This is a genomic window from Fibrobacter sp. UWH1 (assembly GCF_002210365.1).
In the GTDB taxonomy this organism is placed as follows: Bacteria; Fibrobacterota; Fibrobacteria; order Fibrobacterales; family Fibrobacteraceae; genus Fibrobacter.
This window is the reverse complement of the sequence record NZ_MWQG01000013.1, coordinates 1-99,867: the sequence shown is the minus strand read 5'-3', so window position 1 is coordinate 99,867 and position 99,867 is coordinate 1. Positions and strand designations below refer to the sequence as shown.

Annotated in this window: 78 protein-coding genes, 4 tRNA genes and 1 pseudogene; 36 read left to right on the top strand and 47 right to left on the bottom strand. The window is 51.0% G+C overall.

Annotated features, from left to right (window positions below):
• The first annotated feature begins 8 nt into the window (after window positions 1–8).
• Window positions 9–81: transfer RNA gene (locus tag B7992_RS08015), tRNA-Glu, on the top strand.
• A gap of 145 nt (window positions 82–226) precedes the next feature.
• Here B7992_RS08015 and B7992_RS08010 read toward each other — a convergent pair.
• A complete protein-coding gene (locus B7992_RS08010) occupies window positions 227–1,597 on the bottom strand; it encodes an anaerobic C4-dicarboxylate transporter (protein WP_073158862.1) in 1,371 nt (456 codons plus the stop codon).
• Between the two features lie 126 nt (window positions 1,598–1,723).
• The gene (locus B7992_RS08005; RefSeq protein ID WP_088665985.1) at window positions 1,724–4,471 is read right to left on the bottom strand and encodes an ATP-binding protein; all 2,748 of its coding nucleotides are present in this window, start codon (window positions 4,469–4,471) and stop codon (window positions 1,724–1,726) included.
• Between the two features lie 172 nt (window positions 4,472–4,643).
• On the opposite strand from B7992_RS08005, the gene B7992_RS08000 reads away from it, so the two are divergent.
• Window positions 4,644–4,716 (top strand) — tRNA-Glu (locus B7992_RS08000).
• A 234-nt stretch (window positions 4,717–4,950) separates the two neighbouring features.
• Here the strand turns inward: B7992_RS08000 and rbr are convergent.
• The 8 genes and pseudogenes from rbr to rbsD form a co-directional block, all read right to left on the bottom strand.
• The gene (rbr, locus tag B7992_RS07995) at window positions 4,951–5,490 is read right to left on the bottom strand and encodes a rubrerythrin (protein ID WP_073158858.1); all 540 of its coding nucleotides are present in this window, start codon (window positions 5,488–5,490) and stop codon (window positions 4,951–4,953) included.
• 175 nt (window positions 5,491–5,665) lie between these two features.
• Window positions 5,666–5,750: transfer RNA gene (locus B7992_RS07990), tRNA-Ser, on the bottom strand.
• 117 nt (window positions 5,751–5,867) lie between these two features.
• Window positions 5,868–6,758 (bottom strand): ribokinase, encoded by an 891-nt coding sequence (locus tag B7992_RS07985; RefSeq protein ID WP_073234523.1) that lies wholly within the window; start codon window positions 6,756–6,758, stop codon window positions 5,868–5,870.
• A gap of 9 nt (window positions 6,759–6,767) precedes the next feature.
• Window positions 6,768–7,640: a substrate-binding domain-containing protein gene (locus B7992_RS17390; protein ID WP_346348710.1), complete on the bottom strand. Its 873-nt coding sequence runs from the start codon at window positions 7,638–7,640 to the stop codon at window positions 6,768–6,770.
• Window positions 7,635–8,543, bottom strand: a pseudogene (locus tag B7992_RS17385) (substrate-binding domain-containing protein); the annotation flags it as partial. The pseudogene B7992_RS17385 and the gene B7992_RS17390, both read right to left, overlap by 6 nt.
• A 13-nt stretch (window positions 8,544–8,556) precedes the next feature.
• Entirely contained in the window at window positions 8,557–9,531 is a 975-nt protein-coding gene (locus tag B7992_RS07975) for an ABC transporter permease (protein WP_073158854.1), read from the bottom strand.
• Window positions 9,531–11,015 (bottom strand): sugar ABC transporter ATP-binding protein, encoded by a 1,485-nt coding sequence (locus B7992_RS07970; RefSeq protein ID WP_088665984.1) that lies wholly within the window; start codon window positions 11,013–11,015, stop codon window positions 9,531–9,533. The genes B7992_RS07975 and B7992_RS07970 overlap by 1 nt, the downstream gene beginning before the upstream one ends.
• A gap of 20 nt (window positions 11,016–11,035) precedes the next feature.
• Entirely contained in the window at window positions 11,036–11,434 is a 399-nt protein-coding gene (gene rbsD, locus B7992_RS07965; RefSeq protein ID WP_088665983.1) for a D-ribose pyranase, read from the bottom strand.
• A gap of 291 nt (window positions 11,435–11,725) precedes the next feature.
• Between rbsD and B7992_RS07960 the strand changes: the two genes are divergently transcribed.
• The 4 genes from B7992_RS07960 to B7992_RS07945 all read left to right on the top strand — a co-directional run bounded on the left by B7992_RS07960 (window position 11,726) and on the right by B7992_RS07945 (window position 17,495).
• Window positions 11,726–14,128 carry a DEAD/DEAH box helicase gene (locus tag B7992_RS07960; protein ID WP_088665982.1) on the top strand — a complete coding sequence of 801 codons (2,403 nt, stop codon included), beginning with the start codon at window positions 11,726–11,728 and terminating at the stop codon, window positions 14,126–14,128.
• Window positions 14,129–14,175: 47 nt separating this feature from the next.
• Window positions 14,176–15,027: a nuclease-related domain-containing protein gene (locus tag B7992_RS07955; RefSeq protein ID WP_083539731.1), complete on the top strand. Its 852-nt coding sequence runs from the start codon at window positions 14,176–14,178 to the stop codon at window positions 15,025–15,027.
• Window positions 15,028–15,032: 5 nt separating this feature from the next.
• The gene (locus B7992_RS07950; protein WP_073285340.1) at window positions 15,033–16,304 is read left to right on the top strand and encodes a pitrilysin family protein; all 1,272 of its coding nucleotides are present in this window, start codon (window positions 15,033–15,035) and stop codon (window positions 16,302–16,304) included.
• A 66-nt stretch (window positions 16,305–16,370) separates the two neighbouring features.
• Entirely contained in the window at window positions 16,371–17,495 is a 1,125-nt protein-coding gene (locus B7992_RS07945) for a GGDEF domain-containing protein (protein ID WP_176421885.1), read from the top strand.
• 187 nt (window positions 17,496–17,682) lie between these two features.
• Here the strand turns inward: B7992_RS07945 and rplT are convergent, their stop codons facing one another.
• From rplT to infC, 3 genes are read right to left on the bottom strand one after another with little or no spacing between them, the layout of a single operon-like run.
• Complete coding sequence (rplT, locus tag B7992_RS07940) at window positions 17,683–18,033, bottom strand: 50S ribosomal protein L20 (RefSeq protein ID WP_073158843.1); 351 nt, start codon at window positions 18,031–18,033, stop codon at window positions 17,683–17,685.
• 11 nt (window positions 18,034–18,044) lie between these two features.
• Window positions 18,045–18,242, bottom strand: coding sequence for a 50S ribosomal protein L35 (gene rpmI, locus B7992_RS07935; protein WP_073158842.1), 198 nt, complete (start codon window positions 18,240–18,242; stop codon window positions 18,045–18,047).
• Window positions 18,243–18,265: 23 nt separating this feature from the next.
• Window positions 18,266–18,886: a translation initiation factor IF-3 gene (gene infC / locus B7992_RS07930; RefSeq protein WP_249269383.1), complete on the bottom strand. Its 621-nt coding sequence runs from the start codon at window positions 18,884–18,886 to the stop codon at window positions 18,266–18,268.
• 123 nt (window positions 18,887–19,009) lie between these two features.
• On the opposite strand from infC, the gene B7992_RS07925 reads away from it, so the two are divergent.
• From B7992_RS07925 to B7992_RS07865, 13 genes are all read left to right on the top strand, one after another.
• Window positions 19,010–19,081 (top strand) — tRNA-Gly (locus B7992_RS07925).
• Between the two features lie 432 nt (window positions 19,082–19,513).
• On the top strand, window positions 19,514–20,674 hold the full coding sequence (locus tag B7992_RS07915) for a class I SAM-dependent RNA methyltransferase (RefSeq protein WP_073158837.1): 1,161 nt from the start codon (window positions 19,514–19,516) through the stop codon (window positions 20,672–20,674).
• A gap of 97 nt (window positions 20,675–20,771) precedes the next feature.
• Window positions 20,772–21,989: an MFS transporter gene (locus tag B7992_RS07910; RefSeq protein ID WP_088665981.1), complete on the top strand. Its 1,218-nt coding sequence runs from the start codon at window positions 20,772–20,774 to the stop codon at window positions 21,987–21,989.
• Window positions 21,990–22,186: 197 nt separating this feature from the next.
• Window positions 22,187–23,101, top strand: coding sequence for an MBL fold metallo-hydrolase (locus B7992_RS07905; RefSeq protein ID WP_088665980.1), 915 nt, complete (start codon window positions 22,187–22,189; stop codon window positions 23,099–23,101).
• Window positions 23,102–23,109: 8 nt separating this feature from the next.
• Window positions 23,110–23,664 (top strand): NUDIX hydrolase, encoded by a 555-nt coding sequence (locus B7992_RS07900; protein ID WP_088665979.1) that lies wholly within the window; start codon window positions 23,110–23,112, stop codon window positions 23,662–23,664.
• Window positions 23,661–24,764, top strand: a complete 1,104-nt coding sequence (locus B7992_RS07895) for a sugar nucleotide-binding protein (protein WP_249269384.1) — start codon at window positions 23,661–23,663, stop codon at window positions 24,762–24,764. The genes B7992_RS07900 and B7992_RS07895 overlap by 4 nt, the downstream gene beginning before the upstream one ends.
• A 126-nt stretch (window positions 24,765–24,890) precedes the next feature.
• Window positions 24,891–25,187, top strand: coding sequence for an STAS domain-containing protein (locus B7992_RS07890; protein WP_073158829.1), 297 nt, complete (start codon window positions 24,891–24,893; stop codon window positions 25,185–25,187).
• A 37-nt stretch (window positions 25,188–25,224) separates the two neighbouring features.
• A complete protein-coding gene (locus B7992_RS07885; RefSeq protein ID WP_073158827.1) occupies window positions 25,225–25,626 on the top strand; it encodes an ATP-binding protein in 402 nt (133 codons plus the stop codon).
• 30 nt (window positions 25,627–25,656) lie between these two features.
• Complete coding sequence (locus B7992_RS16320; protein ID WP_139259175.1) at window positions 25,657–25,833, top strand: bacteriocin; 177 nt, start codon at window positions 25,657–25,659, stop codon at window positions 25,831–25,833.
• The gene (locus tag B7992_RS07880; RefSeq protein ID WP_073285356.1) at window positions 25,834–26,343 is read left to right on the top strand and encodes a hypothetical protein; all 510 of its coding nucleotides are present in this window, start codon (window positions 25,834–25,836) and stop codon (window positions 26,341–26,343) included.
• Window positions 26,343–28,481 (top strand): NHLP family bacteriocin export ABC transporter peptidase/permease/ATPase subunit, encoded by a 2,139-nt coding sequence (locus B7992_RS07875; RefSeq protein ID WP_088665978.1) that lies wholly within the window; start codon window positions 26,343–26,345, stop codon window positions 28,479–28,481. Before B7992_RS07880 ends, B7992_RS07875 begins: the two co-directional genes overlap by 1 nt.
• Window positions 28,482–31,028 (top strand): NHLP bacteriocin export ABC transporter permease/ATPase subunit, encoded by a 2,547-nt coding sequence (locus B7992_RS07870; RefSeq protein ID WP_088665977.1) that lies wholly within the window; start codon window positions 28,482–28,484, stop codon window positions 31,026–31,028.
• Between the two features lie 116 nt (window positions 31,029–31,144).
• Complete coding sequence (locus B7992_RS07865; protein WP_158535440.1) at window positions 31,145–31,972, top strand: tyrosine-protein phosphatase; 828 nt, start codon at window positions 31,145–31,147, stop codon at window positions 31,970–31,972.
• Here B7992_RS07865 and tsaA read toward each other — a convergent pair.
• Window positions 31,964–32,794 carry a tRNA (N6-threonylcarbamoyladenosine(37)-N6)-methyltransferase TrmO gene (tsaA, locus tag B7992_RS07860; protein ID WP_249269385.1) on the bottom strand — a complete coding sequence of 277 codons (831 nt, stop codon included), beginning with the start codon at window positions 32,792–32,794 and terminating at the stop codon, window positions 31,964–31,966. The two genes, B7992_RS07865 and tsaA, sit on opposite strands and share 9 nt — an antisense overlap.
• Window positions 32,795–32,852: 58 nt before the next feature.
• Between tsaA and B7992_RS07855 the strand changes: the two genes are divergently transcribed.
• The 4 genes from B7992_RS07855 (at window position 32,853) to prmC (ending at window position 37,164) form a co-directional block, all read left to right on the top strand.
• On the top strand, window positions 32,853–33,815 hold the full coding sequence (locus B7992_RS07855; protein WP_083541986.1) for a TAXI family TRAP transporter solute-binding subunit: 963 nt from the start codon (window positions 32,853–32,855) through the stop codon (window positions 33,813–33,815).
• 9 nt (window positions 33,816–33,824) lie between these two features.
• Window positions 33,825–35,015, top strand: a complete 1,191-nt coding sequence (gltS, locus tag B7992_RS07850) for a sodium/glutamate symporter (RefSeq protein ID WP_199174009.1) — start codon at window positions 33,825–33,827, stop codon at window positions 35,013–35,015.
• Between the two features lie 136 nt (window positions 35,016–35,151).
• Window positions 35,152–36,219 carry a peptide chain release factor 1 gene (prfA, locus tag B7992_RS07845; RefSeq protein WP_073158814.1) on the top strand — a complete coding sequence of 356 codons (1,068 nt, stop codon included), beginning with the start codon at window positions 35,152–35,154 and terminating at the stop codon, window positions 36,217–36,219.
• Window positions 36,220–36,246: 27 nt separating this feature from the next.
• On the top strand, window positions 36,247–37,164 hold the full coding sequence (gene prmC / locus B7992_RS07840) for a peptide chain release factor N(5)-glutamine methyltransferase (RefSeq protein ID WP_073285370.1): 918 nt from the start codon (window positions 36,247–36,249) through the stop codon (window positions 37,162–37,164).
• A gap of 70 nt (window positions 37,165–37,234) precedes the next feature.
• On the opposite strand, the gene B7992_RS07835 is transcribed toward prmC, so the two are convergent.
• The 8 genes from B7992_RS07835 to B7992_RS07800 all read right to left on the bottom strand — a co-directional run bounded on the left by B7992_RS07835 (window position 37,235) and on the right by B7992_RS07800 (window position 45,540).
• Window positions 37,235–37,483 (bottom strand): hypothetical protein, encoded by a 249-nt coding sequence (locus B7992_RS07835; protein ID WP_073158810.1) that lies wholly within the window; start codon window positions 37,481–37,483, stop codon window positions 37,235–37,237.
• Window positions 37,484–37,615: 132 nt separating this feature from the next.
• On the bottom strand, window positions 37,616–38,062 hold the full coding sequence (locus B7992_RS07830) for a septal ring lytic transglycosylase RlpA family protein (protein WP_073158808.1): 447 nt from the start codon (window positions 38,060–38,062) through the stop codon (window positions 37,616–37,618).
• Between the two features lie 9 nt (window positions 38,063–38,071).
• The gene (locus B7992_RS07825) at window positions 38,072–39,982 is read right to left on the bottom strand and encodes a tetratricopeptide repeat protein (RefSeq protein WP_073158806.1); all 1,911 of its coding nucleotides are present in this window, start codon (window positions 39,980–39,982) and stop codon (window positions 38,072–38,074) included.
• Between the two features lie 46 nt (window positions 39,983–40,028).
• Complete coding sequence (locus B7992_RS07820) at window positions 40,029–41,756, bottom strand: lipopolysaccharide assembly protein LapB (RefSeq protein ID WP_088665975.1); 1,728 nt, start codon at window positions 41,754–41,756, stop codon at window positions 40,029–40,031.
• A 17-nt stretch (window positions 41,757–41,773) separates the two neighbouring features.
• Window positions 41,774–42,625, bottom strand: coding sequence for an RNA polymerase sigma factor RpoD/SigA (locus B7992_RS07815; RefSeq protein WP_083538097.1), 852 nt, complete (start codon window positions 42,623–42,625; stop codon window positions 41,774–41,776).
• 69 nt (window positions 42,626–42,694) lie between these two features.
• Window positions 42,695–43,006, bottom strand: coding sequence for a DUF971 domain-containing protein (locus B7992_RS07810; protein WP_073158799.1), 312 nt, complete (start codon window positions 43,004–43,006; stop codon window positions 42,695–42,697).
• 10 nt (window positions 43,007–43,016) lie between these two features.
• The gene (locus B7992_RS07805; RefSeq protein ID WP_088658880.1) at window positions 43,017–44,141 is read right to left on the bottom strand and encodes an Mrp/NBP35 family ATP-binding protein; all 1,125 of its coding nucleotides are present in this window, start codon (window positions 44,139–44,141) and stop codon (window positions 43,017–43,019) included.
• Between the two features lies 1 nt (window position 44,142).
• Complete coding sequence (locus B7992_RS07800) at window positions 44,143–45,540, bottom strand: ATP-binding cassette domain-containing protein (protein WP_073158794.1); 1,398 nt, start codon at window positions 45,538–45,540, stop codon at window positions 44,143–44,145.
• A 226-nt stretch (window positions 45,541–45,766) separates the two neighbouring features.
• Between B7992_RS07800 and B7992_RS07795 the strand changes: the two genes are divergently transcribed.
• On the top strand, window positions 45,767–47,344 hold the full coding sequence (locus B7992_RS07795; RefSeq protein ID WP_088665974.1) for an FISUMP domain-containing protein: 1,578 nt from the start codon (window positions 45,767–45,769) through the stop codon (window positions 47,342–47,344).
• 76 nt (window positions 47,345–47,420) lie between these two features.
• Here the strand turns inward: B7992_RS07795 and B7992_RS07790 are convergent, their stop codons facing one another.
• Window positions 47,421–48,860: an esterase gene (locus tag B7992_RS07790; protein WP_088665973.1), complete on the bottom strand. Its 1,440-nt coding sequence runs from the start codon at window positions 48,858–48,860 to the stop codon at window positions 47,421–47,423.
• Between the two features lie 136 nt (window positions 48,861–48,996).
• Here B7992_RS07790 and B7992_RS07785 point away from each other — a divergent pair, with 136 nt between their 5' ends.
• The 3 genes from B7992_RS07785 to B7992_RS07775 all read left to right on the top strand — a co-directional run bounded on the left by B7992_RS07785 (window position 48,997) and on the right by B7992_RS07775 (window position 52,777).
• A complete protein-coding gene (locus B7992_RS07785; RefSeq protein WP_073234466.1) occupies window positions 48,997–50,070 on the top strand; it encodes a CofH family radical SAM protein in 1,074 nt (357 codons plus the stop codon).
• A 73-nt stretch (window positions 50,071–50,143) separates the two neighbouring features.
• Window positions 50,144–51,967, top strand: a complete 1,824-nt coding sequence (locus B7992_RS07780; protein WP_073158787.1) for a BatD family protein — start codon at window positions 50,144–50,146, stop codon at window positions 51,965–51,967.
• A 21-nt stretch (window positions 51,968–51,988) separates the two neighbouring features.
• Complete coding sequence (locus tag B7992_RS07775; protein WP_073158784.1) at window positions 51,989–52,777, top strand: tetratricopeptide repeat protein; 789 nt, start codon at window positions 51,989–51,991, stop codon at window positions 52,775–52,777.
• Between the two features lie 60 nt (window positions 52,778–52,837).
• On the opposite strand, the gene mnmA is transcribed toward B7992_RS07775, so the two are convergent.
• Window positions 52,838–53,914 carry a tRNA 2-thiouridine(34) synthase MnmA gene (mnmA, locus tag B7992_RS07770; protein WP_088665972.1) on the bottom strand — a complete coding sequence of 359 codons (1,077 nt, stop codon included), beginning with the start codon at window positions 53,912–53,914 and terminating at the stop codon, window positions 52,838–52,840.
• Window positions 53,915–53,965: 51 nt separating this feature from the next.
• Complete coding sequence (sprA, locus tag B7992_RS07765) at window positions 53,966–60,856, bottom strand: cell surface protein SprA (RefSeq protein ID WP_254917650.1); 6,891 nt, start codon at window positions 60,854–60,856, stop codon at window positions 53,966–53,968.
• Window positions 60,857–60,949: 93 nt separating this feature from the next.
• On the opposite strand from sprA, the gene B7992_RS07760 reads away from it, so the two are divergent.
• Window positions 60,950–61,177 (top strand): hypothetical protein, encoded by a 228-nt coding sequence (locus B7992_RS07760; RefSeq protein ID WP_073234461.1) that lies wholly within the window; start codon window positions 60,950–60,952, stop codon window positions 61,175–61,177.
• Here B7992_RS07760 and B7992_RS07755 read toward each other — a convergent pair.
• Entirely contained in the window at window positions 61,161–62,783 is a 1,623-nt protein-coding gene (locus tag B7992_RS07755; RefSeq protein WP_073158779.1) for an acyl-CoA carboxylase subunit beta, read from the bottom strand. The two genes, B7992_RS07760 and B7992_RS07755, sit on opposite strands and share 17 nt — an antisense overlap.
• A 303-nt stretch (window positions 62,784–63,086) precedes the next feature.
• Between B7992_RS07755 and B7992_RS07750 the strand changes: the two genes are divergently transcribed.
• Entirely contained in the window at window positions 63,087–64,130 is a 1,044-nt protein-coding gene (locus tag B7992_RS07750) for a PD-(D/E)XK nuclease family transposase (RefSeq protein ID WP_088665971.1), read from the top strand.
• Between the two features lie 212 nt (window positions 64,131–64,342).
• On the opposite strand, the gene B7992_RS07745 is transcribed toward B7992_RS07750, so the two are convergent.
• Both B7992_RS07745 and B7992_RS07740 read right to left on the bottom strand, forming a co-directional pair.
• On the bottom strand, window positions 64,343–65,533 hold the full coding sequence (locus B7992_RS07745; RefSeq protein WP_088665970.1) for a fibrobacter succinogenes major paralogous domain-containing protein: 1,191 nt from the start codon (window positions 65,531–65,533) through the stop codon (window positions 64,343–64,345).
• A 236-nt stretch (window positions 65,534–65,769) separates the two neighbouring features.
• Complete coding sequence (locus B7992_RS07740; protein WP_073158767.1) at window positions 65,770–67,662, bottom strand: AIPR family protein; 1,893 nt, start codon at window positions 67,660–67,662, stop codon at window positions 65,770–65,772.
• A gap of 302 nt (window positions 67,663–67,964) precedes the next feature.
• On the opposite strand from B7992_RS07740, the gene B7992_RS07735 reads away from it, so the two are divergent.
• The 3 genes from B7992_RS07735 to B7992_RS07725 are packed head-to-tail and all read left to right on the top strand — an operon-like array spanning window position 67,965 to window position 71,548.
• Complete coding sequence (locus B7992_RS07735; RefSeq protein ID WP_073158764.1) at window positions 67,965–68,717, top strand: leucine-rich repeat domain-containing protein; 753 nt, start codon at window positions 67,965–67,967, stop codon at window positions 68,715–68,717.
• Window positions 68,718–68,756: 39 nt separating this feature from the next.
• Window positions 68,757–70,088, top strand: coding sequence for a S41 family peptidase (locus B7992_RS07730; protein WP_073234451.1), 1,332 nt, complete (start codon window positions 68,757–68,759; stop codon window positions 70,086–70,088).
• A gap of 41 nt (window positions 70,089–70,129) precedes the next feature.
• A complete protein-coding gene (locus tag B7992_RS07725; protein WP_088665969.1) occupies window positions 70,130–71,548 on the top strand; it encodes a S41 family peptidase in 1,419 nt (472 codons plus the stop codon).
• A gap of 6 nt (window positions 71,549–71,554) precedes the next feature.
• On the opposite strand, the gene B7992_RS07720 is transcribed toward B7992_RS07725, so the two are convergent.
• Window positions 71,555–72,868 carry a M23 family metallopeptidase gene (locus tag B7992_RS07720; RefSeq protein WP_073158755.1) on the bottom strand — a complete coding sequence of 438 codons (1,314 nt, stop codon included), beginning with the start codon at window positions 72,866–72,868 and terminating at the stop codon, window positions 71,555–71,557.
• Window positions 72,869–73,023: 155 nt separating this feature from the next.
• Window positions 73,024–73,965 (bottom strand): FKBP-type peptidyl-prolyl cis-trans isomerase, encoded by a 942-nt coding sequence (locus B7992_RS07715; protein WP_083538093.1) that lies wholly within the window; start codon window positions 73,963–73,965, stop codon window positions 73,024–73,026.
• 127 nt (window positions 73,966–74,092) lie between these two features.
• Here B7992_RS07715 and glmS point away from each other — a divergent pair, with 127 nt between their 5' ends.
• Window positions 74,093–75,919 (top strand): glutamine--fructose-6-phosphate transaminase (isomerizing), encoded by a 1,827-nt coding sequence (gene glmS, locus B7992_RS07710; RefSeq protein ID WP_073158752.1) that lies wholly within the window; start codon window positions 74,093–74,095, stop codon window positions 75,917–75,919.
• Window positions 75,920–75,992: 73 nt separating this feature from the next.
• On the opposite strand, the gene B7992_RS07705 is transcribed toward glmS, so the two are convergent.
• Entirely contained in the window at window positions 75,993–76,565 is a 573-nt protein-coding gene (locus B7992_RS07705) for an FISUMP domain-containing protein (RefSeq protein WP_083538092.1), read from the bottom strand.
• Window positions 76,566–76,655: 90 nt separating this feature from the next.
• Between B7992_RS07705 and B7992_RS07700 the strand changes: the two genes are divergently transcribed.
• Window positions 76,656–78,434, top strand: a complete 1,779-nt coding sequence (locus B7992_RS07700) for a ScpA family protein (RefSeq protein WP_088665968.1) — start codon at window positions 76,656–76,658, stop codon at window positions 78,432–78,434.
• A gap of 320 nt (window positions 78,435–78,754) precedes the next feature.
• Here the strand turns inward: B7992_RS07700 and B7992_RS07695 are convergent, their stop codons facing one another.
• From B7992_RS07695 to B7992_RS07630, 14 genes are all read right to left on the bottom strand, one after another.
• Window positions 78,755–79,471 (bottom strand): zinc metallopeptidase, encoded by a 717-nt coding sequence (locus tag B7992_RS07695; RefSeq protein WP_073234439.1) that lies wholly within the window; start codon window positions 79,469–79,471, stop codon window positions 78,755–78,757.
• A gap of 77 nt (window positions 79,472–79,548) precedes the next feature.
• Window positions 79,549–80,739, bottom strand: coding sequence for an ABC transporter permease (locus tag B7992_RS07690; RefSeq protein ID WP_254917649.1), 1,191 nt, complete (start codon window positions 80,737–80,739; stop codon window positions 79,549–79,551).
• Window positions 80,740–81,918: an ABC transporter permease gene (locus B7992_RS07685; protein ID WP_141099788.1), complete on the bottom strand. Its 1,179-nt coding sequence runs from the start codon at window positions 81,916–81,918 to the stop codon at window positions 80,740–80,742.
• 18 nt (window positions 81,919–81,936) lie between these two features.
• On the bottom strand, window positions 81,937–82,935 hold the full coding sequence (locus B7992_RS07680) for an HlyD family secretion protein (RefSeq protein ID WP_073285418.1): 999 nt from the start codon (window positions 82,933–82,935) through the stop codon (window positions 81,937–81,939).
• A 37-nt stretch (window positions 82,936–82,972) separates the two neighbouring features.
• Window positions 82,973–84,796 carry a TolC family protein gene (locus tag B7992_RS07675; RefSeq protein WP_088665966.1) on the bottom strand — a complete coding sequence of 608 codons (1,824 nt, stop codon included), beginning with the start codon at window positions 84,794–84,796 and terminating at the stop codon, window positions 82,973–82,975.
• Window positions 84,797–84,970: 174 nt separating this feature from the next.
• On the bottom strand, window positions 84,971–86,620 hold the full coding sequence (locus tag B7992_RS07670; RefSeq protein WP_176421884.1) for a lamin tail domain-containing protein: 1,650 nt from the start codon (window positions 86,618–86,620) through the stop codon (window positions 84,971–84,973).
• Between the two features lie 38 nt (window positions 86,621–86,658).
• Entirely contained in the window at window positions 86,659–87,489 is an 831-nt protein-coding gene (locus B7992_RS07665; protein ID WP_073158733.1) for a polyphosphate polymerase domain-containing protein, read from the bottom strand.
• A gap of 1 nt (window position 87,490) precedes the next feature.
• The gene (locus B7992_RS07660; protein WP_088665964.1) at window positions 87,491–88,870 is read right to left on the bottom strand and encodes a hypothetical protein; all 1,380 of its coding nucleotides are present in this window, start codon (window positions 88,868–88,870) and stop codon (window positions 87,491–87,493) included.
• 42 nt (window positions 88,871–88,912) lie between these two features.
• Window positions 88,913–89,977, bottom strand: coding sequence for an HlyD family secretion protein (locus B7992_RS07655; RefSeq protein WP_073158728.1), 1,065 nt, complete (start codon window positions 89,975–89,977; stop codon window positions 88,913–88,915).
• 10 nt (window positions 89,978–89,987) lie between these two features.
• The gene (locus B7992_RS07650) at window positions 89,988–90,671 is read right to left on the bottom strand and encodes a DUF4956 domain-containing protein (RefSeq protein WP_073158725.1); all 684 of its coding nucleotides are present in this window, start codon (window positions 90,669–90,671) and stop codon (window positions 89,988–89,990) included.
• A gap of 178 nt (window positions 90,672–90,849) precedes the next feature.
• Entirely contained in the window at window positions 90,850–91,878 is a 1,029-nt protein-coding gene (locus B7992_RS07645; protein WP_073158723.1) for a VWA domain-containing protein, read from the bottom strand.
• A gap of 167 nt (window positions 91,879–92,045) precedes the next feature.
• On the bottom strand, window positions 92,046–93,149 hold the full coding sequence (locus B7992_RS07640) for a VWA domain-containing protein (RefSeq protein ID WP_073158720.1): 1,104 nt from the start codon (window positions 93,147–93,149) through the stop codon (window positions 92,046–92,048).
• 111 nt (window positions 93,150–93,260) lie between these two features.
• On the bottom strand, window positions 93,261–94,592 hold the full coding sequence (locus B7992_RS07635) for a fibronectin type III domain-containing protein (RefSeq protein WP_073158717.1): 1,332 nt from the start codon (window positions 94,590–94,592) through the stop codon (window positions 93,261–93,263).
• A 98-nt stretch (window positions 94,593–94,690) separates the two neighbouring features.
• Window positions 94,691–95,497 (bottom strand): alpha/beta fold hydrolase, encoded by an 807-nt coding sequence (locus tag B7992_RS07630; protein ID WP_088665963.1) that lies wholly within the window; start codon window positions 95,495–95,497, stop codon window positions 94,691–94,693.
• A 66-nt stretch (window positions 95,498–95,563) separates the two neighbouring features.
• Here B7992_RS07630 and B7992_RS07625 point away from each other — a divergent pair, with 66 nt between their 5' ends.
• Window positions 95,564–96,229, top strand: a complete 666-nt coding sequence (locus tag B7992_RS07625) for an MBL fold metallo-hydrolase (protein ID WP_088665962.1) — start codon at window positions 95,564–95,566, stop codon at window positions 96,227–96,229.
• A 197-nt stretch (window positions 96,230–96,426) separates the two neighbouring features.
• On the opposite strand, the gene B7992_RS07620 is transcribed toward B7992_RS07625, so the two are convergent.
• Window positions 96,427–97,752 carry a GntR family transcriptional regulator gene (locus B7992_RS07620; RefSeq protein WP_073158700.1) on the bottom strand — a complete coding sequence of 442 codons (1,326 nt, stop codon included), beginning with the start codon at window positions 97,750–97,752 and terminating at the stop codon, window positions 96,427–96,429.
• A gap of 45 nt (window positions 97,753–97,797) precedes the next feature.
• Between B7992_RS07620 and B7992_RS07615 the strand changes: the two genes are divergently transcribed.
• The gene (locus B7992_RS07615; protein ID WP_088665961.1) at window positions 97,798–98,931 is read left to right on the top strand and encodes an acyltransferase; all 1,134 of its coding nucleotides are present in this window, start codon (window positions 97,798–97,800) and stop codon (window positions 98,929–98,931) included.
• Between the two features lie 29 nt (window positions 98,932–98,960).
• Here the strand turns inward: B7992_RS07615 and B7992_RS07610 are convergent, their stop codons facing one another.
• Entirely contained in the window at window positions 98,961–99,554 is a 594-nt protein-coding gene (locus tag B7992_RS07610) for a hypothetical protein (protein ID WP_139258292.1), read from the bottom strand.
• Between the last annotated feature and the right edge of the window lie 313 nt (window positions 99,555–99,867).

Genomic DNA, 99,867 nt, shown 5'->3' with positions numbered 1-99,867 from the left:
ACCTAAACGCCTCCATCGTCTAGTGGCCCAGGACTCGGGATTTTCATTCCCGCAACAGCGGTTCGAAACCGCTTGGAGGTATAAGAGAAGCTCAACCGAAAGGTTGGGCTTTTCTTATTTTACAACCGCCCTTAGTTTTATAACCGCAAAAAAGGGCCCGCCTTACGGCGAGCCCAGAGTACACGAAGATCTTTCCCGCGAAAAATTCGCGCGACACCTCCCATAATTAGAAGAACACCTTCACAATCAAAGAACCCACAATAGTGGAAACGATAACGCTGGTCATGCCCGGCAGCATAAAGCTGTGGTTCAGCAGGTACTTACCGATTACCGTAGTGCCGGAACGGTCGAAGTTCACGGTGGCAATGTCGGAAGGATAGTTGGGAATGAAGAAGTAGCCGTAAACGCTGGGGAGCACGCCCAAGAGCACCGCACCTTCGATACCCAGACTGTACGCCAGCGGAAGCATGGCCACCACCACAGCACCCTGGGAGTTGATCAGCACAGACACCGCAAAGAAGGCCAGGGCTATCGCCCAGGGATAATGCTGAACAATATCCTTCAGGCCGCCCTGCATCACGTCCATGTAGTTGGCGAAGTAAGTATCAGCCAGCCAGGCGATACCGTAGATAGCCACCACAGCCACCATGCCAGACTGCCAAACGGCACCAGCCACAGCCTTCTTGGGTTCAGCCTTACAGAAGATAATCATGAAGGCGGCTGCAGAAATCATCACAATCTGAATGATCAAGTTCATGCCCATGGGCTTCACCTGAGCCACACCATCCACAACCTTGCCGGTGGGGAAAGCGGGACGAATGTCATGGCCCGCAATCTGGAACACAGAGAACATCACAATCACAGCCAAAGCAGCCAGGAAGATAAACACGGAACGCTTTGCTTCCTTGGAAACAGCCTTGTCCAGCACAGAAGCGGTGTTGCCGTACATGTATTCACGCTGCTGAGGGTCTTTCAGCTTCGCCTGGAAAGCGGGATCCTTGTCCAGATCGAGACCGCGCTTGTAGCTAACGGCAGCGGCTGCCATCAAACCGCAAAGGCAAGCAGGAATGGTTACCGCAATCACCTGCAAGTTGTTGATTTCAAAACCGTTGGCGTTGGAAATCACCACGAAAGAAGCCACGGCGGCCGCAATGGGAGAACAGGTAATGCCCACCTGGGATGCCACAGAAGCAACAGCGCAGGGACGTTCCGGACGGATACCCTTCTTCAGGGAAATATCGCAGATAATGGGCATGAGGGTGTAAACCACATGGCCGGTACCCACGAGAACCGTGAGGAAGAAAGTGCAAAGCGGAGCCAGGAAGATAATCTGGTTAGGGTGTTTACGCAGAAGTCTTTCCGCTAACTGGATTAACCAATCCATACCGCCCGCAGCCTGCATAATACCGGCGCAGGTCACAGCCGCGATAATGATGTAGATAACATCGGTAGGCGGCTTACCCGGCTGCATACCAAAGCCCAGCACCAAGATGGCAAGGCCAATACCAGAAATTGCACCCAAGGCAAGGCTACCATAACGTGAACCCACGTAAAGAGCAGCCAGCACAATCAAGAGCTGAATAATCATTACAGCCATAATCCCTCCGCTTTTTCAAAAGCAACCAGAAAAAAAGTTATCAGTACGATAACATTTTTCTATTGAAATTACTCTAAAGTTTTGAAAAAAGAACGGGGAGCGCCAAATAAATTATCAAAAAGAAAATCAAGCCCTTTTGTACATATTCAGCGTTTTCTTTAGCAAGGGAATATCGATGGGTTTGGCCAAGTGACCGTTCATGCCGGCGTCCCTGGACTTTTTCACATCTTCTGCAAATGCATTGGCAGACAAGGCCACAATGGGAATTTCAGCACCTTCCTTCTTAGCAGAAAGACGGATTTTCCTGGCAGCCCCAAAACCATCCAGCACAGGCATCATCAAGTCCATCAGAATCAAGTCCAGTTCGTTCTGGCCAGCGCTTTCAAAGACCCGCACCGCTTCTTCGCCATCTCTAGCGCTAGTCACCACCACGCCCATGTCTTCCAGGATTCGGCGGGCAATTTCCAGATTCAAGTCGTTGTCTTCCACCAGCAAGACCTTCATACCATCCAGGGATTCGCTTTCCGCACCTTCAGTGAGGCAAACACGAGAACTCTGATCAATCTTGAAGGGAATCGTCACAGCAACGTGAGTTCCAACGCCCTCTGTACTACGGACCGTAACCCGGCCATTCATCTTTTCCACAAGGGCCTTTACAATCGCCATGCCCATACCGGAGCCCCGATAAGTGCTTCGGGCATCATTACGTTCCTGGGTAAAGGGTTCAAACATCCGTTCAAGGAATTCCTTACTCATACCGATACCCGAATCCACCACGTGGAAACAGTAGGTCAAGACATCCGACGTCTCATTCACGATTTCGGAATAACAGTCTACGGAACCGCCCTTCTTGTTAAACTTAATGGCATTGGTCAAAATGTTCAGGAATACCTGACGGACATGGAGCGGGCTCCCCAGCAAATGGGGACATTTTACACTCAACGCACCATCATATCTAACGACAACATCATTTTCATCAGCACGGAGATTGGCAATAGAACGAACTTCACCAAGAACCTGCTGAAGATCAAAAGGCTCTTCCAACAGTTGAGTTTCGGCGTCATCGAACTCGCACATATCCAGCACATCGTTCAACAACGACAGCAAATGATTGGCGGCGTTCTTCGCCTTCCTGCGGCCTTCCGCCCGCTCTTCCGGACTTTGTTCCTTACGGTCAGCAACTTCAAGCAGACCGATAATTCCATTCAAAGGCGTGCGGATATCATGAGACATCCTGGCCAGGAACTTGGACTTGACCTCACTTCCCCGCTCCGCTTTTCGGAGGGCGTCCTTCAGCTGAACCTTGTAAGCTTCTTCCCTAGCCACTTCTTCGTTAATGGAACGAACAACCCACAGAACATGGGAGCACCGACCATTCTTGTCTCGACTGATGACAACAAATAGACCTTCACACCAACCCGCATTCAAACCCTTAAAATGGATACCAATGGAATCGCGGTTAGCTAGGCGGCCAGCCAAGGTATGAATGTTCGTAAAGTCGAGAAATTCCTGGACCTGTTCCGGCGCCACCGTCGTCTGGCAAATGGCCCTGAACTTTTCCATGGACTCACCCATCTGACCGATGACGTTGGAAATATAATCTCGGGTAGAATCGCCCAGTTCGCGGAAATGCCCCGTAGAAAGGTCAATATCATAGGCACAGAAGTAAACCTTGGCCAAGGTACTGATAATGGAATTACGGAAAATTTCGGTATCCAACAATTTGTCCACGTTCTGGAAACCCGCAATAATCTCGGAGGATCCCTCGATTTTTACGTACTTGTACTGGAAGTAATGAATATCTCCATTTTCAACCACGCGGTAGGTGCCCACATAGTTTTCATGATCCTTGAGATAGGCAAGGACCTTCTCCTTTTCCATGGCCTTGTACATCATTTCGCGATCTTCCGAGAAGACGCGGTCTTCAATGTAGTGAGCCCACATGGCATCATACGGGAACTTGTTTTCAGCCCCAAGGTCGCTACGGACCATGAAGCCGTCCTGCTTGACAATGGAGATCTCATCTTTGTCAGGATTCCAAAGGTACACATAACGGAAATCCTGGCTTAAGGCAGTAACGAAGTTCAGCTGACGTTCCTGAGCCAGTTTCTCTTGAGAAAGATCGACTCCATAGATAACCGCTTCCAGATGACCGTTGATGGGGTTCATCATATAGCGGACGCAAGCACGGTACGGAATAATTTCATCGTCCCTAAAACATTCCATCTCCCGTTCGAAGGACATCTTGCCCTCTTCATAATGCCGAATCAAGGAAGCACAAGCAAAATCCTTGAGGTAAGCTATACGGGAAACCTGCTTGGGGATATTACAGGAAAGTATTTCCACAATGGAATCTACTGTCGTGGGTTCCTGACGCGAAGCCATCCAGGACTTAAGCCCCTCGATGTAACCGTCCTCGCCATCTACCCCCAGGACCGCATTGCCGGTAAGGTCCAAATGAAAAACCACATCGGTATTGGGAATGGAATCCTTCAGCAATTTAAGCTGATCTACATACTGTTTTTCGGTACGGCGAATGGAGGTTACGTCAGCAACATACTCAACAAAAACCTTCCGGCCATCCAGCTCCTTGTATTCAACCTTGGTATTATAAACTCGGTCACCAAGATTCACATCGGCATTTAGGGAATCGCGTTTTTCTGACTTGCGGAGGGGGCAAAAAGGGCACTGACTATCCAGGCCCATCATATACTTGAAACAAGGCACCCCCTTATAGGGAGTTTCACCCTGTTTTGCATAATCTCGGGCCATCTTATTCGCATAAACCACAGAAAACGATTCTGCATCGCAAACCAGGACCAGACGATCAGAGCCGTCCAAAACAGTTTCAAGCAATTCAACACCGCTAGACATCAATCACATCCGCCTTAATCAGCCTCACAAAAGGCCCAAAATACTACGAAAATCTTACGAAGCGCAAATATAATACAATGTGAGGCAAAACGGTAAATTTGTACGAAAAAAAAATTTTATGCAACACCCTTGACTAATTCAGATACTTTCCTATATTTGGTCGCACCTAAACGCCTCCATCGTCTAGTGGCCCAGGACTCGGGATTTTCATTCCCGCAACAGCGGTTCGAAACCGCTTGGAGGTATACAAAAACACCGCTCACTTGAGTGGTGTTTTTTGTATACCCCCCCGTTCCACGGGAACTACGGTTGGAAATTCATTTTTTTCAAAAATAAACCGTACCAGTAATCAAAAATCAAGCTCCACAACAACAATCATACGGTCTAATTCAGGAAAGACATCTTCTTCAACCGCAATTTCCCAACAAAAAAAGAAAGAACCCCACCGGATTCTTTCTTTTTTCTGCGACGCTCGGCTCTTAATAGTTCTCAGCGTTGACTTCGAAGTAGGACTGGGGGTGAGCGCAAGTGGGGCAGACTTCGGGAGCCTTGGTACCCACGACGATATGACCGCAGTTGCGGCATTCCCAAACCTTGACTTCGCTCTTTTCGAACACGGCGGAAGTTTCCACATTCTTGAGAAGTGCGCGGTAGCGTTCTTCGTGATGCTTTTCAATAGCTGCTACCAGGCGGAACTTCTTTGCAAGGGCGGCGAAACCTTCAGCTTCGGCAGTCTTTGCGAATTCTTCGTACATGTCGGTCCATTCGTAGTTTTCACCGTCGGCAGCAGCCTTCAGGTTTTCTGCGGTGTCACCGATGCCGCCCAATTCCTTGAACCACATCTTGGCATGTTCCTTTTCGTTTTCTGCAGTCTTCAGGAACAGTGCTGCGATCTGTTCGAAACCATCCTTCTTTGCGCGGGATGCAAAGTAAGTGTACTTGTTACGAGCCTGGGATTCGCCTGCAAATGCAGCTTCGAGGTTCTTTTCGGTCTGGGTACCAGCGTACTTATTAGCCATCGTGTCTCCTTGAATTGAGGTTAAAACGTTACTGAAACAATATACAATGTTTTTTTTAGAAAAAACAGTTCGCCTACGGCTCTCGCGAAGTCAAGCGAACCCTCTTAATCGAGGGCTCGACTCCCGATCGTCTATAGAATAAAAGACGCCCCACCTGGGGGCGTCTTTTATTCAAAGGAGAGAGAGGGATTCGAACCCTCGGTCCTGTTACAGACTCCGGTTTTCGAGGCCGGCTCAATCGACCACTCTGACATCTCTCCGACGTAAGGCGCAATGTAGTATAATTTCTCTGCTTTGTCTATTAAGGCTCCTTTACAGGTGGCCGTTTTTAGCGGCGGTCCATTCAACCCTTAGAGCAGGTCCAATTAGCTACATCATCAGCCGTTGGCCAGAGCTTCCTCCACTTCCTTTCGCAAGGGGATCGAGGGTACGGCGCCGGGGCGGCTTACTGCAATGGCAGAAGCGCGGGCGCTCATGCGGAGAGCCTGAGCAATGGGCATGCCTTCTGCGAGACCTGCCAGGAAGTACCCGGTGAAGGTGTCGCCGGCGGCAGTGGTATCCACTGCCTTCACGGGGAAGATAGGCTGGAACACCTTCTGGTCACCATCGCTATACACGGCACCGTCTTTGCCCAGGGTCAGCACAATGCGGGCCTTGGGGAAACGCTTGCGCATTTCAGCCAGAATTTCATCCGGGTCCGTCTTGCCGGTCACCTGATTGCCTTCCACCTCGTTCAGCAAGAAGATGCTGATCTTGGTCATATCCACCGCATCCAGCTTTTCGTTGAATGGGGACGGATTCAAGGCGATCTGCATTCCCTTTTCGTAAGCCTTGTCCACGATGTAGGGCAAAAGGTTCACTTCGTTCTGCAGCAACAGAATGTCGCCGGCAGCAAAGTGGCCGAGAACGCCATCCACATATTCCTGAGTCAGACGCTGGTTTGCACCACCATACAGCAAGATACTGTTCTGGGCGTTCTTGTCAATTTGGATGATGGTATGGCCAGTTTGATCATCGACTTTAGCAATGAATTCCCCGTGAACACCATACTCTTTACAAGCGTCCAGGAAGGGCTGACCATCTTCACCAATCATACCGCCCTGATAAACTTCAACGCCAGCCTTAGCAAGAGCAACAGACTGATTCATGCCCTTGCCGCCCAGGTAATGCTTGACGGCTCCGGTAGCTTCAGTTTCGCCCGGCAAGATAATGTGGTCCACGCTATAGACGTGGTCAAGGTTCATGGATCCGATATTTAGAACTTTCATGATACCTTCCTACTTACCAGCATTTTCAGCAGTGACCAAAGTGACCTTCACCGGGATGTTCTTTTCTACAACCTTGCCGTTGGCGATGTCCATGGCAGTACGGACAGCAGTTTCGCCAATCAGTGCGGGCTGCTGAGCGATGGTTGCAGCCATACGGCCAGCCTTAATGGCTTCAACAGCGTCGTCGGTTGCATCAAAGCCAACGACCATCACCTTCTTGCCTGCACCGCTGCTAGCTTCTACGGCTCCCAGAGCCATTTCGTCGTTAGCGGCAAAGACTGCAGCAATCTTGCCATTAGCCTGGAGCATATTTTCCATGACGCTCATGCCTTCGGTACGGTTGAAGTTTGCGGTCTGAGAGGCAGCCACTTTAAGCTTCTTATCGGCAATGTTGTGGAAACCCTTACCGCGATCGATAGCGGCAGAGGAACCCAGAGTACCCTGAAGTTCAGCGGTAATAACGCCTTCACCCAGCTTGTCTACGATGTACTGGGTAGCCAATTCTGCACCGGCAACGTTATCGGATGCAATCTGGCAATCCACTTCCACACCGTTGATGGCGCGGTCCACGCTAATAACCTTTACACCCTTGGACTTGGCCACCTTTACGGCACCGGTCAGAGCATCGGAATCCACAGCGTTCACGATAAGGATGCTAACGTTCTTGCTGATCAAATCTTCAATGTCGCTAACCTGCTTGGAAACATTGTCACCAGCGTCAACCACAGTGAGGGCAAGCTTCAATTCAGCAGCTGTCTTCTTGGCACCTTCAACCAGAGTAACGAAGAAGGGATTGTTCAGAGTAGAAACGGACAGACCGATGGTACCGCTGAAGCTGGGCTTATCGGCATTCAACTTGTCTGCATTTTCAGCAGTGACCAAGGTGACCTTCACCGGAATGTTCTTTTCGATGGACTTGCCATTGTTCAGATCCACTGCAGCGCGAACAGCAGTTTCACCAATCAGGCCAGGCTGCTGAGCGATGGTTGCAGCCATGCGGCCAGCCTTGATAGCTTCTACAGCATCGTCGGTTGCATCAAAGCCAACCACCATCACCTTCTTGCCTGCACCGCTGCTAGCTTCAACAGCACCCAGAGCCATTTCGTCATTGGCAGCAAAGACTGCGGCAATGTTGCCGTTGGCCTGGAGCATATTTTCCATAACGCTCATGCCTTCGGTACGGTTAAAGTTTGCAGTCTGGGATGCGACCACATTCAACTTTGCATCGGCAATGTTGTGGAAACCCTTACCGCGATCAATAGCAGCGGAAGAACCCATGGTGCCCTGCAGTTCTGCAGTCACAACACCTTCGCCAAGCTTTTCTACGATATATTGGGTTGCAAGTTCAGCACCGGCAACGTTATCAGAAGCAATCTGGCAATCCACTTCCACGCCGTTGATGGCACGGTCAACGCTAATGACCTTCACGCCCTTGGACTTGGCTGCCTTTACAGCACCAGTCAAGGCGTCGGAATCCACAGCGTTCACAATCAGGATGCTGACATTCTTACTGACCAAGTCTTCGATGTCGCTCACCTGCTTGGATACATTATCACCAGCATCCACCACAGTAATGTTGGCATTCAGTTCCACAGCGGCCTTCTTGGCGCCCTCCACAAGAGTGACGAAGAAAGGATTGTTCAAAGTAGAAACAGACAAGCCGATTGCGCCCTTGGAATCAACCTTCTGGGCAGTAGTCTTTTCTTCACCGTCAATGACAATAGAACATGCGGCCATCATCACAGACACAAAAGAAGCGAAAAGTAAAGCAAAAATTCTTTTCATGATTCAAATCTCCTTATCTCTTACGATCAGCAAGCACAGCAACCAAGATTACTACAGCCTTGATCACGTTCTGATAGTAGGAAGTGACACCCAAGATGTTCAAACCGTTGTTCAAAACAGCAATGATCAGAACACCTGCAATTGTACCGGTAATTCTTCCGCGGCCGCCATTCATACTGGTACCGCCAAGGGCAACAGCAGCGATGGCATCCAGTTCATAACCGCTACCCATAATGGGCTGTGCGGAGTCCACACGGCTAATCATGATCAGACCGGCCAATGCGCTGAGGAAACCGGAAATACCATAGACACTCATCTTCACGCGATCGATGTTCACGCCAGAAAGTGCGGCGCACTTGGCGTTAGAACCGGTAGCGTAAAGGCGGCGACCGAAAGTGGTATGCTTCAGCAAGAAATAGAAGATTCCAAAGGAGGCCAACAGGATCAAGATAGGAATAGGAATTTTAATAGCCGGCAAGAAATCGCAGACCACATTACCCTTACCCAGAGCCTTGAACAAAAGGCTATCACCAGAACTTTCTGCCAGGCGGGAAATGGGCTTACCATCGGTAAGGATCATGGCGAGGCCACGATAAGCCGTCATGGTAATAAGGGTTGCAATGAACGGTTGCAAACGACCCTTGGTCACCAAAAGTCCACTAATCAAGCCGAGAGCCACACCCACCAGCAATGCTACGGGAACCGCAACAATGACAGGTACGCCATGGCCAATCATTTCGGCACAGACAATGGCGCTCAAGGCAAAGGTAGAACCCACAGAAAGGTCGATACCGCCACTGAGAATGACACAGGTCATACCGAAGGCAATCAAGCCGTTAAAGGAAGCCTGACGCAACAAGTTCAGGAAGTTACCCGGCTGGCGGAATTCGGGGCTAATGGAGCTAATGACCACCACCAGAATAGCAAGCGCTATAAAGACGCCATATTCCGATAAAAAAGCACCTAGATTCTTATTTTCCTTTTTCATTAGATTTTACCTCCTGTAGCAAGAGTCATAATTTTTTCCTGATCCGCATCGGCACCATTAATAATGCCAGTCACATGTCCTTCGTGAACCACCATAATGCGGTCACTCATGCCCAGAACTTCGGGCAATTCAGAAGACACCATGATAACGGCAACGCCCTTGGCGGCCATATCATTGATTACGTTGTAAATTTCCTTCTTGGCGCCGATATCCACGCCGCGAGTGGGTTCATCCAGAATGAGAATCTTGGGGTCCGTATAAATCCACTTGGCAAGAACCACCTTCTGCTGGTTACCACCGCTCAAGTTACCGCACTCATGCTGAGGGCCGAAACAGCGGATGCGGAATTCCTCGATACCGCGCTTCACAAGGCTGGACTGCTTTGCAGAATCCAGAACACCCTTCTTGGAAACGATTCCCAAGTTAGTCAGTTCGATGTTTTCAGCAATGCTCTTTTCCAGCAGCAGGCCTTCGGTCTTACGATCTTCAGTAATAAAGCCGATACCCGCTTCAATAGCCTGACGCGGATTGCGAATGAATACTTCCTTACCGTTGATAAAGACCTTGCCTGCTACCGTAGGCATATTGCCGAAAACGGCATGCATAATCTCGGTACGGCCAGCACCCATAAGGCCCGACACGCCAAGCACTTCGCCGGCACGGACATTAAAGCTTACGTCGCGGAACAGCTTTTCATGAGTAAGGCCTTCCACGCGGAGCACTTCATCGCCGATAGCATTATCGCGCTTGGGGAAACGTTCACCAATTTCACGGCCGATCATCATCTTCACCACGTCATCCATGGTGATATCCTTGATGTACTTGGTATCGATATAGGTACCATCGCGGAGGATGGTGATACGGTCGCACAATTCAAAGATTTCTTCCATGCGGTGAGAAACGTAGACGATAGAGACACCCTTCTTGCGCAGGGAATTGATCACCTCGAAAAGGACCTCGGTTTCGCTCTGGGTAAGGGCTGCGGTAGGTTCGTCCATAATCAGGACCTTGGCGTCCACCATAAGGGCCTTACAGATTTCCACCATCTGCTGCTGACCCACAGACAAGTCGCTCATGACCGCATCCACGGGAATATGGACTCCCATGCGGTCCATGATTTCCTGGGCCTTAGCGCGCATGGCCTTCTTGTCGCAGATACCAAAGCGCTTGGTAATTTCGCGACCCATGAACAGGTTTTCTTCAACCGTCAGGTCAAACAGAACGTTCAATTCCTGGTAAATAAAAACGATACCCGCCTCTTCGGCTTCCTTGGGACTGTGGTAGGTCACTTCCTTGCCATCCACAATCACGGTACCGGAATCGCGGGTATACACGCCCGTCAGGATCTTCATCAAGGTCGACTTTCCGGCCCCGTTTTCACCCATCAAGGCGTGGATTTCACCGTCTTTCAGGAAGAAGCCGGCATCCTTCAATACCTGGTTGCTTCCAAAAGACTTGTTAATGCCTTTCATTTCAACATGCATAGAGTATTACGATCCTCCTATCAGGCGAAAATGCACCCGGATTGCAAAATTATGTTGGCATAAGGAGTAGTTTCCCCAGTTCTAATTACAGCCTTGCAAGTCTGGGTGCGTGCCTTCAGTTCCGTATGAGGTACATATTCCACTTCAACACCCTTTAACAGTTGCAGCACCTGACCCTCAACCTGGGGATTCTGGGTCTTGATTTCTTCGGCCAAGACAATCTTTTCCACCTTCATATCCTTCACCACTTCGGCCAAAGTCTGCATGAATGTGGGGATTCCGAACGCAAGCGCAAGGTCGATGCGCTCCGTTTCTTCGGGAATGGGCAGGCCACAATCGCCAATGCAAATGCAGTCCGTATGGCCCAAATACCCTAAAACTCGGGAAATTTCACTGTTTAAAATTCCATTTCGCTTCATTAATTGGTCCCTTCTTTCCTTTTACGTTTTGTTTCTAACTTATTTTAATATTACACAAAGGGGCAGAAAGCAAGACCCGAATATATTCCATATTGGAATATGTGCTTTTTATAACCTTTGATTTTCCAATACACATTTCTACCTTTGTGCCCACATTTGAGTTAGGTGACCTAACGAACTTCAGGTTTTTTGAGTGCGAGTGCACTTCGGGGCTTATTTTAAACGCTTTACAGCGACGAGATGACGCGGCATGGGCCGCAGATGAAGTTTACGGGTCCCCGAAGGTGATTTATGAAGAATCCTGAAAAGCAGGGTGCGGAAGATCGCATCCCCGAAGAAACTATTGACTCCAAATCCAAGATTGCCCGCGAAGCCGATGCCTTTTTGGCATCCATTGCTGGTGGGGCCGACGAAGACGAAGCTGACGAAGCCGCTTTTTTGGCATTGAATCCCGATGGAATCGTCATCGATGATGATTGCAACATCGTAAAGGCTGGCGCAGAAGCCAAGGCAAATGTTGGTGAATCTATTGAATTCGTCGACGAAGAACAGCAAACTACGGAACAAGAGCAAGAAGAAAACATCGAAACCGTCGAAGAATCCGCAGACGAAAACGATTCCACAGAGGACGAAGACGAAGAACTGAGCGACGAAACCGAAGGTGACGAAGCACTGGTCACTTTCGAGGACCTGGACTTGGCTCCCGCCGTTCTGGACGCCATCAAGGCCATGAACTATGTGACCCCCTCCCCCATTCAGGTGAAGGCTATTCCCGCACTGCTTCAGGGCGGAAACCTCCTGGGTACGGCACAGACAGGTACCGGTAAGACAGCCGCCTTCTCCCTGCCCCTGCTTTCCCGCCTGGAATTCAACGGTCACGAAACCTCTATGCTGGTGCTGACTCCTACCCGCGAATTGGCCATCCAGGTCGCCGAAGCCATCCAGCAGTATTCCGTAAACCTGCCCAAGGTCCATGTGGTTCCCGTTTACGGTGGTCAGGATATCGCCGTGCAGATCCGCGCCCTCAAGCGCCAGGCCAACATCATCGTTGCCACTCCGGGCCGTCTTATTGACCATATCAAGCGCGGCACCATCACCCTGGGCGGCGTGAAGGCTATCGTCCTGGACGAAGCTGACGAAATGCTGGACATGGGTTTCGAAGAAGATGTCGAAACCATCCTGAAGGAAATTCCCGCAAGCGCACAGCGCGCCCTCTTTAGCGCCACCATGCCCAAGAAGGTGAAGGCCATTATCGACAAGTACCTGGGCGAATACGATGAGGCTTGCATCGAAAGCAAGACCACCACCGTTGAAAACATTCGCCAGCGTTACCTGATGGTAAAGAACGAGCACAAGGTCGAAGCCTTGGCCCGCGTCCTGGAAGGCGAAGAATTTGACGGCGTGCTGATCTTTGTGCGCACCAAGCAGAACACCACCGAAGTGGCCGAAAAGCTGGAAAGCCGCGGCTTTACCGTCGCCCCGCTGAATGGCGACTTGGCCCAGTCCATGCGCGAACGCACCATCAACCGTTTAAAGATGGGCAAGCTGGATATCGTGGTGGCTACCGACGTGGCCGCCCGCGGTATCGACGTGGACCGCATTTCCCTGGTGGTGAACTACGACATTCCTTTTGACACGGAATCCTACGTACACCGCATTGGACGTACAGGTCGTGCAGGCCGTAGCGGCGACGCCATCCTCTTCATCACTCCCCGCGAAAAGCGCATGCTGAAGATTATCGAACGGGCCACCCGCCAACCCATCGACGTGATGGAAATGCCCACCGGCGAAATCATCAGCCAGAAGCGCGTGGCCGCCTTCAAGGAAAAGGTGAACAGCGTCTTGAGCTACGGCGAACTGGACAAGTTCAAGACTTTGGTCCAGGAAATGGTAGCAGCCGGCTGCAATAAGACCAACGGCGTTGAAAACGAAGATGGATCCGTTACCGAAATCACCGCCGAAGACGTAGCCGCCGCCATCATCAAGATGTACCAGAAGAAGCAGCCCCTGTTCCCGGAATTGCAGCCCCTGGACGCTCCCCGCGAAGCACGCCGTGAAAAGGCCCGCCGCGAACGTGACGACTTTGGCGTAGGCATGAACGGCGAAGAAAAGCAGCGTCTGCGCAAGGAACGTAAGGAAGGCAATAACGGCGTTGAAGAAGGTTACCTGCGTTACTACATGGGCGTGGGCCGCATCGACCACGTTACCCCCCGCGACATCGTAGGCGCCATCGCCGGCGAAGCAAACATCAGCAGCTCCATCATCGGCCGCATCAAGCTCTTCGACAAGTTCAGCACCGTTGAACTGCCCGAAGACACTAGCCAGGAAGTTCTTGACATTCTGGCAGGCATCACCATCCGCGGAAACGACGCCCGCTTCCGTCTGATGACAGACGAACCTCCTACCGGCCCCGCTCCGGGAACTCGCCCCCGCGAAGGACGCAGCTTCCACCGTGAAGGCCGCGGCGGTTTTGGCCGAGGCAATCGTGAAGAACGCCGTGGCGGATTCCGCAAGGAACGTGAAGGTCGCGGTTTCGGTGTCGATCACGGCGAACGCGGAGACCGCAAGTTTGCAGGCAACCGCGAAGAACGCCGTCGTGAAAAGTTCGGCGAAAAGCCTTTCCGCAAGGACCATGACGAACGCGACTTCGGCGACAAGCCCTTCCGCAAGACCCGCCGCTTCGGAAGACATTAATACGGCAAGTTCGCAATCAACCAACGCGATTTTAAACGGCTCGCTAAATGCGAGCCGTTTTCGTTTGCATAAACCATTCTGTAAAAATTTTAGCGGAACATTTTTCTTATACTTTCGCCATGACTTCCACCATCGTTACATTGCTCGCCATCATTTTGCTTTTGGCCTTCGTATTTTTCAAGACAAAGGCAGCCAAGCCTAAACCAGGGCAGTTCCATAATGATGGTCGCCGCAAGACTTTCAAGGACTTCCAGAAGGAACAGTTGGAAAATGATCCCGACGGAGTCTACGGCGAAGCGGCCACTTTCAAGACACTGACCAGCATTTGCAACGACGACGGACGCAAATTCGTGCTGATGAAAAACCTGTACATTCCAAGCCACGGCGGTACCACCGAAATCGACGCCCTGCTCTTGCACCAGTCCGGCATCTACGTGCTAGAAACCAAGAACATCTCCGGTGAAATTACCGGCACTCTGGAAGAGGAACGTTGGCACCAGCGCCTGAACGCCCGCACCACCCACACCTTCCACAACCCCATCCAGCAAAACGCCGGACACATCCGCGCCCTCCGACATTTTCTGAAAGAGAACTTTTCCAAAAGCGATCTGAACGTTGACGAGCTTCCCGTCTTTTCAGCCATCGTCTTCAGCGACCGCTGCGTTCTCAAGGGAATCCCAACCTCCCCAAAGGTTAGCGGTTCTTCACTAGACGTAAACTGGATCATCCTCCATATTTTTCAATTGCAAAAAAAGCTGTCTAACATCATAAAGAACCAAAAGACAATTCTCGAAACAGAACAGCTTGAAAGCCTATACTGGAAACTGAAACCCTGCGCCATGGCAAACGAAAAGACCAAGGCAGAACACAGGGCCTACATCCAGTCAAAACACCGCTAATTTATATGAAGCAGATTATCAAAGAGACAAAGCTTTCTAACGGCGTTGTGGTCATGACCGACTACATGCCCCATGCCTATTCCGTAACCGTTGGCGCCTGGTTCCCCCGGGGCAGCCGACACGAAGCCAAGGGCGAATTTGGTTTGAGTCATTTTTATGAACATCTGGTTTTTAAGGGTACCGAAAATCGTACCGCCCTTGAAATCGCCCGTGCCATCGAAGACCGCGGCGGAAATCTGGAAGCCTACACCACTCGCCAGGAAACCGGCTTTTACGCCAACGTAGAAAGTGGCGACTTGGCTCTCGCCATCGACGTCATCGCCGACATGCTCATGAATCCCCGCTTCGAAAAGAAGGAAATGGAAAAGGAACGGAAAGTCATCATCGAGGAAGTCCACAGCTACGATGACATTCCCGAAGAACTTGTAGGCGACGTTTTTAATGCCATCCATTTTAAGGGTTGCGGTATCGCCCACTCCATTACCGGCACCGTCAAGGAAGTCAAGGAACTGACCCACAAGCAGATGCTGGCTTATCGCGACCAAGTCATTAATGAATTGCCCATTTACGTCTGCGCCGCAGGCAAGGTGAACCACGACGCATTAGTGGAACTCTGCCTGCAGAAATTCGCCCGCAAGAAATCCGGCGGGATCGCACCCGCCAACATCTACAAATCCAACCAGAGCGTAAAGGTGGTGCAGAAGCAGGACATCACCCAGTCCAATCTTTTCTGGGGCATGAGTTTCGACAAGAGCCGCATGGACGAAAAGGGTCGCTGCGCCCTTTCCATTTTTAATGTGGCCATGGGCGCAGGCATGGCCAGCAGACTTTTCCAGAAGATCCGCGAAGACAAGGGCCTTGCCTATTCCGTCTATTCCACCGCCGACATCTACCGCGACTGCGTGGACTGGGGAGTGGCCCTGGCAACAGAACCAAAGCAGTTGAAATTGGCCCTGGAATTGAGCGTCAAGGAAACGAAAAAATTCCTAAAGCAAGGCTTCATGAAAGACGAACTGGAACGGACAAAAGCCAACATTTTGGGCGGCATGCACTTGGGTGCAGACAATCCCGAAAAGCGAGCCATCCGCATGGCGGAACAGATTCTGCACCTGGGCGAATTCCACACCATGGAACACTCCGAAAAGATCATCCGGGATTTGACCGCCGAAGATGTGACGGGCCTCACAAACGACCTGTTCGCAAACGCCAAATACTCCGCCGCCGTGGTCGAACCCAAGAGCAAGAAGAAGTCAGAAATCACAACAGATTTTTTCTAGGCCCTCAAAACGCCCCACAAGAATCTATATTAAAAATGTATGGATTCAACCCTGTCGTGCATATATGTGGTTAACATCTTCGGTGCAGTACTTCTGGCCGTTGTTGCCGCAGGTAACGTCTGGAAGCTTCCCCGCAAGAATCTGGAGAACACGTCTCTCCTGGTCATGCTGATCCTCGGATTCCTGAATTGCCTTATCGACCCCATTGTTTTCACATCGGAAGGTCGCCCCGGAGCCCTCGCAAAATTCATCAACATCTATGGCAACGGTTGGCTCTACGGATCCAACATGTATTGCTCTACCCTGTGGTTCGTCTTCCTTTCGCAACACATTTGTGGAGGCGTATCAAGGATTCACGCCAAGATTCTGAAAACCGTCGTGGGGCTTGGAACGTTGGGCGTACTCATCAACTTTTTCTGCCCGTTCATTTTTTCCATCGATGGCAACAACCACTACCACAGAATGTGGGGCTATTGGATTTACACCGTTATCGACTACGGCATCACCATGGACAGCATCGTGGTCTACTTCTGGAGCCGCAGGCGTAACGGTATCCTGAAGTACTTCCCCATCTGGGTGTATTTCTTCCCGCTGATGATTGGCACTTTTGCCCAGACCCTGTTCTACGGCATTTCCACCATTTCGGCAGGCTTGGCCGTTTCTATTGCCGGCATCTTCTCTAGCCTGCAGAACGAACTCATCTTCCGCGACCGACTGACGGGCCTATACAACCGCGTGTACCTGGACCGCCACATGAACGTCTTCTCACGAAAACGTAGAACCGTCATGACCGGTCTGATGCTGGACCTGAACTCCTTCAAGAAGATCAACGACGACTTCGGCCATTCCGTTGGCGACCGCGCCCTGATCGCCATGGCCGACATCCTCCAGAGGACCATCCACGACGAAGGGGTCGCCATCCGCTATGCCGGCGACGAATTTATCGTGCTGTTGAACACGGCGGACCAAGAAAAGGCAGACGGCCTCATCCGCGAAATCCATTACCGCATCGAAAAGTTCAACAACAATTCCAAGGCCCCCTTCAAACTCTCCACCTCCATCGGAAAGGGACTGCTCGATCTGAAAAAGGGAACGATGGACGAGTTCATCAACACCATCGACCGAGAGATGTACGAAAACAAGAAGGCCTATTATGCGGTTCACTCAGAAAATGACCGCAGACTGAGATAGTACATTAAGAAAGAACGTCTGCCAGGTACTTCAGACAAAGTACGTTCATTCAAAGTACGTCCGCCGTGTGCGCCAGACAAAGTACGGCCCGGCCGGGGCAGACTACACAAAAAAAATACCCCACTCCGGAGAGCGGGGTAAATTTCTCGCTAGATGATGCTAGAGCGAATTTAGACTTGCGTCTAAATTATGCAGCCTTAACAGCATCCACGACCTTGGCGAAGGATGCAGGATCTGCAACTGCCATATCAGCGAGAACCTTACGGTTCATCTTGATGTTAGCCTTGGAGAGCTTGTAAATGAACTGGCTATAGCTGATGCCGTATTCACGAACTGCAGCGTTCAGACGAGTGATCCACAGAGAGCGGAAGTCACCCTTCTTGTCGCGGCGGTGTGCGTAGGCATACTGACCGGCGTGAGCAACTGCGTCGATAGCAAGGCGAATGTTGGACTTGCGACGACCGTAGAAGCCCTTAGCGGCTTTGAGGATATTTTTGCGGCGTTCGCGGGAAGGAACTCTGGATTTTGCGCGGGGCATTCTTACACTCCTTATGCTACTACAAGCAGACGCTTGACGTGATACATGTCGACCTTCTTAATGAGAGCGCCCTTACGCAGGTTACGCTTACGCTTAGTGGTCATCTTGGTTTGAATGTGGCGCATACCAGCGCGCTTGAACTTGACGTGGCCGGAGCCGGTCAGGCGGAAGCGCTTCTTGGAACCGCTGTGAGTTTTCATCTTAGGCATTTTTACCTCGTTAGGTTATTAAGTTAAGCCTCACCTGCTGCCATGGGCTCGGTTACGGGCTTCGGTGCATCCTGCTGCTTTTTGGCGGCAGCGGCACCACGCTTAGGACCATAGATAGAAAGCATGGTATTGCCTTCGACTCTAGAGTCCATTTCAAGGTCGCCAAAGGCGGCCAAGTCTTCTTTTGCACGTTCCATGAGACGCTTGCCATAATCCATATGGGCCATTTCGCGACCGCGGAACTGCATGATAAGCTTCACCTTCATGCCATCCTGAAGGAATTCACCTGCCTGCTTGATGCGGTACTGGTAGTCATTTTCGGCGGTCTTGGGGTGCATCTTGATTTCTTTCAGCTTCACCACATGCTGCTTGGCCTTGGCGGCCTTAGCCTTCTTGACCTGCTCGAACTTGTACTTACCGTAGTTGATGATCTTGCATACGGGGGGCTTAGCATTGGGAGACACTTCCACCAGGTCCAGACCGGCGTCCTTAGCCATCTGCAAAGCCTTGTGGGTTTCGATGATGATGGCTTCGCCTTCTTCCTTCACAAGACGGATGGGGGAAATACGGATGTCTTCGTTGATGCGGGTGCCGTCACTCTGACGGTTGGGCATCTGACGGCCACGGGGGGGTTGTAAAGCCAAGTTAAGCTACCTCAGGTAAATTGTTTAAGTGGCGTAAATTTAACATTTTTTTTGAAAAATTACAATACTTTTTTATTTACCCCTTTAAAATCGGGTGTTTTTTTGTATAATTGAGCACAAATTGCGGCGGTAGCTCAATGGTAGAGCTTTAGCCTTCCAAGCTAATGGTTGCCGGTTCGATCCCGGTCCGCCGCTTTTACAAAAAGGTCCCTTCCTCTGGAAGGGACCTTTTTAGCACCCTCCCCCAGCCCCCTCCTCAAAGGAGGGGGCTTTTTTGCTGGACGAACCCGATCTTAGCACTCTCCCCTGGCCCCTCCTCGATGGATGTTTTGGGTCCATTTGGCGATGGTTACTAACCAGACCCTCTTGTCATCGGCGTTTAGTTAGTAAAAATTACTTTGTCCACAACCATTTTACTAACCAAATTCCATTTTTCAGGGAGCTTGGTTAGTAAAGGCATCTCTTTATCTGGATCTTTTCCATAAAAACTACTATCCAATCCAGCATTTACCCGAAGATTAGTTAGTAACCGGAAGCAAGAAACATTTTCAAACGTCCAAAATATTGTAATCCAACGCCGTTTTTCTACATTTGCACTTGTAAAATTTTGCCGCCACGGAGGCACCTATGTTTTTTGAGCAGGCTATTGCAAACTGCGTCCCCAATTACACCCGCGAAGCCGATTCCGCCCACGGCGAATCTTTGGCCATGTTCGACTACAAGGACGAACTGAAAATCAAGAATCAGGCCATCAAGGAATTCTGGGACGTGAACCGTCTGGCAGGCAATCCGCAGAACGTCATCGCAAGCCCCATGCCCCGCGGTTACCGCACCACCAGTAAGCGACGCGTGGCCATGGTCCCGGGCAACCTGCAGTTCGACCGCCAGGAATCCATGCTGGAACCGGAAGAACACAACAAGATTTACGACCTGCTTTTCGAAAAGCTGATCACTCCGGCTTACAAGCCCCTGGCCTATGCCTTGAACTGGATTATCATCCGTGGTACTTACCGCTACCGCGTGGTCATTTTTAACATCAAGAAAATCGACGCCACCATCGTCCGCAAACTGAAGCAGATTTCCGAAGTGCTGCAGAAGAGCGAACTGAATGTAACCGCCGCCCACGCCTATGTAGATACCACGGAATCCGACTACTATCTGGAAGCCAAGCGCCCCACGGAAGGTCTGAATTTCAAGCAGCTTTACGGACCCCGCGAACTGGCTCTGAACCTAGGTCATTTCAGCCTGAAGTACCCTGTCACCGGATTCAGCCAGATTAACGAAAGCCAGATCCACAACTTGATCAAGGCCGCAAGCCGAATGCTGAGCCTTACCAAGGAAGACAAGTTCCTGGATTTGTACTGCGGCTACGGTCTGTTCAGTTTCGCCCTGGGCGAAGCCGCCAAGTCTGTGCTGGGCGTCGAATGGGAAGGTCCTTCCATCGAAACCGCCAAGGCCAGCGCCCGCTACCTGAAGAAGAACTACAAGTTTATCGCAGGCAAGATCGACGAAGATTTCGTGCAGTTGCGCCTGCCCCGCGTTGTGCCCGGCGAACCGGAAAAGATTCTGCTGGACCCGCCCCGCAAGGGTTGCGAACCGGGCGTCATTCACGCTCTCGCCATGCGTAAGCCCATCCGCGTGTGCCACGTTTTCTGCGGCACCGACGAAATCCCCGCCGCCCTCAAGGAATGGGAACGTTACGGCTACCGCGTCCGCGAAGTGCAGCCCCTGGACTTGTTCCCGGGAACACCCCATCTCGAAACTATCGTGATGCTGGAGAAGAAGTAGTTAGTGGTTAGTAGGAAGTAGACAGTAGACGGTTGACGGTGGGTTGTGGGCTGTTGCTGACGGTTCAGTTGAACAATAAAAAAGTGATGCGCGAAAAATGACGGATAATGAACAGAAACCAGCTCTTTGGACGCGCCCATTTGTAACGTGTTCCGCAGCCAACTTTCTTCTATTCTTCAGCTTTTACCAGCTGTTGCCGGTTCTGCCGTTGTACATCTTTGAAAAATTCCAGACGGACAATTCTACCGCAGGAATCATCATTTCGCTGTACACTATCGGCGCCCTCTGCTGTAGGCCCTTCGCGGGCTTCCTGGTAGATAGCCTCAATCGCAAGCCGCTGTATTTCTGGACCTTCTTTGCATTCACCTTGTGCTTTGTGGGCTACTGGGCTCTGGGACTTTTGCCCCTGCTTGCAGTGGTCCGTTTCATGCACGGCGTGTTCTTCGGAATTTCTACCACGGCAAGTAACACCGTCGCCATTGACGCACTTCCTAGCAGCCGCCGCGGCGAAGGCATCGGCTACTTCGGCATTAGCGTGAACCTGGCTTTTGCCACAGGTCCCATGACCGGCATGTTCCTTTACGAAGGTCTCGGAAGCAACGTGGTTTTCGCCATTTCAGTGGCCCTTTGCGTAATAGGCCTCATCCTGGTAAAGACGCTTCCCGTAAAGCCTCGCCCCAAGGTAAAACGTCCGCCCCTTTCCCTGGACCGCTTTTTCTTGACCCGCGCCTTTCCTCAATTTCTGAATTTCATTTTCGTAGGATTCGCCTACGGTCCCGTCACCAACTACATCGCTCTTTATGCAAAGGAACAAGGCATCGGCGGAAGCGGCTGGTTCTACGCCCTGATTGCAGCCGGCCTCATTATAAACCGCGTTCTTACCGGTCGCCTGATCGACAAAGGATGGCTTACCCGCCTGGTGGGCATGGGCATGACCTTGAACGTGGCGGCCTACTTACTGCTTTCCTTCTGCGGCACTTTGGGACCAATGATTCCCGGTGGAACGACCTTGCTGTTCTTTGCATCGGCTTTGATGATTGGTACAAGCCTGGGACTTATTTTTCCGGGATATCAGACTATGTGCGTCAACCTGGCAAGACACGATCAACGAGGTACAGCCAATAGCACATACCTGAGCGCCTGGGATATTGGAATCGGGGCAGGCATTCTAACAGGTGGATCCATGGCACAGCATTTCGGGATGCACCAGCAAGTATTCCTGGCATGCAGCGCCGCGCTGTTCGTCGCCGACATCATGTACCTAAGCTACACCAGCAAATACTACACAAGGGAAATGAGCAAGGAGAAAGGTTAAAGCGTAAAAGGTTAAAGGGAGATATGAGTCGTGTGTTAAAGTAAGGCGACTCTGGCGCGATTATCTGGCTCATCGCTCAAGGCTCAAAACTCTCCGCTGAAAGGAGCCGCAGGCTCCGAGCTCACACCTCGTACCTCATACCAATTTTTTCATATCTTATATCTCATAATCTGATATCTATAGTCTAGGGTTCTTTTATGAAAAATCGTCTTTTAAAAATTTCCTTGTCGGCGTTCGCCTTGGCTTTTGCATTCACCGCTTGCAACAAGCAGGAAGTGAAGTCTGAAAACACTTCCGAAGTCAAAGCAACAGAATCCGCAGAAACTTCCGTAGCAAATGAAAACACAACGGCCCCGGAAACTCGTGCCGTGACCAAGACCATCACATTGGCAGACGGTTCCACAGTCACCTGGATCCAGGACAACGCAGGCGAAAAGCTGAACCCTCGCGACCTGTTCAGCGACGCCAGCGATTCTCTCTACAACAGTTTGAATCTCCCTAACGGCATTCCCGCCACGGTTAGCACTTACCTCCTGAAGTCCCAAGGGGAATACGTCCTCTTCGACGCAGGTCTGGGAGCATTCGGCGGACAGATGCTGAACCACTTGCAAGAACTGAACATCAGCCCCGATTCCATCACCAAGATTTACCTGACCCACTTGCACGTGGACCACATCAACGGTCTCGTGAACAAGACCGACACCGGTTTTGAAAAAGTCTTCAAGAACGCCGCCGTCTATGTGGGCCAAGTTGAAAAGGACGCCTGGTTCAACGACATCAAGGACAACGGTCTTGCCGTCGGCATTCTGAACACATACAGCGACAGCCTCAAGCTCTTCGCCTTTGGCGACACTCTGCCCCACAACGTCTTCGCCATGGACGCCGTGGGTCACACGCCCGGCCACACCGTTTTCCAGAAATCCGACTTGCTGATTATCGGTGACCTGATGCACGGTTACGCTTTGCAGAAGGACCATCCCGAAATCAATTCCAATTACGACATGGACAAGGAAAAGTCCATCGAAGCCCGCAAGCGAATTCTCGCCTACGCCAAGCAGAACAACCTGACCATGGCCGGCATGCACCTTCCCCCGCCGGGATTTGTAAAGTAAGGTTCACGATGAAACCCTGGAAACTTCTTGATACGGAATACCTGGTAAACGCACCCTGGCTAAAAGTGGCCAAGGAAAAATGCGAGCTGCCTAACGGAAAAGTCATCGACGATTTCTACACATTGTGGCAGCCCGATTGGGTTTTGATTCTGGCACGTACCGCAGACGGTAAATGGGTCATGACAGAACAGTACCGCCACGGCACAGGAAAAATCGCATTGGAATTTCCTGCAGGAATCATCGACAAGAATGAAACTCCCGAAGAAGCCGCCCTCCGCGAGCTGCAGGAAGAATGCGGTTACGGAGTCACCAGCGCAGCTAATAAGCAAGAGCCTTTATACCTGGGTTCATATCCGGTGAACCCGGATCGTCACCGTGGAAAGTTCCATGTGGTATTCATCGACGGCGTAATCCGAGCAGGCGAAACCCACTTCGACGAAACCGAAGAAATAGAATCCTCCGAATTTTCTGACGAAGAACTGCAGGCCAAAATGCTTGACGAAACATTCAATCACCCGCTGCAGATGGCGGGTTACCTCAAGTGGAAACTGAGCCAGAAGTGATCGAACTCGCCTCACGAAAACTGCAGTTACCCATTCTCGTTCTCGGTTTGAACGGTGTTCCGGGCTACGCCCTTTTCAGGCACTTCAACAAACTTTTTGGCGGTACCGACGAAAGCGACGGCACCAGCGGAACAATCCATCCGGCCCCCCGTCACCCTGATGCAGCGGCACCACTAATCGGCATCCGGCCCATCAAGCATCCCTGCGTTTTTGGATCCGATGTAGTAGCCATCGACGCCGAAGATACCGCAAGCCTCACCCGCCTTTTCGAAAAGCATCAGTTCAAGACGGTCATTGACGCCAGTGGAAACTGCGCCCTAAAGGCCTGCGAATGCGACACCCCCCGAAGCCATCTGCTGAACTGCGAACAGGGTGTAGATGCCGCCCAGCTGGCCGCCGATTACAACTGCACCTTCGTAAGAATTTCAACGGACATGGTCTGGAGTGGCAGCGAAGAAACTGCCCAACTCCGCCCCTACAAAGACGACGCGCCCAAGGATCCTATCCACAATTACGGCAAACACCAGCTGGAAGCAGAAATCGAAATCCAGCGGATCAAGCCCGATGCCGTAATGCTTCGCGTGCCACTGCCTATGGATTACGCCCCCGGCGGTTGCGCTGGAGCCATCGACTGGATCAGCTACCGTTTTAGACCGGGTCGCCCTGCCACCCTCTATACCGACGAATACCGCAGACCCATCTACGGAAACGACATGTGTCGCGTGGTGCAGTACATTCTGGAACACGAATTCCCTGCAGGGATTTACAACTGTGGCGGCCCCCGCCGAGTCACCCTTTATAACGCAGGCCAGTTGGTCAACGCCATCGGAGGTTACCCCGAAGAACTGCTTCATGGTTGTCCCCGAATTGATGCAGGACCCATGCCCCCGCGCGTAGGCGACCTGGACATCGACAGCAGCAAACTTTACAGTCTTCTTCCAGAAGGCTTTATCCGCCCCTGGCCTTTTGACGACGCCATAGTTCCCACAGGCAGGGATTGGCACAAGACTTTTGGCAGAAACTGCCCCGACAAGCACCGAGTCGGCAGCGAAGAAGCCATTTATAGACTTTTGGTCATTGGTGAAAAATTGGACTTTTAGGGCATTTTTCGTCAAAAATCAGTTTTTTCGTGCTTTCTAAACCAGTTTGTTTGTTTTTGTTTATATTTCCCTTATAAGACTTCCTGTACCAATACAGTGAAATCAACATTAAGAAGGATGCAAACAATGGTTATTAATAAGATTCAAAAAGAAGACTCAATCGTTCTTGCACCGGAAGGATTCCTGGATACCGCAAACGCCCCCGCTTTTGAAACCGAAATGGAAGCCGCTTCCAACGAAACCAAGAATCTCATTGTGGATTTTGCCAAAGTCGAATACATTTCCTCTTCCGGTCTCCGCGTCCTGCTCAAGATTCAGAAAAAGATGAATGGTTGCGGCAGCCAGAAACTCATCAATGTCAGCGACAACGTTAAGGAAGTGTTTGAACTGACCGGTTTCGTCGACATCCTGGACATTGCCTAAAGAAAGCTATATCATATAGTCTGAAGGAAGGCTCAACATGGCTAGCGAGAAAAAAACGTTTCCTGTTCAAAAGGAAAGTCTTTCTGACGTCCAGGAATTCGTATCCCTTTGGGCAGAAAACAATGACATAGGAATGAAGATTTCTACAAAGCTCTCCATTTGTGCAGACGAAGTTGTGAGCAACGTCGTTTTCTATAGCGGCGCAACAGAGCTGGAAATCACTTGCAGCAAGGAAAATGGCATGGTAACCATGTCTCTCCGCGACAACGGCAAGGCCTTTAATCCTCTTACCGAGGTAAAGGAACCTGACACAACAGCCAGCGCCGAAGAACGGGAAATTGGAGGCCTTGGAATTTTCATGGTTAAGAAGATGATGAATTCCGTTTCTTACGAAAGGGTTCAGGAGTCAAACGTCTTGACCATGACAATCGCCATTTAATACAATAGCCAACGTATAAGGAGAAATATTATGAGCACCAACGAAAAAATCAATCAGGAAATCTCCGAAGACGAACTGGATCAGGTTTCCGGAGGCAACGCAGCAAACACCATCGGCGCAGGAACATTCGTTGATGACGCCGTAAAGGCAGCCAAGGCAGCCATTGACCAGCTAAAGAAAAGCCTTCCTGGAATTGACAGATTCTAAATGTCTCTTTTTAGAAAAACAGCTCTAGAAAAAATATCCTCCCCCGAACAGCTAGACAAGATGATCGTGGCAATTTCGCCATCATCCTGGATAGCGATCGTGGGCGGTTTTGTTATTGTATTCTGCGTGGCCCTCTGGTCATTTTTAGGAACGCTCCCCCAAAGCATTACTGCCGAGGGAGTCTTTCTTGATTCCGACGAATCTACCCTGGTCTGCTTTATTCCCGTAAACGAAAGCTACGACATCAAGGCCGGTCAAAAGGCGATCATTTCCACCCAGTTACAACTGCTGAACGGAACAGTACGTCAAGTCAAGCCCTACACCGCATCAGATGAAGAGCTTGTAGAAAATCTCCGAAAAAAAGTTGAAGGCAACTCCAGCACATCCGTCTTCGCACAAGTGGAAATCCAGACCACAGAGGCCAACAAGCTCAAGGGTACTTCCGCAAGAGCCGAAATCATCACTAAGGAAGTGGCCCCCATAGAATTTCTTATTTCCGGGGCAAAATAATGGCAGTCGCCAAAACGCCCACAGTGCTACAAATGGAGGCCACCGAATGCGGCGCGGCCTCGCTTTGCATGATTACCGCCTTTTACGGATTGCACATTCCTCTAGAGCAGATGCGCATCGAGACGGGAGTTTCCCGAGACGGCAGTAAGGCGAGCAACATTCTAAAGGCGGCCCGCAAATTCAATTTCGAGGCCAAGGGATACAAGCGTAGTTTTGAAGGTCTTCTTCAGACAGAAGGCCCCTGCATTATTCACTGGAACTTCAACCACTTTGTAGTTTATGAGGGCACCCGCGGAAAGTTCGCATACATAAACGATCCCGCCATGGGCAAGCGCAAGCTCACCTTGCAGGAGTTAGACGAAAGCTACACGGGAATCGTACTTACCTTTACCCCCACCGAAAATTTTCAGAAGGTCTCCCTCAAAAAAAGTTTCATAGACCTCCTGAAGAAACGTCTGGCAGGCGAAAAAAAATCATTGCTTTCCCTCATTGCAGTGGGCCTTCTGCTGATTTTGCCTGGCGCACTGATTCCAGCATTTTCTGCATTCTTTGTGGACCAGGTTCTTGCGGTCCAGAATAATCAATGGCTTCACTTTTTGCTGGGCGCCATGTTCTGCACTTTGATATTCAGCTCGATACTGAACTATTACAGGGAAAAAATTCTTATTCGTTTGCGGAACAAAAAGAGCCTCCTGTCCACCTACAGTTTTATAAATCATCTGTTCAGACTGCCCATGGGATTCTTCAGTCAGAGGTACTCGGCAGACATCGCCAACCGAATAGACAATAACGAATCCGTAAATAGTTTCCTGTACAACCAGTTTGCAGAAACCATCCTGAATGTTTTCGTAGCCCTGTTCTATTTTATCATCCTCGCAAAGCTTAGCGTGGTGCTGGCCCTGATCGGGCTAGTCAACGTCCTGTTCAATTCCCTGATGATGAAACTGCAGGCAAAATCCGTTTCTAACCTGGCTCAACGTTACCAGCAGGACTTTGGAAAATTGGCAGGTTCCCTGTCTGCAGGAATTTCTCTGACCAGTACATTGAAGGCTTCTGGCGCCGAGGCGCGCTACATGGGTATACTGCAAGGCCATTACGCCAAAATGGCCAATGTCGGAAATCAACTGCAAAAGAAGCAGGAATCCCTTTCTACAATTCCCGAAATTTCAGGAATCGTTTCAAGCATTCTCGTGTTGATGATTGGCGCTCTATTTGTTATTGACGGATCCATGACTGCAGGCGCACTCCTCGCCTCATCAACGCTTCTAGCCTCATTCATGTCGCCCATGAACGACCTGCTGACTTTCTACAATCAAGTCCAGACCCTTAAGGCCGACTTGAATCGAGTTGACGACATAGAAAGCTACCCCGAAGACGAGACCTTCAAGGAAACCGAAAAGATCCATATGGAAACAAAACTTTCAGGACGTCTGGAGTTGCGAAACATTTCCTACGGTTACAATAACTTGGAGCCAGCCCTTGTGGAGGATTTCTGTTTTAAACTGAGCAGTGGGCAGTCCATTGCATTGGTGGGTTCATCGGGCAGCGGAAAGTCAACCGTCTCAAAAATCGTCAGCGGCCTATTCGCGCCCTGGAATGGCGAAATGCTTTGCGACGACATTCCTGTCAGCAAGATTCCGCAAGACGTTCTTTCGGCAAGTATCTCTACTGTAAGCCAGCAGATTTCCCTTTTCAACGGAACCATTCGCGACAATTTGACCATGTGGAATTCTACAACGCAGGAAAGCGACATTCTGCAAGCCGCCAAGGACGCCTGCATCCACGACATGATTATCTCGAAGCCAGGCGCATACGATTTCAAACTGGCTGAAGGCGGAGCAAATATTTCGGGTGGAGAACGTCAGCGTCTTGAAATTGCACGAGCCCTGGTAAAGAATCCCACCATCCTTATTCTGGATGAGGCCACCAGCGCTCTCGACCCCATTACCGAAAAGAAGATTCTCGACAATATCAAACGACGCGGCTGTACATGTCTAATTGTCGCCCACAGACTTTCCACTATTCGTGATGCCGATGAAATCCTGGTCATGGAGCACGGGAAAATCATTCAAAGGGGCAACCACGAATCACTAGTAAATGCAGAAGGAACCTATCAAGCCCTAGTAAGGAGCATGTAAATGGAAATCTCTTTACAGAGCGGCAAATTGTATTTGACTAGCGAGCCTACCATTTTTACCGTGGTAGAAGGGTCTGCCCTTATCTACATCGTCCCAATTGAAGAAAATGCCGCAGGGCGACGAATCCTCCTCTGTGAACTTTCTGCGGGCGAACAGTTCCCGTCTTTCTGCATCGATTCCGAATTACTTGGCCACTGGAGTTTTGGCATTTCTACCCTTGAACACGTAAAGCTCGAAGGTAACTCCGCATCCGCCGAAGACATATCCAATGCCAACGCCACATTCGCAAAAAAAATCGGAATCAGATACTTTGACGAAGATTCCTACAACGAAATGGTTGTAGAAAAATACAGGCTGAACCTCATCAAGGAAGAAGGTGCCGTTTACGCCACCAGCGAAGAACAGCGCAAGACCACTGCAAAAAGTTTCCAGATTATCTATGACTTTTTCGAAAAGCGCGAAAATCAGAAACTCCTGTCGAGCCGCACGGGCAACAACCTTTACGACGCGATTCACAGTTTGGGAATTCACCAAGGTTTTTCAATCGCTTCTATCGACCGTATTCGTGAAAGCTGCGGCAAGCGTTTTGAGCTGAACGACATAACTCGAATAAGCCATGTAACCCTCCGTCCGGTCATTCTGGAAGCGGACTGGTTCAAAAAAGATTGCGGTTCTTTCCTGGGATATTCCTCTGACGGCGAGCCCTTGGCATTTCTGTGTTACGGCCATGGAGTCTACAAAGTATGCAACCCGGCAACAGGTGAAATTTCTGCCGTAACGGAATCAAACGCTCAGCAAATCTTACCTAGTGCATTTGTTTTCTATAGACCGTTCCCCAACAAGAAAATTGGTTTAAGGGACTTGATATTGTTTGGATTGAAAGACATCCAGAAAAGAGACATTTTCACATTCGCATTACTCTCGCTCATATGCACATGCATCGGCATGTTCCTGCCGGCATTAAACCAGATCATCTTCGATAAGGTCATCCCCCTGCAGAACAAGAACGAACTCGTTCAAATTTGTTTCGTCGTACTTGTTTTTGCCGTAGGCAGCGCCGCCTTCGCCCTGGTCAAAAATTTTGCCATGCTTCGTAGCATCAACACGATGAAAATCAGCATACAGAGTGCCGTTTTCGATCGACTGTTTTCTTTAAGCGAAAGTTTCATTCAAAAATTCCCTAGCGGAGAATTGACCATCAAGGCACTGCAACCAGTTAGAATTTTCAGTCTTCTTTCTAACGGTTTATTTAGAACGCTCCTTGGCGGAATTTTCTCGGTTTTCTTTTTCTGCCAGATGGTTTCTATATCTTCCTCGCTGGCCCTCATAGGAGTCGGATTGACAGTCCTTATCGCTGTCGTGGCGGTTATCATTTGCCATCGGCAGATTGATGTCGAGCGCATGATCATCAGAAGCGGAAATCAAGGTTCCAGCTGGATGATCCAGGCTATCAACGGCATTTCAAACATCAGGATCGCAAACGCCGGCAACCGCTTCATTCTTGAATATCTGAAGTTCTATGCAGAACAGAAGAAAATGGAACAGAAACAGGAATGGACGCAAAACAAGTTCAACATATTTATTAACGCGCTCCAAATCTTTGAAAGCATCTGCTTTTTCTATCTGGCCAGCCACACAGAAACGTTGTCCACCGGTCAGTTCCTGGCATTCGTTTCTGCATTCGGATTGTTCTCCAACGCCATCATCCTCTGCCTTGTAGAGGCATTCTCTGCCGTAACGGCAATCCCCATGTTTGACGAATGTAAAGTCATTCTGGATGAACTTCCCGAAACTTCTGACGATACCCTACTGCCAGGCAAAATCGCAGGCGACATTGAAGTAAACAACGTCAGTTTTTCTTACCCGGGTGCCGAAACCCCGACACTAAAAAATATCAACCTCAACATAAGGGAAGGGGAATACATCGGCATCGTTGGCAGTTCCGGTAGCGGAAAATCTACCCTATTAAAATTACTGCTTGGATTCGAGAAGCCTACCCTTGGAAAAATTTATTACAGCAAGAACGACATCGACAAAATTGACAAGAAGGAACTTCGAAAATATTTTGGTGTGGTCTTGCAAGATGACAAGCTGATTTCAGGATCTATTTTTGAAAACATTACTGTAGCCCATCCAAAGACAACTCTAGATCGAGTTCAAGAAGTAATTAAAAAAGTCGGCCTAGAAAAAGACATCCAGGAAATGCCCATGGGCATTCATACTGTTCTTTCGGGAAGCTGTTCTACGATCTCGGGTGGACAACAGCAAAGAATTCAAATTGCCAGAGCCATTGTCGGCAAACCCAAAGTTCTATTCTTTGACGAAGCGACATCAGCCCTGGACAACCAAACTCAGGCCATCGTCGGCGAGACCCTTTCAAAAATGAAATGCACCAAGATTGTCGTAGCCCATCGCCTAAGCACGGTCATTCACTGCGACAGAATCATCGTTGTAAACAAGGGTGAAATTGTTGAATCCGGATCCTACGAAGAGCTTATGGGCAAGAAAGGTTTCTTTTACGATTTATCATCTAGACAGAATTTATGATATTGAAAAATATTGCAAAAATGGTTCTTACGACAATGATCGCGGCGAACATTCTCGCCTGCAACAGCGAAGTAGAACACAAGGAAACAGCGGTCTTAAAACACACGGAAAGAGTTATGAAACTAGAAAACGTGGCTAACGTAAGAGAGCTGGGAGGAATCAAGACTTCCAACGGAAAGCAGGTAAAGTCAAACGTTCTTTTCCGGTCGGCCAACCTGGCTAAAGCCAGCGAAAATGACGTCAAGTTTTTGCAAGGTTTGAACCTCAAACTGATTTGCGATCTCCGCACGGAACAGGAACGCGAAAATAATCTGGACGTTGAAATTTCTGGCGCGCAGAATATATGGTTTAACGTACTGGGAGCGCTTCCCCAAAAAACATCAAGCGTCAAGCAAACCGAGGCAGGCGTTAAAATCGGGAAGGCTATGAACCCCAACACATTCAACGAAGAAGCGGCAGCACATCTCGCCGACTTCGTACAAACGGGTGTCTTTGACAGCGTCATGGAAAACCTGTACGTAGGTCTAGTCGCCAAGGAGCACGCCCAGCAGGAATACTCAAGAATGTTCGATTCAATTCTCGCCACCCAGGGCGGCACCATTTTGTGGCACTGTTCCCAAGGCAAGGACCGCGCAGGACTGGCTTCAGTTTTCATTCTTTCGGCCCTTGGCGTAGACAGCACATCTATCATGGAAGATTTCGCAAAGTCCAACGAATCCTATCAAACCATGGTTGACGTCGCTCTCAAAGTCGCCCAGGATAAGGGACTTTCCAAGGAGCATCAAGGTGTTATCCAGGCAATGCTCGGCGTGAACCCCTCTTATATGAAACGCGCCCTGGATTATATCAACGCAAACTTCGGTTCCATGGAAGACTATATGGAGCAGAAAATCGGCCTAACCGCAGAAAAGAGAGAACTCCTTCGTTCTTTCTATCTAGAATAGAGTTCGTTGAACGCAGGAAGCTTCTGCAAAGGCAACAAGAAAGTCTCGGTGCAGTTGCTTATCGCCATACTTATCAGGCGAACCTGTTTCAAGATCTTCAGCGGAATAACCGCTGGAGATTTTTTCTAGGGTGACACGCTGCGCAGATTCATCATAGGAAAATGCTATTCGGAATGTGCGGTAGGCAAGCACCCCTGTTTTTGCATTTTCATCCAAAGTCAAACGTCGACGAGTGCCGTCAAAAACACCATCGCTAAAACCGCCTCGGCCCAACTGCACCTGAGAAAAGCTGTACAGGTCAAAGGTACTGCGTTCAGCAATCCACTCGTTCTGTTTAACAAAAAAGTCAGACGCACTCACCTGCCATTTTTCCCCATCCTGTTCGTCAACCCAGCCCGCTTTCGCGTTAGGGAACGCATCGGCCATGGGGATGTAGGGTTTAATGTCCAGCACGGGAGTTTCGTTTAGCAAATCCGCTTCATCCACGTAAAGGGTCAATCCCTCCACTTTCAGCAAGCGAACACAGCTAAGGCCAATGGAATTGGGGCGATAGGGGCTTCGGCTTGCAAAGGTTCCTACGCGGTCCTTGCCCTTGGGCGGTACAGGAGGCCTTGTCGTGGGGCGCCAACCTTCATTTTCGTGAAATTGGAAGATGACCCAGATACGTTCAAAGCCATCCAGGTCCCGCAAGGCCGTTTCAAAATTCTGACCTTTACTCAGTTCAATGCGGCCCGGATGCCCAGCGAAAAGTCGGCCCTGTCGGGGAGCCTCGTACTTGTATACAGCATCGCCAAAAAATGTACCAATGGGAGTCACTTCCATGAATACAAAGTTAGAATTTCTATTATTACCTTAGTCCCTATTCCACTGGAGTTATCCAATGAAACCATCGACTTTCTTATCCAAGGTTTTGGCCACTGCCGTTTTAGCAACAGCCTCAGCATTTCTCTTTAACGCCTGCGATTCCGCAAACGCAAATGTTCGTTTTGGTTCAGGCAACAAAGGCGGTCTCTACGACACCTTCGCCACCACCTTCGCCGAAAAAATCAACGGCGCCGGCAAGACTTTCAAAATCCAGCCCAAGAACACTGCTGGTTCCCACGCCAACATCCGCCTCATGGAAGAAGGTTTTATTGACCTGGGAATTGTCCAGGCAGACATCCTCAAGGATCACCTGATGAGAAGCCGCAAGGTTTCTGCAATTTCTGCGGTGGCGGGTCTTTACACCGAATCCATCCAGATTGTGGTTTCGGCCGATTCCGAAATCAGGACCGTAGCCGATTTGCAAAACCGCCACGTCTCCGTTGGCGAAGAGGAATCCGGTGTGTTGCGCAATGCAGAAATCATCCTGGAAGCCTACGGCATTACCTTTGAAAAAATCCAGAAGGAAAATCTCAATTTCAAGGACGCCGCAGCAGCACTTCGCGAAGGTCGCATTGACGCCTTCTTCTGCACCGCTGGCATTCCCACGCCCTCTATCAGCGAGCTTTCTGCAAACAAGAACATCCGCATTATTTCTCTGGATTCAGCAGACATGACCCGCATCATGAACCTGCACCCAGAACTCACCGTAAGCGAGATTCCCGCCAACACTTACGCGGGCCAGGATTCTGCGGTGCAGACTCTCGGAGCCAAGGCCGTTCTCGTGGCAAGTCAGCTTTTGGACAGCGCAACCGTCGCAAAAATCACCGAAGAAATTTTCACCGTAGGCGCTCAGCAGACTGTAGGCATTCCTGTGGGATTTCACCCCGGTGCAGCGGCCGTTTACAAGACCAAGAACATGAACGTGGAAATTGCCGCACCTCTGCCCGGCCGCGGCCCCATTCCTTCTACTGGCGACTAAGGAGACCCGATGTACAAACTTTCTTTAGACATGTATCAGACATTGGCCCTTGCCGTAGTAGTTCTTGTATTCGGCGCCAACCTGAAAAAGCAAATCAAGTTGCTAGAGAAATTCTGCATTCCCTCACCCGTTGTGGGCGGTATCGTATTCGCCTTCATTTCCTGCATTCTATACAAATTAAACGTCTTGGAATTTTCCTTTGACGAGACTCTTAAATCCATCTGTATGATGGTGTTCTTTACCTCGGTAGGATTTAACGCAAACCTTAAAATCTTAAAAAGTGGAGGCATCAACTTGGTATTGCTTCTGGTTTGCGTCTGCGTCTTGATCGTATTCCAGAATTCCCTGGCAGTCGCCTTGGCCAACCTCTTGAACGTCAGCCCGTTGGTAGGACTTTCTGCCGGATCCATTTCCATGGTTGGCGGCCACGGAACAGCGGGCGCATTCGGCCCCGTTCTCGAGGACTTCGGCATGGAAGGGGCAACAACCCTCTGTACCGCAGCAGCCACATTTGGCCTTGTGGCAGGTTCCCTGATGGGCGGCCCCATTGGTAGAAAGTTGATTATCAAGCACGACTTGCTCAAAACAGTCAAATCTCAAAACCAGGCGGAACTGAAAGAGGAACAGAGCAAGTATCGCCGTTCCGCACAGCGCTATTCTACCGCCGCATTCCAGTTGGCAATCGCCATGGGCCTCGGAACATTGGTTTCCACGCTCCTTTCAAAGACTGGCATGACGTTCCCCTCTTACATTGGCGCCATGATCATCGCCGCCATCATGAGAAACATCTGCGAGTACAGCAGCAAGTACGAAGTCCATATGGGTGAAATCCGCGACGTTGGCGGCATTTGCCTTTCCCTGTTCCTGGGAATCGCCATGATTACCCTGAAGCTTTGGCAGTTGGCCTCCCTGGCATTGCCCCTGGTGATTTTGCTCTGCGCCCAGACACTGCTCATGTTCCTGTTCGCCTATTACGTGGTGTTCAACGTCATGGGTCGCGATTACGATGCCGCAGTGCTTTCGGCAGGTGTGTGCGGTTTCGGCATGGGAGCCACCCCCAACGCCATGGCCAATATGCAGGCACTGACACACCGTTACGCCCCCGCCGTGAAGCCCTACCTGCTTGTGCCCATTATCGGCAGCATGTTCGCCGACTTCATCAACAGCCTCTGCATCACCTTCTTCATCAACCAGTTCTAGGGTCGGCCTTCGGCCTTTGAGGAATGAGGTCGCTTCGCTCTGAGGTATAAGAGCTTACGATTTTCCAACCTCAAAGGGGCCTTGGGCCCCGACCTCATTACCTCACACCTCATACCATTTTCTATCTTTGCTCGCGATGAAAGATAAAGCACGTAAACTCATTGAAAAGTACGAAGAACTGGAATCCGAATTGGGCAATCCCGATGTTTTGGGCGACCAGGCTCGTTACAACAAGATTCACAAGCAATACAAGGGTATTGAAAAGGCCGTAATCAAGGCTCGCGAATACCTGCAGATGCTGAATGACCAGGCAGAATGGAAGACTGCTCTTGGCGATTCTGACCCCGAAATGGTGGCCATGGCCAAATCCGAGCTCTCTACCATCGAAAAGACCATGCCCGGCCTCATTGATGAATTGCAGATTTTGATGGTTCCCAAGGATCCTTGGGACTTCCGTAACGCAACGATTGAAATTCGCGGCGGTACCGGCGGTGACGAATCCGCCCTGTTCGCAGGCGACCTTTTCCGCATGTACCGCGCCTATTGCGAAAAGATGGGCTGGAAGCTGACCATCCAGGACCTCAGCGAAGGTACTGTTGGCGGTTATAAGGAAATCCGTGCCTATATCGAAGGCGATAGCGTTTACGGAACCTTGAAGTTTGAAAGTGGCGTACACCGCGTGCAGCGCGTCCCCGAAACCGAAACTCAGGGCCGTGTGCATACTTCCGCAGCTACCGTGGCAATCCTCCCCGAAGCTGAAGAAGTGGACGTGGAAATCCGCGAAGCAGACATCCACATGGACACCTACCGTTCCAGTGGCGCTGGCGGTCAGTACATCAACAAGACCGACTCCGCCGTCCGCTTGACCCATATTCCCACCGGCGTGGTGGTGAGCTGCCAGACCGAACGTTCCCAGCTCCAGAACCGCTTGCACGCTATGGAAATGCTCCGTTCCCGCATTCTTGACGAAGTCATCGCCAAGAAGGAACGTGAAGAAGCCGCCAGCCGTAAGGCCCTCGTGGGTACCGGCGACCGCTCTGCAAAGATCCGTACCTACAACTATCCCCAGAACCGCGTGACCGACCACCGTATCGGCCTCACCCTGTACAATCTGGATCAGGTAGTGGCAGGCGACCTGCAGGAAGTGATCAACGGCCTCCAGATGGCAAACGCCCAGGAAAAGTTGGGTAAGTTCAACGCCTAATTCGGCGAATTCCAGGGCAGGCACAAGATGGCAAACGCACCCGCAAACCAGGGCCCCATGACGGTGCTCGAAATTCTGAACCGCACCAAGGTCTTCTTCGAAAAGAAGGGCGTTCCCGACGCCTTGCTGGACGCCCAGTACATCATCAGCCATGGGCTGAAGATGAAGAGCCGCATGGACATCTACCTGAACTTCGAAAAGCCGCTGACCCCTTCCGAACTGGATGTTCTCCGCGAGATGGTAGCCCGCCGCGCCAACCGCGAACCTCTGCAGCACATCATCGGCGACACCAGTTTCCGCGGTTTCATTATCAAGTGCGACCGTCGTGCCCTGATTCCCCGCCCCGAAACTGAAAGCCTGGTAGACATGGCCCGCGAACGATTGAAAGGCGTTGAAAACCCCTTCATCGTAGAAATCGGAACCGGCTCCGGCTGCATCTCGATTTCCTGCGCCAAGGAAATCGAAAACGCCAAGGTTCTTGCCTGCGACATTTCTGAAGATGCACTTTCCCTGGCCCGCGAAAACGCCGAAGCCAATGAACTAGCCGCCCCTCAGCTGACTTTCGCCAAGGGAGACCTGCTGAACGCCGCCACCGCAGAAGCTCTGACGGCAGCCGGCCAAGATGCCAATGCCAAGATAGATTGTCTCATCGCAAACCTGCCCTACATTCCCGATTCGGAAAAGGGCAAGCTTCAGCCCGAAGTAGACAAGTTCGACCCGGAACTGGCCCTCTACGGCGGACCCGACGGACTCGACCTGGTTCGCAAGCTTCTGCAGCAGACCCAAGGCCGCCTTAATTCTGGCGCCCCCATCCTGCTGGAAATCGGAAGCGAGCAGGCAGAAGTTCTCAAGGACGAAGCCCAGAACTACCCGTGGCTGGAATTTGCAGGAATCCACAAGGATTATAACGACAACATCCGCTTTGTCAGCTACAAGGCAAAATAAATAACGCCTTCAGCAAAAAAAGACAATTGATGCCGCAACATTGTTGCGGCATTTTTCATAGGCCTAAATATTAAAAACAGCCTAACGCACTCAGAACAAAGTTCTCACTTTCACCCATGCGGTAAAAGGGCAGAAGATCGTCGTCATCGATACATACATCGGCATCCATCAGCTGGAGCTGTTCATCGATGCGACGTTTAAAAGCAACAAATCCCGAATAACGATCGCGATACTCTTCGGATTCCCACATGCTGTTTTCGGGAATCTCGACAATGCGTTTACGACTAACTTTCTTACTTACCTTTTTTTCGTTTTTCATATTCATTCCTTTAAGGCACTCACAGACGTCTAATTCAAAGTGCCTTTACGAGCAGTAAATATAAAAAACAGAGATGTCATATTATGACACCTCGCACCTTTCTAAAAAAATGAGACGTTTCAATCCCGGCGATTAATTCCCTATAACCTCGGCGTTCACCTTTGCGTGTCCTACCTTGTCCAGGCCGATTTTCTTGCCCGCAGCCACGCTCAGATCCAAAATTCTATCACCCACATAGGGGCCACGATCATTCACACGGACAACAACACTTTCGCCGTTATCGATACGAGTCACCTTCAGCACGGTGCCAAAAGGAAATTTTTTGTGCGCGCAGGTTAGATCGTTCTGGTTAAAAATTTCGCCGCTGGCCGTCTTCTTACCATGAAAACCCGGCCCATAGTAACTGGCCTCTCCCGAGATCGTCGTACCAATTTCGGCCTTTTCCTTGGAGGCATAATGTTTACCGGGAAAACGGACATACCCTCTTCGGGCGGCAATACTATCGGAACCGGCACAGCCAACAATAAAGGCAGACGAACAAACAAGCGCCAAAAGCAAACTCAATCCGCCTAAACGCATCCGCCGTTCCTATTCAAAGTCATACATACTATTGTATGTATTCTCGAGGATTTCGTCTTCCTTGCTCTTGACCTCGGCCTTCTTCTCTTCGGGCTTCTGGTTGAGCTGTTCGTAATACTGAGCCGAGAGCTTGTTGATGTGGGCCTCGCTAGTCTGAACACGCTTGCGGAGACGCTTCAAGTCATCATCAGAAATCGTCAGGCGGGAATTCAACTTCCTAGCGGCTTCCTTACCCCAGGGCGTGTCACCATGCTTATCGCGAAGGACCTTGTAAATGGCAAAGACGCTGTCAACGCGTTCCGGGTTCATTCGGAAATAGACGGCCTTCATGTACAGGGCCTGAACACCGGACTGGGTTTCGGGATACTCCTGATAAAGACTGTCAAAGGAATCAAAGGCATGGGCATAAGCAGAATCCACCAGTTCCATCTGATCCAGGGGCATTTCCGATGCGACAGTCCACAAGCTTTCTGCCACCATATATCGATCCCTGGCCAGATCTTCCTGAGTCTTGAGGGTAACACGCATACCGAGGTTTGCCTGGGCCTGCTTTCCATATTCCGTATCCGGATATTTTTCTACGATTTCCTTGTAGATTTCTTCGGCGGCATCCGGGTCATGCAAAAATTCATCGTAGATGAAAGCCTTGGCGTAAGTCGCTTTCAGGACCCTCGCGCTATCCTTGGATTCGTTAATAATGACGTCCAACCTTGCAACAGCGCTATCCGTCTCAGACAGTTTGAAAAGGAACAATTCCGCAATCTGGAATTCCGTTCCGAAGAAATTATCCACATTGGGAATGGAGTCGGCCCGGTCATCGTCATTCTGCTTGCGCATGGCCAGCAAACGTTTTAAAGCATCCCTACGTTCGCGGCTCTTCTGACCCCAATCGCTAATGGTCCTAGAAGTAAAACTGCTATCGTAATAGACAACGGCCTGCTCATAATTCAAGGTTTTGTGCTGTTCGTAATCGCCCAGGTTATAGTAGCTTCTTGCCGCATGCACGGATCTCGGATATTCGGAATTCACCTTCTGGAAAACAATGAACGCATCGGGATAACGCTGAGCCATCATGGTGATTTCGCCAATACGGACCAGATAATCCGGCTGCTTGGTTTCAAATTCAGGTTCCTTGTAGAGTGCCTTATACTCGTCAGCGGCAGGAAGGAACTGTCCAACATTCACCAGACATTCAGCACCCTGTTCTCCGGCGGTCTGACGTTCACGGGAGTTCAGCAGTTTAATCTCTTCGGCCACATAATGTTCACGAGCCTTTTCCCAATTTTCTTTCTTGAAATAAAGACCTGCTAATCTAAAATGGGCCTTGCCGCGCATAAAGGGAGTACCCATGGTATCGGCAAGAACTGCTTCTAGAGAGGCGATAGCCTGATCGGGGAATTCAGCCTGTTCATCAAGAAGCGAAAGAAGGTTCAGCCCCTGGAAGTAATAGGGATGGTCCTTGGAAGCGACAACCGGTTCCAGGGCAAAACGGCTAATATTATATTCATGATTCTTGTAGAGACAGTAGGCACGCTGGTATTCTACCGCCGGCATTGAATCGTAATCAGAGAAATAGCGTTCGTACTCGTCGTACTTGGTAATGGCCTTGTCCCATTCCTGCTTATGTCTAAAAGATTCGCCAATCAGGAAGACAGCCTCTGCGGTACGCTTCTTGTTGTTGGGGAAACGTTCCAGCACGCGGGATCCCTTTTCGATCACCTTGTCATACTTCTGACGTTCTTCGGGACTGGGCCTAGATTCCTCGGCATCGGCAACACTATCCTGGCGGGCAGTGCGCATCTCTCCGGCTTCATCATAAAGACGTTCCGCATTGAACATGTGGTTCAAGTAAGCACAGCAGGTACACCCTTCAAGAAAGAAGGCGAGCAGGGCAAAAGCTATAATCTTAAACTTGAACATATCAGGTCAAAAATACAAAAAAGGCAATGGTACTCGATCGCAAATTCTAGTAGCGGTTCAAATAGGAGGCATAATCACAAAGTTTAAGACCTGGCGGCAGGGCAGACTTGTCAAAACGCACCATACGAACCTCGGCAGGTTTACCAACTACACGGGCCAGCATTTCAAAATTATCCTGCGTTTCCCATACAGCGGCATCCAAGACAAGGCCATCGCCACAATCCGTTTCGCCAGTACTGTTTCCAATACCTGAAATTCGGGAATTCTGCTTCAACAGACGCGTAAACACCTCGGGAGCAACCCCCAGGTGGTTAGAGTTTGAAGAAGAATCCACAACAACCACATGAACCTGTCGGAAATGATTCAGGGAATCAAACACAACCGTATAGGTATGCATATAGGGGGCGATGTAGAAAGATTCCTGCCAAACGTTATTTGCAACCGGGCGGAAATTGGAAATCGAATACTTCTTGAAAAATTCACGGGGAGTCGCGCCATAGCGAACAAGATAATGGCCCAACATTGAAGAGAAGTCATGGGTCGTCGCAGGGCCAGATGTTCCGCGGAGGCTGTCGATAGCACGGTTCAAGTTGGCGGCCAGACCGTCGGTCTTCGAAATGGGAGCAGGACGCGTGATACTTGCTTCCTGGATACGAAGCTGGATTTCAGGATATTCGGGATCGGCTTTCTTGATTTCCTGGAACTGCATACGAGCCAGGTCAAACTGACGACCCTTCAGATAGGCACGGCCAAGAGCCTCCCGCAAAGGCAGGTTTTCGGGATACTTTTCTACCAAGGGCAGCAGAATATCGCAGGCAATCTGGGCTCGATCCTGGGGAGACAGAGCAACACCAGTTCCAGAACCCGGAGGAGATTTTTCACCTAGAGTCGCTGCGGCGGCACGAGCCTCGGCGTAATCCGGCTGGAAGGCAAGAATGCGCTGATAGATTTTTTCGGCAGCATCAAAGTGTCCCTGGTATTCCTTCAGGTATCCCTGAAGCAGAAGAAGTTTAGCATCAACCGGGAACTGGGAAAGGGCATATTCCACAACGGCGGAGCAGCTATCCAGCAAGCCACTGTCGTGGTAAACTTCAGCCAACAGTTCATAGGCTCGGGGGGAATCTCCGTTAGAAAGGCTAATGGCGGTTTTCAGTTCGCCGGCCGCCTGGATGCTGCGGGAATTCTTAAGGAGCAATTCACCAAACCAGAGTCGAGCCTGTGTCAGGGAGGGAGCCTTTTCTGTAGCGGCACGAGCCAGTTCAAGGGAAGCCGATTCGTTACCGGCCATATACACCACTCGGCTTTCCAGGTAGGCAGCCAGACCCGTTCCTGGATAACGCCCCTGCAACTTACCAGTCAACAGGGCAAGACGGTCCTTCTGATTTTCAGTCAGGGCAACCCCATTGGTCGCCATATCAAAGAGGATGTTCACCCCACCCCAGATAGCATTCAGCAAATCAGGGTAGAGAACAACAACGCCATCGTAGATGTCGTAAGCCGAAGAAAGGGCTCCGGCGCGAGAAAGTTCAGCGGCACGACGCAGTTCAGTCTGAACCTGAACAGGCAGCTTTGTTACCGAGGAGTTAAAATCGGGAGCATCGCCCAACAGAACCGTCGAACCGACAGGCAATCCGTAGGGGACGGCCGGAACAGAAACCTTAGACGGGCCGTAGATCTCGTACACGCGAAAGCCCACAAAAGCAAGAAGGGCTCCACAACACAATGTCAAAAAGAGATAGGCAGCCTTGCGGGCAGCATTATTGGAATTGGACATCTGATTCCAAGCCTCGGTTAGAGTTCCAGGAAGTCAGCCAGCTTTTCCTTATGCTCCTTGCTCTTCTGAAGGCGACGGAGCGTCTTGTTCTTGATCTGGCGGACACGTTCACGAGAGAGTTTCAGGTCTTCGCCAATATCCTTCAAGGTCGTATCTTCTACGGTATCGAGACCGTAGAACATGCGAAGAATTTCTTCTTCACGCTGAGGCAGGCTAGACAAGGTTTCCTGGATGAGCTTGCGGCGTTCATCCTTTTCCATGTCCTCATCCTGGTTACCATCGGTACCCAGAACATCCATCAGGGTGCTTACAGATTCGCTAGAACTGGAAACAGTGGAACTGTCACCAATGGGAGCATCCAGAGAGATGTCCACAATCTTTTCCATGACTTCGACAATGTCTTTTTCGAAGGGGGAAAATTCTTCCATGGCGATGGTGCGATCGTAGTCGCCATCGTTCTGCATAAGGGCACGCTTGAAGCGGTTTACAAGAGCGAGCTTGTTAGGCGGAATTCGGACCGCGCCCACCTGTTCAAACAAAGCCTTCTGGATTGACTGGCGAATCCACCACACGGCGTAGCTGATGAACTTGACATCCTTGTCCATATCAAAACGCTTAGCCGCCTTGAAAAGGCCCAGATTGCCTTCGTTAATAAGATCGAGCAGAGAAAGACCACGGCCCTGGTACTTACGGGCCACACTGACCACAAAGCGAAGGTTGCCGCGAATCAGGCGCTGCAGAGCGGACTTGCGAATTTCCTCTGTAGCCCCGGTCTTGATAATCGAAAGCAGAGCCGACTCCTCCTGCGGGGTAAGAGTCGGGAAACGATTCAAGTCCCGGAAATATAGTGCTTCGTTTGCATCACTCATAAGATCACCTATCAATCCATTTTTATTCATCGCGGGCAAAAGCCCTTGAAGTTGAACAAATATGTTTTTTTATACGGATTCTGTCAATTTACCCAAGGTCAAATTACGCAATTTGTCGTACGGATAAATTCCCGAATTATGTCCATCGCTAAAAGTAAGGCTAGCCGCATAGCGTCCTACGGACTGTACCTTCAAAAGAGCGATATCAGCAGGGACAGAAGCGTCATCCAGCGTCTTTACACCCGTATGTTCATCCACACACAGGGCGCAGGGGCAGGCACAACGCAAATCACGGGCAGAGCAAGCCCCACGGGTACCATCATTCCATTCCACGCCCAGTTTTCCATCTGCAGTTCTAAAGAATTTTTTCGGTTGCAACATTTAGCACTCCTTAGACCATCTCTACCGGCAGCTGGTCAAATTCGTAGTTATAGGACTTAAGAGTTCCCTCATCTTCATGGTCAAATACAGAAATCGTACGGACCATGGCATCGGCCACCTGCATAAAGACCTTTGCCGATTCCGAATTAGGGTTACTCAACACGGCAGGAGTTCCCCCATCGCCACAATCGGCAACGGCCGGTTCCAGAGGCACCTTCCCGATCAGGGGGACACCCCACTTCTTAGCGATGGATTCACCACCACCCTGGCGGAAGATGTAGTGAGGCTTATTGCACTGGTCGCAAATAAAGTAACTCATATTTTCTACAACGCCGACCACAGGAACGCCAACATTATCGAACATGGCGATACCCTTGCGGCAGTCAGCCAGGGCCACTTCCTGGGGAGTAGTCACCACGACCGCACCAGACATGGGGCAGTTCTGGGTCAAGGTCAGCTGGATATCGCCTGTTCCCGGAGGAAAGTCCACCAGCAGGTAATCCAACTTACCCCAGCGCACATGGTGAATAAAATGCTGAATCATCTGACTTACCATAGGTCCACGCCAAATGGTAGCCTTATCGGAATCAGCGAACATACACATAGACACAATGCTTACGCCGCCCTTTGCTTCAACAGGGGCGATGGTGTTGTCGTCAAAAACTTCGGGAGCCTTGTCGATACCGAACATAAGACCCATGCTAGGGCCGTAAATGTCAGCATCAAGAATACCCACACGGGCACCGGAAAGGCTCAAGGCCATGGCCAGGTTAGCAGTCACCGTAGACTTACCCACACCGCCCTTGCCACTAGCCACGGCCACCACATGGGCCACTTCGCCAATATGGGAATCCTTAGGAGCCTGGGCAGCGGAATTACCGGCAGCGCCACCTTCCTTCGCGGTAAAGGTCACATTCACTTCGCTTGCGCCAAGAGACTTCACGATGACAATGCACTGATCCTTGAACTGATCACGGATAGGACAAGTGGGAGTTGTCAAGCGAAGATCAAAGCTAACCTTATCGCCTTCAATCTTAAGATTCTGCACGAAATCCAGTTCCACAATATTCTTGTGAAGGTCCGGATCCTGCACGGCGCTAAGCGCCTTCAAAATGGTCTTTTCGTTTAGAGTCATATTAACCTAGCGAGAATTTCGGCATGCGCAACAAGTGAGTCATGCAAGGAGGCCATTCTTCTTCGTAATGGCTAACCAAAATAAGAGTGGTTTCTGTGGACAGGAGCTGCAACAGATGGAACAGCTTTTCGCGATATTCACCCTTCAACCCCTGGGAAGGTTCATCTAACAGAAGAACCTCGGGAGGGCGAATTGCGGCACGAGCCATGAGCACCAGACGCTTGTCGATGGGCGACAGGGAACGGATATTCTGGTTCACGTCTTCAAATCCCAGATAAGTCAACCATTCACGAGCTTTCGCCTTTTCTTCCCAAGTGGGATTGGCGGCGCGACAAAGGTTAGGGGTAAAGCCGGTGCAGAGCACCTCCAGGAGCGTCAAATCTTCACGGTACTGCAAGGCCAGTTCAGGAGAGAAAAATCCCAGTTTGGCCTTGTGGTCCCAAATGTTGAGACCATGGCCCGGGCGTTCCCCCAACAGTGTAATGTCATTATTGTAAATCTGGGGATGGTCCGCAGTAAGCATGCCCAGCAACGTACTCTTGCCGGCACCATTCTCGCCCATCACGGCCCAGTGTTCACCCTTGCGAACAGTCCAGTTCAAATTCTTCAGGACATCGGTTTCACCAAAGCGGACATTGATATTTTTCAAGTCGAAGAGAATTTCAGCATCCTCGGACTTGGAGTCTGAAGCTTCGGACCTCAATTCCACGATTTCATAATCTTTCAGTTCTGCCTTGGTATACTTGGGCTTCGCCGCTTCCTTGGGCAATTCACCCTCGTACTGCACAAAAGTCTTGTCGGCATAAACAAAGGCGGGAATTTCCGGGAGCAGTTCGTCTTCTCGAGCAAGACGGACAGCGATTTTCAAGCCGGTGCCGCGACTACGGGCAAGTTCTGCCACACAGCCTGCCAGATGGGCGCGATACTCAGGATCCAGCCCGCCAAACAGATCGTTGAAGTAAATCCACTCCGGATTTTCCATCCACATGCGAGCCAGCAAGACTCGACGCAGTTCCCCGTTAGAAAGGCTCAGAAGCTTTCTATCCAGAATACCTTCTGCAAGGTCCGCAATTTTTAACGCTTCATCAAGTTTTTCGGGATCCGTTTCTGGCCAGGCCATGTCCTCGATATAGCGATCCGTCTGCAAGAAGAACTTCTTGTTCAAAAGCAGATTACGCACCAACAGAGCCTCATCATCATGGAGGCTAATAAAGCGCTGCTGAAAGAACGGGGCAAGAGCCTGTTGAATCTTTCGCTGAATAGTTTCCGACATAGTGGAAACCTTTTCTCGCTGACTCAAAAAATGAGTAATGACCCGGTCAAGATCAGCACCTTCGGTACTAAAAATCTGCACCTGCGGGAACTTCTCTATCAAGGCTTCAAAACGTTTGAATTCCATGAGGCCAAAGATAGTATTTAATGGATAAATCGGCCGAAACGGCTCTAGCAAACACGAAGTGTGACGGCCGTCGCACAAAAACAAGATTAAGCGTGATTTAAATCAGACAGCACCTGATTTTTTATTCCAAGACAAAACATCCGTTTCGCACTTTTTTCTCCTCTATTTTCAAGGCAAGCGTATTTTATTAATTGGGAAATTTTAATTCGCTTTTGCGGAGGTTTTTATGAAAAAGTCAGTAGCATTCGTTGCATGTTCGGCATTCCTGCTGGGAGGCTGTCTTGAAGCAGGTACAGAAGCCGTAACATCAGAAACTGGAGCAACTAGCGAAACTGTTTCTGCAGAAATCTCCGGATCTATTGAAGTATCTGGATCAGCCAGCGTTTCTACCACTGCACCTTCGTTGCGTGCAATGGTTCAGTCCATTTATGGACTGGGCCCCTGCAACACAAGCAACGAGGGAGACGCCACCTACGTCATTGACGAAGAAGCCTACTTCCAGTGCACAGGAGGACTGTGGTCGGAACAGAAGCAAGCAACCTCCGTCGGAAATACATGTACCATTTCCGGAAACGGCAACAACAACGTAGTGTTCTGCGGTAATGCCACCATTGGCACTCTGGTCATTGGAGGAAACAGCGCATTGGACACTTCCGTCGCAGCAATTGTCGGTAAAGACGGCAAGGACGGCCGCGATGGCGTTGACGGCAAGGATGGTATCGATGGTAAGGACGGCGTTGACGGTAAGGATGGAACATCCTGCACTGTTGCAATTCTTGCAGACAACTCCGGCTATAAAATCCTCTGCGGTGGTGATTCCGTCGGAGTCCTGCTCCACGGTCTAAACGGCGTCGATGGAAAGGATGGCCGCGATGGCGTTGACGGCAAGGACGGTATCGATGGTAAGGATGGCCGTGACGGTGTCGATGGTAAGGACGGCCGCGATGGCGTTGACGGCAAGGATGGTATCGATGGTAAGGACGGCCGCGATGGCGTTGACGGCAAGGACGGTATCGATGGTAAGGATGGCCGCGATGGCGTTGACGGCAAGGATGGTATCGATGGCAAGGATGGCCGCGATGGCGTTGACGGCAAGGACGGCATCGATGGCAAGGACGGCCGCGATGGCGTTGACGGCAAGGACGGCAAAGACTGCAACTGCTGTGACACTGTCGAAATCACCAAGAAGACTTGGGCCAATCTGAACCCCGACATTGACTACTGTCAGTTCCAGGACACCCGCGATGGACAGTGGTACAAGTGCGTTGTCATCGGCAATCAGACCTGGATGGCTGAAAACCTGAACTACGCCGGTACCGCCAGCAAGAGCTGGTGCTATAAGAACCAGGAAGCCAACTGCGATATCTACGGAAGACTGTATTCATGGGCCGCAGCAGCCGACGTTTCTGAAAGCTACAACAGAAACAGCGCAAGAATCTCCGGAAAACACCAGGGTGCATGCCCCATTGGCTGGCATCTCCCCACAAATCCCGAATGGGACTCTCTCGCTTACGTCGTCAGCAAGAAGAACAGCTATATCGGCAAGGCTCTCCTTGCAAAGACATACGGCGGCACTGATGATTTAGGCTTCTCCGCCATGCTGGCAGGAAACTGGAAAACCGACCTCATCGACCGTTCCGATTACTTCGACAACGTTGATTGGGTCGCAGACTTCTGGAGCGCTACTGAATCTTCTGACTCTGCAATTCGCAGAAACATCGGCTATTACGACAACACCAGTCTCAATACCGAATACGAAGAAAAGTATGAATGGGGCTACTCCGTTCGCTGCGTCAAGGACTAACCATTCTATCATAGAAACAAAAAACGCTCTGGCATCACAGCCAGGGCGTTTTTTATTAGGCTTTTTTAGACCTTTTCTAGAACTGGGTGAAGAATTCCCAAGTTGTTTCGGGAACCCAGGATTTTGTCGATCCCGGATCCTTATGATCCCAGATGTGCCCGCCGTTCTGAGTACACCACTTTACCGGGAAGCGTTCATCCACAGTCTTGTAGTCATAGCAGAGATGAGGACCAGAGCCCTTGTATTCTTCGGCCTGTTCGCCACTAGCATCCGTAAAGTTAGGTCCATTGTGCTTTAAGGCTGTATTACGGGCTGCACGACCAAGGTCCGGACGGCACAGGTCGTCCTGCAGGCCAAGCACACCCATCCAGGCAATGGACTTGCCGGAATGAGGCGGAACATAGATGTTGATTTCAGCCGTTTCGTAAGCTGCTACACCACGAAGTACATGCTGGTGATTACGGGAAAGCCCATTAGTAAACATGGAACCATAGCTAAATCCTGCAGAGAATACGCGGGAAGAGTCAATGCAGAGATTTCCCTGAAGATCTGCCAGAAGTTCATCAAACAGAGTGTAGTCATCTTGTGCCCAGGGAGCCTGATTGCCGTTTCCTTCGGGAGCCACAAAGATGGTAGTCTTTTCGGTGTCCAGAGGTTTCATGCCATAGTAGCCTTCTTGCTGGACGCCACCAGCCCAACCACCCATGCAGTGCATACCGAAAACAAGGCGATAAGGTTTGGTATTATCGTAGTTGTCAGGGATATCGATTCTGATGGTACGCTTGCCCTTGCTCCACTGGAATTCATAGCTGCCCGACTTTACGCGGCTCCAGGTTTTGCCACAACCACGAGTAGGCACGGGTGCGTTCCCCTTGGCCCATCCAAAGTCATAAACTTCCTCTGCACCCACGGCCTTTTCCAGGGTCAGATCCAAGTTGGTATCGAGATTCGCGAGAGCTACTTTAAGTGTATCAAAACCGTCTGCGGTAACCTGTAGAGTTCCCCCCTCCCCTTCCTTTTTCAGGGTATTTACAGGAGCCACTCCATAAGATGAACCATAGGAACCTCGGGCCGTAAACTTCACACCTTGCAAGGCGTTCCCCATCTTCACTCGGGCATAGTACGTTCCTTCGCTCTTTACAAAGCTACGCATATCAACGGAACCCGAGCCGTTCAATTCCTGATTCACAACTCTAAAACCCATGGCATCAAAAACCTGTACCTGCACAGGAGCCGATGCAGCCTGAGAATAAGAAAGTATTCCGTTATCGACTCTTACGAAGCCAGGATTCACAACAGGCTTAATCGCCGTAGTATTAATCGGCGTATCGCGAATGGTAAAGGAGCCCACCCCGTCCGAAACAGCAGAATACTCTGTGCCGATCAGAGATAGTTCAGCCCCCTTCACCGCCTTTCCCTTGGCATCATGAACGGAACCTGTCAAAACAAAGGCATTTGCCGAAGATACAGACAGCGCTGTGGCCAAACCCAAAGCCAGAACATTCCAGTTTTTCATCTCATTTTTCCTTTTTTGATAAAAACCACAAGGTAAACTTACCCTTATTTACGATAAATGGCTTATGAACAAAGTGGATTTCCGTGGACGATATATCCATGCACAACCGGCATAGACTTTTCTATTTTAGGGGACAATGAATAAGATCCTGCAAAAAGCAATTCTAGGGGCAGAAAACCCGACAAATAATGATTTCCGCCTGACCCCTGCGGAAGGGCTGGAACTCCTGACAGAAACACCCTGGACACAGGTGGTAGAAGCCGCCAACACGGTACGTCAAAAACGCCTTCCCGGCAACCGTGTGGGCTACACCGCATTCCGCATCGTGAACTACACCAACGTATGCGAAGTGACCTGCAGTTTCTGCAGTTTTTGCAGGCCCTACAAGAGCCCCGAAGCCTATGTATTGACTCTCGACGAAATCCGTCAGAAGACCATCGAGGCCAAGGCCAAGGGCGCCGACCACATCTTTTTGCAGGGCGGAGTCAACAAGGAAATCCCCCTGTCCTATTACACCGACGTACTGAAAATGCTGACCCAGGAAATGGGAGTACGAGTCCGCGGATTTTCGCCCGTAGAACTCAAGCGCATGGCCGAGTTCAACAACATGCCTCTCGAAAGTCTGCTGGACATTCTTAAGGATGCAGGTCTTAGTTCTGTTCCGGGTGCAGGCGCAGAAATTCTCAGCGACCGCATGCGTCAAATGCTCAGCCCCAAGAAACTGCAAGCACAGGAATGGTGCGACGTTCTGGCAGCCTGCCACAAGAAGGGTCTCCCCGGCAGCGCCAATATCGTATTCGGCAGTGTCGAAACCCCCGAAGAGATTATCGAGCACCTGGAGTACGTCCGAAAGACCCAGGACCAGGCAGTCACCGCAAACGTCGCCGGATTTAACAGTTTCGTCGTATGGACTTTCCAACCCCAGACAGACAAGTTCCCCATCCGCCATGTTCGCGGAGACGAATACCTAAAGCTTCTGGCCCTCAGCCGCCTCTACCTGGATAACATCCCCCATATCGAAGTTTCTTTACTGGGGATGGGACTTTCGCTGGGTGAATTGGGACTGCACGCCGGTGCCGACGACATCAACAGCATTGTCATCGAAGAAAACGTCCTTACCAACCACGGATTGACCAGCATCGAAGCCGCAGAAGACTTTATCCGTAAGGCAGGATTCACTCCTTACCGCCGCAGTCTGAATTTCGACTGATATCTTCGTTTTCTGTTCACGAAATCCAGCCGTTTTATACATCTCGCAACCTAAAATTTGGTATTTTTAGGCCATGAAAAAATTGACGCTAGCATGTATGGCCCTTACAGCCATGGCTTTTGCCCGCCCGTCCCTCCAATTTGACAGGGACCGTATTGAGGCTGGCAACACTTTTGGAATTCAGCTTGTGTTCCCCCTGCAGGATTTGCCCGACAACCGAAGCGACCTGCATTTTGAAGCCCAGAATGGATTCAACCTTGTAAAGTTGGACAGTGCCGACCAGGTCATGCGTCCAGAAATGGACCCCTTTGAATCCTTCTTTGGCGGTGGCGGCAGAGCCCGCAGCTACAAGGCACGCGTCTACACCTTTACCTTGAAGGCCCCAAAGAAAACCGGACGGATCAGCGCCGGTGGCATCTTCATGAACATCGATGGCCAGAAACATGGCATCACAGGCGATATCCCAGTCAACATTCAGCGGGCCTTTACCGACGATGCCCTTGCCGTTAGCCTGACCCCCAGCAAGAAATCCGTTTACGAAGGCGAACAGTTCTCTGTTACGTTGGGTTTCCACACCTACGAACATTTCCAGGGGAACCTGCAGGCCACCGACATGAGCACCGGTAACGACTTTATCGTCCACCGCAGTGATCTCGCCAACATGAAATTCGAACCGGTTGAAAACGCCCGCCGAGAACTTCAGGCCAGTGCCAAGTTTGCATGGCTCAGCCCCACCAAGAGCGGCAACTTGCAAATTCCGGCATTCAAGTTCAAATACACCAAGCTGGGTGAACCCAAGGTCGTCGAAGAAAAGAAGCAGATGGGCGGCATGTCCTTCTCGAGCAGAAGCGTCAAGCAGGAATCGATCGAGGCCGAAGCCACCTCCCCCACCGTCAACATTACCGTTAAGCCCCTCCCCACCGAAGGCAAGCCCGAAAACTTTAGCGGTATGGTAGGCAACTACAGCTTTAGCGCAGACTTTGACCGCACCAACCTCAAGGTGGGCGAAGCCATGACCCTGTCCATCAACATCAAGGGTGACGGCCTTCCCGGATCCATTACCGATCCCAAGCTTCCCGACTTTAGCGATTTCCGCTCGGTGCCTCCCGAAAATGACATCTCCAAGAAGATCGTTGGAAACAAGGTGGTCACCAGCAAGAGCATAAAAGTCTTCCTTTACCCCAAGAAGAAGGGCGAATTCACCATCCCCGAAATCAAGTACAGCTGGTTCAATCCAAGCAAGAAGAAATACGAAACCGCAGTGGCTGGCCCCTGGAATATCGAAGTAGAAAAGGGCGACGCTTCTGCAGAAGCCATGTTCCAGGCACCTGTAGCCAACGTATCGAACGGTCCCGCCCCAGTTCAGAAGAAAGAGATCGAGGCTCTGGGCAGCGACATCCGTTTCATTCATAAAATTAGCGGTACCGCTTCGAGTCAAGCCCCTTACAAGAACGTCCTCTACTGGATTCTCTTTGCAGCGGCCCTTCCCTTCTACTTCATTGTCACCTTGGCCATCAAGCGTAAGCGCAAACTCAGCAGCAACCAGGCCCTGGTTCGCAAGGGCAAGGCTAGCAAGCAGCTGAAGGCCCGCTTTGCCAACGCCAATGCCGCACTGCAAAAGGGCGACGCCAAGGCTCTCTACGCCGCTCTAGAAAACGGTCTGGTAGATTACCTTAGCGACTTGACCAACGCAGAATTCAGGGGCATGACCCGTCCCCAGATGAAGCAGGAACTGGAAAGCCGCGGCGTCTCTGCCGAAACCATTTCCGCCATTGACAGCTGGCTTGAAAAATGCGCCTTCGCACGTTTCGCCCCGGTCAGTCCCTCCGCCGAAGAACAGAAGAAAATGCTCGCGGACGTGGAAAAACTTTGCGAAAGTCTGAACGGGCTGAAGTAAGGCCAAAAGAGGTTTTATAAAATGAAGAATATTTTTAAAGTCTGGTTTTTAGCAGCCCTCTGTATTGCAAGTCTGGGAATAGCTAGTGCAGCACCTACCGCCTGCGCCGGCATCGAGGCCGGAACAAAAGCCTACAACGAAGGCGATTTCGAACGAGCCATCGACGAATGGCGCACCTGCAACGACAGCTACGAAGAACAAGGCATCCAGGACGCCGACTTGTTGTACAATCTGGGAAACGCCTATTTCCGTAGCGCAAAGTTGGGTTATGCCATCTATTACTTTAAAAGCGCCCTACGCCTACGTCCCAACGATGCCGACGTCCAGCACAATCTGGCCTATGCCCAGGCTATGACCAAGGACAAGGTTGATGAAGACGACGAAGAGAACCCGCTGTTGGCAGGTCTCTTCAAGGCCCACCATGCCCTTTCCCTGAAAGCTCAGATGTTCGCCCTGTTAGGTATTTTCTGGCTCATCATGCTGGCAGCCATCGTCCGCAAGGTTTCCACCAGCGAAAAGACCAAGAATATCTTTATCGGGTTCATTTTCGTGCTCACCGCCATTTTCAGCATCATCGGAGCAAGCGCTGGCTACAAGATCATTGTTGCCGAAACCGAAATTACCGGAGTCGTTACCGCAGCCGATGCCGACGTCACCAGCGCACCTAACGACAAGGCCCAAACCTTGAATACCCTTTCTGAAGGAACCTCCTTCGAAGTTCTTTCGGAACAAGGCCGTTTCGTAGAAATCCGCCTCGGCGAAAAGGTCAAGGGGTTTGTAAAGCGTAGCGAAATAGGCATCGTCCGCTAAGCATTCGATTCACAAAAAATATCTAAACAGAAAACGCGGGGCATCTCCCGCGTTTTTTAGTTATACGATCCAGCCGCCACCGACGACCATGTCGCCATCATAGAATACGGCACACTGCCCCGGAGTCACGGCAAATAGCGGTTCCATAAAGCGGGCGATAGCTTTCCCGTCTTCAAGGATGCTTACCTCGCAAGACACAGGACGTTGCCTATAACGCACCATGCCCTCGCAGCGGAATACATCACCGGGCTTTACCGCCCCTCCATGCCACACGCAGTTTTCAATCTGCACCATGTCGGCACTTACGGCAGCCTTGTCGGCAGTCACCACAATGTCCCCTGTTTCCGGATTCACGTTCCGCACAAAGGCAGGCACGCCCAAAGCGACTCCAAGCCCTTTACGCTGACCGACCGTATAACGATGGAAACCGTCATGTTTGCGAAGCACCTTGCCCTCTTCCGTAACAAAGTTTCCGCCACGGGTCATTTGGCCATAACGGTCCGTCAAGAAGTTTGTATAGTCTTCGCCATAAATATCAAAGCAGATATCCTGGCTATCGCTGGCACTGGCATTTACGAAACCATGTTGGGAGGCAATTTCACGAACCTGGGACTTAACAAAACCTCCGAGAGGAGTAAGCACACGGGCACGCGACTCGTCGGGAACACCGAAAAGGAAATAGCTTTGGTCCTTACCTACGTCAAGTCCCTTAAAAAGTCTGCGGGCTCCGTCAACGTCCTTCATCTGGACATAATGACCGGTCGCCAAAAAATCAGCACCATGTTCCAGGGCGAAATCCATCATCCAGCCAAACTTGATGTAACGATTGCAATAGCAGCAGGGGTTTGGCGTACGGGCCCTAGAAAAATCATTGTGGCAACGTTTTAACACACGTTCCGTAAAGGCGTCATCACAAACAGCCACATGATGCTCAATTCCCAATCTATCAGCCACGGAGCGAGCCTTCAAAACGCTCTCATCTTTTTCGGGATCATAAGCGCGAGAAGCCTCGGCCAAGGGAGGCAACACTCGCAAGGTCACACCAAAAACTTCGTACCCCTGTTCCTGCAACAAAAGCGCCGCCACCGAGGAATCCACACCTCCGCTCATTCCAACAGCTACTCTTTGCTTTGCCATAATTACATCCTTTAAAACAATGTGCGCCCCCGAAGAGGCGCCTCATATTTTTTAATTGAATCGCAGCATCAGCGCAATTTCAAACTGCAGAATCTGACGCAGGTGAGGAGTTTCGTCATCCAGCTTTTCATGAATCTGGCGGTACTCGACGTAAGAACTCATAGAGGCCATCTTATTGAACTGATAGCTGGCTGCAGGACGCAGGAACCATTCGTGTGTTCTTGAGGGAACCCTACGTTCTTCCAGATGAAGCTTCGGATTATACACCGTCAGAGTCTCTTCAGTTCCTGTCGTGGGAGCCACATAAGACCACTGTCTAAAGACACCATCAGAAGTACCGCTTTCGGGAGCCCACATGTCATAACCTTCGTTGGGAACGTATTCCTTACGAATAGTCTTCTTGTAGTCGTAACCGGCGGTGAACTTCAAGTCGATAGAATTCTTGAACTTGTAGAACCACTTCCAGATCTTAAGAACCTTGTCTAGCTTAAGAGGATAGGTAACGGTAAAGTCGTCACCAATATTGAAGGCGAAGTCGTTATACAGGGCCGTATGAATCCAGGGCGTTTCCCAGAAATAGTCCGTCGTATCGCGAGAGCTTCCGCCACTGCAATCCTGATTTTCAGGAGCCCAGCTGGTACAGCTGACCACTTCTTCCTTGGGGCGACGATCCGTGCTCTCAATCTTCATGCGGACCGCATTTTCGATACGCATATTGTTCTGGAGCAAGAAGGTAATCTTGACCAGCGGATTGAAGTTAAGCGTCTGACTCCAGGAATCTTCTGCACTCTGGAACGGATGAACCGTCGTTGTGTAGGAGTAGTCGAAACGATGAGATGTAGAAACACTCTTGAAATCATTCAGGAACGAAACTCTCTGGGCGAAGTTGGGAACAGTCACACCGACACCAATCTTCGGCCACAACGTGGTGGTATCGATATACAGCGGGTATTCACGAGACTGGGAGAAATCTTCCTTCCACTGCAAATCGCCCGTCACACCGATATCCCAAATCGGCAAGGTAATTCCCGTACCCACCTGGAACTGGCGGGAAACGGCATGTCTAAAGTTCCCCTGATAAACCAGAGTATCCACTTCATGGTTACGATACTGGGCAAACCTGCGGAAATCATCGCGATGGTCAAGTCCCATGTCGCCAGTTACGATATTGTAGAGTCCGCGGTTCCTATAGCCATTGCCAAGACCGAGACCGTACAGATAATACTGCAGCGGAGTCACACCCTGATCTTCATAAAGCTGAGACAAGGTGAAGTTTTCACCCACGGTGTTTGTGCTTGCAGTCCAGTTGAAACGAATTTCACGCCACTTGATCTTTTCCAGGGCGCTGGCCACGGCATTTTCCTTGCCAAAGCTCTGAGCCAAATCCAAAATCCTGAAGGTGGGAGAAAATTCGAATCGGTTGGTCTGAGAAATAGTCCAGTAGTTCTTTTCGATCATGGTTTCATCCCTAAAGGAGAAATCATCGGGAATCGTTTTCTGCTGGCTAAAGTCAGAGGTGAAATTCGTGGTAAACGGAATGAAGGGAATCAGCCTGGGGTTAAAGCCGATTCTAAACTGCTGACTACGAGCACGTTCGTTACGAAGAATACCATAGGAACGGCCATATTCCCTGTGGCCCACACTATCCACCTTGTAGAAGCGGGTGCTATCATACAGGATTTCATAGGAGTCGGGATTCTGCATATCGACCACCCAGTCCTCACCCAAGGTATCGCCATCGGCAGAAAGCTTCGGTCTAGGAATGGTGTCGTAAGGAATGACAAGCACACTATCAGAAGAAATGTAGACCTTGCGATCAGTATGATCGAAATCAAAGACATAATCGCTGGCAAAGAGGCCGCCGTCTCTTGAAGTAAAGAAGTTCTTCTTTACAAAGGCTTCACGGTCGCCACCACCATACATATCACGCTTGATGTTCAAGGAATAGCTGGTCGTCAAGAACGAGAAAATATTCCAGCGCATGTTCAGCTTGTGGTTCAATTCCGTGGTATAGGTAACCACCTTGTCTACCTGGGGATCCACATAATCCGGATCACGAGCCTGGTTCACATAACGCACATAGTTCAAGTCGAACAGGGTCAAGTCGAAAGTCTGCGGCCAAGGTTCAAATTCAGTCTTGGAAAGTTCCTTGAGCCAGGAGATGTCAGACAGGCCTTCCATCGGCTTAAACTTAAAGAGGCTAAACGTACCCAACTTATATTCAAGAATCGTATGGTACGAATAAGTGGAGTCGGCACTGGTTGTGGAACGGCCTTCAGATTCAGTATAGGAATAACTGAACGCAGGGCGGTCCAGGAAAATCTGGGACATCACTTCGCCGAACTTGGATTCGTGAGCCTTGTAGTCCTTGCGGTAGCTGATACCGATGGTCTTTTCGCGAACGTAAGACTGGTAGCCCTTTGATTCACCTTCGTCACGAAGCTGCTGTTCATCACTGGGATCCACTTCGAGCTGCTGCTGGAACATATCGCCTGTCATTTCGACAAAGCTGCTGTGGTTCAGCATCATGTCATCAGTAGGCTTCATGTAGGGGCGCTTCGTAGTGCTATGGTATCCCAAAGAAAGCGGAATATGGAAGCCGGCGCTATCATCCAGGAACTTGTTCAAATTCATGGTAAAGTCGCTGGCCACATCCAGCTGAGAAGCGGCTTCAGAAACCTTGGGCTTGGGAGAGCCATTAGAAGTAGAAAGGGTAGCAAAGTTTCCATCCTGATAACGGACCGTTCCAGAAAGGGAGATGAAGTCAGAGAAGTTCACCTGACCGCCAACACGGCCTGCATAACCCCAATCCGTATCCATATCGGAAAGGCGCAAGTCGTCTACCCAGAAGGTACCTTCAAAACTAGAGGCGTCGCTGCTGGAATCCGCAATAATCACAAAGCGCATCCAGTCAATGCTGGTAATAGACGGATTACCCACCAGGCGGATTTTTTCTTCGCGGTCTCTTTCGCCACTCTTCGGCTTCAGCTTCTTTTCGACAGCGGTTACAAACGGCGGAGTACGGCCACGCTTCAAGTCAGAGAAATCAGCCACATTCATAGAGAAGGCGTTGTCGAGCCAGTTGTCATCGTGGCATACGGTAGAGCTACATTCCAGCTTAACCGGCTTGAAGCTCCATTCGTAGTAATCGCTTGAACCTTCCAGCGAGCCTTCACCGAACTGAATGGCAAATCGGACGTCACCCGTATTGTCCTTCGCGGCATAATGGATTTCCATCTTCACCGACTTATAGCTGGAGAAGTCCTTCTTGTCCGTCTCGAAGATGCGGGTCACGCCCACTTCCTGACCCGGCTGCATATTATGGTAATCCAGGACAAGTGCCGTTTCCTTCAGGGGAGCGTTTGTATCGGAATCACGTTCCGTCGCCGTATTGGGAGACTTGGAATACTTGTCGGAGTTTTCGCGGTTATTGATTGTAGAAACCTTGATGTAGGTGGTATCCCTTGCAGAGGTCACTTCGCTCACCTGAGTTTCAACGCCATTGATTTCTACAATCTGGGAATTTTCGTTAGTCGAAGTGCGATACAGGTCGGCAACGGTTGTTTCTTCCCAGGCATTACCCACAACGGCAAGATGAACAATCTGGACCTTGGCTTCGGCCACACCCTTGTTCAAGGAACCCATCCAGAGTCGAGAATACTGAGCGCCCGACAAGATCGACAGATAATCGCTACCCGTAGAAGACACGATGGTATCATACTGGTTCAGCGGGATGCGCCACTTGCGCCAGCCGTTCTTCAATTCCTCGAAATGAGCCTTCAGCGTATCAGAAAGGTCGATACGATAACGAACAAAGCTAATGTCCGTATCCAGGGCGCCGTTCTTGTTAATGTCTTCGGTATCGTAGCTGCGTTCACCGGAGTTGTTTTCGGTACCGTTAATGTTTACCGGAGGATCGCTAAGATCTTCCAGGTCATCATCGTAATCATCGCGAGCGATATCCGTAGAACCGGCATCCGCCTTCACTTCCCTGGATTCACAGCCGGCATTACTGCACTTCCACACATAGCGGACTTCATCGGCGCCAGTAGCGTTGTCCAGACCCTTGTCGTGCAGGGCCGTAGTCGTACCCAGGTCATTTTCACCATCATACTTTTCGTTAGGACGATCACCGTTAATAGACAAGTCTTCGCTAACAAGACCAAGGTCCAGGTAAATAGATCCCACGTTACCACGAGCCACCACTTCGACATACTTCAGGTCACTCATATCCTGATAGTAGGCGCTGTTGGGGCGCATGACACCACCCCAGGAATTTCCCATCAGGTTGTCATTGGGGCGAAGCGTCATCTTCAGCACGGTCAAGTGCTGATTGTCCACATCGGAATTACCCACAGCCGGGTAGATGTTCTTGTACAGTTCCGTATTGTTGCTATGCCAGATGAATTCACCCTGATGTCTGTAATCCAGCTCCGGGATGTATGTAAAGATGGAGCGGTCCGTACCACCAGGAGGAGAAGCCTGATACCAGGAAAGCCTAGACAGCGGGTAAGTCAAGCCAGAGGTGGTGGCTTCAAAGTCTTCCACCAAGGCAGACTGGTTCTCGCTAGTATTTGCATTATGATGGCTTGCGGCAATTTCAGCTTCAAAGCGCCAGGAAGACGGAGCAGTAGCATTGATTCCCGGAATGGCGTCCACCAGTTCAGTCAAGGCGTTTACGGTATCCTGCAAGCGCAGGTTCATACCCAGCAATACGCTGGAGTAAGGTTCGTTACCCAAGGTCGGCACTTCAGCCGTGGTGCTCTGACTCTTGTACAGGGCGGTAATACCCAGAACAGATCCTGCACCCAGGCCATACAAGTCCAAAGGCAGTTCAGCACGGGCACCCAGCAACAGCTTGTTGTCGATTTCAAAGAGCGGTTCGCATTCGTAGCTGACCTTGATTTCCTTATTCGGGTCAAGAGCGCGTTCACTCAAAAGTTCAATCTGCCCCAGTTCGTAGTTTACCTCGTAGTCGGTACCACGGATAAGAGTCGTAGAACCTGCGGTCACCTTTTCGGAGCCCGGAGAAATATCCATACAGGAACTACCATTCACAGAATAGCTGGAGCTGGGATCACGAACGCTAAGCGTTGAACTGCGGCGCTTGCCCACAGTTTCGAAATAGAACTTGCTGGTGTAGCGGGAAAGGTTGTAGACCGGCAAGGAATACATCTGGGCCATAGCCGCCGAGGAGTCCACCCAGCGGAGAGGTTCAAGACAGTTATCCATCAATCTGGATTCAGACTTTACCGTCGTATCAGAAGTGGTCTTACAGGGAAGCCACATTTCACCGGTGTAGATACCGGATTCATTCTTCTTGAAGATGGTTGCGTCGTTAACCAGAGGGCTTCCGGTCTTATCATCCACAAGGCCCAGGGTCTTAAGATAGTTGCCGGCAATGCCAGACTTATTCTTCATGCGCAGCACATAGCTGGAGGCACTGGCGTCAGAAATACCCACAGAGTACACGTTACGGAGCATCAACTTGTCGATGTCCGTCAGTTCCGGCAGAGCCGCATCCCACTGCACCAAGATTACCTTGGATCCGTTCTTGACGTCAGACGTATTTCCACGGCCAGAACTATCGTCGCTCCAGCTTGCGGCAATCAAGGTATTGCGGCTGACACCGTTAACCTTCAAGATACCGGTCTTGCTATCGTAGGTAAAGTCCGTCTTGGGGTCCAGGGCGATCAGGCGGTCCACCTTCTTCTCGATAACCTTGCCATCGGGAGTCCTATAGACCGCCGTTACATTATCGATTACATCCTTTGTAGAATTGCTGAAAGTGGTGATGTTTCCGCGCTTATAGAGCTGCAAGTTCTTTGCGGCAGGATAGTCAGACGTAGTCTTACCATGAATGGCGTTCTTAACGTAAGCCTTCCTGGCACCATGGTTCAAGAAATAATAACGGTAGGCAATGAACTGCTTATCCAGAATCTGGAATTCAGACGTAGACTCGCTAGCCTTCAAGGTATATTCTTCCTGTTCACCACCATCCTGGGATGCAATGGTAGTCAGGCGCCAGTCGCCCAGCTTCCAGTCCGCCTTGATACCAAAGAGGCCCTGATGATTTTCCGAATAACCCGTCAGTTCCGTACCGGTCAGGGCCAGGTTCGTGGTACCCGCTTCCACACGCTGCAAGATGTAGTCCTCGAATTCATCCTTATAGGATTCTTCGTACACCACGCGCACCTGGTTCTTGGTACCAAGGCCTTCTTCAACGTTATTGATTTCGACGGTAATGTAAGGGCCGATCTTGCCCTTCACCATAAAGTTGGGAGTATAGTTCAGCGTGGGACTGGGCCAGAGGCTGGTATAGGTACTACCTTCGGCATCATCCTTTTCACCGTATCCCTTCAGTCGGATATCCATGGTACCCTGAAGCATCAGCTTAGGCTTATCCAGACCAAAATCGCGCATCCAGGCCGGCATAGTCACCGGGACCGTAATGTCGAAAACGGAACCCGTCTCCGGAGTCTCGTACCCTTCGTTAGCTTGCCCCACCAGACCGTTCAACCATAAATTCTTACGGCCTGCCAGATACATGTCGTTCACGTAATCCGTCAATTCCGGATAATGTGCCGACCAGAGCACGGTGGTATCTCGGGAAGCGGCATTCACATGCTTCTCGGAAATGTCCATTTCACGGGTTGCCACATCCACATCGTGGGTGAACACCTGCCCCTTCATGGTATTCATCAAACGGGGAGAAGAACCGATTCCGCCAAAAGGCGCCATACCGCTCAAAGGTGTCACGGACGGGGGCAACTCCATATACTGCATGGTAGGCTGCCACTCGGTTTCTGCAGGATCAACCTCGCCAACCTCGGCATCCGCCGCAGAAACAACAGACATGGAATCACTCTGAGACCAGGCAAAACCCGCCGTCAGAGCAACACCTAAAGCATAAAACCAGTATTTCAAATCAGAAATAGACACAAACAATAAGCCGCGAAAAAATCCTTGTAAGCAACCCCTCGGCCACCCTACCAAAAAAATACTGAATTCCGCCCTGCGGAGACCATTACTTTTATGGACAAAGCACCGAAATTTTTTGGGAAATTAGCATTTTTTTTCGCAGTAGAAGCCGCAAACTTTACAACAAGAGCCCCTAAACCGCATAATCCGCCGAAACAGCCTCAAAACAGCAGATTAGTTTATACAAAAAAGTTCCCGGTCATTAACCAGGAACCTTTTAAAAACAGTGAGCATCAAGGACCGATCTTTATCGGCCTTATTTCACTTACAGCGGAATATTAGCGTGCTTCTTCCACAAACGCTTCTGATCCTTAGTCTTCAGAGCGTCGAAGGCACCCACAAGGCGCTTACGTACGTCTTCCGGCTTGATGACTTCGTCAACCACGCCCATGGCAGCGGCAACGTAGGGGTTCATCAATTCGTCTTCGTACTTGGCGATGCAAGCGGCACGTGCGGCAACCGGATCCGGTGCAGCAGTGATTTCCTTCTTGTTGATGATTTCAACAGCACCTTCTGCACCCATCACAGCCACCTGAGCAATAGGCAGAGCGAAGACATAGTCTGCACCCACGTCCTTGGAGTTCATGGCGATGTAAGCACCACCGAAGGCCTTACGGAGAATGAGGGTAACCTTAGGAACGGTTGCTTCGGCAAAGGCGTACAGGAGCTTTGCACCGTGGCGGATAATGCCAGAGTATTCCTGCTTGCTACCAGGCATGTAACCCGGAACGTCTACGAGAGCCAGCAGAGGAATGTTGAAAGCGTCGCAGAAGCGAACGAAGCGGCCAGCCTTGGAGGAACCATCAACATCCAGAGAACCAGCGAGAACCTTGGGCTGGTTAGCCACGATACCGATAACTTCACCGTTCAGGCGAGCGAAACCGATCACAACGTTCTTGCCCCAGTCCTTCTGAACTTCGAAGAAGCTGTCAGCGTCAGCGAAAGCGGCAATCACGGCGCTAACGTCGTAAGCCTGCTTGTAGTTATCCGGAACGATGTCCTGGATAGTTGCGCTCTTATCTTCTGCAGTTTCGCAGGTAGCTTCCTGCTTGTTCAGGAACTTCTTGAAGAGCTTCTTAATGCCCTTTTCGTCAGCCTTTTCTTCCAGCTGTTCTGCAGCAGGAACCGGCTTGCACTTGTTGCCCTGAGGCAGGTAAGAAAGGAGCTTGCGAACGCCTTCCAAAGTCTTTACGTCATCTTCGAACATGAAGTGAGCCACACCGGACTTTGCGGTATGCACCGGAGCGCCACCCAGTTCGGCAGCGGTGATGTTTTCGCCCATGACCTGCTTAACCACAGCGGGGCCAGTGAGGAACATCTGGGAAGTGGACTGAGTCATGAAGATGAAGTCAGACAGAGCCGGAGAATAGCAGGCACCACCAGCACAGGGGCCCATAATCACGGCGATCTGGGGAATAACACCAGAAGCCCAAACGTTACGAGCCATGATAGCGCTATAGCCAGCCAGGGAGAACACGCCTTCGTCAATACGAGCTCCACCAGAGTCGTTCATAGCAACGAACGGGCAGCCGGCTTCAACAGCCATGTCCATGACGCGGCAAATCTTTTCGGCATGGCACTGACCGAGAGCGCCACCACCAACGGTAAAGTCCTGAGAAGAAGCGAATACCAGACGGCCATTCACCTTGCCGTAACCGGTAACGACGCCATCACCCAGGATGACCTTGCTTTCCTTGAGAACGCGGTTGCTGGACTTGCGGAGAGCGCCAACTTCCACGAAAGTACCTGCGTCGAACAGCATTTCCATACGTTCGCGAGCAGTATACTTGCCGGACTGGTGCTGCTTATCGATACGGGCAGCGCCACCAGCAGCCTGAGCCTGGCTCAGGTACTCATTCAGTCTGTTAAGATGTTTTTCGTTCCACATATTGTAAGAACTCCTCGTGTAAAATTTTCGCAAACAAAGATAAAAAACGCTGTAAAAGCGGTCAACAAAAAACGCCATCTTTAGAGTATTTTACTATATTCAGCCTATTCTCATCCGGCATTCGTGCGCGGCCATTAACTCTCTGCTTGCTGCTCGCGGCACTTCGCCTTCAACTTGACCGAAGGAAGGACGCCGCAGGGTACCTGGGAAAGCGCTTCCTGAGTGTGTAACGTAGGGCCCCCGATTTCAACGAAAAATTGAGGTCGGCACCATATCGTTAAACTTTTTCTCAAGAGGTATCCCATGACAGCATTGGGATCACGCGCCGACTTCGGCGTCATTTTGAACCAGGACCTTCCGGAACAGGAAATTCCGGAGCTGCTGCGTCAATCCACTTTCCTTTCCGCGAAGGAGAACACCGCCTTCGTCAGGCTTTTCGAGGACAAGGAAATCCTGATGGACTTCCTGAACGCAGTCCTCCGTCGCAACGACGAGGATGCCATTACAGAGGTTGAGCACATGAACCGCGACCTGGCGGTCATCTACCCCAGCGACGACATCGTCGGTGTCGATGTTCACGCCAAGACCAAGAAGGGCGAATACATCGACGTAGAGATGCAGAGATACGGTCACACTCACTTTAAGGATCGCGTCGTTCTGTACGGAGCCGTCATGGCCGCCGAGGCCCACCGCGAAGAACTTCTTTCCCTTCAGAAGCGCCGCCGCGAACTCTCCCTCGCAGAACGTTATCGCATGCCCAAGATATACAGCATCTGGATCTGCGAGAACGCCACCGACGGTAACAAGGACTACCGCGACACCTGGGCAATCTACCGCAAGAGCGACCTGGGAAACAAGGACGCCTTGCCCGTAAGCGATGTTTTGAACTATATTTTCATTAAGTTGCCGAAGCTGGAAGCCGCCAAGGACGTTCCCGAAAGGGAGCGGGAATGGATGGACTTCATCAACAACTGCGGCAGCCGCGACGAAATTCCCAGCACCGCCCAGGGCGCCATCCGCGACGCCTACGAGCGGTTACGCATCCGTAGAACCCCCAAGGAAGTTCTAGAAAGGCAGGCTTTTTCCATGACTACTCAGTACGACATCGACTGTTGCATCGACGACGCCATCAACGAAGGGCATGCAAAAGGCTTTGAAAAGGGACTTGCCGAAGGACACGCAGAAGGTCGTGCTGAAGGTCGTGCTGAAGGTAAGGACGAAGCTCGGACCGAGGCGGTCATCAAGGCTTTAAAGCGAGGCAAGCTCACCCTGGATGAAATCGCAGAAGACAACGATGTTTCGATTGATCGGGTGCTGGAGATTCAGAAAAACTTATTCCAACAGTAAAATCACAGATAAAGTAACAATCAAAACACCATTCAAAAAAATGCAATGGTGTTTTTTTTGTAAAAAGGGCAATCCTTTGTCGCTTTGATTGTCCTACATTAGCCAACCGCTAGTCCGACTTACGTCGGTCTAGTTAGAGGGCGCTGAAGCGCCTACGCTCAGGTTCGACAAAAAAAGTAAGCAAGCTTACTTTTGCTGTACTCACCATCGCTTTAGTCCCGAAGACAGCGAACAGAGAACGCGCTGCCCTTGTTGCTCCAATAGCTGTTCACGCCGTCGTAGTTGTAGCGGAAGCTCCAACGGCTCGCGTCGTCGCTATCGTCCTCAGTAGAACTCCAGAAGCGCGCGCCGTAGCCCTCGTCGTAGAAATAGCCATTGTCGCCGCGGTAGCCCGCCGGCAGAACAGCGAAGCCAAAGGAATCGTCATTAGTCACACCACTATAGGTGGTCCAAAGGCTGGTGTTGGCCTTCAGCTTCTGACCGGCGATGCCAGTCCCACCCACATAGGTGAACAGAGTGTTCCATTCATCGTAGCTAGGCAAATGCCAGCCGCTTGGGCAAACGCCTTGAACTATGCCACTAGGATTGCAACTATTACCATAAGCGCAGCTTGCGTCACTCATGGCGACCTCCCAAGTGTACAGGCGACCGTACTTGGTGCAGTTTACACTTTTATTATCATAGCAGCCGCTCCATGCGTAACTACCCATACTGGAAACATCGCCCGGGTCGTAGTTCAGGTTCTCAGCCATCCAGGTCTGAGTGCCGATGGTGACGGTCTTGTACACCTGGCCGTCGCGAGTGTCGGTCATGGTGCCGTAGTCAATGTTCGGATTCAAGTAGGCACAGTTTGCCTTGTCAGCAACAGAGCTGCTACTCTTTGCGGAGGAACTACTTGCAACTGACGACGAGGACTTCGCGGAACTTGACGATGCAACGGAGCTGCCAGATTCCGGGGCGGTGCCCGGGATGACACTTGAAGAAGAACTCGGGAAGACAGAAGAAGACGAGCCAGCCTCTTCGCCAACAGCCCCCCAGGCACCTTCTACACATTTCAGTTCGCGGTTTTCTTCATAAAGGTAGGCAGTCAGGCCTTCTCTTGACCCCGCGCAGCCAGGCAGATTTTCTTCAATGTCCGCAAGCATGTCATAATGAAGCCACTTACGGTCCTTACAAACAAAGCCTTCCTTAGTCCCGTCAACAAAGCTAACAGAACCATCCCCACTTTCTGTACAGTTAGGCAAATCACCTTCAGACTCAACGAACGAAGCACTCAAGTCATTATGGCCATTAGACGGTCCATTTGTAGAACCATCATCGCCACAGGCCACAAGACCCATGGCCAGAGCAAAGGCAACAAAGCCGGCCTTAACCGCAACCATTTCAAAAAAATTTATGTTCATCGAATCTACCCCCGAGAACAAGTTTGCATACTCGCTCCATGCGTTAAGTATAACTTAATTTACAGGCCCTTGCCAGTGCCCCTCTCCCCAAACAAGTATTAACGGACTGTACGTCCAAAACCAATCCCACAAACACAAAAAGCCCCCGGCATTCGCCAGGAGCCTTTTACCTAAAAGCACCGAAGGTGCGACCTCATCCCCCAAAGGGACCCTGCAAGGGGACCGGCCTCATTTTCCTAAATAAATGCTTCAATACCTTCGCGGCACTTTTCCCACTGGGGGTTCTTCTTGCACAACAGATCCATCATCTTTTCGTAGGTGGCCGTGTTGGAGAAGCCCTTCCACAGGCGACGTTCCACAGATTCACCGCTATCCTTATCGATGGTGGTGATGGTGTCATAGTAGTTGGAGTTATCCTTGAATTCGCTGATGAGGATACCCTTCAGATCGTCGGTGTAGATCTTGGCGGCATACTTCAGGATAGAATCGTTGAAGTTCAGTTCGTTTTCGACCAGCCATTCGAAGTCCTGGATCGGATCACCGTAGATGAGCCAGTGCTTGAGGGCCAGAGCCACGACCAGGTCCTTGACGGCGCTACGGAAGATGAACTTGTCTTCAAGACGGCCGTTCCAGGTAATGCGGGTCAGCGGATTATCGTCGTTAGCTTCGATAGACACGCCCTTACCCGGGGTCACCTTACGGATCTTGATGGGCAGACGGCTCAGGAGCTGCCAAGCCTTGGTGAAGGCGATAGTCTTGCGAACGAAATCCCGTTCCTTTTCGGGAGCCACGCGGACGAAGGCGCCGAAGCAACGCTGGTAAAGAGTTTCCTTGTCGAAGATGCAATCAGAAGAACGGCATTCAGAAAGCTTGCCATCCATCATGAACAGGGTCTTTGCAAGTTCCGGACGCATACGGACTTCCAGCTTACGGGTACGAGCCTTCAGGCGGACGCCATCCTTATAGACATAGGTAAAGCCTTCTTCCTGGTAACGCTGCCAGATGAAGAACTGCAGATCGTCTGCAGCGCGCAGGTGGTAGCTGAATACCGGGTTCTGACGGTTGTTAGCCATGGTCACCTGGTTCAGGAAGCTATCGGCACCGGGGTACGGCACCACAACCTTCACGAGAACGTAGGGGTTCACCGGCTTCTTGCTCTTCTTGGCGTACTGTTCGTAGGTGAACAGGGACTGAGCACCGTTAATAATCTTGGGGCGTTCAATGAACAGCACCTTCTTGCCATCGCGATCCTTCAGGCGCAGGTCATCGCCGGTAAGGGTCATACCGTTGTGCAGGAACGGGAAGTCGTCCACGTTCACATTCTGGTCGTCGGCGCGTTCCATGGTCTGGAAGGCATCGATAAGGGCTGCGTTGGTATGAGTGAGGTTACCAAGATAGGTACGGATATTGGAGCTGACGATAGCCATGTTGTGCTTAGTCTTGAGGCGCTTGCCCAATGCAACATGGTAGTCGAAAATGGTACGGATGGGGCAGAAACCGAGGAAGAGTTCACCGTGATCGCTGGTGAGGTGCAGCGGTTCGGATTCCATGACGATTTCAAGCTTGTCGTCGGCGGAGCGGAAGTCGCGGGTCAGGTCATCGTGTTCGGCAACGATTTCCAGCTTGGCCTTGATTTCGTCCTTCCAGAGGGTAAGCTTACGGCGCATGTCCTTAAGGGTACGTTCCAGTTCGGAGTCGGTAATATCGCGGCTGGCGCGGGTGCGGAGCACGGTGATTTCCAGAGTTTCCATGTAGGGGCGGCTTGCCGGTGCATCGGAATCTTCTTCTTCGGCATCATCGGAAATCTTGTTGACAGCCCAGGGGTCGGCTTCTTCACGGAGAGACATGAAGAACGGATTGGAAGGATCGCTGGTACGGAACACGGCGATCTGCAACTGCTTCAGGTCGGCATTCAGGTGAGCCACAACCTTTTCGAGGGGAGTATCTTCATCCAGGAAGATGAAGAATTCCATAAAGCCCTGGGAGTATTGGAATCCATGGAAGCAACCATTTTCATCCAGGTTTAGGTGCCGAAGTGCCTTGATTCGATCAGTAGGATCGTTAGGGTTAAGACTCAAAAGGCTAGCTACAAATGCTAGACGGCGTTCCTGTGATTTGGTCAATTCCATTTTTTTCCTCAGTATGATACACTAAAAAGTCCGGTACTAATGATGTACCTTCCAATTTGTCATATTTATATATAAAAAATAGCTTCAAATCCCCCCCTTTGAGCACAATTTTCAAAAAACTTTTAATTTTTTTTGAAAAAAATTGACGTTTTCATAAACATTTGAGCACTAATTATAGAAAAACACTCAAATCATTACCTCTAACCGTACGAAAAATGTAAGATGGATTTTAGCATTTTTTCGGCCGATGTCGCTCCAACGCAACTTAAAAATACTATGATTAAAGCTATAGGAGATACGTTATGAATTTGCTCGATGTTATTGCCAAGGCCAAAGCCGACAAGTCCAAATCACTGGATCTGTCGCAGCAGAATATTCGTCTGCTCCCTCCGGAACTGTTCGAACTGGATTCCCTCGAGGAACTGGTTCTAGACCGTAATATGCTGGTAGAACTGCCCGATGACATCGGCAAGCTCAAGAACCTTAAAAAGCTTTCCGTCAGCGAAAACGACCTGATGGAACTTCCCGAAACCATTGGCGAATTGACCCAGCTGGAACACCTGTACCTGGGTTACAACAGCCTGTCTGAACTGCCGGATTCCGTAGGTAACCTCAAGAACCTGCAGCAGGTGAACATCGCCAAGAACCAGCTGCTGGACCTGACCGACAAAATCGGCTCCTGGACCAAGGTGACCAAGCTGAGTCTCCACGACAACATGCTGGCCGAAATTCCCGCATCTCTGGGCAAGCTCTCCAAGCTGAAAAAACTCTATCTTGACAATAACGATCTCACCAGCATCCCCGCCACCCTGGGCAAGCTGGAATCCCTGGAAATTCTCATGATCTCCGGCAACAGCCTGGGAGCAATTCCTTCTGAATTCGGCAACCTCAAGAACCTGAAGGAACTGGTCCTGGACGCAAACCAGCTGGAATCCCTGCCCGAAAGCCTGGCCGAATGCGAAAAGCTGGAAACCATCTCCGTCATGGAAAACCCCATGGAAGGCGGCGTTCCTCGCATCCTGTTGGACAAGAAGAACCTGAAAATCGACCAGTAATCATTAGCTTAGCGATTAAAGGTTAAAGACTAAAGGGTTATGCAGAAGCTTTCTACAGAAACCGGTGTGAAGAACATTCCATCGGTTTTTTCTTTTTTTATCGGTATGCTTATTATCGCCAACCTCTGGGGTTGCGGTGATTTTATGCACCCCGTAGAAAGCACCCCTGCCCCCACAGAGTACACCTACAATTACTGGCTCCTGGAACGGACCTACCTCTTCGAAGAGGAACTGGGAAAACTGGAACCGGAAGGGGATTCCGTTCAAACCCTGTATGAAGTCCTGGACGACCCATTCACCCGATACGTGGCCCCGTCCAAGAGCGAGCAGACTTCCATCTCCATCAACACCAGCATCGTCCCCGGTTCTCTAGGCATGGAATACGTGCTCTACGCTAACCAGCCATACCCCTTGCGCATTAAGCGGGTCTACCCCAATGGCCCTGCAGGGCGCGCAGGAATTCGCCGCTGGGGTTACATCATGGAAGTCAACGGCAAGAGCCTTCTGCAAACCGAGACATTTTCTTATAGCGCCGCCTACAACACCTACGATTCCGTCCTGAATTACAACAAGTCCATTGAATTGAAGGTTGCCTACGAAGACGACACCCTTTCTTACAAGATGGAAAAGGAAGACGTTTACGCCCCCACCGTTTTCGTAGATACCACAATCGACGGAACCATCGTGGTTACCATCACCGAGTTCAAACAAACTACCGCCGACAAGGAAAAGGGATCGTATGGCGAACTGAAAGCCTATCTTGATTCCACGCGGAATTACAGCAAGCCCAGAATACTGGACCTGAGAAACAACCCGGGCGGACATGTAACCCAGTGCGTCAACATGGCGGATCTATTCATAAAGTCCGGACCCATTTCTACCCGAAGCTGGAGAACTTTTAACGGCGACGGGACTCCTGTCAAAAAGTCAAATACATCTAACGCCATTTCCGGAGACGCAGGCGAAGAAGGAAAGTTCCTGGCCCTGGTCAACGGAGGAAGCGCCAGCTGCGCGGAAATCTTTACTGCAGCCATCGCCGAGGGCGCAGGCATCCCTGTTGCCGGCGACACTACCTACGGCAAGGGCATCGGGCAGACCACCTGGAACACCATGGCAGGCGGCCTCGCCATTATCACCAACCTGGAATTTTTGACACCCAAGGGGAACTCCTACCACAAAATCGGAATCATTCCCGACTACCCCTGTCAAAGCGTCGACTTGAATTGCGGCATGAAAGCCCTAGAAAAATATTACGGGAAAAAGTTCTCCGATTCCGAAGACGATAAAGTTTCGAAGAAGGCCATTAGCCCCAGCAAACCATCTATCGGTGGTGCTTTCATAGAAAGTGAAGAACCTTTTCTTATATTTTGAACGTTGGGTTAGAAAGTCTGGGTTAGTTTATTGAGGATGAAATGAAGAACAAAAGTTTATCTATAGCAAGCATTGCTGCGTTGACCATGGGTTTCCTGATGTGGGGCTGTACCGAAAACAGCAGCAGCGCCACAAAGGAAATCACGGACCAGGACAGGGAATCCATCTATTACCAGGAACTCCTGTACAATCATTTTCTGTTAAGCGCCTATTATTACGACGCCCACCTCAAAAATGAACTGAACAGCGATCCCGACGTCTACTTCAAGGTACTCTTTACCGCCGACTTCTCCAAGGGTGCCTGCACATCTCGTTATGCAGACGTCTGCGGCATGTACAACCAGATGAGCGACAGGTACACCCGCTATTACGACCCCGAGTTCTCTGACGGCATCATGAAGGCCCTGACCGAATCTCCAGAAAGCGTGGGTATCGGCGCCGAGGTTGACGTTATCGACAACGCACTGGTATTTACCGAAATCTTCCGCAATTCCCCCGCCTATTTCGCAGGGCTGCAGGAAGGCGACATCATCACCGCGGTAAACTACCGAACCATCACAAGCCAGGCCGATTACGAAGAGGCGATTCAGGGGCAAAAGCTGGACATCATCAAGATTGCATACATCCGCGACGGAGAATCCCACACCGCCGTGATCCAGCTGGACTCATTTAACGCCCCTACAGTCCATCTGGCATACAAAAGCGGCATCCCTGTCATTACCATCGATGAATTTACCGACATTACCGCAAACGAATACGGAACCTATGGAGAATTCCATGAACGCCTCCAGAAGATTGTAGACAACGGCGACAAATCCCTCATCATCGACTTGCGCGACAATGGTGGCGGCACAATCGAACACTGCGAAAATGCATCGGCAGACCTGCTTTCCAAGGGAGAAAAACTGGCCACATTCGTTGAAGCCACCTGGGATTCCGTTCAAAGCGGAATTCAGAACAAGATTGTTCAAAAATTCGACACCACCACGGATTACGCAGAAGTCGACGGCATCGGCAAGGACCTGTATGTGGTATTCCTGGCCAACGAGAATACCGCCAGCTGCTCTGAAATCATGTTGATGAACATTACCAGCAACAAGGCCTCCCCCATTGTAGGAACCACCACCTACGGCAAGGGCATCGGCCAGGGTTATAGCGAAACCTTCGCAGGAGGAATCTTCGGTATTACCGACGCCCACATCTTTGACAAGAACGGGGAAACATACCACTCCTTCGGAATCGAGCCCGACCACCTCATCTACGACCCCGACAAGCAAATGGCCAAGGCTGTAGAAATTGCCACCCTACGCACAGAAAAAAGAACAGCCGGTTACGGCAAGGTCTCTACAGGAAACTTCGACAAGGAAGCCGCCGGAGAAAGCAGCGAGGCAAAGGTTCTTGACCGCGACTATATCCGCCGCGGCGCAGGAAGCTTCAGATTCAAGAAAGTAGCGAATTAGCACCTGTTACAGGTTTCGCATACGGACCATGACGTCCGTCGTATCATTGGCCTTGACCGCAGGAGCGGCCAGGGTCTTTTCAATTTCTCCACGGATTTCGGCAACCTGTTTTTGCAGGCGGCCCAGGCGTTCCCCTTCCAGTTTGGGAGTCGCAATCATGGTCTTGCTGGTGGGATTGATCCAGGCGCCCTTCTCGTTCTTGAAACCGAAGTGCAGATGGGGGCCGGTGCTACGACCGGTGTTACCCACGCGGCCGATAACCTGACGGGGAGCCACCTTGGCACCGACACCTACACCGCGAACAGACAGGTGCATGTACCAGCTCTGGGAATTGTCGCGATGGCGGATTGCAATCTTGTTACCGCTTAAATCATCATAACCCGAAACCACGACCACACCTTCGGCCACGGCATAAACCGGAGTGCCCGTGGGGTTACCATAGTCAATACCGTGATGGCTCTTGCGCTGGCCTGTAATGGGATGAATTCGGGAGCCATAGGGGCTTGTTACGTGGAGACGGTCCAAGGGGTAACGCAGACCGTCATAGACCAGGGCTTCGCCCTTTTCGGTATAGTGGGCGTTAAAGGAACTCTTGGGATCCGGATCCTCGTAGCGGAAGGCCTCGTGATGGCCCACAATGCGACCGTCGAATTCGGCATAGACCACCTTGCCGCTAATCCAGATAGAATCCTGATAGAACGTCTCTTCCAGAAGGATACGGAACTTGTCGCCGGCACGGGCCAGAGGGAAGGCCACCTTGCACTGGAGCACGCCACTGACGATACCCACCATGCGGCCAGGAATGCCCACCTTGAACAGGGTGCCGTTCAGGGTGCTGCCTTCGGTAAGAGCACCCTCGAAAATAGACATGCGGCGGGTCACCGGCTTTTCGATACGGCTATAGACGTAGCCCGAATCCGTCTTGCTCATCATGTGGATGGTGGCGGGAGAAGTGGCATAGCGGAATCGCTGAACGCTGCCTGTAGAATCCAGGGCGGCAAAGAAGACCTGCCCCACACGCATCTTGGAAAGTTCCACGCTATCCTGCATGCCAAGCACCAGCTTGCCGCGTTCCTTTTCGTTAATATGCATGCGGGAAAGCACCTGGAACAAGCCATCGCCAGCACGGACCGTATCATTTTCTACAATCCAGTTTCCGGGAAGCATCTGGGACTGTTCTATAGCCTGATTCAGGGAATCGATTTTGGCCTGAAGGGCGACACCCTCTGCCTGCAACTGCAGGATCTTTTCCTGTTCGTTACAACCCCAAAGGGTGATGACGCAAATGACTACCGCAAATTTTATAAAGAAACGGAACACAAACACCTCGACTATACAAGCTGCATTATCAAATCTGCGAACTCTCAAAAAGCATCACATAAAATGCAGCTATTTCAGTTAACAAGCGCAAGATAAAAAAAGACCTCTCCCTTTGTTTGGAGAGGTCCTCAAATCATAAAAGATTTCAGCGCAAATTACTGTGCAGCGGCCGGAGCTTCTGCAGCAGCGGCGGGAGCAGCAGCCGGTGCAGCGGCAGCGGGTGCTTCTGCAGCGGGCTTAGCTTCAGCCTTGGGAGCTGCGGGCTTTGCAGCCTTAGCGGCGGGAGCCTTCTTTTCAGCCTTAGCGGGCTTCACTTCAGCCTTTGCTTCTTCCTTTGCGGGTTCAGCCTTGGGTTCGTCAGCAGAGTGGGTGTCGATCAATTCCATTTCGAACACGAGAGTGCTGTTACCCGGAATCTGCGGGCCACGACCACGGGGACCGTAAGCGATATCGCTGGGGATCCATGCGGTAACCTTTTCGCCAACCTTCATGAGCTTCAGCATTTCGGTCCAACCCGGAATCACTGCGCCAATGGGGAATTCCAGAGGTTCGCCACGATCGACGGAGCTATCGAACTTGGTGCCATCCAGGAGAGTACCGGTATAGTGAACCTTGACGATGTGGCCATCGGCAGGAGTTGCACCAGTACCTTCGGTAATTACCTTGTACTGAAGGCCGCTTTCGGTGGTAACGACACCTTCAGCAGTCTTGTTCTGAGCGAGGAAAGCTTCACCAGCAGCCTTGTTGTTGGCGGCAGCGATGCTATCCTTCATTTCCTTTTCCTTCTGACGGGACTGAGAAAGGTCGGTCAGGGTCTGGAAAATAACGGAATCGTTCATCAGGAAGCTTGCGGAATCTTCGTTATAGCGTTCCTTGAAAGCCTGGATAAACACGTCGATGTCCAGATCGATGGAGTCGCGAGTCACCAGCTGGAAGTGAGCCTGGTTACCAAAGTGAGCACCGAGAGCGTAGCTATACTTATCCTTTTCAGTAACGAGAGCAGTCTTTTTTGCGGGAGCGGAACCCTGGCACAGCTGATCACAACCAGTCATAGCAAGAGCAATTGCACCTGCAGCAAGAAGCATTTTTTTGTTCATTTCATTCCTCTTTTTTTGTTAGACGAGTGGAAAAATAACAAAATGCGGCTTCAAAAGACAATCTGTAACGCATTTTTACCAAAAGATTTTCATATATTGCACTTTATTAAAAAAGTAAGGAATTTATATGTGTGGAATTGTCGCGTATATTGGGCAAAGTGAGGCTTTACCGATTCTAGTTGGCGGTCTAAAGAAGCTAGAATACCGTGGTTACGACAGTTCGGGCGTCGCCCTCATCGACAATGATGAAATCAGCACTGTTCGCGCATCGGGCAAAATTTCGGCATTGGAAGCTAAGCTCAAGGCCACCCCTGTAAGCGGAAGCATCGGTATCGCCCACACACGCTGGGCCACCCACGGCGCCCCCACCGAACAGAACGCCCACCCCCACCAGAGCTTTGACGGCAAGATTTCCATTGTCCATAACGGCATTATCGAAAACTATGCCTCCCTGAAGAAGCGTCTCCAGGCAGACGGCATCCTGTTCAAGTCCGAAACAGACACCGAAGTGGTGACTCACCTGATTGCAAAGTTCTACAAGGGCAACCTGAAGGAAGCGGTTCTCAAGGCCCTCTCCCTCATCGAAGGAACTTTCGGCCTGGCCGTCATCTGCAAGGATGAGCCCAATACTCTGATTGGCGCACGTCGCGGTAGCCCCCTGATTCTCGGTATCGGTCAGAACGAATTCTTCCTGGCCAGTGACGTTTCCGCCATCATCAGCCACACCCAGAAGGTGGTCTATCTGGACGACAACGACGTGGTGGAAATCCATCGTGAAAAGTACAACCTGCTGAACACCCAGAGCCAGCCGGTTCAGCACGAAGTCCAGGATGTGGAATTCGATGCGGACTCCATCGCCAAGGGCGGCTTCGCCCACTTCATGCTGAAGGAAATTTTTGAACAGCCCGAAGTGCTCCGCAACACCATGCGCGGACGCCTCCTGTGCGCCGAAGGCAACGCAAAGCTTGCAGGCCTCGACACCAACATCCGCGAGCTCCGCAACATCAACCGCATTATCATTACCGCCTGCGGTACCAGCTATTATGCCGGCATGGTTGGCGAATACATGATCGAAGATCTGGCAGGCGTTCCTGTTGAAGTGGAATACGCTTCCGAGTTCCGCTACCGCAACCCCATCATTAAGCCGGGCACCCTGGTGCTGGCCATTTCACAGTCCGGTGAAACCGCCGATACCTTGGCCGCATTGAAGGAAGCCCAGCAGAAGGGAGCCACCGCTCTTGCCATCTGTAACGGCGTTGGTTCTACCATCGCCCGTACAAGCGACGGTGGCGTTTATCTGCACGCCGGTCCCGAAATCGGTGTGGCAAGTACCAAGGCATTTACTTCCCAGGTGACCGTTCTTGCCATGATTGCATTGCTGTTGGGCCGTCAGCGTCGCCTCAGCTTTGAAAGCGGTGCAGACATCGTCAAGGCCATGCAGGAATTGCCGGAACAGGTGGAACAGACCCTCAAGCTTTCGGACCAGATTGCAGGCATCGCCCAGAAGTATGTAAAGGCAAACAACTTCCTTTATCTGGGACGCCACTACAACTACCCTGTTGCTATGGAAGGCGCTCTGAAGTTGAAGGAAATCAGCTACATCCATGCCGAAGGCTACCCCGCTGCCGAAATGAAACACGGCCCCATCGCCCTGATCGACGAAAACATGCCCGTGGTGGTCATCGCCCCCAAGGACGCCCTCTTTGACAAGGTTATCAGTAACGTCCGTGAAATCAAGGCCCGAGGCGGCAAGGTTATCGCCATCACGACCGACGATTGCCACCCGCTGGATGAAATCGCCGACCATCTGATCAAGGTTCCCAAGACCATCAGCATGCTGATGCCGATCCTCACCTGCATTCCCCTGCAGCTCATGGCTTACCACATTGCCGTGCTCCGCGGAAACGACGTGGACCAGCCCCGCAACCTGGCCAAGAGCGTGACTGTGGAATAATCCACAGAGTCTCAAAAGTTTGCAAAGAAGCCTCCAGGATTTTTCCTGGAGGCTTTTTCATTTGACGTCCAAACTAATCCTTGACACACCGTACCGAATAGAGCACATCCGCATCAAAGAATTCTTCCACGATGGAAATTCCGAAATGGGAATTCCTGAGGACGTAGGTGTAGGAACAGTCGATGATGCCTTCGTCACCTTCACCGCACTCGTCTACAAAGGTATCACTCCAGATAAAGGAATTATCGGCATTGTAGACGACATCGTCCTGTCCCCCAAAGCTACCCGTGACTTTCAGGTTGAATCCATTTGCGGACTGGAGGTTCTTGGGACCAAGCTTCAGAAGGGCATCCAGTTCCCCCTTTACCGGAAGGTGCCAGCCGTCGGGGCAAATTTCACGAGCTTCTTTCCAGCGGTAGAAGCGTCCATAGGTGGCGCAGTCGTCGCCATTAAAGCACTTGCTTCCCGGAGTCTTGAAGTTCAGATTCTCCGCCATCCAAACTTGTTTCCCCAGTTTGACGGTCTTGTATGACGTCCCGTCCCTTTTATCTACAAGGGTGCCCGCAAAGCACAGGGCCGTCAGCAACGAAACCCCGGCCATGACGCGGGGCAGAGACTTCAAAATCCGAGATGGTTTCCAGGTCATGGAGCAGTTCCTTTTCTTTGAATAAATCTAGATTCCATCCACCCCATAAAGCAAGACGTTCCATTCTGATTTTTCTACATTTTTCGCTCCATGGAACAGGAATTTTTGGAACAGGAAGATTACGAAGTCCGCATTGGAGCCTTCAACGGCCCCATGGACCTTCTGGTGTACCTTGTCCAGAAGAAGGAAGTTCCCCTGGAACAGATTTCCATTGCGGAAATCGCCGACCAGTTCTTGAAATGGGTGAACGTCTATAGCGAATCCACCAGCATGGACCTTTCCAAGGCAGGCGACTTTTTGTCGATGGCCAGCCGACTGATGGCGCTGAAGGTGCAGGAACTTTTGCCTGCCGAAGAACGCGACCCCGAAATGGAAGCGGAATACAACGAAGACCGCGAAGCCCTCATGAAGGAAATGCTGGAATACCAGCGATTCAAGCAGGTGGCCAGCGGCCTCCAGGAAATGGAAGGCAACAACTTCGGTACTTATTCCCGCGGCCGTCTCGAAAAGACCCAGTCCGACGAAGACACCCTGGCCGACGCCAACATCTGGCAGCTTTTCCGCGCCTATCAGAAGAGTCTGAAGACCAAGATTTCCGAGACTATCCACCACATCGAACTGGATTACGTCACCATTCAGGACCGTCAGCAGGCAATCAACAATTACCTGAGCGTCAATGGTCGCGCCCTGTTCGAAGACCTGCTGGACAACGACTCCCACCCCATCGTGGCAGCCGTTACCTTCATGGCTATGCTGGAGATGATCAAGACCGACGAAATCGTCTTTAGACAGAGCGAACTTTTTGGACCGATCTGGATTTACCGCAAGAAGAACAATGCTGATTATGCCGACGAAATGGCTCGCGAGACCGTGTTCTTCAGCAAGGATCCCGACGTCAAGCCCGGCCTTGTGGAAGCCATCCGTAACCAGGCATTGGCCCGCTCCCAGGAACAGTCTGTGGGAGACTTGGCCGCTGTCATGCGCGAAGCGGTGCAGTGGACCAACAACGGCCGCAGCGTTTCTGACGAAGACTTGACCGCCATGCTGGAAGGCAAGGTGGATATGTCCGACGTGCAGGAAAATCCCTTCGCCGAAATGATGAAGGCAGACGAAGCCGCCGAACAGGCCATGAACGGCATGCCGCAGGAAGGTACAGCACCGGCTGCAGAAGCCGCGGAAAATGCACAGGCCGCGGAAAATGCACAGGCCGCGGAAATGGTTAGCGAGCCCGCAGAACCGGCACAAGCCGCCAACGAGTCCATCGAAGAACCGGTCGTTGAACGTCTCGCAGAATTCGCAGACGACGAGCCAACCGAAACTGCCGCAAGCGAAGACCTTGGCGACGAGTTTGAAGATGGCGAGTTTGAAGATGATTTTGAAGACGGCGATGAATTCGAAACCGCAGAAGATGAAGAGGATGACGCCCCCGTCGTCGTAGTCACTTCCGCCGACGATGACGAAGAAGAGCCTGCAGAAGAGCCTGTTGTCGCCAGTGCAGCGGAACAACCCGACGCAACCATCGCAAAGACAGAACAGCCTGCCGCAAGCAGCGATCCGTCCCAGATGTCCGACGAGGAATTCGCCGAGTTCATGCGCAAGGCCCAGGAATTCTACAACAACGGCGGTCAGGGCGAAGCCCCGGCAATGCCCATGCCAAAGCCTACCCAGGCCCCTGCCGAACCCGCCGTCAAGCCTGTCGAGGAGCGCCCGGTTTCTGAGACGCCCGCAGCACCTGTCGCACCGGCCCCGGCACCCGCAGACGAAAAAGAAGATGAGGACGAGGGCCCCATCTTCGCTGGCAACGAAATGACCGATGCTGAATATATCGCCTACCTTACCCGCAGTGCCAAGAACTTCGGCAAGAAATAATCCTCAAATTCACGAAATTTGAAAAACTACTAACCAAGCGAACAAATTCTCCGGCATCGGTAAGTAGTTATTTAGTTTATACACAATAAAATTCCGTATTTTGGGACAAAATTTCATTTTAAATTTGAGAATTAGAGAATTTCACAATCCTTTTTCATTCCCAAATGCGATTTTTCGACATTCTTCCGCCCAATTTCAATTACTTTATACAAAACAATACGAACCAAACAGCGATATATATGCCATTTGGTTCGTAAGAATCGCATTTTTCAGCATTTTTGACTGAATGCAGCCAACAATCGTCGCGGCAGTATGCCGAGCTAATCGTCGCTACGGCCGCCCAGCAGCCCGGCGCGGTAAGCCCAGTACAGCAACTGCATAATGGAACCGACAGCGGCCGCCACATAGGTAAGGCCTGCGGCAAAGAGCACTCCGCTTACCGTATTGTATTCGCGACCCTGGGCCACGATGTCCATGCGGGCAAGAGCCTTCTTGGCGCGGGCAGAGGCGTCAAATTCAACCGGAACAGTCACCAGCGTAAAGAGAGTGGCGATGGCAAACAGCAGAACGCCAACGATAGCCAGGGAGTACCCTAGGGCGCGACCGGCACCCATCAGGATGATACCGATAATCACAAGCCACGGTCCCAGATTGGAACCGATGTTGGCGGCGGGCACGATGAAGCTGCGGAGCCACAGGGGGAAATACCCCTGTGCATGCTGAATAGCATGGCCCACTTCGTGGGCGGCTACGCCAGCAGCGCTTGCATTCCTGCCGTAAAAAACTTCCTTTGAAAGGTTGAGGGTCTTGTTCAGCGGATTATAGTGATCCGAAAGAAAACCTTGATGCACATGTACAGTCACATCGGTAATGCCAGCATCCATAAGGATCGCCTTGGCCACATCGGCACCGGTCAGGCCGCTGGAAATATTCACTTTCTGCCCTGCGTTAAAGCGGGACTTCACCATCCACGAAACAATGCCGGAAAGGGCAAGGGTTACCACCAGGATGGACATATATAGGGGATCAAACATCATATTTTATACCTCTACCCTAAATGTACAAAACGCGGACTCCATAAACACGGCCCGCGTCATTATTTTTTCGTAAGTGGCTACATGTCGCCAGTCTTCAGCGGAGTCTTGTCGCGAATGCGGGTTAGCACCAGCCCCAGCAGCATATAGAACACTGCCTGCAGCGCCAGGGGGTACAGCAAGGCCGAAGCCTCGTAAATGTCGGCACCACGCTGTTGAATGCTAAGCCAGGCCGGTACCGCAAAAGTGGAAGGCAGCAAAGCCGACAGCCCCACCATCCAACTGGGAACAAGGTAACTGGGCCAGCTGAAATTCGCCAGGAACAGAATGGGAATACTCATGTAGAGGAAAATCTGCATACTGGTTTCACGACGGAGGAATACCTGGGAAAGCACCATGCCGAAATTGATGGTGCTAAACAGAAACACCACGGCAAAAGCAATCATAGGTAGGAGTTGACCGCGACGGGGGAAGTCAAACAGATTATAGACCACGAAATGGTAGAACAGGATAAAGCTACAATAGTGCAAGAAGTACGCCAGGGAACGACCAAAATAGCGGTAGGGCAACTCCTCATTTTCTACGGCGGCTTCGCGATATTTCTTGCGGAACTTGCGGTGGGCGCGGGCACCACCCAGAACACAGATACCGATCACCAGAGTCTGCTGCAAGATCAACACCAATACACTGGGAACCACATAATTGGAATAGCTACCCGTGTTGTTATACAACGTCTGGATGCTCAGGGGCGTAGGGTCGCGCATGGCCATGGCCTTGGCGGCAGGCACCTTCTTGCCCAAGGCAATTCGCTTCACCTTGGTGGTAGCGCCAACAGTCAAGGCACAAGTGGTAAAGGCTGTTCCGATATTTCCGTGGAGCATCACGTAGGCGCCATGGGTGAACACATTCACGTTCACACTGCCGCCGTTGCGCAAGGTCTTTTCCATGTCCTTGGGAATAACCATGAAGCCGTAAATCTTTTCGTCGGCAAGAGCTTCTTCCGCCTCACGCATATCAGAGAAGATATAGCGCACGTCGATCTGCTGGGCCGATGCCGACATCTGTGTCAGCTGGCGAGACATAACCGTATGGTCCATATCCACCACGGCCACAGGCACCTTAGACACCGTCTGGTTCATGTAAGGCGTGGGATAATAAAAAGCATACAGGATACCGGCCACCACCAACAGCAAGACAGCGGCAGCATCCGTGTAGAAAAGTTTCCATTCAGCAAAGGCAACCTTGATGAGTCGGGCAAACAATTCAAACATTTATTTAGCCTCCTCCATCTCGTCGCCCATAATGCTTACGGAGCGCAGGTTAAGTTCCCGTTCACGTTCAGCCCTCTTTTTCCAGCGAGTAGACAGCATGAAAACTGCAAGCAGATGCCAGAAGAGAGCCATCCCCAAAAGGATCTCGATGGAATTCCAGGCATGAGCCTTTCCTGCAGCCCCAAGCAACATACAGGACTGCACCTTCAGAATGTGAGTCAGAGGCAGGCAGAAGGCAAAGCAGCGAACGGCAAAGGGCATAGCCATAATGGGGAACGTCTGACCGGCAAAGGCAAAGGCAGGGCCCGCAATCACGCCAGCCGCACTGGTAGACATGCGCATGTTTCCGGTAAGGCCAACAAACGCCGCACCGACACCATTACAGGCAAACACCATGGCCACCTGGCCACCGGCAGTCATAATGAACTCGTCCAAGGTCATAGGCGCCATAAAGCGGTGGGTATAGGCATAGACACCGATCATGGCCAAAGACTGGACAACACCCAGCGGAAGCATTGTTGCAAGCCACAAGATGGTGCGGGAATTACCGGCAGCAGCCAAATATTCACGTACGCGATGGTCACGGAAAGTCAAGCTGAACAAGTACACGGCTGCAAGAATACCTGCCAAATGGAAAATGGCCGTCACAAGCCCCATTCCCAGAAAGCCCTGATAGTTTCCGCTGGTATTTCCTACAGACTGTAACTGCACCTTAACCGGGTCGTCCATGGACTTGGTAAAGACGCCTGCCCCCACAGAAGAAACCACCGTACGGATTTCCTTGGTGGCAAAGGAATTGGTCAGGTAATTCTGGCCGCTGGAATAAACGGGAACCACCGGTGTTTCCAGGCGCAGCGCACGACGTTCCATGTCATAGGGCAGCACCACGAAAGCCTGAAGGCCACCCTTTACAACGGCGTGTTCACATTCGCTAAAGTCATGGCATTCCAAGGCCACATCCAACACCGGGTTGGCCTTGAATCCGGCCTCGATCTTATCGGCCAGCTGACTACGGTCCTGCTTGATAATTCCAATGGGAATGTGCTGCAGGATTTCCGCCGAGAACACATCCACCATAAAGACAGAGGTTCCTACAGGCAAAATCAGAAGCACCAGCCACAACACCAGATTGTGGCCGAAGTAAACTTTGCGAACCGCTCTAAAGAAATTCCGAAACACTAGAACCGTCCAGCCGAATTACTGAATCTGATCCACGGGGAAAAGGACACTCATGCCCGGGCGGAGATTTTCAATCTTCTTGGTGGGGCGCATGCGGACTTCGAAAGACTTCAAGTCGAAACCGCCACTTTCCTTGGAGCTGCGCCAGGTGGCATAGTCACCCACAGAAGCGATATAGCTGACTTCCATATCGATATGAGCCGCCAGTGCGGGAATATACATCATGAAGACCTTTCCCTTGGAGACATTCTTCAACATGTCTTCGCGAAGGTGGAATACTGCCCAGGAATCTTCCAGGTCGGTTACGGCCACCACCGGCATACCGGAACCAACCACTTCGCCTTCTTCCACCAGCTTCACAGAAACTTCACCTGCAATGGGAGCGCGGATCTTGGTTTCTTCCAGGTAGGCATCCACTTCGGCATTGGCGCCCTTAGCCTGAAGCACCAGGGCGTTGGCGGCAGCCTTATCTTCGGAGCGGGCACCGGCAAGAGCCTGGTCATACTGAGCCTTGGCGGCATCGGCGGCAGACTGGGAAGCCTTCATCTGAGTTTCAGCCTCGTCACGTTTCTGCAGCGGGAGAACGCCTTCGTTATAAAGTTTCTGAACGCGGTCGTAAGTGCTCTTTGCCAAGTTGGCGGCATCCTGAGCGCGATCGGCCATGGCCTTCAAGGCGGTAATATCTTCGGAGCGGGCACCATTCTTGGCCTTGGAAGCCTGGGCGCGGGCAGCACCGAGAGCACCCTGGGCCTGCATCTTCTTGGCCTCGATTTCAGGGCTGCTGATAATGGCCACAATGGCATTCTTTTCGACCATATCCCCTTCGCGGAAGAACAGACGTTCCACACGGCCAGGAACCTTACCGGCCACCAGAACGCGACGGGCTTCCATCTGGCCCTGCAAATAGGCATCGCGAGGTTCGGTAGCGAACTTCTGCAAAGTCGTTACGCCCAGGACAATCAGTGCGATGAGGGCGGCAACAACAAAAAACTTTCCTAAGAACTTGATAGCCTTCATTTGTCATTCTCCATTTCTAAAATCTTCGTGGTAAAACTTACTGTGCAGAGGATTCTGCAGCAGGTTCAGCAGACGGGGGTACAGGTGCAGCGGTTTCTGCAGCAGGTTCTGCAGCCGGGGCTACAGGTGCAGCGGTTTCTGCAACAGGTTCTGCAGGCGGAACAGAGGGTTCAGCAACCGGAGCCGCAGTCTGAGCGGCGGGCTGAACTACAGGCAATACAGGCTGAGCCGGGGCTGCCACAGGTTCAGAAACCTTGGCCGGTTCAACAGGAGCCTGAACGTTAGCCATCATCTCTCCGGCGTTACCCACTTCACCACTGGCTTCCAGCAAGCCAAGCCATGCAATCACGGCATCGTAATGAGCCTTCAAATCGGCCACCTGCAAACGGGAAAGTGAAAGTTCAGCATCCACCACATCGAGGCCCGTAGCAAGGCCAGCCTCGTAAGCCAAGGTCTGGCTACGATGAGCTTCTTCTGCAAGTTCGCGGGTCTTCTTCAAGCTTTCCAGGCGGCTCTTGGCATGTTCCATTTCACGCCAGCGCTTTTCTACCAGCAGCTTGATATTATCCATGGTCTGTTCTTCCATGCTGGCCAGGGAGCGATCCAGAGCCTTGGCGTTTGCCACCTTGGAACGGGTTTCGCCACCCTTGAACAAATCCCACTGGAGCTTGGCGCCTACAGCCCATTCCGGCTCCAGAATAGTCAAATCCTTGGTATAAAGTTCCTTGTAGGCGAACAAGGCGATCATAGGGTAATAATCACCCTGGGCAGCGCTAACCGCATCCTGTGAGCGCTTACGTTCGGTACGCAGCTGACGGAGACCGGGATGCTTATCCAAAGCCAAAGCCTTGAACTCTTCCATGGAATGGATATTCTCGGGAGCAAGAACCGGAGTTGTTGCAGTCAGGCTGGTATCGGTATGCAAAAGGCTTGCAAGAGCCATGCGGGCCAGAGTCTGATCGCGGTAGGAATCTTCAACAGCATTCTGGGCTTCGGCCAAAGCCACTTCGGCACGGAGGCGTTCTGCCTTGCTAATCTGGCCGCCCTCTTCCAATTTTTTTGACCGCTCCAGATGTTCTTCCAGATTCTTCTTTGTATCCTCTCGCATGATGGTCAATTCTTCGGCCAGACGCAAGGTGAAATACTTCGTAGCCACGTCCATCAGGACCGTATTCTGAGCCATGTCGAAGGCAGCCTTCTTGGCGGTCACATTTTCCTTGGCGGCGTCGTAGGCGGCGGTGCGCTTGAAACCGGTAAACAAGGGCCAAATGGCAGTCAGACGAGCGTTAAAGAAAACGTCGTCCTGAACCTTCATCTCGAAATCCCTGGATTCCTTGATCTGGTCGGAAGTGGCCTTCTGGTAAGTTTCGGCCTGCTGAACGGCGGCGTTGTGAGCATCCCTGCTAGAAACCACGCCACTCCAAATATCTCCAGCCTTTTCATCAATAATGGTCTTAGCTTGAGCCTTGGCCTGAGTCTCCGTCAAACCGGCAGCCATCATCTGTTTGACAGCCCCATCATACAGTTCCCCATATTTCTTTTCGTAGGCGGCACTGTATGTAGAAATATAAGCCTTGGAATAAGCGGCAGTCCCTGCGATATCGGCCAAGGGTCCCTGCAAGGAACTCAAGTCAATGGTAATGGGATCGTTAATCTTGGTAACGCTGGCGGTCAAAGTCAACTGGGGCAAGAAGCGGGAACGAGCCTCGGTCTGACCACTTTCAGCCATTTCCACCTTGGCCTTTTCGGCCTTGATCTGGGAGTTACTGGATTTTGCCATGGCAATGGCATCAGCAAGAGAAATAGGCGTTGCAAAGGCAACGGCGCAAGACGACAATGCAATAAACAAGCTCTTATTCATACCACGTAAAAAATAATAAACTGGACTATGGTAAACCACATAGGTAAGCAAAACTTACGATATTTACGTTTTTACTACACAAAACTTACAACCTATGTAATAAATAAAAAAGAAACCCAGTGTTTACCGCACTAGGTTTCCGCAAACTTTTAATGAAAAGTTAGATGGAGAACGTTACTTACCCAGGGTCGGTTCCGCTGCAGTCCAAGCAGAGGGGCCATAACCCATGGTGGTCAAATCCTTACGCTGCAAGCTATAACCCATGCCGTCAGCACTGGTAAGACCAGCCCATGCATCGGAATAGAGGGTTGCGTCATGCCAAGTGTAGAAGAACTTCGCATCGACACCAACACCTTCCTTGGAGAAGGGTTCCTTCACAGCGATAGTTTCACCGCGGTTAGAAAGCTTACCGGTATAGGTGAAAATCTGAACGTCTGCAGGAACTCCATAGCTGGTACGAACAAGTTCCGGACCCCAGTTATCGATAGAGATATCTTCCAGCTTTTCAGGAATCAACAGGATCCTGCCATGGGCAGGAATGACACTACTGGAAGTGAATTCGAAACCGATACCTTCAATCTTCCAGCCCTTATTCACCGTAGTGCTGAAAAGAGAAATGTCAGCGTCAGTAGCATTTACCAGTTCCATATATTCAAAGGGCAAAGCTCCCTTATCATCGGGATGGTAATGGATTTCATCAATATAGACGGAACCCAGCTTCAGAGCGGCATTCTTTTCACCCGGAGTGGCGCTAGCCAGGGGACCCTGGGCAATGGAACCGTCAGCAACATCGATCGTACCGCTGACACCTTCACTTGCGGGAATCCAGATGCTGGATTCCTGACCGGTAACAGTACCGTCTAAATAAATTTCACCACCAGTCTTTGCAACCACAAGTTCCTTATCAAAATCGTCAACACCATCCAGAACAAGATAACCGCCAGCAGGCACCACGCCAGATTTAATGGTCAAGGTATCGTTGCGACGTTTTACACGAACCCTCCATCCAGTCACATCTACAGCTTCAGAGCCAGAATTGTAAAGTTCCATCCAGGAATGATCAGCATCGCTGTCATAAGGCTTGACTTCGTTAATGCGAACCGTATTCACGGCATCGACACAGGCATCGTTGCCTACACCAGGAACGCCATAGTCAACAGCGCTGGCGCACCAGGAAACAGACTGGGCGGCAATGCCACCGGTATAGACCAGGGAACGGCCCTTACCATCGGCCAGGCTGGGCCAAGGAGGTTCGCTGCTGAAGGCGCAGGTAACGTCACCTTCACCACGGACCTTCACATTCACCACGCCACCTTCGTTAACCATCTTGCCGGTCATGTTACCAAAGACACGACCCGTAAAGGTGGGGTAAGTTTCCTTGAACTTGTCAATATCGTTGGTCACCACCACATACTCACCCTTCTTCAAGGGTTCAGCAGGGAAGTCGAAAGACACGTCGCCGCTCAGGTGCAGCAAGAAGTCCTGCATGTTGTCCATGTCCATACCGCCAGCGATATAGACTTCCACCCATTCCAGGTAGGAGCCATCCGGAGCGTTGTACATGATTTCGGAGCAGGCCATTTGAGGTTCATCCTTGTCGCTCAATGCGGAGCTAGACACCAGGACATCGGAACCAGCTGAAGTAGGAGCACTTGCAGAAGATGCAGGCACCAGGACTTCGTTTCCGTTATCGTCTACGGAAGTGATCATCTGAACGCTGGAACTAGATTCCGGTTCAGCGGAAGCACTATCATCGGAACAGGCGCTGAACATGCCCATGGCAGCCACGCAGGAACCGGTCAAAATAAGTTTCTTGATATCCATAGGAGACATCCTCTTTTTATAAAACTATTTGGTCTATATTACAAATTTTCTTCTAGGGTCTGGCCCAGCTTGGTCCAATAAGGGGTCTTGAAACGGCGGGGATTTTCATAAAGTCTCTGCCATTCAGCCGCAGCATTTCCAAACTTGGAGAATCCACCCTGTTTAAGGTTCAGGAACCGAATCAAATCGATCATCCAATAAGGAACCTGGGAACAAGGGCACTTCAGTTCCAGAACCGCATCACAGCCCGGCAAGAAGAACCTGGGAATTCCCGTGGTCTGCATATAATGGGGGTCCACCGTATAGTCAAAACCGTTCTCTTCGCGGAAACGCATGCCGGTATCGATGGTCACGCGGGAATATTCCTCGCGAAGGCCGAACCAGGCGCGACGCTTGTACTGGGTCAACAGACGGGGGTGAGCGCCATGCAGTTCTGTCTTATACAGAAAGTCCTTCAGATACTTACGATCCTTGTCGGTCTTGCAGGGCCATTCCTCAGGCTTCATATGCCAAACTTCGCCTGGATTGATTCCCTTGATGGTGGCGCGGCTCTTATAGCAGATACTCTTGATCTTGCGCTTTACCTCAAAGTGGAACGTCCCATCCTGAGCAGGGTGTTCACCATAAGTGCGAATACGCATGTTGAAGCGGTCCAGCAACTGTTTCTTCTTCCAACCCAGGAAAGTCCACGTGGGAGAATCCAGGTACAGGTTGGTAATCCAGTAAAATCCACCGGGCGTAATCTTGGAGTAATAGTCCTCTTCGCAATAGGGAGCAATGAAGGCGCCGATCTTGTCGGCCCATTCCACAGGAATGTGGTACTTCAGCTCGAAGCGTTCGAGAAGGCTAAAACCGCGGGCTTCTGCCATATTACTTCAGGCCCTTCTGCAGATGATTCATGGTTCCTTCCTGGGAAAGCACACCGGCATACATCAGCAATTCAAGATAACGGTTCAGCACTTCGGTTTCAAGCTTGATGGCGCGCATATCGCTTTCGATACCGCTTTCACGGGCACGCAGCAACAGCAGCGGGTCGGAACCGGCATTCTTTGCAAACTGTTCAAAGATAGAGCCGGCATTCACCTGTTCCACAAATTCCTTCTGGACCTTCCACTGGGCAATGAGAGCGTTAATTTCTTCTACAATCTTGGTCACCTTCTGGTTCACGGAACGGACCACATCCATGTAGTCCCCTTCGGCATCCAGTTCAGCCACCTGGTAGCGCAATTCGCTATCCTTGTTGCTGTCGAAGAACGGCAGACGGACACCCACATTCAAGAAGAACTTGTCTGCAGTCTTGCGGTTGTCATAATCGGGAACAAGAACGCTAGCCGTAGAAGTACAGTTCAACTGAGAGGTACAGCCTGTCTGGCTTGTAAATTCGTCCCTGTAATCTGCATAGGAACCTGTCGAGAATACATCATAGGCATCAAGATCCTTATACTTCTCCATCAGGGATTCCACCTTCATGGAGTAGCCGATACCTACATGGGAAATATAGTCGCGGCCCGAAGCCACATCCTGCTTGGCCTTGGAAGTTTCAGAATTCTTCTTGCCCAGAGCCTTGGCAATCTGCGGGAAGCTTTCGTCTACGGTAATGCCTTCCTGAATTTCCTTTTCCACTTCTTCCATGGTGGGGAGCCAGGAGGAATCCAGTTCCACGCCATCAAAGTCGGGCACCCACAGGCGGAGCTTTGCCTCGGCGTTAATCAGGGAAGTACTGTCGCTAATGAGTTCAGCCCTGAGGGAAGCTTCCTTTTCGAGGGCGGTCATCAGGTCCTGGGGATTAAAGCTTGCAGAACCGGACTTCAGGTGCATCACCTCGATACGGTCGGCATTCACCTGGTACTGTTCCTTGGTCAGCTTGTTCAGGCGGAGGCGCATCAGGTAATGGATGGCGCGTTCATAACGGTCATACATCAGCACGCCACGGTCTTCGGCCAGACGGGCATTCTGATACTGGACCTGGGCGTCCCAGTGGGCACGGTCAGCGGCACCTTCGCCAAAAGCCTTGGGGGTAATGCGAAGTTCAAAGTCGTGCTGGGCAAAGCTGAAACCATCAAGCTTGTAGCGCAGTTCCAGCTTGTCCCAAAGCTTGGTATTCCTTTCACCACCGGTCATCTGGGCGCGCTTCTGGGCAGCCTGGTAACGAGGGTCATTGTCAGCGGACTTGATCAGCTGTTCCCAAGTAAGAGGACCTGCAAAAACGGATGCGGCAAGAGCCAGAGAAATTAACCCAAACTTTTTCATATCAAAAACCTGTTATCCAAAACGTTCTATTTCAAAAACGTACTATTCAGAAATCGTTACCATTTCACCAAGGAGGAAGTGATTGTCTGCCGGAATGGAGATGGTCACTTCGCGACCGTAAATCGGCATTTCGGGCAGCTTCCACATACGGGTGGGGAACGGAACGATACGGCTGGAAAGACCCACAACCTTACCTTCGATAGCCTTGCCGGAACCGCCCAAGGTACGGATCTTTACCTTTTCGCCCAGGTCCATACGCTGGTACATCTTTTCGTGGATGTAGCCGCGGACCAGGGTGGGAGACTTATGAGTCAAGGTCACGATGGGAGTAAAGCTGGAAACCTTTTCGCCGTCGCGAACATTCACGGAACCTACAACCCAGCTTTCCTTGGCGACCTGGATCAGTTCTTCCTGTTCCTTCTGGAGTTCAGCCAGTTCCTTGCGGAGGTTTTCGGCTTCATTCTTACCGGTAGTCTTCTGGAGGCGGCCGCTGCTCTTGAGCAACTTGATCTGTTCGTTGGCGTTGGCCTGGGCCACTGCCAGTTCGTTCTTCAGGCTCTTGATCTGCATGGCCATGGCGTCGTTGCCATCGCTGTCGCCGTTAGAATTCTTGAGGCTCTTCAGCTTAGAGGCGATTTCCTTGTTCTTCTTGTATTCAGTTTCAAGGTTACGGATTTCGGCCTTCAGGGTCAAGCTGCGGGTAGCGAGAGTTGCCTTGACTTCGGCCACCTTCTGGTCGATTTCTGCAGTAGAAAGATTGCTGCGGCCTTCCAGGGCGTCAAGCTCGCGGGTCACTTCGTTAATGCGCAAAGTCAGGTCGGGGCGGTTCAGCTGGACGATGGTGTCGCCGGCATTGATGGCCTGGCCAGGAACCACATGGACCTTCACAATTTCAGTAGCGCTAGGAACACTGATGGTAGTTTCGTCAGCTTCGGCAATACCCTGGAACATGGTAGCCTTGCCCTGGTAAACCATACCCAGGACAATCACCACCAGAATGCTCAGGCACCAGGCGTAGAGCAGCTTGTACTTGTAGACGTGGGCCACACCGGGATTGGTCTTGTGGGTGTTCCAGAAGTTATCGAGAATTTCTTCAATCTTAGACATCTTTTACCCCTTACATTTCCGTGGTGGCGTCTTGCATCATGAAACTAATGTCAGAAATGCCTTCTACAGCAGAAAGTTCCTTCAGGATCTCTGCAGCAGGACGGTTGGCACGGAGACGGACCTGGTAGGCGCAATCCACACGGGCACCGCCATCAACCTCGCGCATGGTAATGAGCACGTAGGTCTTGATGTTCTTGCGCATGATATCTTCGATAGCCTGACGGGGAGCGGATTCATTGGGCATAGCAAAGCGGAGCATGCCGTCAAAGAAGTGCTTGGTACCCAGACCGGTACGGGAAAGGAGGAAAGCTACAGCGCAGAAGGCCAAGGTACCGCCGGCTGCAGCACCCCAGGCGTACACACCGCAACCGATACCGGCGCCCAGGGAAGCGAAAATGAACATGATGTCGCGGGGGTCTTTAAAGCTGGTACGGAAGCGAACCACGGAAAGGGCACCCATCATACCAAGACCACGTCCTACGTTATCACCGATGGCAGACATCACCATGGCGGCCACCACAGAACTCAGGACGATACCCTGAACAAAATTACGGGAATAGGACAGGCCAAGGAAGGTCTTTTCGTAAGTCCAGGCAATAACGGAAGAAAGAATAAAGGCCAGAATAAGAGTGTAGGCCAGAGTAATCAGAGAAGCGTTGGCTGTGCCGGACTGGACAGCTAAAAGGTCTAACATAAAGACTCCGTTGGTTTACTGTATTTTTGCCCCCATAATTTACCTTTTTAAGCCCTAAATTTAAGGGTTTTTGTGTAAATTCGGCTGAACAAAGCAAACCAAACAGCACCTTTGAGGCCATTTTCGGGAATAAATCACCTCAATTTTTCAAACACCAACCGTAATATAATCTAAAAAATCAGTTAAAACGCCCTATTTGCATTTTTTTACGTCCGCCTCGTTCGGATACGAGAGCCTCGATCAAGAAGAGGAGGGCGGCAAGACCCAGGAAAATCTGGTAACGGTCCTGGTAGTTTTCCATACGGTCGCTGGCCTGTTCCTTCTTTTCGAGGGATGCGATTTCGGTCAGCACCTTCTGGAGCTGGAACTCACCGGGACTGGCATAGAAATACAGGCCGCCGGTGACGCTGGCGATTTCCTGGAGGGTTCCGTCTTCAAGGCGGGTAGTCACAATGTTACCCTGGACGTCCTTCTTGTAGGCCACTTCCCCATTGCGGCTGGGCACGGGAATAGGCACGCCTTCGCGGGAACCGATACCGATGGTATAGATGCGGATCCCCATTTCTGCGGCTTCCTTGGCGGCATTCACGGCGGCAGCTTCCAGTTCTTCACCATCGCTCATAAGGATCATGACGGAATACTGGCCACCAGTGCCGGCATTCCTGTACAGCGACATACCCTTGCGGATAGCGTTTTCCAGATTGGTGCCGGGCATGAGCCAGCCGGGATTCAGTTCACGGAGCATCATCTGCACGGTACCGTAATCCAGAGTCAGGGGAACCATGACCTGGGCTTCGCCGGAGAAGGCCACCAGACCGACGCGGTCGCCGGAAAGGCTTTCCAGGAAGGCGGAAATCTCGTGACGGCTGCGGGTCAGACGGTTCGGCTTGATGTCTTCTGCCAACATGGAAAGGGAAATATCCTGAAGCAGCACCAGATCCAGACCGCGACGTTCAATATGTTCCATCTTACGGCCCCACTGGGGTCGAGCCAGAGCCACAAACAAGAAAGCGATGGCCAACAGCAGCAACAGCACCTTGGCAAGTCTACGCCAGGGGGACACCGAGGTGGAAAGCTTCGGCAGCATGGAAAGAGAGACAAAGCGGGCAGCCAGCTTCTTGCGACGGTGATAGGCGTACACAAAGAGCAAGGCAAACAGCGGGAGGGTCAGCAAGCCCCACAAAAACATCGGTTCAGCAAAACGCATGGCAAATAGTTAAGAGTGAATAGTGAACAGTGAATAGTGAAGAGGTCTTTTGACGTGTCATTCTGAACTTGTTTCAGAATCCCATGAATGCACGAGACCCTGAGCGCCCTCAGGGTGACGCCAAGCGCCTCCGGCGCGATTATAGGATCTTGTATCTGAATCCTGCCTCACGGGATCCTCACGAATCTTGTGTTGGCGAGGAGCAGTTCCAGCAAGATCAACAGGGCGCCAACTAACAACCAGGGGTAAAACTTTTCTGCATAGCGGGCATAGGCCACCGTCTCGATTTCTGTCTTTTCCAGTTCATCGATTTCGGAATAGATCTTTTCAAGTTCGTCCTTGTTCTCGGCGCGGTAGAAACGGCCGCCGGTCTTCTGGGCAACAGCCTTCAGAACATCTTCATCGATACCTTCTTCGGGGGTAATATCACGTTCGCCCCAGCTAATATCCCCTGTCCAGGGGTTCTGCTGGAAGGCCAGAATCTTGCCATTGCGCTTACCCACGCCAATGGTATAAACCTTTACGCCCAGGGACTTGGCCACTTCGGCGGCACGAACTGGCGGAATCACGCTGGCGTTATCCTTACCGTCGGTCAAGAGGACCACCACCTTGGACTTGGCCTCGGACTTTTCGAGTCGTGCCAGGGCGTTCATCAATCCATCACCGATAGCGGTACGGCCGGCAATAACGGAATCCTTGGCCAGTTCATCGCTGGCGCCCAGAATTTCAAGAAGGCTCCCGTAATCCAGAGTCAGGGGGCACTGGGTCATGGCGCGGGAACCAAAGGCCGACAGGCCGATACGGTCGCTATGGCGCTTCTTTATAAAGTCTGCGATGACCTCCTGAGCGTACCCCATACGGCTATACTTCCAGTAGGCTCCGGTCTTCAAAATTCGTTCGGCATTCATGACCCCAAGTTTTGCCTGTTCGGCGCGGGTCAACATATCCAAGGTACCCATGGAGCCCGAAACGTCCAAGGTCAGCATGATATCGACGCCATCGGTAGAGGTGTATTCCACTTCCATGGCATTCTGGGGGCGGGCCAGGGCAAAAACAAAACAGCAGAGGGCAGCCAGTCGCAGGGCCGGCACAATGTGGCGGAACTTGACACGACGGCTGGGGACCGCCTTCTTGGCGATGGACAGGGCAGGGAACTTGATGGTACTCTTGCGGCGTCTATTGCGGTAGATATAAGAGGCAATAAGAATAGGAACCAGAAGCAGAAGCCAGAAGGCCTCGGGATTCTGAAAATGCAAGGTACCGATATCCATAAAAAACTCCAAATGACATCAAATATTCGTTTAGCGGTTCATAATATACAAAAAAAGGCCCCCCTACTTACGTAGAGAGACCTTATCTTAAAAATCAGCTCTTAAAAAAGCTTAGAATTTAACCACAGTCCAGCTTACGGGCTTTGCTTCTTCGGGGTTTGCCATGCCAGTCTTGTTCTTGGGCAGCACGTAGAAGGAAACCTTTTCAGCAGAAGTGATAGAAGAAGGCAGGTTAGTCAGAGTTTCAGAGTAGCTGGTGGAAGACGTGTAGGTGAACTGGACGAAATCGTTGGATTCGTCGGTCTTGTAGTAGATTTCGTAGGTATCTACATCACCAGTGGGAGCCTTCCAGGTCAGGTTCAGGTTCATCATGGCCAGGAGTTCAGAATCGCTATAGCCATAGTCTTCTTCGTATTCAGGATCATAGCCGGTGGTATCCACAAAGACCTTCAAGTTGGAGACCTGACCAGGCAGGGCAACGGAACCGATGGTGAATACGTCAGAGTAGACAACCTTGCCACCTTCCTTGCTGTAGGCAACACCGTTAACGGTGTAGGAAGCGTCATCGCTCCAGCTACCGGAAACCGGTTCGATAACCACAGTCTTCTTGTCCTTAGACAGAGACTGGGTGGTAAGAACAGCATAACCGTTACGCTTGACAGTCCAGTTGTTCAGCAGGGAGTCTGCATCCAGAGCGGTAGAGAAGGTCAGTTCGATGTTCTTGTCGGTATCCATCTTGCTGAGATTGCTGCTCAGGAAGTGAGGAGCCTTGGAGTCACGCTTCAGGACCAGCATGTCCATATCCTTGGAAGAACCGGTACGGACACCCACAGCGGAAACGGAATTTTCGGGAATGTAGATCTTTTCGTCGATGGTAGACTGAACAGTTTCGATGCTAAACTCAACCTTTTCGGCCACGTCTTCGAACTTGTAGGAGCCATCCTTGCCAGTCTTCATTTCGATTTCAGACGGGAAGATGGAAGCTTCGGGGTAAGAAAGGATCACGGTCACGTTCTTGGCCGGGTTCAGGTTGCCAGTTTCGGCATCGCGGTAGTAGACGTTACCGGAAACGGTGACGCCAGCCTTGTACATGGGAATGGTCTGCACCACGTCAGGAACGCGGGACACGTCGTTTGCACCGGTTTCTTCGACGCTGACATAGGAACGGACAGTTGCGTAACCGCTCTTGGAAACTTCGAAGATGTAGCCACCGATATCGTTATTGTCAAAAACGACATAACCGCTGGAATCAGTCTTTTCGGTTGCGGCACTGTACTGAGAGCGGACAGAAGCACCAGCGACCGGAGTGTTGGCATCGCCATCCATCACGGACAGGGTAATCTTGCCCTTGCACTTGGCTTCTTCAAAAGAATTGACGACAGTGTTGTCGGAGCAGGCTGCGAGCATAGCAATAGCAGCTGCGGGAACGAGAATCTTTTTCATATTTTCCTCTTTAGGTTAAATCCCCTATTGGACTCGCATACAATATAGCATATTGCGTAAGATTTTTATTGCCTTTTCGTCAATTCCACAAACCTGATTTAAGCCTTACTGAAAAAATCCAGAATTTTTTGCTTATACTCGTGATTTTCGTCATAGGCGGCATGGCCCAGCCCCTCATACATGAAGAATTCGCTGGGGACGTTTTCGGCCTGGAGCTTGGCAAAAATCTTTTCGGAAGCAACAGTCGTGACTACGGAGTCATTACCGGCAGCGATCACATAGACCGGACACCTGATCTTGCCCAAGTCATCGTAAGTATCCACTCCGGCACAGGCGGCGGACATAATGGAAAAACGATGCATTTCTTCGGGAGTCACACCGGAATTCATTTTCAGCAGCACCTTGCGCCAGCGATCCACGAATTCCTTGCTGAAGCAGTTGTCGATGAAGGAATTCACCAGTTCCTCGGCACGGCCTTCAATAGCCATGTCGGTCCAGCCGCCGATACATTCCAGCTGGCGGGGTTCCGCACGGGAAGAGGAAGAACCAAGTACCAGCTTACGGATCAGTTCCGGATGGTTGATGGCCATGTACTGGGCCACCATGCCGCCCTGTGACGAACCAAAAACGTCAGCGTCCTTGATTCCGAGGACCTTGAGGGTTTCGGCCAGGTCTTCGGCCATTTGCGAAATGGGGTACACTTCCGGAGGGTTCTTGATTCGATCAAAAAGGTAGCAGGTATAGTCCTGCTTAAAAATCTTATAGCCAACTTCAACCGACGAAGCCGAGTTCAACACATTCTTGAGGCTAAGACCAGGAATAATGATGAACGTCTTGGGACCATCACCAAACTTAGCATATTCCATTTCAAATTTTTCGGTTTTTACCGATAGGATTTCTGCCATAACGACCTCCGTAAGGAGCTCAAATATAGTAAATTCAGAACGTCAAATTTTTATTTTCGGTCCATCATGAAATTTCAGCATTTTACATTCAATCCGTTCGGCGTGAACTGCTTCGTATTGAGCAACGAACAGGGCGATGCCATCCTTATCGATCCCAGCGTTTCAAACACAATGGAACAGCAGACATTGGACAAGTACATCAAGGAGAATAACCTGACGGTGCGAAGGATGCTGAATACCCACCTGCACCTGGACCATGTGCTAGGCAACGCCTTCGTGGAACGCACCTACGGCGTAAAGGCAGAAGCCCACCAGGAAGATGAATTTCTTTTGGATCTGCAGGAAGAACAAAGCGAACTTTATGGGTTACCGTTTGAGGATCCCGCCCCCGCCCTGGGGGACTATATCGCCGAGGGCGATACAGTGGAAGTCCCCGGAGTAAAACTCCATGTCCTTCACGTGGCAGGCCACTCCCCCGGCGGCGTCGCATTCTACTGCGAAAAGGCTTCACTGCAGTTAGCTCCATCAAAAAGCATCGAGGTTCCGCTACTGTTCTCGGGAGACATCCTCTTCGCCGGAAGCCGCGGACGCTCCGACCTTTTCGGAGGCGACGATCACGCCCTGGTAACGGGAATCAAGAACAAGCTGTTGACACTGCCCCCAGACACCATCGTACTCCCCGGCCATGGTCCAAGCACAACCATCGAAGAAGAAAGAAAATCGCAATTCTGAGCGAAGAGCGGGGAACGATGAGCCGTGAGCGACGAGCTAGATAATCGCGCCAACGGTGCCTAAGTTGTTAACTCATATCTCGTAAATGATAATTTTCTCTAGGCGATAGGCTTCAGGCGTTCAGGGTCTCGTACATTCATGGGATTCTGAAACAAGTTCAGAATGACACGTCAAAAGATCTCTTCACTATTCACTGCTTACTTCTTCTCAACCACTTTCCCCAGGGGGGTCTGCATTTGTCGGCGGAAGTTGGCGTAGATGCTGGGAGAGGTGATGTGGTACAGCGATTCCTTCACCATGGTCTCTACGTTAAAGGCCAGGGAATCGAAAACGTACTTGTAGCTTTCGATGGTATCGTCGAAGCCGATGACATAAGGACGGGGGTAGCCCTTGTCGCTATAGATGTCCAACAAGGTCAAGGCCACCCAATCGTTAGAACACACAAACGAATTGAGGGTCGCCCCATCCAATAGCCGTTCCACCATGGCACGCAAATACGCCTGGGGAGTGACGCCCTCTTCGGCGGCCACATCGGGAATATCAAAGGGACTGGCAAAGCGGTCATCCACCAAAGGCAAAACTTCCAATCCAGAAATTTCCAAACCTTCCATTCGGGCCTTAGACCAGAAGCTGTTATGGAAGGGCGAAATAAAATGCACCCTCTGCAAGCCCTTGGACTTCAGGTGTTGCGCCACGATAACGCCCGCTTCCTTACCAAAGGCCACATTGTAGAACGCCCACTTCTTTCGGTTCTGTGTCGTCTTGGGAACATCATTGGGGGAATACTCCCACCACACCGAAATGGGGCCCGTGAACTTTGCAAAATGATTGAACAGGTTCGAGGGATTGAACACCAGCCAGGTCGACAGGAATGCACCCAGACAGTGAACGTCATCCCTGGGAACAAAGGGGCGTCCATCCGAAGCAAACAGGGTATCGCTGGATTCGTGATAGCCTACGAAATGCACCGCGATTTTCTGTTCCGCTGCAAACTGGGACATCATGCGGAATACTTCGGATTCACGTTCCGCATCGATCCTAAAATGGCCATGTTCATCGGAACGGTGGACGAAAATAATGTAGTTGGAAAATCCGACCGGACGTTCTTCGTTAAAATAATACTTGGCCCCCACCTGGCGCAGCACGCCGCGGGCCACCTGGGCGCTTAAAAAATTCTTGACGCTGTAGGGCGAAACCTTGTAGCGGATCGACAGTTCCTTAATAGAAGGCAAACGTTCGAAGGCATTCAGGAATCCCGCTTCCAGGTCTCTGGCGAACTGGGCTTCCACTACGGAATTGGTATCGCTCTTGGGAACCGACATGGCCACGGGCAGATCGCCCCAGAAACAGCCCTTGCCCTGATAAGACTTGATAAAGCCCTCGTCCGAAAGTTCCCTATAGGCCTTGTGGACGGTAGCGGTAGAAAGCCCCAACTGGGCAGCCATCTTACGAACCGACGGCATCTTGTCGCCATCGTTAAAACCGGCTGCGGCAATGGACTTCTTTACGTCTTCAATTAGCATGTCTATTCCCTCTTTCACCCTAAACTATAATAAATTTATACGAGCATGCAGCAGAGCAAGGGAAGAATTTTGTGGATTGACGAGTTCAAGGGATTCGTCCTGTTACTGGTGTGCCTATTCCATGTGGAACAGTCCTTCAAGAATATCGACTTCGGGATGTTGCACCTGAGCGCCATGCGCATGTCCGCCTTCTTCTTTATTTCCGGGGTGCTGTTCAGTACCCGCCGATTCAAGGATTTCAAGAGCTACGCCCTCCACAAGACCGAAGTGCTGCTCCTCCCCTACATCTGGCTTTCGCTGCTGTTCCTGGCCCTAGATCCTGTGGTATGGAACTTTGACTGGTTCCCCCGAGCCCCCAAGATGCAAGTATTGACAATCCGGCCCGAAATCCACACCCTCAAGGATTATGTAGGATGGAACCTGGCCAAGATATTCGTGGCGGGGAAATCCTGCATCGGGTCGGGACCTATCTGGTTTGTATTTACGTTGTATTCCATCAGCCTGATGTTCTTTGGAGTACAAAAAACCAGCGTCATTCTGAGCAACGCGAAGAATCCAGTCCTTCAGAAAATAATTGTAGCCGCCGTTGCCGCAAGCAGTTTAATCGCTGGTTGGTTGCTTTTCAAAAACCACATCCGCCTGCCCCTGGGAATCGAACGTGACCTGACCTGCCTTGCCTTCTTCGCCCTGGGCAACCTCTGTAAGGAAGCCATCCAGAAGTTAAGCAAGCATTCCCTATTGACTTTCTTTTTAACGATTGCGGCACTAGCCCTCTACATCTATTTTGAAAAGCCAGATCCCTGGTTCAGCATCATGAACAACGACCTGGGAAAAGATTTGCCCCAGTTCATATTGAGTTCCATTTTTGGTATTTTGACGCTGATCGGGGCCTTCCAACTTTTTTCAAAACTGCCGGATGTAAACGTCCTGCGCATCGTCAAGGGAATCCTGCGGAACATCTCCCGGAACGCCCTGATCATCCTGGCGGTTCACTGGTGGGCGCTGCTGGTGTTGCGAACCGTATTCAAGCCTCAGCTGGACAAACCTATTATCGCCTACCTCTCGATCCTGATCGTAACCGCATTCTCAATCGGAGCCATTCCCCTGTTCCGCTGCAAACTCTACAAAGTCATCGGCAAGGAAAAGACAACCGTCAAGGAAAGCCTGAGCATTAAGTGAGAATTCATATCTCGTAACTCATATCTAATCTACAGTGCTCTTAGCCAGGCCATGAATTTTTTGCTGTCGGGGTCACCGATTTTACTTAGGTTTTCTACTTGTTCAAATAAGCATCTGTAAGCGACAAGGCAGTTCTTGCGAGACACGGCGTACTCGGTGCTATTCTTTTTTGAGGTGTTGTTATCCAGGGCCTTACGGCACTGAACATATTGATTATATTCCCGCAGCAAGGTAGCCACCCGTTCATCCATGGCCACTTCCTTCAGCTTTTCCATGGGAATGGCAGACGCGATCCGCACCGCATTTACAATGGTCGCTTTCACTTCTACGACACGATACCCCCACACGGCATCATCAAAGGCTTCTACAAGAGTAGACACCAGTTCCTTGTGTTTAGAGCTATTATAGCGGGCAAGCGATTTTACGCCCAGTCGACATATTTTATATGCATTTACAATATTCCAACGGCATTGAGCAAGATTCAAATTCTTGGGAACCAGGATAACTTTGGACAACGCAGAAACTTGCGCTACATAGTTTTGAACAGCATGGGTAAGCAAGGGATTGGTAATCATCTTTGCGCCCTCACTAATTTCAAGATGTTGCTTCAAAAAAGAAATCATCCCCATGTCACTAAAGTAATTAATCTTTTTATGATTCATGCTCCATAACCTTCATTTACTCAAAATATAGAAAAAGCTTATGCTCAACATTTGCATAAATTAATCATACTTTATATTTACCAAAATCCACCATTTGTATACAAGCGCACAAAAAGTTCCGCTAATTTACTATTACACCGACACATTTCCATGTAAAAGTTCTGCGGACTCACATTTCGTATTATGCATTCCCATGTGTTCATGGCTCAAGGCTACTATTGCACACATACATTCCCATGTAAAAGTTCTACGGACTCACATTTCGTATTATGCA

Coding starts and splice junctions, on each gene's coding strand:
- B7992_RS08010 (WP_073158862.1), bottom strand. CDS start 1,597: ATGGCTGTAATGATTATTCAGCTCTTGATTGTGCTGGCTGCTCTTTAC.
- B7992_RS08005 (WP_088665985.1), bottom strand. CDS start 4,471: ATGTCTAGCGGTGTTGAATTGCTTGAAACTGTTTTGGACGGCTCTGAT.
- rbr (WP_073158858.1), bottom strand. CDS start 5,490: ATGGCTAATAAGTACGCTGGTACCCAGACCGAAAAGAACCTCGAAGCT.
- B7992_RS07985 (WP_073234523.1), bottom strand. CDS start 6,758: ATGAAAGTTCTAAATATCGGATCCATGAACCTTGACCACGTCTATAGC.
- B7992_RS07975 (WP_073158854.1), bottom strand. CDS start 9,531: ATGAAAAAGGAAAATAAGAATCTAGGTGCTTTTTTATCGGAATATGGC.
- B7992_RS07970 (WP_088665984.1), bottom strand. CDS start 11,015: ATGCATGTTGAAATGAAAGGCATTAACAAGTCTTTTGGAAGCAACCAG.
- rbsD (WP_088665983.1), bottom strand. CDS start 11,434: ATGAAGCGAAATGGAATTTTAAACAGTGAAATTTCCCGAGTTTTAGGG.
- B7992_RS07960 (WP_088665982.1), top strand. CDS start 11,726: ATGAAGAATCCTGAAAAGCAGGGTGCGGAAGATCGCATCCCCGAAGAA.
- B7992_RS07955 (WP_083539731.1), top strand. CDS start 14,176: ATGCGAGCCGTTTTCGTTTGCATAAACCATTCTGTAAAAATTTTAGCG.
- B7992_RS07950 (WP_073285340.1), top strand. CDS start 15,033: ATGAAGCAGATTATCAAAGAGACAAAGCTTTCTAACGGCGTTGTGGTC.
- rplT (WP_073158843.1), bottom strand. CDS start 18,033: ATGCCCCGCGCAAAATCCAGAGTTCCTTCCCGCGAACGCCGCAAAAAT.
- rpmI (WP_073158842.1), bottom strand. CDS start 18,242: ATGCCTAAGATGAAAACTCACAGCGGTTCCAAGAAGCGCTTCCGCCTG.
- B7992_RS07915 (WP_073158837.1), top strand. CDS start 19,514: ATGTTTTTTGAGCAGGCTATTGCAAACTGCGTCCCCAATTACACCCGC.
- B7992_RS07910 (WP_088665981.1), top strand. CDS start 20,772: ATGACGGATAATGAACAGAAACCAGCTCTTTGGACGCGCCCATTTGTA.
- B7992_RS07905 (WP_088665980.1), top strand. CDS start 22,187: ATGAAAAATCGTCTTTTAAAAATTTCCTTGTCGGCGTTCGCCTTGGCT.
- B7992_RS07900 (WP_088665979.1), top strand. CDS start 23,110: ATGAAACCCTGGAAACTTCTTGATACGGAATACCTGGTAAACGCACCC.
- B7992_RS07890 (WP_073158829.1), top strand. CDS start 24,891: ATGGTTATTAATAAGATTCAAAAAGAAGACTCAATCGTTCTTGCACCG.
- B7992_RS07885 (WP_073158827.1), top strand. CDS start 25,225: ATGGCTAGCGAGAAAAAAACGTTTCCTGTTCAAAAGGAAAGTCTTTCT.
- B7992_RS16320 (WP_139259175.1), top strand. CDS start 25,657: ATGAGCACCAACGAAAAAATCAATCAGGAAATCTCCGAAGACGAACTG.
- B7992_RS07880 (WP_073285356.1), top strand. CDS start 25,834: ATGTCTCTTTTTAGAAAAACAGCTCTAGAAAAAATATCCTCCCCCGAA.
- B7992_RS07875 (WP_088665978.1), top strand. CDS start 26,343: ATGGCAGTCGCCAAAACGCCCACAGTGCTACAAATGGAGGCCACCGAA.
- B7992_RS07870 (WP_088665977.1), top strand. CDS start 28,482: ATGGAAATCTCTTTACAGAGCGGCAAATTGTATTTGACTAGCGAGCCT.
- B7992_RS07865 (WP_158535440.1), top strand. CDS start 31,145: ATGAAACTAGAAAACGTGGCTAACGTAAGAGAGCTGGGAGGAATCAAG.
- tsaA (WP_249269385.1), bottom strand. CDS start 32,794: ATGGAAGTGACTCCCATTGGTACATTTTTTGGCGATGCTGTATACAAG.
- B7992_RS07855 (WP_083541986.1), top strand. CDS start 32,853: ATGAAACCATCGACTTTCTTATCCAAGGTTTTGGCCACTGCCGTTTTA.
- gltS (WP_199174009.1), top strand. CDS start 33,825: ATGTACAAACTTTCTTTAGACATGTATCAGACATTGGCCCTTGCCGTA.
- prfA (WP_073158814.1), top strand. CDS start 35,152: ATGAAAGATAAAGCACGTAAACTCATTGAAAAGTACGAAGAACTGGAA.
- prmC (WP_073285370.1), top strand. CDS start 36,247: ATGGCAAACGCACCCGCAAACCAGGGCCCCATGACGGTGCTCGAAATT.
- B7992_RS07835 (WP_073158810.1), bottom strand. CDS start 37,483: ATGAAAAACGAAAAAAAGGTAAGTAAGAAAGTTAGTCGTAAACGCATT.
- B7992_RS07830 (WP_073158808.1), bottom strand. CDS start 38,062: ATGCGTTTAGGCGGATTGAGTTTGCTTTTGGCGCTTGTTTGTTCGTCT.
- B7992_RS07825 (WP_073158806.1), bottom strand. CDS start 39,982: ATGTTCAAGTTTAAGATTATAGCTTTTGCCCTGCTCGCCTTCTTTCTT.
- B7992_RS07820 (WP_088665975.1), bottom strand. CDS start 41,756: ATGTCCAATTCCAATAATGCTGCCCGCAAGGCTGCCTATCTCTTTTTG.
- B7992_RS07815 (WP_083538097.1), bottom strand. CDS start 42,625: ATGAGTGATGCAAACGAAGCACTATATTTCCGGGACTTGAATCGTTTC.
- B7992_RS07810 (WP_073158799.1), bottom strand. CDS start 43,006: ATGTTGCAACCGAAAAAATTCTTTAGAACTGCAGATGGAAAACTGGGC.
- B7992_RS07805 (WP_088658880.1), bottom strand. CDS start 44,141: ATGACTCTAAACGAAAAGACCATTTTGAAGGCGCTTAGCGCCGTGCAG.
- B7992_RS07800 (WP_073158794.1), bottom strand. CDS start 45,540: ATGGAATTCAAACGTTTTGAAGCCTTGATAGAGAAGTTCCCGCAGGTG.
- B7992_RS07795 (WP_088665974.1), top strand. CDS start 45,767: ATGAAAAAGTCAGTAGCATTCGTTGCATGTTCGGCATTCCTGCTGGGA.
- B7992_RS07790 (WP_088665973.1), bottom strand. CDS start 48,860: ATGAAAAACTGGAATGTTCTGGCTTTGGGTTTGGCCACAGCGCTGTCT.
- B7992_RS07785 (WP_073234466.1), top strand. CDS start 48,997: ATGAATAAGATCCTGCAAAAAGCAATTCTAGGGGCAGAAAACCCGACA.
- B7992_RS07780 (WP_073158787.1), top strand. CDS start 50,144: ATGAAAAAATTGACGCTAGCATGTATGGCCCTTACAGCCATGGCTTTT.
- B7992_RS07775 (WP_073158784.1), top strand. CDS start 51,989: ATGAAGAATATTTTTAAAGTCTGGTTTTTAGCAGCCCTCTGTATTGCA.
- mnmA (WP_088665972.1), bottom strand. CDS start 53,914: ATGGCAAAGCAAAGAGTAGCTGTTGGAATGAGCGGAGGTGTGGATTCC.
- B7992_RS07760 (WP_073234461.1), top strand. CDS start 60,950: ATGGACAAAGCACCGAAATTTTTTGGGAAATTAGCATTTTTTTTCGCA.
- B7992_RS07755 (WP_073158779.1), bottom strand. CDS start 62,783: ATGTGGAACGAAAAACATCTTAACAGACTGAATGAGTACCTGAGCCAG.
- B7992_RS07750 (WP_088665971.1), top strand. CDS start 63,087: ATGACAGCATTGGGATCACGCGCCGACTTCGGCGTCATTTTGAACCAG.
- B7992_RS07745 (WP_088665970.1), bottom strand. CDS start 65,533: ATGAACATAAATTTTTTTGAAATGGTTGCGGTTAAGGCCGGCTTTGTT.
- B7992_RS07740 (WP_073158767.1), bottom strand. CDS start 67,662: ATGGAATTGACCAAATCACAGGAACGCCGTCTAGCATTTGTAGCTAGC.
- B7992_RS07735 (WP_073158764.1), top strand. CDS start 67,965: ATGAATTTGCTCGATGTTATTGCCAAGGCCAAAGCCGACAAGTCCAAA.
- B7992_RS07730 (WP_073234451.1), top strand. CDS start 68,757: ATGCAGAAGCTTTCTACAGAAACCGGTGTGAAGAACATTCCATCGGTT.
- B7992_RS07725 (WP_088665969.1), top strand. CDS start 70,130: ATGAAGAACAAAAGTTTATCTATAGCAAGCATTGCTGCGTTGACCATG.
- B7992_RS07715 (WP_083538093.1), bottom strand. CDS start 73,965: ATGAACAAAAAAATGCTTCTTGCTGCAGGTGCAATTGCTCTTGCTATG.
- glmS (WP_073158752.1), top strand. CDS start 74,093: ATGTGTGGAATTGTCGCGTATATTGGGCAAAGTGAGGCTTTACCGATT.
- B7992_RS07705 (WP_083538092.1), bottom strand. CDS start 76,565: ATGACCTGGAAACCATCTCGGATTTTGAAGTCTCTGCCCCGCGTCATG.
- B7992_RS07700 (WP_088665968.1), top strand. CDS start 76,656: ATGGAACAGGAATTTTTGGAACAGGAAGATTACGAAGTCCGCATTGGA.
- B7992_RS07695 (WP_073234439.1), bottom strand. CDS start 79,471: ATGATGTTTGATCCCCTATATATGTCCATCCTGGTGGTAACCCTTGCC.
- B7992_RS07690 (WP_254917649.1), bottom strand. CDS start 80,739: ATGTTTGAATTGTTTGCCCGACTCATCAAGGTTGCCTTTGCTGAATGG.
- B7992_RS07680 (WP_073285418.1), bottom strand. CDS start 82,935: ATGAAGGCTATCAAGTTCTTAGGAAAGTTTTTTGTTGTTGCCGCCCTC.
- B7992_RS07675 (WP_088665966.1), bottom strand. CDS start 84,796: ATGAATAAGAGCTTGTTTATTGCATTGTCGTCTTGCGCCGTTGCCTTT.
- B7992_RS07670 (WP_176421884.1), bottom strand. CDS start 86,620: ATGGATATCAAGAAACTTATTTTGACCGGTTCCTGCGTGGCTGCCATG.
- B7992_RS07665 (WP_073158733.1), bottom strand. CDS start 87,489: ATGGCAGAAGCCCGCGGTTTTAGCCTTCTCGAACGCTTCGAGCTGAAG.
- B7992_RS07660 (WP_088665964.1), bottom strand. CDS start 88,870: ATGAAAAAGTTTGGGTTAATTTCTCTGGCTCTTGCCGCATCCGTTTTT.
- B7992_RS07655 (WP_073158728.1), bottom strand. CDS start 89,977: ATGTCTAAGATTGAAGAAATTCTCGATAACTTCTGGAACACCCACAAG.
- B7992_RS07650 (WP_073158725.1), bottom strand. CDS start 90,671: ATGTTAGACCTTTTAGCTGTCCAGTCCGGCACAGCCAACGCTTCTCTG.
- B7992_RS07645 (WP_073158723.1), bottom strand. CDS start 91,878: ATGCGTTTTGCTGAACCGATGTTTTTGTGGGGCTTGCTGACCCTCCCG.
- B7992_RS07640 (WP_073158720.1), bottom strand. CDS start 93,149: ATGGATATCGGTACCTTGCATTTTCAGAATCCCGAGGCCTTCTGGCTT.
- B7992_RS07635 (WP_073158717.1), bottom strand. CDS start 94,592: ATGAAAAAGATTCTCGTTCCCGCAGCTGCTATTGCTATGCTCGCAGCC.
- B7992_RS07630 (WP_088665963.1), bottom strand. CDS start 95,497: ATGGCAGAAATCCTATCGGTAAAAACCGAAAAATTTGAAATGGAATAT.
- B7992_RS07625 (WP_088665962.1), top strand. CDS start 95,564: ATGAAATTTCAGCATTTTACATTCAATCCGTTCGGCGTGAACTGCTTC.
- B7992_RS07620 (WP_073158700.1), bottom strand. CDS start 97,752: ATGCTAATTGAAGACGTAAAGAAGTCCATTGCCGCAGCCGGTTTTAAC.
- B7992_RS07615 (WP_088665961.1), top strand. CDS start 97,798: ATGCAGCAGAGCAAGGGAAGAATTTTGTGGATTGACGAGTTCAAGGGA.
- B7992_RS07610 (WP_139258292.1), bottom strand. CDS start 99,554: ATGATTTCTTTTTTGAAGCAACATCTTGAAATTAGTGAGGGCGCAAAG.